This is a genomic window from Brevibacterium sp. OS20, assembly GCF_056837565.1.
The window spans coordinates 1,553,730-1,669,072 of sequence record NZ_CM166367.1; the positions used below are offsets into that span (position 1 = coordinate 1,553,730).

Genomic DNA, 115,343 nt, shown 5'->3' on the forward strand with positions numbered 1-115,343 from the left:
GCTTCGGCATGATCGGCATCATGAACACGGTGACAGCGAACCCGAGTTCGGCGGCCGCGCGCACGGTGGCCAGTCTGGCCTTCGTCGTCGGCGTGCCGGGCTCGAGGCTCTGCTGCAGAGCGTCGTCGTGAACGGCGATCGACATGCTGATCTCAACAGGAGCGTCTTCGGCGACGCGGGCCAGCAGAGGCAGATCCCGTCGCAGCAGCGTGCCCTTGGTCAGAATCGACATCGGAGTCGACTGTTCGGCCAGTGCGCTGATGATGCCCGGCATGAGGGAGTAGCGGCCTTCGGCGCGCTGATAGGGGTCGGTGTTCGTGCCGAGTGCGACATGGTCTCGCTTCCATGTCGGACGCGCCACCTCGGCGGCGAGGACGTCGGCGATATTGATCTTGACGACGACCTGGCGATCGAAGTCGGTCCCGGAATCGAGATCGAGGTAACGGTGAGTGTTCCTGGCGAAGCAGTACACGCAGGCGTGTGAGCAGCCGCGGTAGGGGTTGACGGTCCAGGAGAAGGGCATCGAGCTGGACTGGGGAACCCTGTTCAGCGCCGACTTCGCCAGCACCTCGTGGAAGGTGATTCCTGAGAATTCCGGCGTCTGCACCGACCGGACCAGTCCCTTCGTCCCGAAGAGGACAGGTGTGCTGGGGTCGGTGCTGGCGCTCGCTTCGTTCCACCGCATGACATCAGTCGAACACGAGTTCGAATGTGAGTCAAGGGTGGGGCATTGCGTTCAGGCGGGGTCAGGAAACGCGCAGTCCCTTGAACTCGCTGCGGTGGAAGACCAGGGCCTCGGGTCCGTCGTCATTGCGAGTGCCGAGGATCTCGAGCAGGGCCACGGTGTGGTCGCCGGCCGCGACCTCATCGTAGAGCCGGGTCCAGAGGAACGCTGAGCTGCCGGGGATCGTCAGTGCGCCTCCGGCAGTGACCTCAGGGCTGACGCCGGTGAATCGTCGACTGCGATCCTTCGCCGCCAACTGCCTGGCCAGGTGCTCTTGGTCGGTGCCCAGCAGGGAGATCCCCAGCTCGGGAGCTCGACGCAGGGTGGGCCAGGTGGTCGATGTGTTCTGGACGGCGACGCTGACCAAGGGTGGGTCGAGGGAGACGCCGACGGTGAGGGTGGAGGCGACGAGACCCAGGGGCGCCGCATCGATTTCGGCGCCGATGAAGGCGACCCCCTGGGGGAAATGGGAGAAGGCCTCGCGGAGAGCCTCGGGTGTTGCGGGGGTCACCGGGGCCGGTGACTGTGCGGTGCGGTCTGCCAAGAGTGTCATTCCTTCACCTCTGCGTTCGTGTGGTCGTCGGTGTCTCAGATGCCGGCTGATGCGATGACGCTCGCTGATCCGTTGAGCAATCCAAGAGTGTGGGTTCGTCTGTCGGAATTGTTGAGGTTGATCATTGCAAAGCGGAGGCGCCGGTGTCGTGGCCGAGGTCATATGAAGACGACTTATGACCGCATATGACGCTGAGAGTCGGGGCGTGACGGAAACGTGCGGCCGGTGACGGGGTTCGGGCATAGATTGCTCAGCGAATCATGCGCTCGTCAGGCAGCGAGCCTCCCGAACCCCGCCGCAGAGGAGAACCCTATGACGCAGACGCCGGTCACCGCACCGAGCACCCAGGACCCGCCGCAGCGGTTCCTGTCCGGAAAGAAGCGGGTGCTGGCCTCGGCCTTCGCCGGGACGACGATCGAGTGGTACGACTTCTACCTCTACGGCACCGCCGCGGCCCTGATCTTCAACGTCCAGTTCTTCCCCTCCGACAGTGAGCTCGGCAGCCGACTCGCGTCCTTCGCTACTCTCGCCGTCGGATTCTTCGCTCGGCCCTTGGGCGGAATCGTCGCCGGCCACCTCGGCGACCGTGTAGGTCGCAAGGCTCTGCTCGTCGTCTCCCTTCTGTCCATGGGGACGGCGTCGACGCTCATCGGCCTGGTCCCGAACTTCGACGCCATCGGCTGGTGGGCCGCTGTCTCCCTCGTCGTTCTGCGTATCGTCCAGGGCCTGTCGGCAGGTGCCGAATGGGGCGGATCGGCTCTGCTGTCCGTCGAACATGCACCCGCCCGCAAACGCGGTCTCTTCGGATCCTTCACCCAGATCGGATCTGCGGCGGGAATGCTGTTGGCCACCAGCTCCTTCTTCCTCGTCCAGAACCTGATGAGTGATGAAGCGTTCGAGGCCTTCGGCTGGCGCATCCCCTTCCTCGCCTCCGCGCTGCTCGTGGCACTGGGACTGTGGATCCGCCTCGGCGTCTCCGATGCGCCTGAGTTCCAGGAGCTCAAGGATTCCGGAAAGGTCGCCAAAGCACCGCTGCGGGAGGTGCTGACCGCTCATCCGCGGGTCCTGCTCGTCACCATCGGACTGCGCCTGGCACAGAACAGCGTCTTCTACCTCATCACCGTCTACATGCTCAGCTACCTGGCGGAGAATCGCGGCGATTCGACCTCGGGAGTCACAGCCGTCATGATCGCCTCGGCGGTCGGACTGGTGACCGGACCGGCTTGGGGGTGGGCCTCGGACCGGATCGGTCGCAAGCCCGTGACGATCTTCGGACTCATCGGCATCGCAGTATTCGGCTGGTTCTTCTTCGCCTTCCTCGACGCAGGTCCGCTGGGACTGCTGCCCCTGGTCGTCATCCTCGGCATGAATCTCGCCCACGATGCCGTCTATGGTCCCCAGGCGGCCTGGTTCGCCGAACAGTTCCCCATCGAAGTCCGCTACTCGGGTGTGAACATGGGCTACCAGCTGGGCACCGTCATCGGCGGCGGAATCATGCCGATGGTCGCGGCCCTGCTCTACGTCGCCGGCGGCCACTCGCCGTGGCTCATCTGCGGCTACCTCACCCTGCTGTGCGTCCTCTCGCTCATCGCCGCCATCGGCGCCAAAGATCCTGCCCGAGCGCTCGCGCGCACCGCGGCCTGAACACACCCGCCGGTACGTCGGCCCGCACCCATCGCACCACCATGATTAGGAGACTCCTATGACGAAACCGATTCTGCTCAACGCCTTCGACATGATGACCCCGGTCCACCAGTCACCCGGACTGTGGCGCCACCCGGAATCGAGAGTCGACGAATTCACCCAACTGTCCTTCTGGACGGACCTGGCCAAGACCCTCGAGGACGGCGGATTCTCCTCCCTCTTCCTCGCCGACATCCTCGGCGTCTATGACGTGTACGGCGGCAACGCGGATGTCACGAACCGTGGGGGAGTGCAGTTCCCACTGCTCGACCCCCTCGTCGCCGTCCCCGCCATGGCCGCAGCCACGACGACGCTGGGATTCGGCGTGACCGCCTCGGTGACCTATGAGAAGCCCTACCTGCTCGCCCGCACCCTGACCACCCTCGATCACTTCACGAACGGACGTGTGGCCTGGAACATCGTCACCAGCTATGTCGACTCCGCTGCCCGCAACCTCGGGCTCAAGGGCCAGATCCCGCACGATGAGCGCTACGACCGGGCCGATGAGTTCATGGAAGTCATGTACAAGCTGTTCGAGGGCTCGATCACTCCGGACGCACTCAAAGCCGATGCCGACGCCAACGTCTTCGTCGACCCGAACGAGGTCCACGACATCGGCCACGACGGCAAGTTCTTCACCGTCCCCGGTCAGGCGCTCGCCGTCCCCGGACCGCAGGGCACCCCGCTGCTCTTCCAGGCCGGCGCATCCAAACGCGGCCAGGAATTCGCGCTCGACCACGCCGAGGCGATCTTCTTCTCCGGACCGACCCCGGAGATCCTGCGCAGCTGGGTCGACAAGGTCCGTGACGGACTCGAAGAGCGCGGACGCGCCCGTGACGCGGTGAAGATCTTCGCTCTGGCCACCGTCATCGTCGACGACACTGACGAAGCCGCCGAGGCTCGCCTGGCCGACTATCGCCGCTACGTCGACACCGAATCCGCGCTGTCCCTGTTCGGCGGATGGACCGGAGTCGACCTCTCGGGAGCTGACCCCGAAGACACCCTCGAATACGTCTCGACCGAAGCCAACCAATCCGCGCTCGCCTCCTTCACCACCATGGCCGGAGACAAACCCTGGACGATTCGGGACCTCGCGGAGTTCGTCGCCCTCGGCGGACGCGGACCGGTCATCACTGGATCGCCGGAGACCATCGTCGACGAGTTCGAACGGTGGATGACCGAAGCCGATATCGACGGATTCAACATCGCCGCGGCCGTGCGCCCGGCCGATGCCGAACGCTTCACGAAGTACGTCTCGCCCGAACTGCGCCGCCGCGGACTCCTGCCCGAACCGACCGCAGGTGCCACGGTGCGCGAGCAGCTCACCGGGGCCGGCCCCCGCCTGGCCGAGGACCACACGGGTGCCCGGTTCCGCCTCGGCGAGGGTGCCCGCGTCTGATCACACGGGGTCCGACGAATCGGGGAACGGCCGTGGGGCATAATGGTCTGCGGCCGTTTTCCGATCCGTGAACCGAACTGAGACCGCGAATGAGTGCATCGACTCCGCTGACCACCACTGATGATTCGGGCGATCGCGGATACCGGCGCAGAGCTCTCGTCGCCGCGGCTGTCGGCTACGGACTCGACGGCTTCGACCTCCTCATTCTCAGCTTCGCCCTGTCGGGCATCATCGCCTCATTCGGGCTCAGCGACGTCGCAGCCGGGTCCCTGTCGACGATCACTCTGCTCGGTGCCGTGGTCGGCGGAATCGTCTTCGGTGCCCTCGCTGACCGTCACGGCCGGGTACGGGTGCTCACCTGGACGGTCCTCATCTTCGCGGTGTTCACCGGACTGTCGGCGCTGGCACAGGGGTATTGGGATCTCGCGGCCTACCGGTTCATCGCCGGAATCGGAATCGGCGGTGAGTTCGGCATCGGCATGGCCCTGGCCGCCGAGGCGGTGCGTGCCGACCAGCGAGCGCGGGCCACATCATGGGTGGGAGTGGGGTTCCAGCTCGGCGTATTCGCCGCAGCCGTCGTCTCGGCTCCCGTCATCGCCCTGTGGGGTTGGCGGGCACTGTTCGTCATCGGACTCGTTCCCGCTGTCTTCGCTTTCGTCATCCGTCGCGGAGTCGAGGAGCCGGAGACCTTCGTCCGGGCCCGGGAACACGAGGAGGCGGAGGCCGAAGTCGCCCGTGGGAACCTCGATACGGACGGAGTGCCGACCTCCTTCGGTGCGAAGATCGCCGCGCTGTTCAAGGATCGGGAGACGGTGAAGATCACCCTGGCCCTGACGATTCTCACCAGCGTGCAGAACTTCGGCTACTTCGGCATCATCACCTGGCTGCCGAACTACCTGTCCGAGCAGATGGATCTGGGAGTCACCAAGGGTTCGCTGTGGACAGCGGTGACGGTCATGGGAATGCTTGCCGGGATCCTCATCTTCGGCCAGGTCGCCGACCGCCTCGGTCGACGTCCCGCCTTCTGGATCTTCCAGGCCGGAGCCATCGTCACCATCCTCGCCTACAGCCAGCTCACCGATCCGAGTGCTCTGCTGGCCGGCGGATTCTTCATGGGCGCCTTCGCCAACGGAATGCTGGGAGGCCATGGGGCGCTGCTTGCCGAGCTCTATCCCACGGCGATCAGGGCGACGGCGCAGAACGTCATCTTCAACATCGGCCGTGCCATCGGGGGGCTGGCACCGGTCGTCATCGCCCTTCTCGCAGGGCATCTCGGCTTCGGCTTCGCTCTGGCGCTGCTGCCGATCATCTACCTCATCCAATTCCTCGCTATGTTCCTCATTCCGGAGCGCCGCGGCCACCGCCTCGACTGAGCTGTGAGTGCGGGTGCAGCGTTCCTGGGTGCGCTGTGCCTGCACCGGCGTTCGTGACGAACTGTGACGGCAGGTGACAGCGCGTGGCCGCCGCGACACCATACTTGTCGACTGTGACTTCGACAGATCCCGCCGCGAACTCGGCACAGACACCCTCCGCGGCCGCTCAGAACAGGCAGGCCGGAACGCAGACTCCGCGCATTGTCTCCTCGGCGGCCGATATCCATTCGATCCTCGCTGAATTCGGCTCTCAGGGGACGAAGACGACGGCGGTGATCATCCTCGCGCTCGGCGGGATCTTCATGGACGCCTATGACTTCTCCTCCCTGGCCTTCGGCATCACCGCCATTCAGGAGCAGTTCGGTCTCAACGGTTTCATGACCGGACTCGTCAACGCCTCGATCATGGTCGGTGCCGTCATCGGCGCCCTCTTCGGCGGATACCTCGTCGACCGGTTCGGGCGGTACCGACTCTTCATGGCCGATATGGTCTTCTTCGTGGTCGCAGCCATCGGCTGCGCCGTGGCACCGAACGAATGGGTCCTCATCGCCTTCCGCTTCGTCATGGGCATCGGCGTCGGTCTCGACCTGCCGGTGGCGATGGCCTTCCTCGCCGAATTCTCCAAGCTCAAAGGCAAGGGGAACCGCTCGCAGCGGGTCAACGCCTGGTCGCCGGCCTGGTACTTCGCCACCGGTATGGGCTACGTCATCGTGCTCATCATCTTCATCATCCTGCCCTACGATCAACATGCCATTCTGTGGCGCATCGTTGTCGGCTTCGGTGCCGTGCCCGCGCTCATCGTCCTCCTCGTTCGTCGCCGCTACCTTGCCGAATCACCCGAATGGCTGGCCAACCAGGGTGATCTGCGCGGCGCCGTCGAAGTCATGCGCAGCCATCACAACCTCAATGTCGAACTCGCTCCCGAGGGGGAACGCGAGACCGCGAACGCCTCGGACAGTTCGGCCAAGGGCGGGCGGTGGGCCGGGTTCGCCGAACTCTTCTCCCCGCGCTACCGGGTCCGGACGATCGTCGCTCTCTGCGTCTCCGTGTTCTCGACGTTCGGCTACAACGCCGTCGCCTACGGCACCCCGCTCATCATCACCACGCTCTTCCACCAGACTCCGCTGATCACGATCATCGCCTCACTGGTCATCAATCTGGGCTTCGGCACGCTCGGGGGACTCCTGGGCATGAGCATCGTCAACCGCTTCGGGACCCGGAGGATCACCCTGTTCGGATTCGTGATCCAAGCCCTGGCGCTGGGAACGCTGGCGATCGTGGGCATCCCGAACGGGGCTCTCGTCCTCGTCGCGGTGGCCATGCTCGCTGCGTTCGTCTTCGCTCAGGCCGGGGGACCGGGAGCGAACCTCATGAACTATGCGACCCTGTCGTATCCGACCCGTCTGCGCGGAATCGGCATCGGTTTCAACCAGTCGGTCCTGCGTGCCTTCTCGATCGTCTCACTCATCATGTTCCCGATCCTTGCGGCCTCGCTGGGCACCGGTGTGTTCTGGATCGTCGCCTGCGCACCGTTGGCGGGTGCGATCGCCGTCGGCATCGTCGCCTGGGATCCGACGGCCAAGGACGTCGAGCACGAAGACTGAGGCCCGCGACCGGCGGTGACTGCCCAGAGCAGTGCACTGCGCGTATGACGAGGCGGAGCGGCCACGACCAGCGGGAACGGTCAAGTTGATCATGAATGGTATGCCATCGATTGAAATGCTCGTTCGGCCGTTCCCCGGCCGCGTCCCCGAGCGACCCGGATGCGGTTGCGAGTCGCATATCTAAGGCTGCAGCGAAATCGCCCGGCCTGACTCATTGCCAGTGGGGTGTGAGCTGGGTTACTCTGAATCGGTCAGATGAACGGTGTCACAGAGCTGTGTTTACTTTTTTGGTATCCCAGTTTGGGCGCTGACCGGATCCAAGGAGTTGACTGCATGAGGAAGACCGAATCGGCGGAGGCACCAGTGCCCACACGCCTGGGGCCCAGCCCCGAACAGTTGGCGGCTCATCGCATCAGTCCGCGCTTCTACAATGCCGATCTCGCCCCATCCCGCAAGGAGGGGCGCAGTTGGACGGCCTACAGCGTCTTCACCCTGTGGGCCAACGACGTGCACTCTCTGGGCAACTACGGCTTCGCACTCGGACTCTTCGCACTCGGCCTCGGGGCCTGGCAGATCCTCGTCGCCCTCCTCGTCGGTGCAGCCCTGCTGTTCTTCCTGCTCACCCTCTCCGGTTTCATGGGCTACAAGACAGGCGTGCCCTATCCCGTGATGAGCCGGATCTCCTTCGGCATCCACGGGGCCCAGCTGGCCGCCTCGGTGCGGGGCATCGTCGCCATCGCCTGGTTCGGCATCCAGACCTACCTGGCCTCGAGCGTCCTCAACGTCATGCTGCTGACGATGTTCCCCGGACTGCAGTCATGGGCCGATGCCGAATTCCTCGGACTCTCCGGGCTCGGCTGGTTCTCCTTCACCCTGCTGTGGGTCATCCAAGTCATCATCGTCAGCTACGGGATGGAGATGATCCGCCGCTACGAAGCCATCGCCGGACCGATCATCCTCGTGACCTTCCTCGCCCTGGCCGTCTGGATGCTCATCCGCGTCGACTTCTCCATCGCGTGGTCGACCGACGACGCGCTCAGCGGCTGGGAGATGTGGGCGCACATCTTCGGCGGAGGCGCATTATGGGTGTCCATCTACGGCACCTTCGTGCTCAACTTCTCCGACTTCACGAGGGCCGCGAAGAAGCGCGGCTCGATCGTCGTCGGCAACTTCTGGGGCATCCCGGTGAACATGCTCGTCTTCGGACTCGTCGTCATCTCGCTGGCCGGCGCCCAGTACAAGATCGACGGCACCGTCATCACCTCACCGGCCGATATCGTCCAGTCGATCGGCAGTCCTGTCCTGCTCGTGCTGGCTTCCCTGTCTCTTCTCCTGCTCACCGTCGCAGTCAACCTCATGGCGAACTTCGTCGCCCCGACCTATGCGCTGACGAACCTGTTCCCGCGCCACCTGAACTTCCGCAGCGCCGCCATCATCTCAGCCGTCATCGGCTTCGTCATCCTGCCCTGGAATCTGTATGACTCACCGGTGGTCATCGTCTACTTCCTCGGCGGACTCGGTGCCCTGCTCGGACCCCTGTTCGGCGTGATCATGGTCGACTACTGGGTGGTGCGCAGAACGAAGGTCAATGTGCCTCAGCTCTACACCGAAGCCGGCGACGGTGAGTACTTCTACCACCGCGGAGTCAACTGGCGAGCCATCGGAGCCTTCATCCCCGCCTCGGCGATCTCACTGGTCTTCGCACTCGTGCCCGCGTTCTCCGGCATCTCCGAGTTCTCCTGGTTCTCCGGGGCCGCGATCGCCGCGCTCATCTACTTCGTCATCGCCCGCCGCGACTTCACCTTCCGTGAGGTCGACGGTGAGGAGATCGCCGTCCCGACCCATCACTGATCGGAGCCGAATCGTGAGAATCCTCGTCGTCAACGTCAATACGACCGAGTCCATGACCGAGGGCATCGCCCGCGTGGCACGGCAGGCCGCCTCGGCGGGAACCGAGATCATCGGTCTGACCCCCGAATTCGGAGCCGAATCCTGCGAAGGCAACGTCGAAAGCCATCTCGCGGCGCTCGGCGTCATGGACGCCGTCCTGAAATATCCCGGCGAATTCGACGCCGTGATCCAGGCCGGGTACGGAGAGCACGGCCGCGAGGGCCTGCAGGAGCTGTTGGATGTGCCCGTCGTCGACATCACCGAGGCGGGGGCGGCCCTGGCGATGTTCCTCGGCCGCCGCTATTCCGTCGTCACCACGCTCGACCGGACCCTCCCGCTCATCGAGGACAGACTGCTGCTGGCCGGTCTCGACTCCCACTGCGTGTCCGTGCGGGCATCGGGAATGGCCGTGCTCGAGCTCGAAGAGAATCCGCAGGCTGCGATCGAGGCGATCACCGATCAGGCCGCCGAGGCGGTCGACCGTGACCGTGCCGAGGTCATCGTGCTCGGCTGCGGTGGGATGGCCGAGCTCGGGGCGACGATCACGGAACGCTGTGCCGTGCCCGTCGTCGACGGGGTCGCTGCCGCCGTGCGCGTGGCCGAATCACTCGTCGGACTGGGGCTGAGCACGTCGAAGGTGCGCACCTATGCGCCCGCCCGTGAGAAGAAGCTCAGCGGCTGGCCGCTCGGTCAGTCGACGTCGGCCGGATCCGCTGCGGCAGGCTCTGCATCCTCTGCGGCCGGGACCGCGACGGACTCGGCCGCAGCAGGTTCGGCGGGATCGGCGGCGGCAGGTTCGGCCTGAGCTTCTTCGGGTCCGGTCTCGGCCAACCGCTTCGAATGCTTGTCGTGCTGCTCCTGACTCGTTCCCAGATGACGACCGGCCAGCGACCCGGCCAGCGTCTGATCCCGGCGGGCGATGGCGTCGAAGAGCTCGGCATGCTCGGTGGCGACGACGGCAAGGTCATCATGCTGACTCAGCTGCCACCGCATCCGTGAATCCAGCAGGGCACCGATCTCGCCGAGGAGCTCATTGCCCGAGAGCTCGGTGACGATGGCGTGGAATTCCGCGGCACAGCGATGGGCACCGGCGACGTCCCCGGCATCGGCGAGCTCTCGGCCCTTGAGCATCGTGGCCTCCAGTCGGGCCAGGCCCTCGCGGGTATGGCGCTGAGCGGCGAGTTCGAACGAGAGGACGTCGAAGACCGTGCGCACCTCGTTGAGGTCGGCGATGTCGCTGGGGGAGAACTCCCTGACCGTCGACCAGGTGTTGGGCCGGTTCGTCACCAGCCCTTCCGAGGCGAGCTTCTTCAGCGCCTCGCGGATGGGCACCCGTGAGACGCCGAGCTCGGTGGCGAGGTTGCGTTCGACGAGCCGTGAACCCGGTCGACGGTGGCCTTCGATGATCTCATTGCGCAGCGCCTCGGTGACCCGCATGGTCTCCGACTGGGGACTCTCGGCAGACTTCATCCGGTCCCTCACCTCACTGTGAGCGCTTCATGGCACGGCCCAGAGTATCGAGCCCGACCGAGCCGAGACCCAGCGCCCGGGTGTGGAAGTCCTTGAGATCGAAATCGGCACCCGCCGCAGCCTTCGCCTCGTCACGGTACTGCTCCCACAGTCTCTGACCGATCTTGTAGCTCGGTGCCTGCCCGGGCCAGCCGAGGTAGCGGTCGAGCTCGAAGGCCAGGAACGACCGGTCCATGGCCACATTGTCGGTGAGGAACTGCCACGCCTTCTCCCGGTTCCAGATCCCGCCGCCGAGGCTCTCAGGTGCCTCGAGGCCGAGGTGGAAGCCGATGTCGAGGACGACACGGGCGGCACGCAGCCGCTGCGAATCGAGCATGCCGAGATAGTCGCCGGGATCGTCGAGGAACCCGAGATCGGCCATGAGCTTCTCCGCGTACAGCGCCCACCCCTCACCGTGGCCGGATACCCAGCACATGAGGCGGCGCCAGCGGTTGAGGGTGTCGGAGACGTAGGTGGCCTGACCGACTTGGAGATGGTGGCCGGGCACACCCTCGTGGTAGACGGTGGTCTTCTCCTGCCAGGTGGCGAAGTCCGTGACGCCTTCGGGCACCGACCACCACATGCGGCCGGGTCGGGAGAAATCGTCGGTCGGGCCGGTGTAGTAGATGCCGCCGGTGGCCGAAGGCGCGATCATGCACTCGATCGTGCGCACGGGTTCGGGAATGTCGAAATGGGACTTGCCGAGTTCGCGGATCGCCTCATCGGCCACACCCTGCATCCAGTCCCGCAGCGCCTCGGTGCCGTGCAGGGTCCGCTGCGGGTCGTTGTTGAGAGCGTCCATGACCTCGAACAGGTCGGCGCCAGGCATGATCTTCTCTGCTACTTCTCGCTGTTCGGCGTCGATGCGCTCGAGTTCTTCGAGGCCCCATGCATAGGTTTCATCGAAGTCCACTTCGGCGCCGAGGAAGTCGCGGGAATACAGCGCGTATGCTTCGCGACCGCACGCTTCGTCGTCACCGGCGGCGGGCAGCACCTGTTCGCCGAGGAATTCGGCCAGGTCCGAGGCGGACTTGCGGGCCGCCTCGGCGTGGGTGTCGAGATCCGAACGCAGAGCGTCGGGAACATCGGCACCGGCGACGAGACGATCGAAGTTGCTGCCGGGCTCGGCCAGGGCGCGGGCCTGTTCGACGACCTTCTCGACCTGGATACGGGCGGCGACGCGACCGTTGTCACGCGCCATCGCCAGGGACTCCTGGTATCCGGCCAGCGAGCCGGGCACGGCAGCCAGGGTGGTCGAAATCGTCTCCCAATCGGCCACGGTATCCGTGGGCATGAGGTCGAAGGCGTCGCGGACCTGCTGCAGCGGCGATTCGATGACATTGAGGCTGGCGTGCTTGATTCCGGCGGCGAAGTAGTCCCGGTCGACGCCGAGGCGATCACGCATCGCATCGATGGTCACGAGGTCGACATCGTCGAGGTCGGAAGAGTCCGCGACATCATCGAGGCGAGCCAGCGTCCGCACGGTGACGTCATTGAGCGCGGAGAGTCCGGCCGGCGAGAAGTCGTCGAAGCCCTGTGCACCGTCGAGTCCGAGGTAGAGGGCGAGAGAGGGGGAGAGGGCGAGCATGTCATCGACGTAGTCTTCAGCGACCGCATCGACGGCGGAGGAGGTTCTCTTCACAGTCATGATGACCACCCTATCGCGAGCTGGGTCACATCCGCGGTGGACCGGACCACGCAATCGTCGCGAACCCGCTAATGTGTCACTGTTCCCCGCAGGCAGCAGAAAGTGAGACCGATCTCCAGTGGCACGAGCGAAGCTGTGGACGAAGGACTTCATCGTCGGAATCGGGCTCAACCTCTCGATGTCGATGGTCTTCTACCTGCTCATGACGTCGATGGCCGGGTACGCGGTGGCGCGGTTCTCCGCCGGCGAGGCCGCAGCCGGCTTCGCCTCCTCATCGTTCGTCGTCGGTGCCGTGGTCGCTCGCGTGCTCACCGGGAAGTATCTCGACTTCATCGGGCGGCGCAAACTGCTCATCATCACCATGGCGGTCTCCGTGCTCGCCTCACTGGCCTATATCTTCGCCGGCGACCTCACTCTGCTCCTGACGCTGCGCATCGTCCACGGAATCGCCTTCGGCGCCGGAAACACGGCGATCATGACGGCCATCCAGAGCATCATCCCGGCCTCCCGCCGGGGAGAGGGCACCGGATACTTCGGCACGGCGACGACTCTGTCGACGGCGCTCGGACCGTACCTCGGCGTCATTCTGCCCCGCGAGTTCGACTTCGTCATGCTCTTCGTCGCCTCGGCGTTCATGTCCGTCCTCGCCCTCATCTGCTGTTTCCTCATCCGGCTGCCCGTGCAGGAGATCAGCGACTATCAGCGGCGCACGAAATGGCATCTCAAACTCGGCACCCTCGTCGATCGGGACGGGCTGCGGATCGGCTCGGTCATGCTTCTGGCCGGCACCGCCTACGCGGCGGCGCTGGTGTTCCTCGCCGGCTATGCGGCCGAACACGGCGTCGCCTCCGCCGCGTCCCTGTTCTTCGTGGCCTTCGCTGTGGCCTCCCTGTTCGCCCGTCTGTTCGTGGGACGGCTGCAGGACACCTTCGGCGACAATGCGGTGATCTTCCCCGTCTTCATCGCCGATATCGCCGGCAATGTCCTGCTGGCGCTGTGGCCGACGATGACGGGGATCGTCCTCGCCGGAGTGCTCATCGGCCTCGGCTTCGGCTCCCTCATGCCGTGCATGCAGGCAATCACCGTCAAATCCGTGCCGATGAGCCGCGTTCCCGTGGCCACGGCGTCGTTCTTCCTCCTCCTCGACGCAGGGTCCGGCATCGGCCCGGTCGTCCTCGGATTCCTCTACCCGTTCACCGGCGGAAACGGAATGTTCTTGGTCTGTGCCGGGCTCGTCGTGGTCGCCATCGGCGTGTACGTGTGGGTGCACGGACGTCGCCGAGGCGGTCGCCCCGGCCGCGAATACCTCACCTGATCCCGCTAATTGCTACCTGACGGGGGCCCAGCAACCTCGCGCCAGGTTGCTGGGCCCCCGTCAGGTAGCAATTGGGGAGATAGGGTGGAGGGAACGACTGGAGGATGAGAATGAAGTTCGCGCTCGCTCAGATCAACACCACCACCGAGGTGGCCGACAACCTTGAGAAGGTCCGTTCCTATTCCCGCCGGGCCGCCGCGGCAGGCGCACGGTTCGTCGTCTTCCCCGAAGCGACGATGTCGGCGTTCGGATCCGGCCTGCGCACCATCGCCGAGGAGCACTCCGAGTCGTGGCGGGCCGCGCTGAGCGAGCTCGCCGCCGAGACCGGAATCACCGTCGTCGTCGGCGAATTCGCGGCCACGGACGACAAGGTCATCAACCTGCTCGCCGTCTATTCCCCTGACGGCCGGCGCAGCGACTATGCGAAGATCCACCTCTACGACGCCTTCGGATTCAAGGAGTCCGACACCGTCGAGGCGGGAGAGGCGCCGGTGCTCTTCACCATCGACGGCGAGGACATCGGCCTGGCTCTGTGCTACGACATCCGGTTCCCGAAGCTCTTCGCCGAACTCAGTCGGCGGGGCGCACGCCTGACCGTCGTCGCCGCCTCCTGGGGTGCGGGACCGCGCAAGGCCGAACAGTGGGAGATCCTCGCCCGCGCCCGTGCCCTGGACTCGAATATGTTCATCGCCGCCCTCGGCCAAGCCGATCCCGAAGTGACCGGCGTCCCGGTTCCGAAGAAGGGGCCGACCGGGGTCGGCCACAGTCTGGTCTCCGACCCTCTCGGGAAGGTGCTGAACTCACTCGACGGTGCCGAACGACTCGAGATCGTCGAGATCGACCTCAGCGCCGCCGATACCGCAGCGGAGACGGTTCCGGTGCTCACGAACGCGAAACTCGGGTACTGAGCTCGAGACGGGCGCTCAACGCATTTCCGGTGAAAATGCAGCGACTGCAATACTGTTCCCATGAGTTCTGGTTCAGAGGTCCAAACGTCACCGCCGGTCGAGGGACTGCGCGAACGCAAGAAGCGTGAACGCGGGCAGGCTCTTCGCCGTGCCGCCATCGACCTGGCCCTGGAGAAGGGCTATCACAACGTCACCGTCGAAGACATCTGTGAGCGCTGCGGAGTCTCCCGACGAACCTTCTTCAACTACTACTCATCGAAGGACGAGGCGCTGCTCGGTCGCGCGGACACCGTCTTCGACGAAGAGGACCAACCGGCCATCGAGGAATTCGAAGCCGGTGGACCTCATGGTCGTCTCGTCGCCGACCTCGAACATCTGCTCGCATTCATCGTCGCCACTCGGATGGAGAAGCGCGACGATATGCACCAGTACCATCTCATGCTGAAAAAGGACCCGTCGCTGATACCGCTGCAGATGTCGCGGATGGGCAACAACGAACGGCTCTTCCGGCAGATCATCCAACGCCGACTCGACGGGACCTCCTCGGCGCCGGTGGACGTCATGGGGGCTCACTCCGGTGACTATGCCGACGACGATATCGAAGTCTCCCCGCGAGCCGAAGCCGTCGCCGCCTTGGCGATGATGGCGCTCAAGGCGACGTTCACCCGGATGCGACGAGTCGACGGAGAACCGGGACCAGTGATCGACAGACTCTTCGACGAACTGCGTGCGCTCTTCCGCGAAGAAGCCGACTAGAGAAACAGCAGACGGGAGTCCGTCGAGGGCCGGGTCCGGCGGGGCCTCAGCGACCCAGGTGCTGGTCCCAGGTCTGGGGGAGGCGCTTGCGCACATTGCGGCGTGGAGCCCGGAAACCCGCCCGATCGCCCTTGCGGGTTTCGGACTCGGCCTCCGCGCTGGCCTGCTGGGCCGCATAGGCGATCGCCACCTGACGGATCGCCACGACCGCGGCCACAGCCGCCGCACTGGCCATCTCGTCGCTGATCGGTTCGCCATCATCGGCGCGCACCTGTGAGCGTCCCTCCACGGAGGGCACCCGCAGCGCCCCGTCTGAGGCTGTGGCCGCGCCCTCCTCGGCGGCCGCGTCCTCGCCGGGGCCGGTCACCTCGGCGTCGACTTCGCCGGGCAGGTCCGCCTCGGCGTCGGTCTGCAGATCATCGCTCATAGGGGGATGTTACCGTGCTTGCGCGCGGGAGCGTCGACGTGCTTGTTCTTCAGCGCACGCAGGGAACGCACGATCCGGCTGCGGGTCTCGCTCGGCTTGATGACGGCGTCGATGTAGCCTTCCTCGGCGGCCAGGTACGGGTTGAGCAGCGCATCCTCGTAGTCCTGGATGAGTTCGGCACGCGCCGCTTCGACGTCCTCTCCGGCCTCTTCGACGGCCTTGAGCTTACGGCGATAGACGATGTTCGCCGCACCCTGGGCACCCATGACCGCGATCTGCGCGCTCGGCCAGGCGAGATTGATATCGGCACCGAGCTGCTTCGACCCCATCACGCAGTACGCGCCGCCGTAGGCCTTGCGGGTGATGAGGGTGACGAGCGGAACGGTGGCCTCGCCGTAGGCGTAGATGAGCTTGGCGCCGCGGCGGATGATGCCGCCGTACTCCTGGTCGGTGCCCGGCAGGAACCCGGGCACATCGACGAAGGTGAGGATCGGCAGGTTGAAGGCATCGCAGAGGCGCACGAAGCGTGCGGCCTTCTCCGAGGCGTCGATGTCGAGGGTGCCGGCCAGCTGCATGGGCTGGTTGGCGATGACGCCGACGCTCACACCTTCGACGCGGCCGAAGCCGGTGACGACGTTCGGAGCGAAGAGCTCGGAGACCTGCAGGAAATCGCCGTCGTCGAGGATCGTGGTGACGACGTCGAGGATGTCGTAGGGCTGCGAAGGCGAATCCGGCATGAGCGTATCCAGCGCCTCGTCCTCGGGAGTCACCGACAGATCGGACTCGAACTCGTCGGCATCGGCCGGGTCGAGGTTGTTCTGCGGCAGGAACGAAAGCAGATCGCGCACATAGTTGAGCGCATCGTCCTCATCCGAGGCCAGGTAGTGCGCGTTTCCGGACACGGTGTTGTTCGTCCGTCCGCCGCCGAGCTCCTCATGGCCGACGGACTCTCCCGTGACGGTCTTGATGACGTCGGGGCCGGTGATGTACATGTGGCTGATCTGATCGACCATGATCGTGACGTCGGTCAGTGCGGGGGAGTACACGGCGCCGCCGGCCGAAGGACCCATGATGAGCGAGATCTGGGGGATCACTCCCGACGAGGCGACATTGAGGCGGAAGATCTCGGCGAACAGCGCAATCGATCCGACGCCCTCCTGGATCCGGGCGCCTCCCGAGTCGTTGATGCCGATGATCGGGCAGCCGAGCTTGAGAGCGAGCTTCTGCACCTTGACGATCTTGCGGCCGTTGGCTTCGGCGAGGGATCCGCCGAGGACGGTGAAGTCGTGAGCGAAAACCGCGACGGTCTTGCCTTCGATCGTGCCCAATCCGCAGACGACTCCGTCACCGTCGGGGCGGTTGTCCTGCATCCCGAACTGGTGATTGTGATGGCGGGCGAATTCGTCGATCTCCTGGAAGGAGTCGGCGTCGAGGAGAGCGTCGATGCGTTCACGGGCGGTCTGTTTGCCGCGCTTGTGCTGGTTGTCCACCGAGCGCTGATTGCCCGTGTGGGCTGCTTCTCGGCGCTGGGTGAATGCGTCGATGCGCTCGGCTGTGGTCCGTGGGGTATCCGTCATGTCTCCACAATAACGATGACGTGAGACTTCGTTGTGCACTCTCACCAAAAGAATCTAGAGTGGTCTGGTGAACAGCCAACACAATTCCCTCCTCGTCGACGTCGACTCAGTGCGCCGCACCGCTGCGGACCGAGGTCTCTCGCTCCCGCCGCTGATCTGGGACGATAGCTGCACGTCGACGAATGACGAACTTGCGCGAGTGGTCCGGGAAGGAGCCGACGCCGGTTCGCCCGTGGCCGAATTCACCATCCGCGGCACCGACTTCCAGAACGCCGGACACGGCCGACTGGGCCGGACCTGGACGGTGCCCGCCCGCCGGTCGCTGACGTGGTCGATTCTGCTCACACCCCCGGCCGGGTTCTCCCAATGGGGATGGATCCCGCTCATCGCCGGTGAGGCCGTGCACTCCGCCGTCACCGAGGCGGGAGTGCCCGCCGCGATCAAATGGCCCAACGACGTGCTCACCGCCGAGGGCAGGAAGCTGTGCGGGATCCTCGCACGCGTCGAATCCCTGGCCGGCGGACCGCAGATCGTGTTGGGGATGGGGCTGAACACCCGGTTGGAGCCTGCTGATCTGCCGCGCGAAGACGCGAGCTCAATAGCGATCGAAACCGGAATCGACGGTTCAGAAATTGATCATGAAGCATTGCTAGTCTCGATTCTCGGCACACTGATCCCCTGCTACAGAGAGCTGATCGACTATGGAGATGAGGATTTCCGCGACAGCCGCACAGCGCGGAGAGTGCGTGATCATATGGTGACGCTCGGGTCGCGGGTTCGGGTGGAGAAGCCTGACGGTTCCGACATCATCGGCACCGCCACGGGGCTGGACGCAGGAGCCGACCTCATCATCGACGATCAGGTGTGCTTAAGCGCCGGAGACGTCCACCATCTGCGTCCGGCCGCGGCCCCGACCGCTGCGGAGAGGAGCCAAGACTGATGGCGGTTTCGGACTTCACCGCCGGATTCGACATCGTCGAACCGGAACGGCTGGGCACACCCGAGGTCGGAGAAGCCGCAGGCACCTCCGCAGAGACTCGGCCGGCCGACGCCGGCACCCAGTCGCACAGCGACGCGCCCCGGTCCGCCGACGCATCGCAGCCGACCGCTCAGTCCCAGTCCGATGCCGTACCCCGGACGGAGTCGGATAGCCGGTCCGCCCCCGATTCTTCGCCGAGCCCGGAGCCGAAGGACGACGGTGAGACCTCGTCGACCGCCGAGGCGGACGATCGTTCCCCGGACACCCTCCCCGAGGAGACGGCCGAGTCGAGTGCGGGCGATCCCTATGATGACGTCGACGGCGATGACGAGCCTGTCGGCGGCCTGACGGGGTCCGCTCCTCAGGCAGGAGAGGTCGGCGCGCAGCTCGCCGACGAGGTCACGGCTGATCCTGGCGCACCCCCCGCGGATGCTGCCGACGCGGATGCGGATGCGGCCGACCCGGACATCGACGTCGATGAGGACTTTTTCAGCGGACTGCGTGAGGATCCGCGCACCACAGCGCTGCCGATCATCGACGAGGACGACGCCGACGGAGCTCTCGACGCGGACGGTCCCGACTTCGACGACACGATCTATGAGACCCGAACCGCGGCCGAACGACTCGAAGAGATCCTGCTCGACGGCAAGCGCGTCCTCGACCGACGGGAGGCCGCGAAACTCGGCGGGATCTCCACGGTCTCGGCCCGGAAGATGTGGCGGGCCCTCGGCATGTCCCAGGCGAAGCCGACGGATAAGGCCTACACCGTCAGCGATGCGCACGCCCTGCGGATCTGGGCCAAGCCCGTCGCCGACGGTCTCATCGACCAGACCACCGCGCTGTCCCTGGCCAGGGCGATCGGCCAGACGACGGACCGCCTCGTCGTCTGGCAGATGGAGACCCTTGTCGAATTCCTCACCGAGGAGAAGGGACTGACCGACCCGGAAGCACGCCGGGATGCCCTGGCCGTCGTCGAAGAGATGATCGACCCGCTGCAAAAGATGCTCACCTACTCCTGGCGGCGCAACCTCGCCGACGTCATGGGCCGTCTCAACGTCAATGTCTCCGACGGGCTGGCCATGGACAACAGGCAGGGCTGGTACGACTCCTCGATGCCGTTGGCCCGCGCCGTCGGATTCATCGATCTCGTCTCCTTCACCCGCCTGTCGCAGAAGATGGAGCCACGGCAGCTGGCGGACATGGTCCAGGAGTTCCAGGGCATGGCCTACAACATCGTCGCCACCGGCGGCGGACGGGTCATCAAGACCGTCGGCGATGAAGTGTTCTTCGCCGCGTCGACCCCTCTGGCCGGGGCCGAGATCGCCATGACGCTGATGGAGCGCGTGACCGCCGCCGAGGACCTGCCCCAGGCGCGCGTCGGCTTCGTCTGGGGACGGGTGCTCTCCCGCCTCGGCGATATCTTCGGCTCCAGCGTCAACCTCGCCGCCCGCCTGACGGCCGTGGCCGATCCCGGGACGATCTTCACCGACGAGGAGACCGCACGAGTGCTCTCGGCCTCGGACGACTACGTCTTCGAACCGCGCGATTCGATTTCGCTGCATGGACTCGGCGAGACCGCCATCGGTGAGATGAAGCGCGGCACGGCAGCCAAGATGCGCCTCGACCTCGACGACGATCCCGAGAACTCAGACCAGTGAGCGGCTGCAACGGCCGCTGACAGCACAGGCGGCAGACAGCTGAGCCCAGCACCGGGGTGCTGGGCTCAGCTGCTGAAACGGCCGACGGGCCGAGTGGTTCGCCAGAGCAGGGCTCTCCGTCAGGGCCGGTCCGAGCTCAGAACAGGGCGGAGTCGTCGTCCTCGTCGTCATCGTCATGAGAGACGATCACGGCGCCTTCGGTGTCGAACTTCGACCGCGCGATCTCGTCCTTGGCCTCATCGAGGTCGAGATCGAGCTCATCGAAACTGGTCGCCAGTCCTTGCTGCCCCTGCTGCTCCTTGCGTGCTGATCGCTTTCCGCCGGACTTCGGCTTCTCTTCGCCGGTGCCGGATGCAGAATCAGCGTCAGCTTCGGCTGATGCCTCAGCCGATTCGTCGCCGTCGGCCGCCGGGGAACGGTCGGCGGATTCGGCACCGCCGAGGCGGGGCAGGGTGCCGATGACATCGATCTTCGATTCCAACGGCGATCCCGTCCCATCGCGACGGGACAGTTCGGCCGGAAGCGTGCGTGCACCGCCGGCGGTGGCAGCAGCCTGCGGAGAGTCGCCGACCCAGGCCAGTGACAGTTCGGTCTCGCCCTTGAGGAACTTGTGGGCGCGCACCCCGGAGGTGGCTCGCCCTTTGGTCGGGAACTCGGAGAATTCGCTGACCTTGATCGACGACGATGGGGCGCCGTAGAAGTTCTCACCGCTGGCGATCGTGACGACCGCGAAGCTGCCGAGCTCGGCATCCGCGGCACCGTCCTCGTCGGTCTTCGCCGCCTTCGGAGTCATTCCGAAGAAGATCACCTTCGCCTCGGCGGCCACCTTGATTCCGGCCACACCCGAGGCGTTCCAGCCCTGTGCACGCAGACCGGAGGCGTCGAAGGCGAGCAGCTGAGCATTCGAGGTCACGAATACGGAGAGGGAATCGTCGATGTCCTCGGGTTGGGCGACCCCGACGACGGAGTCCTTTCCCTTGAGGGTGATGGCTTCCCACTCGTTCTTGTTCGGCCGACCGGCCACCGACACGCGTTTGACGACGCCGTCGGCGGTGCCGAGGACGAATTCCCGGTCGAGGTCGATCAGACCGATGATCTTCTCGTTCTTCTCCAGCGCCGCATATTCGGCGATCTTCACACCGCCGGCGACATTGGGCCGTGCCGCGGCCGGCGGCAGGGCGGGCAGATCGACGACGTCGACCATGTGCAGTCGACCGGTGGTGGTGATGGCGCCGACCTTGCCCTGAGTGGTGGTGACGATCTCCGAGACCAGCGCATCATGGCTGGAGCGGCGACCCTCACGTGCCAGCGGAGCGGCATCCGAGGTGCGCGCAATGCGTCCGGAGGTCGACAGCAGCACCCGGCAGGGAGAATCGGCGATCTTGAGGTTCGTCGGAGCCTTTTTGCCCTTGGCCGTCAGCTCCTTCATCGAGCCTTCGATGAGGACGGTGCGTCGCGGAGAGCCGATGACCTCGGCCGTGGACTCCAGTTCCGAGGCGACGAGTTCCCGCAGCTTCGCCTCATCGGCGAGCAGCGATTCGAGGTAGTCGATCGTCTTCTTCAGCTCGTCGCGTTCGGCCTCGAGTTCGAGACGCGAGAACTTCGTGAGCCGACGCAGCTGCAGATCGAGGATGTAGGTCGCCTGCAGCTCGGAGAGCTCGAAGACGTCCATGAGGCGGGTGCGGGCCGTGGCCGCATCGTCCGAGGAGCGGATGAGCTGGATGACCTCATCGATGTCGAGGATCGCAATGAGCAGACCTTCGACGAGGTGGAGCCGGTCCTTGGCCTTGCGCAGCTGGAAGACCGTGCGCCTGCGCACCACGTCGATGCGATGGGAGAGGTAGACCATGAGCAGCTCGCGCAGTCCCAGGGTCCGCGGCTGTCCCTCGACGAGGCAGACGTTGTTGATGCTGAACGATTCCTCGAGGGGAGTCTGGCGGTAGAGCTCGGCCAGCACCGCCTCGGGGTTGAAGCCGTTCTTCACGCCGATGACCAGACGCATGCCGTTCTTGCGATCCGAATAGTCATCGATCGAGGCGATTCCGGACAGCTTCTTCGCCCCGACCGCGTCCTTGACCTTCGACACGACCTTCTCCGGTCCCACGAGGTAGGGCAGTTCGGTGACGACGATTCCCTTGCGGCGGGCACTGATGTTCTCGATGGACACGGTGGCGCGGGTGCGGAAGGTGCCGCGACCGGTCTCATAGGCCTCGCGCACTCCGTCGAGGCCGATGATCCGTCCGCCGGTGGGCAGATCCGGGCCGGGGATGTAGCGCATGAGCTCCGAGAGTCCGGCATCGGGATTGCGGATGAGGTGGGCGCAGGCGGCGATGACTTCGCCGGGATTGTGCGGGGCCATGTTCGTGGCCATGCCGACGGCGATGCCCGAGGCGCCGTTGATGAGCAGATTCGGGAAGGCGCTGGGCAGGACCTCGGGCTGGGTGAGTGTGTTGTCGTAGTTCGGCACGAAGTCGACGACGTCTTCGTCGAGCCCGGCGATCATGTGCATCGACGCGGTCGTCAGTCGAGCCTCGGTGTAGCGCGGGGCAGCGGGACCATCGTCGAGGGAGCCGAAGTTGCCGTGGCCGTCGACCAGGGGCACACGCATGATGAAGCCCTGGCTGAGGCGCACGAGGGCGTCGTAGATCGCGGTGTCGCCGTGCGGGTGGAGCTTGCCCATGACATCGCCGACGATGCGCGAGGACTTCACGTGTCCGCGGTCGGGGCGCAGCCCCATGTCGCCCATCTGGTAGACGATGCGCCGTTGGACGGGTTTGAGGCCGTCCCTGGCGTCGGGCAGTGCGCGGGAGTGGATGACCGAGACCGCATATTCGAGGAACGAACTCTCCATCTCTGAGGAGACGTCGACTTCGATGACTCTGCCTTCGGGCATGGAACTCCTTTGACGCACGAACTGTTCGATTCGAACACCCGCCCGCGCCGAGGCTTGACCTCAGCGGGGGAGGGCACCCGTCGATTCTAGCGTTCGATTTGCGAACTCCTGCTCAATCGGGCGTTCCCGGAGGGGTCGTGTCGGAGCTCAGGCATCGTCGCGGCCGCTGCGCAGCCACTGGAAGAACTCCTTGAGGTATGCCTCGACATGCGAGCGCTCAGCCGTGCCGGCGACGAGTTCGCTGACCATCATGCCCGCGACCGAGCTGTTGACCCGTTGCGCGTATTCGGCGTCGATGCCGGCGAAGCGCATGATGAATTCCCTGATCGCGCGGAGGTTCTTCTCCTTGGCGATCACTGCCTCAGGCGGCAGAGCCGGATCCAGGCTGAGCATCATCATCGTGTAGAACCGGTTGCGGTCCGTGGTCAGCCAGTTCATGCAGAAGTCGATGGCGACCTCGATCGGGTCAGCGCCAGGAGCACGTACCAGCTCCGGCAGGCGTTCGAGCTGCTGGGAGTTGAGCTCTCCGATGCGTTCCATGATTCCGGTGATCAGGGCATCGCGGGTGCGGTAGACATTCGAAGTCGACCCCACCGGCAGTTCGGCCAGTGCATCGACTGCCCGATGGGTGAGTCCGCGGACTCCTTGTTCGGCGACTACGGCGATCGCGGAGTCGGTGACGACGTCTCTGCGCGAAATCATGACTGTGAGGCCTCGCTCTCATGGGACACCTGCTGAACGCGGGCGCCTGGGACGGTGGATGACCAGTGACTGGCCACAGACAATGGCCGCCGGAGCGGCCATTCATTAAAACACGAATTCATAACATTTCGTGGTGAACGGATACAGACACTACCCGTCAAGTCTGCGAATTGGTATAGGACGCGCCAATATGCCGCTGTGACAGTGAAATTCGAAGACGGCCTGCGGCGGGTGTGGATTCTCCTTTCAGCTGGGCGGGCGTCTGCTCCGATCCGTCTCAGCTCAGCAGTCGACGGGTGCTGTCGATCCGAGTCGGGTCGGGCAGGAGGTCGACGTGGGCGCTGAGCACATGCGACTCGGTCTCTGTGGCGACCATCGGGTGGATGACGAGCTCGAGGATCTGCGGATGGTTCTCCACCAGCACAGCGAGCCTCTCCAGCACATTGCGCAGCGGTTCGATGTTCATCGGCGGCAGACCGCGATAGCCGAACAGCCGCGGGGAGGCCTTGATCGACCGGATCATGTCCCCGGCCTCCTTGTCGGTGATCGGGGCGACCCGATGAGCGACATCGCCGAGCAGCTCCGTGGTGTCCCCGGCCAAAGAGAACGCCAGCAGCGGACCGAGCAGCGGATCCTCACCGGCGCGGACGACGCAGGGGACACCATGCGGGGCCATAGCTTGGACGTCGACGAGCGGCTCATCCTCACCGGCCAGCTGCCGGATGGTCTCCTGGATCGCGGTGAAATCCTCGGCGAGCTCCTCTGGGGTGTCGATGTTCAGGCGCACACCGCCGAGCTCCATCCGGTGCCGCAGCACCGTGGTCACGGCCTTGAGGGCGACCGGATACCCGATCTTCTCAGCCGCGGCGATTCCTTCGTCCACCGAGGAGGCCGTGACGTAGGGAAGCACCTCGATTCCGTAGGCGCTGAGCAGGTCGCGGGCGTCGTCGCGTTCGAGCCTGACGGGGGAGCCCGGCTGTGCCCCCTCCAGGGCTGCGTCGATGATCGTCCGCACCTTCTTGTCATCGATGTCGTCGAGCTCGGTGTAGCGCCCGTGGTCGGCGGCCCTCCACCGGGCATAGTCCGTGGCCCTGGCCAGAGCCCACACAGCATCTTCGGGACCGATATAGCTGGGGACGGTGTGGGAGACCCGGCTGCCGGCCTCATCGGTGAGGTACGTGGTCAGTTCGTCTTGGACACCGTGGATGCCGAGGAAGCAGGCGACCGTGGTCTTCCCCGAGCGTGCGGCCGACTCGGACAGCAGGCCGGCGATCTCCGTCTCCTCCGCACCGGCCGACGGGGTGAAGGTGACGATGACCGAGTCGACGTCGTCGCGGGCATACATCGCATCGAGTTCGGTCCGGAAAGTCTCCGCATCGACCTCGGGGTGCAGGGACACGGGCTCGGTGTCGACGCGCAGACCTTCGGAACGGGCGCGCTGCATGATCAGGGTGCTCATCGCCGCGGAGTTGCCGATGACCCCGACCCGGCGGCCCGCCGGCAGCTTCTGGGTCGAGAACACCTGGGTGAGGTCGAAGAGCTGGTGGATCGTATCCGCGCGGATCACTCCCGCCTGCTCGAGCACCTGGTCGAGGGTGTTCGGCGCCAGGGAAGAGGTACGCACGATATGCCCGGGCGGCAGCTCCCGCCCCGTGAGGTCGGACTTGATGACGACGACGGGTTTTACGCGCGAGACTCGACGGGCGATGCGCGAGAACTTGCGCGGGTTGCCGATGGATTCGAGGTAGAGACCGACGGTCTGCGTGGCCGGATCCTCCTCCCAATACTGGAGGAGGTCATTGCCGGAAAGGTCGGCGCGGTTGCCTGCGGAGACGAAGGTGGAGATGCCCAGTCCGCGGGTCTTCGCCGCCGCGAGCAGGGCGGTGCCCAGCGCCCCGGACTGACTGAAGAGCCCGAGCGTTCCGGAAGCCGGGAGGAACGGGGCCAGAGAGGCGTTGAGCGAGATGTCGGCGGCCTCGTTGACCAATCCGAAGGAGTTCGGCCCGACCACGCGCATTCCGTAGGCGCGGGAGGTTGCGACCATGCGGCGCTGGAGTTCGGCCCCCTCGGGACCGGTCTCGGCGAATCCGGAGGAGATGACGAGCACGGCTTTGACCCCGTGCACGGCACAGTCCTTGACCACCTCGGTGACGGACTCGGCGGGCACGGCGATGACCGCGAGGTCGGCCTTGCCCGGCAGATCGGCGAGGCTCGGATAGGCCTGGACGCCGGCGATCTGATCGGCTTCGGGGTGGACGACCCACAGGTCGCCGGTGAACTTCGCGGCCGTGATGTTGCGGATGAGCAGATGTCCGGTGGAGTTGCGTTTGCGGCTGGCGCCGATCACCGCCACCGAGGCGGGGTGGAGGACCGTGCGCACGCTCAGGGCCTCGGCCCTGTGTTCCCTGGAGGCCTGCACTTCGATGGACCGTGCCGTGGGATCGATGTCGAACTTCACGGCCACGACACCGTCATCGAAACCGCGGGAGACCTCGTAGCCGGCGGCCTGGAAGACCTGCAGCATCGACCGGTTCTGGGGAAGCACCTCGGCGGTGAATCGCTGGATCCCCGATTCGCGCGCGGCCGCGGCCAGATGCTCCAGCAGGATCGAACCGACCCCGCGACCCTGGTGGGCGTCGGCGATGTTGAACGCCACCTCGGCGTCGGTGTCGGTGATCCGATCGAAGCGGCCGACGCCGATGATGTCGTCGCCGATGAGCATGATCAGCGCCACTCGGTCGTGGTGGTCGACGTTGACGAAGCGGTCGAGGTCGCGTTTGGGAAGCCGGGGCAGCGGAGCGAAGAAGCGCAGATAGACGGACTCCGGCGATTGGGCCTCGTGCATGCGGGCCAGAGCAGCGGAATCGTCAGGGGTGATCGGGCGAAGGTGGGCGGTGCCGCCGTCGCGGAGGACGACATCGGCTTCCCACCCGGCAGGATAGTCTTCCATGGTCCCAGCATATGCGTCGGGCGTCCTGATATGGCCGACCTCGCTGGGACAAGTCAGAGGAGTGGGGCACAATAGTGGGCATGGCATTACCCGAAGTTCTCGTTCACGATCTGCAGTCGGCCGGCTACTATCCCCAGCTCACTCAGGGCATCCTCGCCGACTCGCTCTACGACGAACCGGTCTTGGCCCACTTCGTCCACATCGACACACATGTCGACATCGAATCCATCCACCGGCATGTCACCGCCTTCGTCCTCACCGAGACCCGCCTCCTACTGGCTCACGTCGATGACGATCCGAACGCGGAACCCGGCGCCAAACCCCGCGCCGTCACGAGCAGCGAGGACATCGAACTCGATCGCCTGGGTACCGTGATGGTCGGCCGCACGTTCGCCGATCCGGCCGCCTACAAGCCCGGTGACAAGCCCGTCGAGGTTTCGCTGACCATGTCCTGGGGTGCGTCGAAGCGCATCGAGGCCTTCCCCGAGACCTGCGGAGATCCCAACTGCATGGGCGATCACGGATACGGCGGATCGATCTTCGCCGAGGATGTCATGCTCCGGGTCTCGGCCGAGGCCGAAGGGCAGGCCGCCGTCGACCGAATGGCCGACTTCGCCGGGAAGCTGCGCGCCGCAGTCTTCCACGCCCGGCTGCGGTCGCGCCGCTGATGAGCGAGGACTCGACGAGTCAAAGGCAGCAGGACCCATCCGGTGCTGAGCACCTGGGGCCCCCGGACTATGCGGGTCCCATGCTCTCCGATGTCGTTCCCGCCGCGGCGCTGAGCCTCGGTGCGGCCGACGCCCTCGATGCGCCGATGTCCGATCGTGCACGAACGCTCGGACTCGACCGGGAGTCCCGGGCGACGATCGTTGTGCTCATCGACGGTCTCGGGGAGCAGCAGCTGCGCCGCTACAGCGGATACACTCCCTTCTTCCGGTCGCAGGCCGGAACACGCCGTACCCTGTCCGCCGGATTCCCGTCGACGACGGCGAACTCTCTGTCGTCGTTGGCCACGGGCCGCCTGCCCGGCGCCCACGGCGTGGTCGGCTACCGCGTCCTCGACCCGGAGAAGGACGCGGTGTTCAACCAGCTGACGTGGAACCTCGACGTCGACCCCGTCGCCTGGGTCCCCGATGCGACGCTCTTCGAACGCCTCACCGATGCCGGAATCGATGTGGTCAGCCTCGGAGAGAAGAAGTTCGCCGGACGCGGCCTCAACCGGGCCTCGCTGCGCGGAGGCAGATTCCGGGACTCGAAGAGCCTGGAGGAGCGCTGTGCCCAGGCTCTCGCCGAGGCGAGGGCTCCGGGTCGCCGCCTCGTCTACCTCTATTGGGGCAATCTCGACAAGACCGGTCATGTGCACGGTGCGGACTCCGCCGCTTGGACAGAAGAACTCGAACGCGTCGATCTCGCCCTGTCCCGACTCGCCTCCGACCTGCCGCACGACGCGACCATGCTCATCACCGCCGACCACGGCATGGTCGACGTCGACCACGAACGTCGTTTCGACCTCGCTGAACTCCCTGAGCTCAAGGCCGGCCTGCGCCACGTCGGCGGAGAGCCGCGCGCACTGCATCTCTACGCTGCTGAGGGCGCGGAGGCGGACGTGCTCTCGGTCTGGCAGGAGACGCTCGACGACCGCGGGCTCATCCTGCCGAAGGCCTCGGCGATCGACCGCGGCTATTTCGGTCCAGTCGCCCCGCACGTCTATCCGCGGATCGGGGATTTCCTCGTCATCTGCACCGATGGCTTCGCCGTGGTCGATTCGGAAGTGGAATCCGCCTCGGCGCTGGCCCTCATCGGTCACCATGGTTCCACCACGGAGCAGGAGCTGGAGATCCCGCTGCTCGTCGTGTGAGCGGTGCCGACTGCAGCCGAGATGACTCACCACCGACCTTCTGGGAGCACCCGTTGACGACGATCCGCTGGACCGAGGACGGCATCGGCCGCACAGCCCACTGGCATTCTGAGAACGGGGCGCCGCCTCCCGCGACTGTGCAGATCATCGGAGACGAGACAACCGCCGACGAAGCCTGCCGATTGACACGCGCCGGAGTGGGACTGCTGTGGCGCGGAGACTTCCACAACGGCCGTCAACTCGTCCAGGCGATGAGCCGTCGGCTCAGAGGCGACCGCGGCGGAAACCGTGAAGGCACAGGGGGTCGACGTTCCGGCGGCCGTCGCGGCGGCCGGGGTCGATCCCGCGACAGACGGGGCAGAGACCGATTCGTGGGACCCGGGGACAGCGATGGCCCTGCTCTCGATCCCGCGCTGTCATTCTTCGCGGAACGTGACGCCATCGAGCAGCGGGCCCGGCTGCTCGGCAGAGTCGTCGTCGAGCTCGGCCCGGACTTCGACCTCGCCCTGCGCCGTGCCCCCGACGTCGCCGCCGCCTGCCGCGCCGCCTACGGCCCGGCCGACGGACCGGTCTGCGTGTCGCTCACCGAACTCGGCGGAGTGCTCAGCGCTTATGAATGGCAGCTGCGAGGAGTCGAGATCCCGGCTCTGGGCGATTCCGTCCATCCGCGCTACGGCGTCTTCTCGCCTGTGCGGGGAGAGTACCTCGATCTCGTCGCGCAGACGCCCCTGCCGTGGGGAAGGAACGTCGGTCCGGTTTCGACCGACACGGATTCCGCGCAGACGACCGGCACCGCATTCGACCTCGGAACGGGGACCGGAGTCCTCGCCGCGATCCTGCTGCGGCGCGGCGCTGCGACAGTGGTGGCCACCGACATCAACCCGCGCGCCGTCGCCTGCGCCAGTGAGAACCTCGACCGTCTCTGTCCTGGTGCCGATGTGAGCGTGATCGAGACCGACCTGTTTCCGCCCGGTCGTGCCGACCTCATCGTGTGCAATCCGCCGTGGCTGCCGGCCCAGCCGACCTCCGCACTCGAGATCGGCATCTACGATCCGGACTCCGCTGTCCTCCATCGCTTCGTCGAGAGGCTGACCGACCACCTCACCCCGGCTGGGGAGGGATGGCTGATCATCTCCGACCTCGCCGAACGATTGGGCCTCAGGCCCTCAGGTGAGCTCCGCGAACGCATCGAGGCGGCAGGACTGCGCGTGCTCGAACGCATCGACACGGTGCCCCGCCATCCCCGCGCCGCTGATACCGCCGACGCGCTCCACGCTGCCCGCAGCGCCGAAGTGACCTCACTGTGGCGACTGGGACTGAGATGAGCTGCCGACCGCTCGGCCGATCCACAATTTGACCGCAGTCGATCCGCGACCGGCGCGGAAGATAGGATGGAACACGTGACTTTTCCTCGAATCGGTGTCATTGGCGGCGGACAACTGGCACGCATGCTCGCCCCCGCCGCAGAAGCCCTCGGCGTCCGTTTCTCCGTTCTTGCGGAGACCGCCGACGCCCCCGCCACACAGGTCATCAACGAGGTGACCGTCGGTGACTATACGGACTATCCGACGCTCGAGGCCTTCGCCGAGACCGTCGACGTCATCACCTTCGACCACGAACACGTCCCACCGGAGCATCTGCAGGCCCTCGTCGAGGCCGGACACGCAGTGCGCCCCGGGCCCGATGCCCTCATCTTCGCCCAGGACAAGATCCGGATGCGCACGAAGATGGACGAGCTCGGTCTGCCCAACCCCGCATGGGCGGAGATCACCTCGGCCGCCGATGTCGAAGCGTTCGCCGCTCGTGTCGGATACCCCTTCATCCTCAAGACGCCCCGCGGAGGCTATGACGGCAAGGGTGTGCGCGTCATCGACAGCCTCGACGAGGCCGTCGAGTGGCTGAACGAGGTTCCCCAGCTGCTCGCCGAGGAGAAGGTCGACTTCACCCGGGAGCTCGCCGTCATGGTCGGGAGGTCCCCGATGGGGCAGACCGCAGTGTGGCCGGTCGTCGAGACCTGGCAGCAGAACGGTGTGTGCAAGGAGGCCATCGCCCCTGCTCCCGATCTGCGTGATGAGAAGGCGCGGGCCATCACCGAAGCGATCCTCACTGTCGCCGGCACCCTCGAGGTCACCGGCGTCATGGCGATGGAGATGTTCGAGACTGCCGAGGGGTTCCTCATCAACGAATTCGCAATGCGCCCGCACAATACCGGGCACTGGACCCAGGACGGAGCGGTGACGAGCCAATTCGAACAGCACCTCCGCGCGGTTCTCGACCTTCCCCTCGGCAGCCCCGCGGCACGGGAGGACGTGTCCGTGATGGTCAACATCCTCGGCGCTGATCATGAGGACCTCTATCAGCCGTACCTGCACGTCATGGCTCACGACCCGGCGGTCAAGGTTCACCTCTACGGCAAGGGGGTGCGCCCGGGTCGGAAGGTCGGCCACGTGAACGCCTACGGCGAGGATCGGCAGCTCGTGCTCGCTCGAGCGCGGCATGCCGCCGATTTCATCGCCGGCGTCGACGTCGATCCGCATCCTCAGATGCCCGCTCCGGAGAATCTCCGGGCCGAGAGCGAACCCGGCGCACGCTGAGTCCCGGCGCCGACTGCACCCCGGACCCACCCGGCACCGATACGCGGATATCAGCCGCCTGCAACGAAGGAAGCACAGATGACCACAGCGAATGAAGACTCCACTGACACGGCGGCTCCGGTCGGCATCGTCATGGGCTCGGACTCGGACTGGCCGACGATGAAAGCAGCCGCCGACGCCCTCGACGAACTCGGCATCGAATCGAGCGCCGAGGTGGTCTCCGCCCACCGCATGCCCGAGGACATGGTCGACTGGGCGAAGTCCGCGGCTGCGCGAGGCGTCCGGGTGATCATCGCCGGAGCCGGGGGAGCGGCCCATCTGCCCGGAATGATCGCGTCGATGACCTCGCTTCCGGTCATCGGAGTCCCCGTGCCCCTGAAGTACCTCGACGGAATGGACTCGCTGCTGTCCATCGTGCAGATGCCCGGAGGAGTTCCCGTGGCCACCGTTTCGATCGGCGGCGCCAAGAACGCCGGCCTGCTGGCGGCGCGCATCCTCGGGGCCGGTCAGGGCGCCGAAGCTGAGGCTGTGCGCACGCGTCTCGACGACTATCGGAGCCAGCTGCGGCAGGTCGCTCTCGACAAAGGCCGGGCGCTGCAGGAATAATAGGGCTTGCTGAACGTTTGATAAGTCTGAGGAGAATGATGTTCGACCTGTACCAGCCCAGCGAAGAGCACGAAGAGATCCGCGCCGCGGTCCGCAATGTCGTCGAGAAGAAGATCGCGCCGTTCGCGGCCGAGGTCGATGCGGACTCCCGCTACCCGCAGGAGGCGCACGACGCCCTCGTCGAGACGGATTTCTTCGCCGCGCACATCCCCGAAGAGTACGGGGGCATGGGCGCTGATGCGCTGGCCGTGGCGATCATCATCGAAGAGGTCGCACGCGGCTGCGTCTCGTCCTCGCTCATTCCGGCTGTGAACAAGCTCGGCAGCATGCCCGTCCAGCTCGGAGGCAGCGAAGAGATCAAGAAGAAGTACTTCCCGTCCGTGGCCGCCGGAGAAGCAGGATTCTCCTACGGACTGTCCGAGCGCGAAGCCGGATCCGACACCGCATCGATGAAGACCCGCGCCGAACGCGACGGCGACGACTGGATCCTCAATGGTGTCAAGACCTGGATCACCAACGCCGGAGAATCCGAGTACTACACGGTCATGGCCGTGACCGACCCCGACGGAGCCCGCGGACGCAACATCTCCGCCTTCGTCGTCGAGAAGTCCGATGAGGGCTTCACCTTCGGTGAGAAGGAGCGCAAGCTCGGCATCAAGGGCTCGCCCACCCGCGAGCTCCTCTTCGACAATGTCCGCCTGCCCGGCGACCGCATCGTCGGTGAGCCCGGGGAAGGCCTGAAGATCGCCCTGCGCACCCTCGACCACACTCGAGTCACGATCGCCGCGCAGGCCGTCGGCGTCGCCCAGGGCGCGCTCGACTACGCCCTGGCCTACGTCAAGGATCGGCAGCAGTTCGGCAAGTCGATCGCCGATAATCAGGCGATCCAGTTCATGCTCGCCGATATGGGCATGAAGCTCGAGGCGGCACGCCAGCTGACCTACACCGCTGCCGCCAAGAGCGAACGCGGCGATGAGGACCTCACGTACTTCGGCGCCGCGGCGAAGGCCTTCGCCTCCGATGCTGCGATGGAGATCACCACTGACGCCGTGCAGCTGCTCGGCGGTGCCGGCTACGTCGTGGACCACCCGGTCGAGCGGATGATGCGCGATGCGAAGATCACGCAGATCTACGAAGGCACCAATCAGATCCAGCGGATGGTGATGGGACGCAAACTCCTCGCCTGAACCGGGTTCGGACGCTCTGCGGCAGGCCGCACCTGGTCAAGGCTGCACGGTGCCGTCCGGTCTGTATCGAACGGGTGCCGCGGATTCCCCAGACGGGAGTCTGCGGCGCCCGTTCTTCTGTCTGTGAAGAATCGCACACGCGACGAATCCGACATGCGCGGCGCGGATGTGCCGGAATCGATGGTTCTCACGCGACACAATAGGTGAACACAGTGGACTCTGAAGTGTCTTTGGCACAGTTGTCTGCTGTGGACACCCGATGGGGCGATACGGCCTGTGTGGCCACCCGCGGATGTCGATGCCGGAAGCAGTCCGTGAGCAGAGCCTGAAGCGAAGGGAAGTCAGTGGCTGAGACGAGATATGTGGACCCGATCCGCCACCCGTCGTATGCTTCGCAGCCGACGCGTGATGTGCGGGCGTGGCTTCTGCTGCTCGTCACGGCTCTCGTGCCCGGGGGAGTGCAGCTGCTCTTCGGCCACCGCCGCTGGGCGAAGATCTCTCTGTCGATCACCGCCATCAGCTGGATCCTTGCTCTGATCGCCGGTGTGATCGTCCTCATCAGCCGGACGTTCCTCTTCACCATCGGCACGAACCCCTTCATCCTCACCTTTCTGACCATCTGGGTGCCCGTCATCGCGATCAACTGGGCGGTGTGCCTGTTCGACACCCTGCGGCGCATCCGGATCGTCACGATCTCCCGAAGGGCCCGCAAACGCTTCGTGGCGGCCTTCTGTGCCCTCCTGCTCATCGTCGTGGGCCCCTTGGCTTGGGGGACGACGATTCTCAACTCGCAGCGCGGACTGATGAGCGACCTGTTCGCCTCGGGCAAGGCACTCAAACCCGTCGACGGCCGATACAACATCCTGCTGCTGGGTTCGGACGCCGGAAAAGGGCGGACAGGAATCCGACCGGACTCGCTGTCGCTGGTCTCGATCGATGCGAAGACCGGCAAAACCGTCATCATCGGCCTGCCTCGCAATATGGAGAACGTGCCGTTCCCGGACGACTCGCCGTTGCACAAGCACTACCCGCAGGGATACAACTGCGGGGACGAATGTCTGCTCAATGCCGTCTTCCAGCAGGGCGAACAGCACAAGGATGAGTTCGAGGACCCGAAGACTGCCGGCGAGCAGGCGACGATGGATGCGGTCTCGGGTGCCACCGGACTCGAGGTCCAGTACTACGCGATGATCAACCTCAAGGGATTCGAGAACCTCATCGACTCCCTCGGCGGAATCACCCTCGTCTCCGGCAAGCGAGTGCCGATTTCGTCGAAGGTCGATCCGACCACGGGCGAGCATGGGCCGGTCAAGGGATGGATCGAACCGGGCAAACAGAAGCTCGACGGCTTCCATGCGCTGTGGTTCGCCCGCTCCCGAGAGTTCTCCAGCGACTACGAGCGGATGGTCCGCCAGCGCTGCGTGCAGACGGCGATGGTCAAACAGCTCGACCCGGCCACCGTGCTCACCCGCTACCAGTCGATTGCGAAAGCCACTCCGGGGGCCGTGTCGACGGATATCCCCTCGTCTCAGGTGGACTCGTTCGTCGACCTCGCGCTCAAGGTGAAGTCGCAGAAGATCGAATCCGTCGACCTCACCCCGCCGCGTATCACTCCGTCACAGCCCGACTTCGATGTGGCACATCAGCTGGTAGCCGATAAGATCGAGGAGTCGTCGAAGTCCTCCGAAGAGGACAAAGGCGCGTTCTCGGTTCCCGGAAGCGACCTGTCAGCCGCTGCCGGAGTCGATGCGGGACTCGATCCGAACCCCGGTTCAGGGCCGCAGCTGCTGGCACAGGGTGCCGGCGACACCTCTGCTGACAACGGCGAAGAAGCCGACGCAAAGGCGATCTGCTACGTGCCGTGAGGCGCTGCTGTGAGGTCGGTCGTGATGAGACCAATGACCGAATCGGTCGATCCCATGACGATTCCGGGAAAATCTTTTGCTCGGTGTGTCCCTTGTCAATACTGGGAACCACACTCGTGTAATTAGAATATTCTGCTCTGTGGCTAGTCTGACACGCCGAAAATGTGTAACAATTTTGAGATGTTGGGGTTGCCCACCGTTCTGCCAACGGTGAAGGGGACCTCGAGGCCTGAACTTCCCTGTCTTCCTCGAAAAGGCTGTAACGATGAAATATCTATTGCCCACTGTTGCGGGCTGCGCTTCTATTGCGCTGGTCGGCACCTTAGCGGTCACGGCACCGTCGGCTTCCGCAGCCACGACGACGCCTGATGTGTCCAAAGAGGCGCTGAACGTCAGCAAAGAGGGACTCAACGTCCCCGGTGCCCGCGATTCCAGTGATTCCACCGCCACTGCCGCCAACCAGAGCGCCACGAGCAATCTGCCGAATATCTTCAAGTCGCAGACTGCACTGGCCTCGGCCAAGGTGCCCGATATCGTCAACGCTTCGGCGTCGGCATCTGCGGCTTCGGTCAACAACGTCTCCGCCGGACTGACCTCCGGGGGCGACGACGCCGCGCCGTCCGAGGGATCGGCGCCGTCCGAGACCGAGCAGGCTCCTGCCGAGGGCGCAGAGACCGAGACCCCGAAGTCCGAGGACGAGGACGCGAAGGATTCGTCCGACGAGTCGAAGGCCGAGGGCGAAGACGACATCTCCGGTTCGGTCCGTCAGAAGACCGAAGACGGAGTGAACATCGCGCTCATCTCCGATGTCCTCGACGTTCCCGCGAACAACCCGAGCCTTGTCGGCTTCACCTTCTCCGAGTCGAAGTCCAATATCCGCATTCAGGTCCGCACCAAGCAGGGTTCGGAATGGGGCAATTGGGACACCCTGGACGAAGAGCAGCAGGAAGAAGCCCAGAACAAGGGTTCGGAGCCGATGACGGTGTCGAACGCTTCCGCTGTGCAGATGCGCATCCTCGGTGACTCCGCGCCGAGCGAGGCCGAACTCGTCCTCGTCGATCCGAAGCGGGACGCCGGCGACGCTCAGGCCGTCGCCGAGAACGATCCCGTCGAGCTCGACGATCAGGTCAGCGGCGACTCTGCCGGTGCTGAAACCGCGCCGGAGCAGTCGACCGAGGACTCGACCGACGCCGAGGCGGCATCCGCAGAGAACGTCGATGCGGCCGCCGGCGCGACGGTGACCAACCAGAACTACGTACCCGGATCGTCGACGGTGGACACCGTGGCGAAGAAGGTGTCGAAGCCGAAGATCGGCTCGCGCAGCTCGTGGGGTGCCAAGGCCTACCGCGGCAGCCCCGATTACGCCAGCGGCATCAAGCAGGCCGTCGTTCACCACACCTCCGGTTCGAACAGCTACTCGGCTGCCGATGTTCCCGGAATCATCCGCGGTATCCAGGCCTACCACCAGCAGGGCCGCGGCTGGAACGACATCGGATACAACGTCGTCGCAGACAAGTACGGCCGCCTCTGGCACGCTCGCGGCGGTGACGTTTCGAAGGCCGTCATCGGCGCTCACGTCGCCGGACACAACACCGGAACCTTCGGCATCTCCGTGCTGGGTACCTACAACAGCGCGGCCCCGCCGAAGAAGACACGCGATGCCGTCGCCTCGGCGATCGCCTGGAAGTTCTCGATCAACGGAATCTCCAAAGCGACGAAGTCGAACCTGGTCGGCCACCGCGATCTGGGGCAGACCGACTGCCCGGGTGACGCCTTCTACGCCAAGCTGGGTGAGATGCGTTCGACGGTCAATTCGATCCTGAAGACCGGCGAACAGCCCAGCGACAGCAAGGACGACGACAAGTCCAAGGACGACGACAAGAAGACCGAGAAGCCGAAGGCGAAGACCTCGATCGAGAAGTACGCCGAGAAGAACAAGCTCGGCAAGGCTCTCGGCAAGGAATACGACGTCAAGGGCGTTTCTGGCGCCAAGGCACAGAAGTTCGAGAAGGGCACTGTCTACTGGTCCAAGAAGACCGGTGCCTACCACCTGTCCGGAGCGATCGCTTCGGCGTACAAGGGCAATGCAGTCACCGACTTGGGGCTGCCCACCTCTGCGGAGAAGGGCGGCCTCAAGGGCGGGGGCGTCGCACAGCGCTTCGAAAAGGGCTCGTTCTACTGGTCGAAGAACACCGGCGCCCACTACACCTCCGGCACCATCATGAAGTACTGGGGTGACAAGGGGACCGTCAAGGGTCACCTCGGTTACCCCAAGTCGGACGTGGTCTACAAGAAGGGCCGCGGTGAGCAGCTCTTCGAAGGCGCACGTCTGGTCTGGGCCGAAGGCTACGGAACCACCGAGTTCTCTCCCAAGGGTTCGATCGCCGGCGGAGTCAGCGACGACAATGCTCCGGGCGGCGCGACGCCGCCGGGAGACGATTCCACCGATGACAAGTCGCCTGCAGACTCCGGGGAAGGTTCTGCAGACGACAAGGACTCGAAGGACGATAAGTCCAAGGATGATTCCAAGAAGGACGATAAGTCCAAGGATGATTCCAAGAAGGACGATAAGTCCAAGGATGATTCCAAGAAGGACGACAAGTCCAAGGACGACAAGTCCAAGGACGACAAGAAGAAGGACGACGACAAGAAGAAGGACAAGCCGTCCAAGGCCGAGAAGATCGCGGCCCAGCGTGCGTCCATCATCAAGGATGCGAAGGCCAACCTCGGCGTCAAGTACGTCTGGGGCGGGACCTCGCCGAAGTCCGGTTGGGACTGCTCGGGTTACACCCAGTACGTCTATGGCAAGAACGGCATCAAGCTGCCGCGCACAACCAGTCAGCAGCGTTACGCCGGCAAGGAGATCTCGCTCAAGGACGCCAAGGCCGGCGACCTGATCTGGATCCCCGGTCATATCGGAATCATCTCCGAGACCAAGGGCCAGATGTACGATGCCGGCTCGACGCGGACGAACACCACGAAGCGCAGCTACAGCTGGATGCTGAACCGTGGAGCCAAGGTCATCCGCGTAGTCGGCTGACACCAGGCATCGAGGACAGGGCGTGCAGCGCCTGCCGGACAGTGCCCCGAGGACGAACCCATTGTGGATCTCCCTCGGGGCACTGTCTGGTTTCCCGGACGATTCCGGTTGCGGCAGTGACCGGTCGATATGTATCTGCGCAGGTGACAAGCGGTGAATAGATTGTGACTTCGGCTGAACAGTCAGTGAAGTGCCGACCCCGGCCACGACAGCGGGGCTAGGCTGGACTGAGCACAACCGGAAATCACCGGATGTGAATCCAAATCGATCCTGTCAAAAGGGGGCCCGCAGTGCATCGTCTGCACAATACGGTCAAGAAGTTCGAATGGGGCAGCACCGACGCGATTCCCGCGATCCTCGGCACAGTCCCGGACGGCACCCCCTGCGCGGAACTCTGGCTCGGAGCCCACCCGGTCAGCCCCTCTCGACTCGACGTCGGGCACACGCCGTCCCAGGCTCCGCTGGAACGGCAGAACCGCCTCGGCGGGCAGCAGCCGACGGGCGGCGTGGCGACGGAGGCCGAGCCTCGGCTCGGACCCAACCTCATCGAGTACCTGGCGGGGGACCCTGAAGGTCTGCTCGGCCACGACTCCCTCGAGTCCTTCGGAGCGCGACTGCCGTTCCTGCTCAAGGTGCTCTCGGCGAGCAAGGCCCTGTCGATCCAGGTGCACCCGAATCGCGAACAGGCCCGGGCCGGATTCGCCGCCGAGGAAGCGGCCGGACCGGCGCTGGACGCTCCCGACCGGAACTTCAAGGACGCCTCGGCGAAACCGGAGCTCATCTACGCGCTCACCGACTTCCACGCGCTCACAGGGTTCCGCCCGCGCAAGGCCGTGCGAGCCACGTTCGAACGGATGCTCTCCCAGCCGCTGACTCCGCCGTCCTTGGACGTGCTCGGAGCGATCATCGCAGCGCTGAAGTCTTTCAGCGAATCCAAGGCGCTGTCACGCGCCGTTGAAATCATCCTCAGCGATCCGCGGACGCCCGGGCTCGTCGACGAGGTCGCCGCCCACGGGATCGACGAACTGCCGGTCGGACACATCAGCCGGTCAGGCAGCGCGGTCGACCCGGCGCAGACATTCTGCGAGCTGGTCACCGACTATCCCCATGACCCTGGCGCGCTGGTCGGACTCATGCTCAACCGAGTTCACCTGCAGCCGGGAGAAGCGCTGACCATGGACGCCGGAGTGCTGCATGCCTACCTCTTCGGCACAGGCATCGAGATCATGGCCTCGAGCGACAACGTCGTGCGCGGCGGGCTGACCTCGAAGCACGTCGACATCGAACAGCTGTCGAAGATCACGGACTTCCACGCCGGTGCACCCCGGATGGTCGAACCCGATCACTCGGGAATGCTGCTGGGACCCACCGATGACTTCGCTCTGCAGGCACTGCGGTGCCCGCGCACGACGACGGTGGAACGGCGCGGTGCGGCGATCGTGCTGTGCACCGCGGGAACTGTCACACTCAGCTCGCTCGGCTCGACGCTCACCCTCGAACGTGGGCAGAGCGCCTTCATCGCGGCCAACGAACCGACGGTGACGGCCGATGGCCACGGCGATGTGTTCGTAGCGACCACCGGACTGAATTCCGGTGCTGCCGGCCGCTGAGCGCGCGCTGTCCGCCACCACCGGCGGCTGAGCTCGTCTGCTCAACTCGCCCCAGCGAATGCTTACTCGCCCCTGCGAACCGGTGTGCAGGGCCCCTGCAGAATTGTTGGGTCGATCCGCTGTGATTTCTTCAACGTAATCACCGTGGATCGACCCAACAATCTGCGTTTCCTACGGTGTCGAGCAACGTCCGACGGTCCTGACGGACGAATCCGGTGTTCGGCGGCGGTCGACGCCAGCGCGTGGGTGGTCAAGACTGCGGTGCGCTGGCAGCAGAACACAGAATAGTGGTCACGTTCGGATACTTCTGAGCGATCAGAGAGAGCATCCGAACGTGACCACTGTTCGATCACCAAGTGTCCTCGTTCGGCCACTGCACGCGTGAGGCCTGGGCCGGTCACTCGGAACTCAGGCGGCGACCTCGATGGTGGGGACGTCCTCGGGGACGATCACCTCGGCGCCTGTCTTCTCCTTGACTTCGTCGACGGTCACGCCCGGGGCGAGTTCGACGAGGGTGAACGTGTCACCGCTGACGTCGAGGACGGCGATATCGGTGATGATGCGCTCGACGACGCCCTTTCCTGTCAGCGGCAGCTCGCACGACTTCAACAGCTTGTGCGAACCGTCCTTGGCGACGTGGTCCATGATGACGATGACGCGCTGGGCACCGTGCACGAGGTCCATCGCGCCGCCCATGCCCTTGACCATCTTGCCCGGGATCATCCAGTTCGCGATGTCTCCGTTCGTGGCTACCTGCATGGCGCCGAGGATCGCGGCGTTGATCTTGCCGCCGCGGATCATCCCGAAGCTCGCCGCAGAGTCGAAGTACGCGGCGCCCGGGTTCATCGTGACGATCTCTTTGCCCGCGTTGATGAGGTCGGGGTCGATCTCATCCTCGGTCGGGTACGGGCCGACGCCGAGCAGGCCGTTCTCCGACTGGAGCACGAGGTGGACACCCTCGGGCAGAAAGTTGGGCACCAGGGTCGGCATGCCGATGCCGAGGTTGACGTAGCTGCCGTCTTCGAGTTCCTGGGCGGCACGGGCCGCCATCTGATTGCGTGTCAATGACATTTCTGTGTCTCCTCAGGCTTCTCGTACGGTGCGCTTCTCGATGGGCTTGTCCGCCACCTGTTCGGGCGTCAGCGGCACCACGCGGTGGACGAAGACGCCTGGCACGTGGACCATGTCCGGATCGATCTCGCCGGGTTCGACGAGCTTTTCGACCTCGGCGATGGTGATGCGAGCCGACTGTGCGGCCGGGGGATTGAAGTTCCGCGCCGAGGAGTGGAAGACGAGGTTGCCGTGCCGGTCACCGATCGCGGCACGCACAAGTGCGTAGTCGGGAGCCAGGGACTTCTCGAGGACGTATTCCTTCTCTTCTCCGAAGGTGTCGAAGACCTTCGTCTCCTTGGCCGGAGATTCCTTGACGACGTTGCCGTCAGAGTCGTACTTCCAGGGCATGCCGCCCTCGGCGACCTGCGTCCCGGCGCCGGTGATGGTGTAGAAACCGGGGATGCCGGCTCCTCCTGCACGCAGCTTCTCCGCCAGGGTGCCCTGCGGGGTGAGTTCGACCTCGAGTTCACCGGAGAGGTACTGACGGGCGAATTCCTTGTTCTCGCCGACATACGAGGCGATGATGCGGCGGAGTCGTCCGTCGGCGAGCAGAATGCCCAGTCCGCGGCCGTCGACGCCGGCGTTGTTGGAGATCACCTCGAGGTCTTTGGCTCCCTGGTCTTGGAGGGCCCGAATGAGGAATTCGGGCACGCCCACGACACCGAAGCCGCCCACGGCGATCGATGATCCATCTGCAATGTCGGCCACCGCTGCTGCGGGGGTATCAACTACTTTGTCCATGTGCCCAGTGTGCCATGGACCACTCCCAGCCCGGCGGCCAGGTCCGTGATGCGAGCATCGTCGACTCTGCTGGTGAGCAGGACCTCACCACCGCCGAGGAGGTGCTGCAGAAAGCGCGGCCACTCGCTCGGCAGCGGGGTCGAGTTCGAGGCGAGCAGTCCCTGCGGGCGGGCAGCGTCGGTCGATTCGGAACTCGTCCAGTCGATGATCTGACCGTCCACTTCAAGGATTCCCGAAGCGTCGAGGCGACGCGCTGTGACATCGGGGTAGGCGCGGATGGCGGAATTGACGTCGATGAAGTCGGTATCGACCGGGGTGCTCAGCGCCAGGGCCGGGGGATTGAAGACGAAGACCTCGTCGGCGTCGGCCACCTGGTCATCATCCTCGTGGCCGAAGGGGACGAAGGCCATGAAGTCCTCGTCCGGTGCCTCGTGCGCGATGACGACGCGGCCCCCTGCCAGCAGGACACTGAGGACAGCGACGAGTTCGCGCCAGTGCAGCCCCTCCGGCAGAGGAGCGAAGAGAGTGAAGTCCGGTCCGAGGTCGTAGTCGCCGAAGAGGCCGACTCCCTTATTCACCCAGTTCGAGACGACCGGGCCGGTGAGGTCGAGTCGATCGAAATCGGGCCCGCGCCAGATGAGGACGGGCCCGCCGGTGCGCGCGATGACTGAGAGATCCATATCCGCTTCCATGATTGTGTTCCGAATGCAGTCTGTCGGGAGGATCAGTGAACGATGAGGCCGATGTCGATCGTCACCCCGCGGGGGAAGGCCCCGAGCTCACCATCGACCCAGTGATAGCGCGTGGAGGCGCTGAGATCCTCGGCGAAGAGGGCTGTATGGAGGCGTTCGACGAGAGATCCGAGCCCGACCATCGCCTCGAGCAGGGGCGGGCCGCCCGATTGGGCGGTCGCCGGTGAGTCAGAGGGGCTGAGCGAGATCCGCGATCCCGACCCCTCGATCCGCATCCGCCAGGCTGCATGGCCGGGAGTCCGCGACTGCCCGGCGCGGACGACGCGGATCGCTCGAGACACCCTTTCGAGGATGTCGTCGCTGTTGTCGCCGGCAGGGGCGCTGCCGGGCAGGTCGGTGACTCCCAGGCCGCGCTGAATGGCTTCGACATGGCCGTGTCGGAACCAGTCCTCGCCGAGGTCGCGGGAGAGTGCACGGGCACCTTCGCGGCCGTTGTCGAGGTATCCGCCGGCTCCGCGGACCAACGCCATGGGCAGTCCGCGGGAGGAGCCCTTGACCAAGTCCGCGGCCGCTGCGATCTCATCGGCGATCGCGCGTACCGTCACGGTCTGGACGCGCCCGTCGTCGTCGGGGCGACCGCGCTGGTCGTCGAGACCGGAGAAGCCGGACAGGCCGATGGCGATATCGCCGACCCCGACCCGCCACGGCCGTGAACTCGTATCCGAGATGACCAGACCGATACGCACCTCGAAGGCCTGCTCGACCCGTCGGCGCAGGCCGTCGGCGGACCGGTCGCTGTCGAGTGGATGGAGGATGACGGCACCGCCGGAGTTCGACTGGTCGAGACCCGCTGCTGCCTGAACGGTGCCCGCCGGGGTGCGCACGATCTGCACGGTGGTGCCGGAGCGATAGGAGCGTTCAGCGACCAAGTGGGTGCCCGTCTCCGCGACGAGTTCTTCGAACTCGGCACGATCTGAGACCGTACGCAGGCGTCCCTCGGCCTTGGAGACGACTTTCGAGGCGACGACGAGGATATCGCCGTCCTTGAGGTCGATGCGGTTGCGCCGGAGGGCGTTGATGAGGATCGCGGAGAGGTCGGAGCCCGACGCGATCTCTTCCTCGACGGGAGGCGCGTAGACGGTGAGCAGACGGTCATTCATGCCAGGCCACCGGTGATTCCACTCTCATCTCTCCATAATCCCATTGTGGGTGCCCACTTTCTAAATTCTCCAGGTTTGCTCAGGCGAATCCCACAGGTTGTGCCCTATGACCGGGCCGTGACCTATATATGGGGTTCTGGGCGCGTGTGCATGTGAACGCATGTTCGAATAGCGTCTCATGGGGTGTCTCGATACTCCATAAGGGCTTGACGGGGCGGTAATGACACGCGTGTAATTTATACCTAAGGGGAACGCGCCGAGCAGGGATCCTTCAGGATTCGACCGTACATCGGACTGATCGCCTCAGTCACGGTACTGGACCTGCTCGAGCGTGAGAAAGGGGAAAACCGTGCAAAGTGCACAGAGAGAATGGCGGGAGAGAGAAGACTTCACCGCCGCACCGGGAGTCACCTCCCGCCGTGCCGAAGACTGGTTCATCGAACCGGGAGCACGTACACCCGAGACGCTGCCGGATCCGCTGGCCGTCGATCCGAGTGATCTGACGCCGCTGCCGCCGGACAATTCCGCCGTCTCTCCGCTGTCCCTGCTGCTGGGAGCCGCAGACGACGGTGAACTGTCCTGGCAGGACCAGGCCCTCTGCGCTCAGACCGACCCCGAGGCGTTCTTCCCGGAGAAGGGCGGATCGACTCGTGAAGCCAAGCGGGTCTGCGCCTCCTGCGACGTCCGTTCCGAATGCCTCGAATATGCTCTCGCCAACGATGAGCGCTTCGGCATCTGGGGCGGAATGTCCGAACGCGAACGCCGCCGGCTCAAGAAAAAGGTCGTGTGAGTCAAGCCGTCACCATCGTCGTCGTCTCCGGCGACGATGCCAGCAAGGTCGAGCTCGAAACAGCTCTTCGTCCGCACTACCCCGAGATCCCCGTGGTGGATCTCGGGGGGCGGACGGTCCGCGAAGCCGGTGAGATGCCGGAGATCGCGGAGTCGGATTTCCTGTGGTTCCTCACCCCTGACTCCCGTCCCGAACCAGACTGCCTCGATGAGCTGCTCGACGCCATCGGGGAGACGGAATCCATCGCCGCCGTCGGACCGAAGCTCATCTGCTCCGGCCGCATCGTCTCCGCCGGAGTGAGCACCACCTCGGCGGGGGAGCGTTTCAACCCCGTCGGCTCCGGGGAGATCGACCAGGGCCAGCGCGACAGTCAGATCGAAACTCTGGGTCTCGACCTGCCGGGCCTGCTCATGGCCACCACCGAACTCGAGCGCATCGGGGCACCCTCCCGTGTGCTCGGTCCCGCCTATTCCGGTCTCGAATACTCCCGTCGTCTGCGCGACCTCGGCGCCCGCGTGCTGCTGGCCCCGCGAGCGCGGATGGAGATCTCCGCTGCGTCCGCTGCCCGGCTCGGCTCCTCGCCCCACCCGCCGAGGTCGAAGTCCCAGATCCGGACGGAGCAGCGCTACCGTCTCAGCCTCGCCGGTCAGGGGCTGGTCTCGCTGTTCTGTCTCCTTGCTCTCGGCCACCTCGGCCGAGTCATCGGCGGGCTGCTGTCGAATAACTTCCGTCCTGCCGGGTGGCACCTCGGTGCGCTCATCGGCCTTCCCGCAGATGTGTCGACCACCGCCCCGCTGAGACGTGCCAACGCCCGTCGCAACCGTGTGGCCAGACGATCGAACACCGGACATGTCGCCGCGCTCTACGCCGATGACGAAGAACTCGCCGTTCAACGCCGGACGATGAGCGGTGAGAGCGATGACTCTCGTCCGGCGGAGGTTCCCACCGGCGGCCCCGACGCCGATGCCGAACTCAACCCGGTCGGCGACACCGAAGAGGCCATCGACTCCTTCTCCCGACTGGAGATCTCCGGCGGTTCCAGTCTGCTGCGTGCACCCCTGACCTATGTGATCCTCGCCGCCGTGGTGATGAGCGGGGTCATCAGCTTCCGACTCTTCGGTCCCGGCCACCTCAACGGCGGCGCCCTGGGTTCGACCGACATCGGCTTCGGCGAGATCGTCGACCGTCTCCTCGGACGTCACCTCGACGTCTCGACCGGTGCGGCGGTGCCGGCCGACCCCTACCACCTTGTCCTCGGTGTGCTCTCCCTCCTCTTCTTCGGCCATGTCGATGTCATGGTCCGCTCCCTGCTGTTGGCCGCGCCGATCCTGGCCGCCATCACCGCCTACGCGGGAGCGGGGAGCGTACTGGCACGGCGATGGGTGCGCGGCTTCGCCGCCCTGCTGTGGATCGCGTCTCCGCTGTTCACGGCCGCACTGTCGGACGGTCGCCTCGGCGTGATCCTCGTCTGGATCTGTGCCCCGCTGGCGGTGCTGACTCTGCGCCGCAGCCTGAGGAACGGATCGATCGCCGCGGCAGCGGGAACCGGCCTGCTGCTGTTCGTCATCACCGCGGGCATTCCACTGCTCCTATTGGTCACGGTCCTCGGCACCGCGGTGCTTCTCGTGGCAGGACGCGGCCTGCGCCATCTGTGGCTGCTCGCCCCGACCGTGTTCCTGGGCTGGCCGTGGCTGTGGGCCGTCGTCCGCGAGCCGGGAACTCTTCTCACGATGCCCGGACAGACCACGGCCACCGAGTCCGTGCCGACTTATCTGCTTGCCGTCGGGTTCCCTGCTCCGCTCGACATGTCCTGGCTGACGAAGCTGATCTCCGATCTCGGCTTCGGCGGGGTCTCTGCCGGCGCCCTCGAACTCTGGGCGCCGGTCCTGATGCTGCCGATGCTCATCCTGGCCTTCTTCACCCTCATCGAAGCCCGGCTCGAACTCTCTCGCCTGACCTGGGCGGTCGGACTCTACGTCGGCGGTCTCATCCTCGCCGCGATCCAGGTGCATCTGCCCGCGGAAACGGGACCGTTCCACCTCATCGCCTCATACCCCGCAGCGGGACTGACCCTGGTCAGCCTGGGGTCGATCCTGCTGCTGTCCCTCGGCGCCGACCGCACCGTCGGTCGCCGCTCCGGGCGCGGCCGAGACACCGGTTCGTCCTCTGCGAAGAGTGCGGCCAAGGGAGTCTCCGCGGCATCCGGCCGGCTGCCGATGCGCGGCCTTGTCGGGCTCGTGACCGTAGCGGCCATCGGGCTCATCGCCATCGGTGCAGGACGGGCCACGTCCTCGCCCGAAGCGGTCACAGCGACCTCCGACAGCAACGTCCCCGCACTGGCCGCTGACCGCGCAGCGGGGGAGACCCAAGCGCGCACTCTCCGCCTGGACAATGTCGACGGAGAGGTTCTGGCCACCCTCATCGCCTCCGCCGACGGCACGGTGCTGGGCACATCGACGGTGACCTCGGCGGAAACCGTCGGAGGGTGGCCGTGGCAGCGCCGCCCGCTGCCGATCACCTCCGACCAGGTGCTCGTGGCTCAGGCCGCGTCCGCGCTCTCGGCCGATGACGCCGGAGACCTCGGCAGCATCCTCGGCGAACTCGGCGTCGATTTCGTCCTCGTCGGCCCCGATGCCGGCAGCCTGACCAACTCGGTATCCGTCTCCGAGGGCCTCCTGCCGGTCGGACCCACCTCGTCCGGACAGCTGTGGCGCGTCGACAAACCCTACAGCGGCCGTTTCCTCATCCGCGACGCCGAAGGGAAGGTGTCAACGGCGGCGATGAAAGGCACCACCGCGACGGTGCCGGCCGGTCAGGAGGGGCGCACTTTGACCATCGCCGATGCAGCGCACGGCATCACCGCGAGCATCGACGGTGAGCCGCTGCCGCAGCCGAAGCCCGGAGAAGAGGCGTGGGCAAGCGAATTCGACCTCCCCGCAGCCGGGGGAACGGTCGAGATCTCGCTGAACTCACCCCTCTACCCGATCGGCGTCATCGTCGGATGGGTGCTCGGACTGCTCAGCCTCATCGTCGCCATCCCCTTCGGCCGGGCGGGGAACGTGACGCGGAAGACCGGTCGTGAGGAGCAGCAGGCATGAAGCACCAGCGAAGCATCGTCACCTTCACGGGCATCGCCGTGCCCGGGGTGCTCGTGGCCATGACCTCGTTCCTCACCCCGCTGACGCCCGGCACGCTGGACCGCAGTCCGGAACAGGTGCGCATGCCCACCGCGGACACCCGCGTCGTCTGTCCCGGCCCCCTGCTCACTGCCGGAGAAGCCGAAGGCACCGATGCCGAATTCGTCGACGACTCGAAGGTCTCGACCCGTGTCGTCTCCGCCTCCGCACCGATCGGAGCCGCAGACGGATCGACCTCCTCGGCCCGTCTCCAGGTCGCCGATCTCGGCGGTTCGATCGACTTCGACAATCCCTCCGGCCAGGGCTTCGTCTCCGGAGACGACAGCATCGACTCGACGAAGCTCGTCACCGGTTTCGCCCGCCCCGGGGCTCCAGCCCTGACAACCGGCCTCGAAACCGTCGAAGGCAGCTCCGGTGACCTCACGGGCCTCGCCACCCTCACCTGCGCCCAGGCATCGAGCAGCTTCCGGATCGTCGCCGGATCCGGAGCCACCGGCTCGAACTCGCAGCTGCTGCTGAGCAATCCTGGAGACGTTCCCGTCCAGGCGAAGGTTGCGCTCATGACCCCGGGCGGCGAATCCGCCGAACCGACCGAACTCAGCATCAAGGCCGGTCAGCAGCGTGCCGTCCCGCTGGGCGGGCTGGCTGGAGGGGCAGAGGCCCTTGCCGTCGACGTCACCGTCGACGGCGGAGTCCTGGCCGGTTCCGTCCAGGAGACCGTCCTCGACGGACTCAAACCGCAGGGCATCGACCTCGCGGCCGGTGGGGCAGGGGCCGATCGCCAGCAGGTGCTCACCGGGCTCAGCGGCAAGGATGTGCGAGTCCGGGTCGCGAACCCGAGCAGTGACCTCGCCGAGGTATCCCTGAAGGCGTACGGGCCGGACGGAGAGATCGACATTCCCCGTTCCTCGATGACCGTTGTCGGCCGCGGTGTCGCCGAGGCCGATCTCGGGGATCTCGACGCCACGAGCGTCGTCGTCGAATCCTCTCAGCGCGTCCAGGCCGGAGCCTTCATCGGCAAGGACGGTGAGAAGGGTGCCGCCGACTTCGGCAGCATCCCGGCGACCGACTCCCTCGCCGAGACCCAGATTCTGGCGCTTCCTCGCACCGGTGAGTCCTCCCTGAACCTCTCGCCCGGTCAGGGACATGTGCAGGTGCAGGGAATGCTCGACGACGGAACGCTGACCGATCCTCAATCGATCGACCTCAACCCGACGGGAACCACCGTGCTCAATCCGAGCGACGTCTCCGAGGAGTCGGTGCGCGCACTCGTCCTCAAAGGATCCCAAGCCTCGGGCTCACAGGCCGATGGGGTGCATGCGACCCTCGTCGTGACCACCGAGGACGGAATCTCCACGGTCGTCCCGGCGCCCGCTCCAGCAGGTGTGGCCTACCGGGATATCCGGCTCGGCTGAGGTCTCACGAACCAGGAGCCTGCGGTGACTGCGGATCTCAGGTGCGACGGAGGATATCGACCTGGTCCGCCACCACCTCGGCGATGAGCGCATCCCGGACGTCACTGCCGGCATGATCTTCGATCACCCGCCGATAGAGGACGATATGGGTGGGACGGTCCCCGGCCGCCGGGAACACACGGCCGAAGCTCGGTTCGGTCGAGCTCGCCGGTGGGACGGAATCGACCGCCAGCACCACCTCGGCGAGGAGGACGGGCTCGTGCCTGCGCATGCGGGCGAACTCGGCGGCCGCGACCTTCGCAAAACTCTCCGCCCGACTCAGCCGCGCGGGCACCTCGGCCCGGTGCAGCGGAGACCGCAGACCCCGCCCATGTCGGTCGCGATGTCGCCTTGGTCTCATAGCACTTCATTCTACGTGCGGTGCCGCCGTGCCTGAGCGAATCGGCGGGATGCGGCGTGTAGAGTGTGGGATTGTGTCAGCCGTGAGAATGTGTTCAAAAGTCAGCTGTTCGCGCCCCGCCGCCGCCACCATGACGTACGTGCACGCCGATGCGACCGTCGTCATCGGACCTCTGGGCAGGCGCGCCGAACCGGGCGCTCATGACCTGTGCGCCGAACATGCGGCGAAGCTGACCCCGCCCGTGGATTGGCAGCTCATCCGGATCGACTCCGGGCAGGCCCCGCCCGAACGCAGCCATGACGACCTGCTGGCGATCGCCGACGCCGTCCGCGAGGCCGCCGATCGCGCCGATCAGACCCCGGCCCGGAACGCACCGGGACCGGCCGACGATCCGGCCGCTTCGGGACGTCGACACGGTCACCTGCGCATCATCGGCGACTCATGAGCCACCGCGAGCCGGACTCGACCCGAATCGAACCCGCCCAGCAGATCCCGACCGACTCCGAACTCGGACGAGCCCGGACGGCTGCCCTCGACGCCGCCGTCGGAGCCTACGACATCCGCGGTCGCATTCCCGACCAGCTCGACGACGACATCCTGTTCGCCCTCGGCTGGGCGACGGCCCGAGCCATGGCAGAGATCCACACCGCCACCGAGGTGGTCATCGGCCACGATATGCGACCGAGCTCTCCCGGATTCGCCCACTCCTTCGCCACGGGAGTCGAGGCTGCCGGCTCGACGGCCGTCCTGCTGGGGCTGTGCTCGACCGATCAGCTCTACTTCGCCTCGGGCATCTTCGAACTGCCCGGCGCCATGATCACGGCCAGCCACAATCCCGCCGACTACAACGGGATCAAGATCTGCGGACCTCGCGCCGCCGGAGTCAGCCTGGCCTCCGGGCTCTCGCGAGTCAGAGAACTCGCGATCACCGCACCGCAGACCGACGGTCGGACCATCGCCGAAGATGAGACTGCCGCATCCCGGATGCGGGAGCAGTACGCGGCACGGATCCGCGAGCTCACCCACGTCGATGAGGTCACGGGACTGTCGATCGTGCTCGACGCCGGAAACGGCATGGCCGGGCGCCTCCTCGGGGAGGTCTTCGGCACGGATGCGGGAGCCGCCTCGGTGCCCTTCGACGTCATCGGCCTCTTCACCGAACTCGATGGGACGTTCCCCAACCACGAGGCGAACCCGCTCAAACCCGAGAACCTCGTCGACGCGGCACGCGCTGTCGTCGACAACGGCGCCGATCTCGGGCTCGTCTTCGACGGGGACGCCGACCGCTGCTTCTTCATCGACGAGACAGGCGCGACGATGTCGGCCTCGGCCGTCGGCGCACTCGTCGCCGAACGCGAGATCGCACGGGCCCGGGCACTCGGCGACGACCGACCCACCGTCATCCACAACCTCATCACCTCCCGCAGCGTGGCCGAGACGATCACCGCCGCCGGGGGACACGCACTGCGGTCGAAGGTCGGCCATTCGGGAATCAAGACGCTCATGCGCGAAACCGGAGCCGTCTTCGCCTGCGAACACTCCGCGCACTTCTACTTCGACGAGTTCTTCGGGGCGGACTCGGGAATGCTCGCCGCCTGTCACCTCATCGCCGCTCTCGCAGAATCACGCGCCCCCGCCTCCCGTCTGGTCGCCGACTATGACCGGTTCGTGCAGTCGGGGGAGATCAACTTCACCGTCGCCGACCCCGACGCTGTGCTCGCCGAATTCGCCGCCCATGCCGGAGACTTCCCAGAGAACACCGTCGACGACCTCGACGGAATCGGCCTGCAGGGTGCGGACTGGTGGGTGAACCTGCGCAAGTCCAATACCGAACCCCTCGTCCGACTCAACGTCGAAGCCGCCGATTCGGCGCAGGTGGACGCGCTCACCCGCCGGGTCACGGACTTCGTCAACGCTCACTCCTGAAACCGGATCGACGGCAGCCGGTTCTCTGCTTCCGTTTCTCGGAATTAGGGCAGTCAGGATATGACCGCTTGCTGACGGTCTTCGCTGTCCGCAGAACGAGCATGACGCGACAAGCCGCCTGCCCCGGCAATAGACTCGAAGCCGATCAGACAGCCCGCCGTATGGAGGTACCGTGCTCGATTCCACTGACTTCAAGGTCGCCGATCTCAGCTTGGCCGGGGCCGGCCGACATCAGATCCGCCTCGCCGAAAGGGAGATGCCGGGCCTCATGGCGCTGCGTGAGGAATACGCCTCGACGGCACCGCTGGCCGGGGCCCGCATCGCCGGCAGCCTGCACATGACCGTGCAGACGGCTGTCCTCATCGAGACCCTCGTCGCACTCGGTGCAGACGTCCGGTGGGCCAGCTGCAATATCTTCTCCACGCAGGACGAGGCCGCTGCGGCCGTCGTCGTCGGCTCCGGCACTCCCGAAGCCCCGGCCGGCGTCCCCGTCTTCGCATGGAAGGGCGAGACCCTCGAAGAGTACTGGTGGGCCGCTGACAAGATCTTCGACTTCGCGGATGGACCGAACCTCATCCTCGACGACGGCGGCGACGCCACCATGTACGTGCTCAAGGGCACCGAATTCGAAGCCGCCGGGGGAGTGCCCACCGCCGGCGCCGAGGACTCGGAGGAGTTCAAGGTCCTGCTCAAGCAGATCGCCGCCTCCATCGAATCGGCCCCCGGACGCTTCGCCCGTCTGGCCGCCGGAATCAAGGGGGTGAGCGAGGAGACGACGACCGGAGTCAACCGCCTCTACCGCCTCGCCGAACAGGGGACTCTGCCGTTCCCTGCCATCAACGTCAACGACTCGGTGACGAAGTCGAAGTTCGACAATCGCTACGGCATCCGCCATTCGCTGCCCGACGGGCTCAACCGCGCCACCGATGTCCTCATCGGCGGAAAGATCGCCGTCGTCATCGGCTACGGCGACGTCGGCAAGGGTGCCGCCGAAGCGCTGCGCGGACAGGGTGCGCGCGTCATCGTGACCGAGATCGATCCGATCTGTGCGCTGCAGGCCACGATGGACGGCTACCAGGTCGACCTCCTCGCCGAGGTGGCTCCCCAGGCCGACATCCTCATCACCACGACCGGAAACACCCGGGTCCTCGACGTCGACGTGCTGCAGACGCTCAAACCCGGCGCAATCGTCGGCAACGTCGGTCACTTCGACGAGGAGATCGATCTGGCAGGGCTGTCCCGCCTGCCCGGAGTGGAGAAGATCGAGATCAAACCGCAGGTCCACGAGTGGAGCGTGCCCGTGCCCGCCGAGGCGGGACTCGGTCGCGACCGCACGGACTTCCTCGTCCTCTCCGAAGGGCGCCTGCTCAACCTGGGCAACGCCACCGGTCATCCGTCGTTCGTGATGAGTGCGTCATTCAGCAATCAGGTGCTCGCCCAGATCGAGCTGTGGCACGCCCACGATGACTACGGCAACTCGGTGCATCGGCTGGCGAAGGAACTCGACGAGAAGGTGGCACGCCTCCATCTGCCGGCGCTCGGGGCGAAGCTGTCCGAACTGAGCAAGGAACAGGCCGAGTACATCGGCGTCGACGTGGCAGGACCGTTCAAACCCGAGCACTACCGGTACTGATCGAGCACTGCCGGTTCGGTCCGGCGGCGGAGCGGGCGAACCCGGTCGAAGTCCGGGACCGCTCCGTCGACCGAGAACAGTCGAGCCGCGGTGTCAGCGGCGGACAGTCAGACTGCGTCGTCAGCGGCGGGTGAGGCTGAGGCCGTGGGGGAGCGTGTCGACTCCGGACCGGAAAGCGTTCGCACGGTCGCTCCGACGGCGCTGTTTCTCGACTTCGGCGATGCGCTGCCGATGGATGACTGCGGACAGGAATTGTTCGGGAAACGTTCCCTCCGGCGGGGCCGGAGCCACATAGGGATTGAGCTCGGTGGCGAGCTCGATCGCTCGCTGCCACCTCGACTCCGCACCGAGCTGGGGCGCCATGGCGAGGAACGCGACGATGCGCCGATGCAGACCATCGGGGATCGCTGTCACGTCTGTGCGGTTCAGCCATTCGTGCAGATGAGGGGCCACATGGGTGTGCATGGGCGGCAGAGGTCGGCTGCGTTCGCTGACGGCGATGGTCCCGGCCAGATAGTCGCCGAGGCGTTTGGCCTGCGGTGAGAGCAGACCGGACAGAGCCGCGATGCCGCCGCCGCTGGACACGATCTCGAACGGCCACAGCAGAGCGCGGATGAAGGAATGGCGCAGCCGCACCGCACCGCCGTCGTCGCGAACAACGCGCAGCCCGAGGATGAGCTTGCCCAGCGAACGACCGTGACTGAGCACTTCGACGAGCATCGGCAGCAGCACGAACACGAAGATCGTCATCACGGTCATGAGTGAGCCGAGAAGCAGTCCGTTGAGATCGAGCACCTTGAGCATGAGCCAGAACATGGCGATGAGCAGACCGACATTCACCAGCGAATAGACGATGTAGTCGATGAGACAGCTCAATGCCCGCGCCGCGAGAGCGGCCGGTTGGACGTTGAGTTCGACGGCTTCACCGGTGATCAGAGTACTCACCCGACCATCGTGTCATACTGCCGCGTTCCGAGGCGGTCGTTTCGCCGAGAGCTTGCCGTGTGCCTCTCTCTGCGTCGGAGGTGCCGAGGCGTCGTCTCCGATAGGGTGGAGGGATGGATCCGAACCTGCTGGCCCAGCTGCACGGCGATGACTGGCTGGAGCTCTCGGCATTGGCGAAGAAGAACACGCTGACACCCGAGCAGACGACCCGCTTCCTCGAGCTCTACCGGACCGCGTCGAAGGATCTGTCGCGGATCACGACGGTGGCTCCCGACTCTCTCGAAGCCGCTCGGCTCTCGGCGATCGTCCACCGCTCCCGCAATCATCTCTCGTCCGTGCCCAGCGGAGGACTGTCCGGGCTCGGACGGTTCTTCGTCATCAGTCTGCCGTTGTCGCTGTACCGGCTGCGATGGGACTTCGTCATCGTGGCCGCCGGATTCCTCGCCGTCGCCGTCCTGTCGGGCATCTGGGCGGGATCGCATCCGGAAGTGCTCGAGACCTTCGGGGATCGAGAGTTCCGACGGCAGTTCGCCGAACATGATTTCGTCGACTACTACAAAGAGAACCCGAACGGCTTCTTCGCCGTCGGCGTGTGGACGAACAACGCGTGGATCGCCGTTCAGTTCGTCCTCCTCGGCATCACGGGCGGCTATGTCATCGTCGGACTGTTCTCGAATGCCGTCAACGTCGGCTTCTCCGGAGCGATGATGTTCGAGTTCGACCGGGCCTCCGACTTCTTCCTCTACATCCTGCCCCACGGGATCCCGGAGATCAGCTGCATCATCCTCGCCGCTGCTGCGGGACTGCGTCTCTTCTTCGCCTGGGTGGTGCCGGGCCCCAGGCTGCGTCGTGACAAGCTCGCCTCCGAGGCTCGGTCGCTGCTCATCGTCGCCGGCGGTCTCGTGCTTCTGCTGTTCGGTTCGGGGCTCATCGAGGGCTTCGTGACCCCGAACCCGATTCCGCCGGCCGTCAAGATCGCCATCGGAGTGGCCTACACCGCGGCTGTCGTCGTCTACGCGTGGTACTTCGGCAAGCGCGCCGCCGCAGCCGGACTCAGCGCCGATCTCGACGAGCATCAGGCCGGATACTCGGTCATCTCCACCGACCGCTAGGCGTTCCGCCTCGGAGAGCGCACGGACTGGATCAGCTCAGGACCACCTGCAGCAGTTCCTCTGCTGTCGGTTCCACCAAAGACAGCGTCGCGCGACTGGTGAGCATCGCAATTCCATGGACACTCGTCCATACGGCCATCGCCTCCACCGGCTCAGCGCTGGGCTTCTCCCTGAGGAAACGGGCGATCCAGTCGTCGATGAGCGGCAGTGAAGTTGCGCGAAGCTGCCGGCCCGACCCTTCGAGGATGTCGTGGCGGAACATGAGGTCAAAGGTTTCGGGGCGTCTTACGGCGAACTCGACATAGGACTTTGCTTGTCCGAGGAGGGTGCCGTCTGCCGAACTCAGTTGGTATTCGAGGTCAGCGAATCCCTGTGCGGCCACGGCCGACCGGAGTGCGGCGAGTGAAGCGAAGTGACGGCGCGGTGCGCCGTGGGAAACGCCGCAGCGTCTGGCCACTTCTCTGATTGTGACGGCGCTCAGCCCGCCCTCGTCCAGCAGTTCTCCTGCAGCTGTCACCAGCCGTGCGTCGAGAGTGTCGCTCATGACTCAAGCATGCCTCAGTAGACAGTGGCAACAAAACAGTAGACACTGTCTACTGATGAATGAATCACTGACTTTGGCGCTGGTCTGCTGCGGAGCAGTGCTGCACGCTGCGTGGAACTGTCTCGTGAAGAGTAGCGGCTCTGGCGATGTGCTGTTCGTCTGGTGCTGCAGCATGTTGATGGCCCCCGTTGCCGGGGTGTTGCTGCTGTTCTGGGCGGTGGAGGGGCGACCGTTCGACGATTCCTGGTGGTCGGGCCTGGTTAGCATGATGATGCACACGATCTACGCGGTGATTCTGCAACGAGCGTACGCGGTCGCTGACATGTCACTGATCTACCCGATCGCACGAGGACTTGCTCCGATTGTGGTGTCACTCGTTGCTCTGACCTGGGCGCCATTGCCGGGAGCCGGAGGCTGGTTCGGAATGGGCCTGGTTCTCGTGGGCGTGGTTTGCATGGCCGAGCTGGGCGCTGCGCGTGAGCGTGGCATGATCCGCGGGACGGGATACGGACTGCTCGTTGCTGCAGGTACATCTGCTTACACATTGTGGGATGCCTACAGCGCACAGGTTCTCCATGTGGATGTGCTTCCGTATCTCGCGGTGTCGGGTATGGCACAGGCAACTCTGCTGACGGCAGTCTGTTGGGGAAGGCGCAGGCAGATGAGAAGTGTCCTCGTTGAGAACTGGAAGCTTGCTGCACCCATCGCGGTTCTGTCACCGCTGAGCTATGCTTTCGTGCTCCTGGCCATGCAGGTGGGAGCACCGAGCATGGTCGCTACTGCACGATCAATGAATATCGTCGTGGGCACTCTCGCGGCAGCGCTTTTGCTGCGTGAGAGGGTGTCGCGACCGGCAATGATCGGGGTCGGCATGATCTTTGTCGGCGCAGTCGTCGGCACGATGTGACGATTTTCACAGCCCGCCGGAGACCTTGAGCCGAATGTAGAGATCGGCCAACGCTCCGGGAAGCTTCTCCGGCAGAGCCTGGACGGAGGAGATGCCGAGTCCGAGCAGCCGAGACTGCAGCGACGCCGTCGCGAGCATCTCGGCCTCGGCGGCCGCCGCCGTATATACGTCGTCGGCGTCGCCGCGCCGGGCAGCCAGGTCCGCAAGTGCGGGATCTTCGACTCCGGCGACGACGACCCGGTGGTGTGCCGTGAGAGTCGGCAACACTGGCAGGACGTCCTCGGCGATGGTCGCCTCATCGAGCTGAGTGACCAAGACGACGAGCGCCTGCTGCCGGGAGGTCTGCAGAACCGCAGCGGCGATCGACTCCCAGTTCGCCTCGTAGAGCTCCGGGTACACAGGCGTCAGCGCCACCGACAGTTCATGGACCGGATCATGAGCCCGATGGCTCGACGCGACTGCCCGCACCCGGGCATCGGCGACGATGACATCGACCCGATCGCCGGCACCCGTGGCCAGAGCCGTCAACAGCAGCGACGCCTCGAGCGCGGCGTCGAAGACCGTTCCCTCACCACAGCGACGGGCGGCGAACCGGGAGGAATCGACGACGATGACGACGCGACGATCCTTCTCCGGTCGCCAGGTTTTGACCACGAGATTCTGCGCGCGGGCGCTGGCTCGCCAGTCGATCGACCGGACATCGTCACCGTCGACATAGTCGCGCAGCGAATCGAATTCCGTGCCCATTCCGCGGATCATCACCGCCGACCGCCCCTCGAGCTCCCGCAGCTTCTGCGTCTTCGACGGCAGCTCCCGCCGGGACACGAAAGGTGGCAGAACACGCACAGAGGCGGGAACATCGATGCTCTTCTGCCGCTGGATCAGCCCGAGCCTGCTGCGACTGCGCACGGTCACCAGATCGCCGGGCAGCGCGCCGCGTCGCGTCGGCTCCAGCTCGGTGATCACCTCTGCCTGCTCGCCCGGTTCCAGCACGTGACGAGAACGAGTCTCGACCGCCCCCGCACTCGGTGCCCAGGCGTCGCGGACGTGGAGGCGCAGCCGGCGGCTGGTCCCATTGATGATAGTCAGCGTGCTGTGGGTGCTGTCGCCGAGGCGGACCATCGGTCCCGGTGTGCGCTGGACTTCCAAACCGTGGATCCGGGGAACGAAGAAGAAGTCGAGGACCGCTGCCAGGACGATCACACCGGCCACGATCAAGGCCGTCGGCCATGTCGGCACCAGCATGACGGGCACGAGGCCGAGAAGAGTGAGCAGGAACAGTCGGGTGGTCATTCAGCGGGGCACTTCGGTCGTGGCGATGATCGAGTCGAGGACCTGACCGACGTCCAGACCGTCCATCTGCGCCTCGGGGCGCAGGATGACCCGGTGCGACAGCGACATATGGGCCAGAGCCTTGACGTCATCGGGGGTGACATAGTGCCGACCGCTCAGCCACGCATGAGCGCGGGCGGCTCCGAGCATCCTCGTCGCTCCGCGAGGTGAGACGCCCAAGGCCAGGGACGGGGTCTGGCGGGTGGCTCGGGCGAGGTCGACGATATAGGTGATGATCTGCGGGGCGATGTAGATCTTGGCGATGGCTTCGCGGGCCCGGCCGATGAGTTCGGCATCGGCGACCGGACGCAGACCTGCCGCGGCCAGGGATCCGGCGTCGAAGCCTCGGGCGTGACGGTCGAGAATCTCGAATTCGTGATCCCGTTCGGGCAGGTTGAGGACGAGCTTGAAGAGGAACCGGTCGAGCTGAGCCTCCGGGAGCGGATAGGTGCCTTCGTATTCGACGGGGTTCTGTGTGGCTGCGACGAGGAACGGTTCGGGCAGCTTCCGTGAGCGTCCCCCGACGGACACCTGATGCTCCTCCATCGCCTCGAGCAGGGCCGACTGGGTCTTCGGCGGGGTGCGGTTGATCTCATCGGCGATGAGGATGTTCGTGAACACCGGGCCGGGACGGAATGAGAAGTCCGAGGCGGACGCGTCGTAGACCAGCGAACCGGTGACATCGCTGGGCATGAGGTCGGGAGTGAACTGCACACGCGAGCTGTCCAGGCTGACCGCGGCGGCGAAGCTGCGCACGAGCAGAGTCTTCGCCACTCCGGGAACCCCTTCGAGAAGCACGTGACCCTGGCACAGCAGTGCGATGAGCATTCCCGTCACTGCCTGGTCCTGGCCGACGACGGCCTTGGCGATCTCGGTGCGCACACCGGTGAACGCCTCCCTGAGCGGGTCCGGCTCAGCCTGCGGAGCCTGCGCGCTGTCCGCAGCAGTGGTCTGCGGCACGACCGGCTCCTGGGGCCGAGGTGCGGCCGGAGGCTGAGAGGCGACCGGTTCCTGAGAATTCGTAGGGCCCTGGGGCGGCTGAGTCATGGGATCTCACTTTCGATCTGGGTGAGCTGATGGACGAGTTCGGTGAGTTCGGCGTCGGTGTGAGCCGACGCGGAGACGAAGACATAGTGGAGACGGCCCGGATCGGCCCCGGTGACGGTCGCGATGTGAGCGATGATGTCGGGTGTGCGGGCATCGGGGCTGAGACCGAGTCGTTTGGCGATGCGCAGCAGGGCTCCGGCCCGGAGCGTGTGCAGCGCCCCGTCGCGATCGTGGCTGCGCGAGCTCAGGGCTGCCCGACCGTGCACGGTCTCCACGGCAGGCACGATGACCGGCAGACGTTCGAGAGCCAGCGGCCCGAACCGGCGCCCGATGACGAGCAGCAGGACGAGGAGGCAGGGGACCAGCCACAGGACTCCTGCGAGGAACCAGCCGGGCACGAAATCGATCGTCGACGGAGGCGACTGCCCCTGTCCCGAACCGTCGAAGGTCGGATAGTAGACGACGAGGTTCTGCGTCTGGGACAGCTGCGAGAGCACAAGAGAGGCATTGCCCTCTTCGTCGATGTTCTCATTGGTCACCCAGTCGGGGCTGCCGAGCACGGTCAGCGGAACGGAACCGCCCGAATCGGTGAGGAACTGTCCGCGCGCAGACCCTGGAGCCACCTCGGTGCCGTCGATCTCGGCGACCCCGGGGCCGGTGAACGGGTAGCAGGCGGTGATCCCCTCGGTGCCCTTCTCCGTCTCCGCGTATTCGACCTCGCCGGTGGACACGGCACCGGCACTGCGGGTGATCGGTGAATCGCAGGACGGTGCGGACGTGGCCTCCGGATCGGCCAACGGGCCGAGGTTGTCGTTGACCGTGATCCGGTCGGTGAACTCCGACACCGTCGGACCGGGATCGACGAGGACGAGCCGGTTGCCGTGGGTGCGCAGAGCGTACTCGAGGCCGGCGATGTCCCCGGGGGACAGAGCCGCGGTGTTCGCGGGAATGAGCAGGGTGGTGTCGGGTCGGGCGGCGGCCGAGCGGGCCTGCTCCTGATCCTCGGTGGTGGTGACATCGACGTCATGGTCACGCAGGGTCTCGACGAGGGCCTTCGTGCCGGTGCGCTCCGTCGAGTCATAGTGCAGGGGCTCTGCGGACTCCTCGTCGCCGGTCAGCAGCACGAGCACGATCACGGTGACGAGGATGACGAAGGCCGCGACGATCCATACCACAGCCGACCGCAGCCGAGCGCGCAGCGGAACCCGCGAGGTCGACCGGGTGCCGCGGGCGGCGACATCCAACTGTGCGCTCATACAGCTGCCTCCCGGCGGACCGGCAGTGCGCTCAGCGTCCGGTCGAGTGCGCACAGATCCGCATAGACCTCGCCGAGGCTGCGGTCGGCACGTGTCTTCGCCTCGGTCGCCTCCCCGTAGCGGAGGTCGTTGAAGACCTCGGCCACCCCGTGGACGGCGGATCCGTGCTCGGGCAGGGCCGCCTCGGCGGAACGGGCGATCTCACTCGCTGTGGCCGAGGACTCGAGCGAGACGATCTGCTTGACGGACAGGATCGCGAAGATCGCTCGGGATTCGTCGATGACCGCGGTCTCGAAGTCCCCGGCCTGCGCGGCCCGGGCCGCGCTCTCGCGCCACGGGCCCGGTTCGGGCTGGGAGACCACGGGATCGAATGCGGACAGCGGGACGCCGACACGGCGGAATCCGGCCCGACGCACGCGCCAGACGATGAAGGCGACGATCGCGGCGAGGCCGAGGACGACGACGATGAGCAGCCACGGGGAGTTCGCGCCCAGGGCGGCATGGACGAGCGAATCCCACAGGGAGGACAGCCACCGGCCGATCCGTTCCAAGGGGGTGAGATCGTTGGCGGCGTATTCCGGTTTCGAGAGTTCGTGCTCTACCCATTCGCGGCCGGTGTCCCGGTCGATATTCGCCGAGGCGGCGCGAAGCTGTGCCGCGCCCGGCTGGGAGGACGCGGCGGTGTGGAGGTGGCGGGCCGCCTCGGTGATGGGGGAGAGGATCATCGGTCCTCCTCGGCGCGGATGAGGACGAGGTCGAGCCCCTCCGAGCGCATCTGCTGATCGAAGAAGCAGACCGTGACCAGGCAGGCGAAATAGGCGAAGAGGACGGCGGAGGAGATGAGCGTGAGTGCGAGCAGCAGACCCACGGAGACGATGGCGATGGCCGCCTGCGCCGTCGTCGACTCGGTTGTCGTCGTCATGCCGACGCCCAGGAGCACCGAGATGATGAAGACGATCGGGGTGATGATGAGTTGGACGAGCTGATTGGACAGGAAATAACCGAGCGCCAGCTGGCCGAGCATTCGCCAGAAGCCGCGCCCGGTCAGTTTCCAAGACCGGCGGATTCCGGCACGGACGCTCAGGTCCTCGACCGCGATCGCCGAACCCAGGAACGCCAGGCGCAGGTTGACCCAGATGAGCGCGACGAACCACAGCAGGGCGGCCAATGCGGCCCAGACGAAGGCGAGGATCGCCGAATCGGCGCCGAGGAACAGCAGCGTCGGGGCGGTGAGGGCCAGCAGCAGGCCGAGGTTGATTCCACTCATCAGCAGTGTGGCCAGGATGAGGCGCAGGCGGCGACCGGACAGGGACTTCCACGCCATCGACAGAGTGGTCCTGCGGGCGCCGAAGGAGGCGCGGGTTCCGGTGGCGATGATGCCGGAGAGCAGATGGGCCAAACCGAGGCTGAGCAGGCTGAGTGCCACCGAACCCAGCTGGGCCAGGGCGATGAAACCGGAGGCGGCATCCTCATTGCCGCTGAGGTCGTTGAAGAACGGCAGGAACTGCACTGCGATGAGGGCACCGATCGCGGCGAGCAGCAGGCTCCAGAGGGAGAAGACGATGAGAGAGGAGCCGATGGACAGAGTCGGGACGAAACGCAGCAGGCGGAATCCCGAATCCAGCGCCTCGATGAAAGTCAGCGGACGTTTGGGCAGGAGCCCGCGTGGGGGAGGCGGCTGCCATCCGCGCGAGGGCGGGGACGGCGAACGCCGCTGCCAGCGGCCGGTGTGCCAGTCGACCTCCGAGGTCCATGCATTCGTCTGTCCCATCACGCCAATCCTGCCATGATTCGCCGGCAAGTGCCGAGAGGCCTCCCTGTCGGATTCGGTGCGCGTCGGCCGTGTCGATCCCGGCCGTCGGGGGACGGCCCGGGGACGGTTCGGGGTTGGTCTGAGGGGCGATCGGGAAAGGCGATCGGGAGGGAGGTCGGGCGGCCGTTCCGACGGTCGGCCTCGGGGAGTGAATGGCCCGCTGCAGGGGGCCGTGCGGCGCGGCAGCTGAACCGTCGGTCTCCGCTGTCGGCGGATCCGGTGCATGAGGCAGTCGACAACGCCCGATAGGCTAGGAGTGTCGGGAACCGAAGAACACGCGAACATAAGGGACAATGGGAGCATGAACGCTCGAATCCTCGTAGTTGATGATGACACGGCTTTGGCCGAAATGATCGGAATTGTGCTCAAAAGCGAAGGCTTCGAGCCCTTCTTCTGCGCCACCGGAGACCAGGCCTTCGAAGAATTCCAGAAGGTCAATCCGGACCTCGTGCTCCTCGACCTCATGCTGCCCGGCAAGGACGGACTCGAAGTCTGCCGGGAGATCCGTGAGATCTCCTCGGTGCCGATCATCATGCTCACGGCGAAGTCCGACACCGTCGATGTCGTCCTCGGCCTCGAATCCGGTGCCGACGACTATGTGCCGAAGCCATTCAAGCCCAAGGAGCTCATCGCCCGTGTCCGCGCTCGGCTGCGGATCTCCGAACCGCAGGCTCCCGAGCTGCTGACCGTCGGCGACGTCGTCGTCGACGTCGCCGGCCACACGGTGACCAAGGGCGGATCACCGGTGTCGCTGACCCCTCTCGAGTTCGACCTCCTTGTCGCCCTGGCTCGCAAGCCGTGGCAGGTGTTCTCCCGCGAGACCCTGCTCGAAGAGGTGTGGGGCTATCGTCATGCCGCCGACACCCGACTGGTCAATGTCCATGTGCAGCGTCTGCGGTCGAAGATCGAACGCGATCCGGAGAAGCCGGATATCATCGTCACCGTCCGCGGCGTCGGCTATAAGGCCGGCCGAGCCGCGTGACTTCCGAGTCAGCCGCGGACGGACCCGTTCGCACCGCGGCCTCGGCGCTGAAGACGTTCTGGAACTTCATCCTCCGATCGTTCAGCCACTCCCTGCAGGTCCGCATCGTCGTGCTCACGATCGTGCTCACTTCGGTGGCGATCTTCGGCGTCGGAACCTATATGTCCCAGCAGATCGCCCGCGGTCTCTTCGACACCCGCCTGGATTCCCTGTCCTCTCAGACTCGGTCGATCCTGGCCGAGCTGCGCTCCCTGGCACCCGTCGACGGGCAGGCGGTCACCCAGGACACGCTGAGTTCGCAGCTGTCCTCGATCTACAACCGTTCGGCCGGGTCGGTGTACTCGCTGACCCTGCAGCCGAAGGACCCGAACTCCTCCTTCTCGACGATCACCGCCGGTGGGTCGAATGAGGACGGTGAGGCCACGCAGGTGCCCGTCTCCGATGAACTCCGCGAGGCCATCCGCAAGGCCCCGACCGACGACAAGCTCTACCAGTCGGTGAGCTTGCCCGACGGGACCGGACCGGGTCTGCTCATCACCCAGGAGCTGCAGATCCCGGGCGCCGGCCAGTTCCAGCTCTACTACCTCGGCGACCTCAGCGAACAGCAGGACACGCTCAACTTCGTGCAGCGTTCGATGTTCGTCGCCGCCCTCGTCCTCGTCGTCCTCGTCGGTGCCGTCGCCTGGATCGTCACCCGACTCGTCGTCACACCGGTGCGCACCGGGGCCGAGGTGGCCCGGCTCATCGCCGATGGTGACCTCGACGAACGCATGCCCGTCCACGGCAACGATGAGATCGCCGTCCTCGGTGAGAGCTTCAACGATATGGCCGACACCCTCCAGCACCAGATCGAGCAGATGGAACGGCTGTCGGTGCTGCAGAGGCAGTTCGTCTCCGACGTCTCCCACGAACTGCGGACACCCCTGACGACGATCCGTGCCGCAGCGGACCTCATCTACGATTCCCGTGACGACCTCGACCCCGTCACCGCGCGCAGCGCGGAACTGCTCAACTCGCAGGCAGAACGGTTCGACAACCTGCTCTCCGACCTGCTGGAGATCTCCCGCTACGATGCCGGTGCCGCGGCGCTGGTGCCCAAGCCCGTCGATATCGGCGCGATCGTGACCTCGGTGATCGAGACCGTGTCGATGGTGGCCGAACAGATGGACACCGCCATCGTCGTCCACGCTCCTTCCTCACCGGTCATGGCCGAGGTCGACCGGGTGCGGATCACCCGGATCGTGCGCAACCTCGTCGTCAACGCCATCGAACACGGTGAGAACAACCCCGTCGACGTCTATGTCGCCTCCAACGCCGAGGCGGTGGCTGTGAGCGTGCGCGACCACGGAGTGGGCATGAACGAAGAGCAGGTCGAGCACGTCTTCGACCGGTTCTGGCGTGCCGATCCGGCACGCAAGCGCACCCTCGGCGGGTCGGGTCTGGGCTTGGCGATCTCACTCGAGGACGCGCACCTGCACAACGGCTGGCTGCAGGTCTGGGGCAAACTCGGCGAAGGATCGTGCTTCCGGCTGACGATTCCCCGGCGCCCCGATCAGGAGATCACCTCCTCACCTCTGCCTCTGCCGCCTCGCGATGCGCAGATCCGCGGTTCCGCGCTCGTGGCGGGACCGCTGTCCTCGGACGGCTCAGTCCGCATCCAGACCGGATCGATCCCGATCGTCGTCGAAACCGAGCCGGAGATGCTCGAAGATGACAACGAATCCGTCGCCGAGGCGGCCCCGCAGTCATCATCGCCGGAGACGACCACGACTTCCTTTGAGGCGGTCTCGGACGATGGGGCCGCCGCCGACGAGTTGGACAGCGCGGCTGCCGACGGCTCTGAGACAGGCACCGCCGAGACTGGGCCGCGGTCCACGGACGTCGGCGATCCGGACCTGGACGGTGACGGCATGGACGACGGAGAAGGAGGACGGTCATGATGCGCACGAAGCCCAGAGGGCTGCGAGTGAAGACCGTGTTGGTCTCCGTGTTCACCGCCTTGACCCTCGTCGGCTGCTCGTCGATCCCGACGTCATCGCCTGTCGGCCATATCGAAGACGACTCGGGCGATGCAGGTGCGAACAACGCGCGGATCCCCGACGGTCCCGAACCCGGGGACAGCCCATCGGACATCGTGCGCGGGTTCCTCCGTGCAGGAGCGGGCGCCGGCAACAACTTCTCCGTGGCCCGGTCATTCCTCACCGAGGGTGAGGCGCAGAAATGGAGCCCACAGGAATCGGTGTCGGTGCTGCCCAACGGCACAGATCTCGACTCCTTGAACGTCGGAACCACCTCCGACCAGAAGACGATGAGCATCTCGCCCCCGGTCGTCGGTCTCGTCGACTCCTCCGGAGTGTACAACTCCACCGAACCGGGCACTCGGTCCACGATGGAATTCTCGCTGCGGCAGGAGAACGGGGAGTGGAGGATCTCCTCGGCGCCGGACGGGCTTCTCATCAGCCAGACCGACTTCCAGACGATCTTCCTCAACTATTCGCTGCAGTTCTTCACCTCCGACTATTCGTATCTCGTCCCTGACTCCCGCTGGTTCCTCCGGTCTTCCTCGACCCCGACGGTGCTGATGAACGAGCTGCTCAGCGGACCCGCTCCCTACCTCTCGGGAGCGGTGATCACGTCGATTCCCGATGGTGCCAAGCTCAGCGATTCGGATTCGAACGTGGTGACGATCGAGAACGGCGTCGCCAATGTGGCCCTGGGACCGCAGAACCCGGCCCCGTCCGACCGCGAAAAGGGACTTATCCGTCAGCAGATCGCCACCACCCTGCAGGTCATTCCCTCGATCTCGGCAATCGATCTGAGCATCGGCGGGCAGACGGTTCCGGCCAGTCTGCAGCCGAAGACCGATACGTCGGTCCAGGTGGACGGGCCACCCGTGGTTCTCGCCGACGACCACCTCTCTCGGGTTTCGGGCACCACCGTGGCCAAGGTCGAGAACAGTCCGAATCTGAAGAAGGCGAAGGCGAGCGATCCCGCGGTGTCATTGGACGACTCTCTCTACGTCTATCTGGCCGACGACGGCAAGCAGCTCATGCGGTTGAAGTCCGACGCCGTCGACGCTACTCCGATCCTCAAGGGCAAGAAGCTCGTGCGCCCCAGCATCGATCGCTTCAACACGACATGGACGGGTGAGGCTGAGAACAAGGGCGAGCTCAAGGCCGTCGGTCGTGACGGCAAATCCTCCACCGTCGCCGCCGACTTCCTCAACGGTCGACAGCTCATCGATATCGAGGTCTCCCGAGACGGCACTCGTATCGCGCTGCTCAGTCGCCACAAAGGGGAACCGGATCGCGTCGATGTGGTCGGCATCCCCAGGGACAAGGCGGGCAATCCGGCCGGTCATGTCTCTGAAACGCCGATCGAAGTGGGTGCGAATTTCCACGAGATCAAGGATGTCTCATGGGCAGGGGCGACGTCTCTCGTGGCTCTGGCCGCAGAGGAAGGCGAATCAGCGCAGCCGTTCCGCATCGGAGTCACCGGCCCTGCTGAACAGCTCGGTGAGGTCTCGGACGGAAGCCGCATCGCCGGTGGAGTGGACGGACGCTCGATCCTGGTCACCGGTGCCGATGGCGCGCTGTACAGCTACAACTCGAACGCCTGGCAGAAACTCGTCGACGTCGAAGCGAAGGATCCCTCCTATCCCGGTTGACCCGCACAGCATTGCCTGTCCCCGCTGACCCACGGCGCCTTTCCCTTCCCGGCTGGGCCGTCGGGCGGCGGTGCGCGGCTGTTCTGGAAAGCGGCTCATCGCCGCCCCCCGATCCGGGCATGCAGTAGATTTCTCCCATGGGGCTGCTCGGGGAGTTCGGCGAACTGCTCCTGCCTCGCCGGTGTGCCGGCTGCGGGCGGGAGAACGTGTCCCTGTGCACCCGCTGCCTGCAGCTGCTCGGTGGGATCCCACGGGCGATGGAACCGCGCTACGGCACGATTCCGGTCGTCGGGGTCTGCGAATACAACTCGCAGATCTCGAAGATGGTCGTCGGCTTCAAGGACGACGGACGCCGGGACATCCTCGATCCCTTGGCCCTGGCTCTGACCCGTTCGATCGTCGCGGCCCTCGAGCTCATCGGCTACTCGGGTGGGGCGATCCGACTGTTTCCGGCGCCCAGTTCGGATCGGGCCAGACGTCGTCGAGGCGGATCGCATACGGCCGCCCTGGCGAATCGGGCGAAGGAGCTGTCGCCGGAGCTGCCTCTGGAAGTCCACGATGTGCTCGCGGCGAAACGATCGCGTGACCAGGTTGGACTCGGGGCGATCGAGCGGGCTCAGAATGCTCAGCGGACCCAATATCTCGACCGGAGGAGAATCGCTGAGATCGCGGAAGTCCGTCCCGTGTCGGGCACCGAATCCGCGCCGACGGACCTGCTCATCGATGACTTCTCCACCACCGGCGCAACCTTGGCAGAAAGCGCACGTCTGCTAGCATCGGTGCAGATCAGGCCCGCTGTAGGAGCTGTTCTCGGTCTCGGTCGCGGGGGCACTCGATTTGTCTCTCCCTTTACTGTATAACGGTGTTTACCCATCCAAGGGCATGGGATCGGATGAATCCGACGAGCGAGTCGCTAAGGACACATCATGGACATTGTTGTCAACGGCCGTCAACTGACCATCTCCGACAGCTTTCGAGCCCACATCGAGGACAAGATCGCCAAGGTCGAGCAGCTTGCCCCTCGCGCTCAGCGTGTCGAAGTGCATGTCACTCACGAGAAGAATTCCCGCCAGCCCGAGACGAGTGAGCGGGTCGAGCTCACGGTTGTGGCGAAGGGACCGGCAATTCGGGCAGAGGCCATGGCAAGCGACAAATATGCGGCACTCGATCTGGCATGGGCGAAGCTCGTCGAACGACTGAGGCGAGCGAGAGACCGGCACAAGGTGCCCCGGTCGGGACATCACCGCAAGGAATCCACCGCCGAGGTGCTGGCGAAGATGCCGGTGGCCGAACCGATGGTTCCCGATGCGAACGCCGACGACGCGAAGTCTGCAGCGGACCACAGCGTCGACCAGACGAACGGCCGCATCAAGGCCGAAGGCGATTCGCCGGTGGTTCTGCGAGAGAAGACCTTCACCGCCTCACCCATCGGCATCGAAGAGGCGTTGAACAGAATGGAACTCGTCGGACACGACTTCTACCTGTTCATCGACGAAGAGTCGAGCAAGCCGTCCGTCGTCTATCGCCGTAAGGGCTGGAGCTACGGAGTCATCGCCCTCGACCACGACCTCGAAGAAGCCATCGACTGACCAATTACTACCTGACGGCGGCCCAGCAACCTCGCGCGAGGTTGCTGGGCCGCCGTCAGGTAGCAATTGGGGTATAGCGTTGGGGTATGCAGAGGATGACACGTGCCGCGGCCCGCAGGACGGCGATCGCGGCAACGGGACTGGACCGACCGCGACCGGTGAAGGTCACCGCCCGACACCTCAAGAAGGTCTTCGCCACCCTGGGACTGACCCAGATCGACTCAGTCGCCCGAGTCGTCCGATCCCACTATCTGCCCTTCTACTCTCGTCTGGGTCCCTACCCGCGGGAGACCCTCGACCGCCTCTTCTACTCTTCTCCGCGCATGGGCGTCGAGTACTGGGCACACGCCGCGGCCTTCGTGCCGCCGCAGACATGGAAGCACTTCGCCCGCGCCCACAGCGAATGGTGGCGCAACGACTTCGGACAGCGCCACCCGGAGACCGGGGAGGAGTTCCGAAACCTCCAGACTCGCGTCCTCACCGCCCTGTCCTCCCGGCCGATGACGGCACGTGAAGTCGCCGAGGTGGTCGACCACGATCTGCCGGAGATCCACCGCGGACATTGGGGCTGGAATCCCAGCCAGGTGAAAGTCGCTCTCGAAGCGCTGTTCGCCGGTGGAGTCATCAGCGCCTCGGGACGCAACGACCACTTCGAACGCATCTATGCCCTGGCCCGTGACGTCTCACCCCAGCTGCCGCAGCTGCCATTGAATTACGGGCCGCCGGAGGATCCTCGGCTGGGGCTGGACCCGAATGCGGAGATTCCACGCGGAATATCCGGGGTCGAAAACAATGTCTACGAACTCACCCGTATCGCGGCACGTGCCCTGGGGATCTCCCGGTCCGAGGACATCGCCGACTACTTTCGGCAGCGGCGGGCACCGACCGACGCCGCCATCACCGAACTCGTCGCCTCAGGAGAGCTGCGCGAAGTCGACGTCGAAGGTGTCCCCGCCTTGAAATGGCATGAGGCTCGGACCCCGCGCACCGTGAATGCCCGAGCGTTGCTGGCGCCGTTCGACCCCTTGGTCTTCTACCGACCGCGCATCGAATGGCTCTTCGACTTCCACTACCGCATCGAGATCTACACCCCGGCGGCCAAGCGTGTGCACGGCTACTACGTCACTCCGTTCCTCCTCGGTGATCGCCTCGTCGGGCGAGTCGACCTGCACAGGGATCGGGCGGCGGGCATCCTGCGTGCTCACCAGGTGACATGGGAGCCGGGGGAGGAGCACATCACCGAGCTGACGGACGAGCTCATGACGATGGCTGCGTGGCTGGGCCTGACCGCCGTGGACCTCGAAGGTACTCACCTGCCATTAAGCTAGGGGCTATACAGTCGTTCGAGTCGTTGTCCGGCAGACATGCCGATTAGGAGAAAAGTGGCTAATTTCCTCGAGAAGCTTCTGCGCACAGGTGAAGGCAGAACTCTGAAGAAGCTCCGCCGATACACGGATGCCATCAATCAGCTGTCCGATGAGTTCAGCGAGATGACGGACACCGAACTGCGGGAGGAAACCGGCCGGTTCAAGGAGCGCTACAAGGACGGCGAGAGCCTCGACTCCCTGCTTCCCGAAGCCTTCGCCACCGTTCGTGAGGCATCGAGCCGGACCCTGGGTCTGCGGCACTTCGACGTCCAGCTCATGGGCGGCGCCGCTCTGCACCTGGGCAACATCGCCGAGATGAAGACCGGTGAGGGCAAGACTCTCGTCGCCACGGCCCCGGCCTACCTCAACGCGCTCACCGGCGATCCGGTCCACATCATCACGGTCAACGACTACCTGGCTACCTACCAGTCCGAACTGATGGGCCGCGTATTCCGCTTTCTCGGCATGGAGACCGGCTGCATCCAGGCGAATATGCCCTCGGACCTGCGCCGCAAGCAGTACGCCGCAGACATCACATACGGCACGAACAACGAGTTCGGCTTCGACTACCTGCGCGACAACATGGCCTGGTCCGCGGACGAGCTCGTCCAGCGCGGTCATGCCTTCGCCATCGTCGACGAGGTCGACTCGATCCTCATCGACGAGGCGCGCACCCCGCTCATCATCTCGGGTCCTGCCGAAGGCGATGCGAACCGCTGGTACGGCGAATTCGCCAAGGTCGTCAAGCGTCTGAAGACCGATCGCGACTACGAAGTCGATGAGAAGAAGCGCACCGTCGGCGTCCTCGAACCCGGAATCGAACGCGTCGAGGACTACCTGGGCATCGGCAACCTGTACGATGCGGAGAATACCCCGCTCATCAGCTTCCTCAACAACGCCATCCGCGCCAAGGAGCTGTTCAAGAAGGACAAGGACTACGTCGTCCTCGACGGCGAAGTCCTCATCGTCGACGAGCACACGGGGCGTGTGCTCAAGGGCCGCCGCTACAACGAGGGCCTGCACCAGGCCATCGAGGCGAAGGAAGGGGTGAAGGTTCAGGCAGAGAACCAGACCCTGGCGACGATCACTCTGCAGAACTTCTTCCGCCTCTACGAAAAGCTCTCGGGAATGACCGGTACGGCCGAGACCGAAGCCGCGGAATTCATGTCGACCTACAAGCTCGGTGTCGTCCCGATTCCGACGAACAAGCCGATGCAACGTGTCGACCAGTCCGACTTCGTCTATAAGAACGAGGTCGCGAAGTTCGACGCCGTCGTCGACGATATCGTCGAACGCCACGAGACCGGACAGCCCGTCCTAGTCGGCACGACGAGCGTCGAGAAGAGCGAATACCTGTCGAAGCACCTGGCCAAACGCGGCGTCAAGCATGAAGTCCTCAACGCGAAGAACCACGCCCGTGAGGCGTCGATCGTGGCGATGGCCGGACGCAAGAACGCCGTCACTGTGGCCACGAACATGGCCGGACGCGGTACCGACATCATGCTCGGCGGAAACGCCGAGTTCCTCGCGGTCGCGGAAATGGAACGTCGAGGCCTCGACCCCGCCGAGAACGAGGACCAGTACGAGTCCGAATGGCCGGAGGTGCTCAAGGCCGCCGAAGACAAGGTCAAGGAAGAGGCCGAAGAGGTCGTCGAGCTCGGAGGACTCTATGTGCTCGGCACCGAACGCCACGAATCCCGTCGCATCGACAATCAGCTGCGCGGACGCTCCGGCCGCCAGGGAGACCCCGGCGAATCCCGGTTCTACCTGTCTTTGACCGATGATCTCATGCGGCTCTTCGGTTCGGGGGCTGCCGAACGGATCATGGCCACAGCGAACGTGCCCGATGATGTGCCGCTGGAATCGAAGATGGTCTCCCGCGCCATCCTCTCGGCCCAGTCGCAGATCGAGCAGCGCAATGCCGAGCAGCGCAAGAACGTGCTCAAATACGATGATGTGCTCAACCGTCAGCGCACTGTGATCTACGATGAGCGCCGCCGTGTGCTCGACGGCGCCGACCTCGAAGATCAGGTCGCGAACTTCCGTGAAGAGGTCATCGACGCCTATGTCGCCCAGGCGACGACGGGACCGGTCGAGGAATGGCAGGTCGACGAGCTCTTCGAGGCTCTCGGAAAGATCTACTCACCGTCGATCACCCCCGACGACCTCGCCGAGGAACTCGGTGGCCTCGGCAACCTGACGAAGAACCGCCTCAATCAGGAGATCCAGTCCGACATCGCACTGTTCTACTCCCAGCGCGAAGAGGAACTCGGAGAGGATGCCACCCGCGAACTCGAACGCCGCGTGGTGCTCTCTGTCATCGACAAGCGCTGGCGTGAGCACCTCTACGAGATGGACTACCTCAAGAACGGCATCGGACTGCGGGCGATGGCCCAGCGCGATCCGCTGGTGGAATACCAGCGTGAGGGCTTCGAGATGTTCACTACCATGCAGGACGGGATCAAGGAGGACGTCGTTCGCCTGACCAATACTCTGCAGGTTCAGGTGACCTCATCGGCCGGTTCCGATGGTGACGAACCCGAGGTCGAGGTCGACGCTGAGGAGCTGCGTCACAAGACTCCCAAGATGCAGCTGTCGGCGCCGTCCGAGGGTGGTTCCGCCTCGGTTTCCGAATCCGAAGACGAAGACGAGCCGGCTCCGGTCAATCGCGCCGAACGTCGCGCGAAGAAGAAGGCCAAGAGCTGACTCCGAGCCGACAGCGGCTCACATCGTCTGCAGCGCAGTCAGCGTCCACCGGGTAGTGAGCAGTTCCAAGCGGACTGCCACCGCCCGGACGCGATTTGCGGCGGCGACGATGACTGTGACCTCGGCGATCTCAGGGCTGATCTGGCAGACGTGCGCCGTTCCCGGCCTCACCGTCCGTGTTCCGGGCACGGTCGCCCTGTGGGGTGCCACCTCGGCGCGCAGCTGACAGCGGTGGTCGATCTTCGCCAGCAGCTCCGGTTGGACCCATCGGGCGATCGTCTCGCTGCGTCTGACGCCGGAGAGGACTTCGAGGCAGGCTACCGCCAACGAGGTGGCCGTGGCCGCGATCCGCGCCCGGTCGTCCGCGATTTCCAGGCCCCGGACCTGCCCGCTGACCCGGCGATTCTGCGATTCCGTGGACGACGCTGCGACCTCTCGCCGAGGCGGTGCCGACGCCTGCGGCCGAGTGAGGGTGAGTGGGGCGGTCATTTCTGAATCTCCAATCTCTGACCTGCGATGATGAGGCTCGGATCGGGTCCGATGGTGTCCTCATTGGCGGCATAGACGTGCGCGACGAGCTGGGGGATCTCTGCTGGGGTCTCGGCCAGATCGGCAGCTATCGACCACAGGCTCTCGCCTTGAGCCACAACATGTGTGGCGGTTCCAGGATCCGTAGGCTCGGCGGCAGAGTCACTGTAGCCTGGCTCATTCGGCTCCCTGCTGTGGTCGGATTCGCCTGACCGGTCGGATTCGCCGGGCCCCTCCATCGGCCCCTCCGACGGCCGGTCGGTCGGTGGTGCAGAAGGCGCTCTGTCTGCGGGCGGATCTGTGGGCCAGCCGGGATCGGGCGGGCGGACTCGGTCGGGTGGCTCGGATTCCTTACGCGGCTTGGAACCGTCTGGCGGCTGCTCATCCTGAGACCGTCCCGCATGGTCGGATGGGTCCGCAGAGCTCTGATCATCGTCGATCGTCGGCCAGCCGGGGTCGGCAGGGGCGGACGGAGTATGCGCAGACGGCGCAGCGACGGAAGGAGCCTGTGCGGACGATGCGGGGTCAGGGCCGGGACCAGCGAGCGGTGCTGCTTGAGCGGAGTGGACCACGAGGCCGGCAGAGACGATGGCAAGAACACTCGACGCGAGTATCCGGGGCATTGCCTTGACGACCAATCCGGCAAGCGCCGACCGGAAACGGCCGGTGGGAAGGACCTGCAGCAGCAGGGCCAGCAGAGAGATGAGTCCGATCCGTGCGAACAAGAGCGATCCGGTGCCGATGATGACGATGACGACGACGTCGCTGGTCGTCCACGGCTGAGGAAGCCGCTCCCACGCAGCTGCGAACGAACCGAGCAGCACCAGCCACGAACTCGCACATGCGATCAAGAGATACATCTAGACATCCTCCATTGGATAATGAACATAATGATGCCGTTAGTTGTTATTTGGTGTCAATGGGTCAGCTCTAACTACATGACTGTAGTTCGGTGCGTCTTCATTTCAAGTCTTGAAAGTGGACTACAGCTGGGGCAGGCTTGGCGATTATGGACGATCGGATCGATGCACTCCTGGCGGATATCGAAGCCGCCGACGCGGCGGCGCAGGCGCACGTCAGGAGAGGCGAATTCGGTGACGAGGTGGCCGGTCAGGCGGCCGAGAGGACTCTGCTCGAACGGATGCGAGGGGCGCTGGGATCGACGGTGCAGGTGACGATGCCGGATCGGGATATCACGGGGACGGCGTGCTTCCTCGGTCGGAACATCATCGTCCTCGCCGGAGTCGAAGTCTCCGTCATTGCAATCAGGGCTGTCCGCGGATTCAGGCTGACCACGAGAGTGCATCGATTCGACGCTGGCGGGCTGGAGAGATTGGGCCTGGGATCGGCGCTGCGCCGCTGGTCAGCCGCCTATGAAGAGGTGTCGATCGATGTCGCGGACCGTGCGGGCAGCATTCGGGGGCGATGCGCGCTCGTTGCTTCCGACTATGTCGAAATCGCTGGCAGGATCATTCCCTTCGCGGCGATCAACGCCGTCCACGCCCGGACGAATCCCTTCGGATGACTCGTCCATGATGGAGATCAGAGCCGAAGCGAGTGGGTCAGTCCTCGATAGAACCGGTCTTGATCTGGTACTCGGTGCGCTCGTACATGCGCTGGATATACGCTTCGATCTCGGACTTCTCGACCCGCCACTGGCCGCGCCCTCCGACCTTGATGGCGCGGAGATCGCCGGAGCGGACCAGGGCCCGAGCCTGTGCGATCGAGACATTGAGCAGCTCGGCCACATCGGTCAGCGGCAGGAAGCGACTTTCGACGGCCATGAGGTGTCTTCTCCCATTCCAAATGTCCATCTGCCACCAGATGTCCATCTGCTTGTTGGTGCATTTGGCCAAAAACCTTGCTTTGGCATCATTTGATGCCCAATATTATCACTGAGAAGCAGTTTCTGTCAGCGAAACTTCTGCGAATCTGGAGATGCAATGGAGCTCTCGAAAAGAATCCGACGACCCCGCTGGACCGATGCGCGCCTCCTCGTCGGTGCGATGCTCGTCGTCCTCGCGGTCGTCGGAACCTACCTGCTCGTCACCTCGGCGAACTCGACCACCCGGGTCTGGGCGAGCGCACGCGCACTCGTCCCCGGTGAGATCCTCGAACCGGCCGACCTCACAGTGGCCGAGGTCAATCTCGCCGATCTCGGCAGGAAGTATCTCTCTGCCGATTCCGAGCTGCCGACGAACACGAGCGTTCGCAGCGTCGTGGCGGCAGGTGAACTGCTGGCTGCCTCGGCGGTGGCGCCAGTGTCAGAACTCGAGGGGCGAGTCGTAGCCATCGACATCGCCGGCTCGGTCCCGAGCGTCGTCGACTCGGGCAGCCTCGTCGACGTCTGGGCCCAGCCGGAGCAGAACGGGCTCGACGATGACGGCACACCGCCGGAGCAGATCGTCGATTCGGCCCCGGTCGCTCATATCAATCGAGATGTAGGCAGCTTCGGGGCAGGTGACGGCGCCCGCATCGAAGTGTTCGTCGGCTCAGTGGACCTGCCCGGCGTGCTTGCCGCACTCGACGGACGCAGTGTGCTCTCCGTGGTCGGTGCCCCGTCCGTTCCTGCCGATGAAAGCGAGCAGTGATGACACAGGTCCTGCTGGCGGTCGACTTCGAATACGACCTCATCCTCTTCGAGCTGCTCAGCGAGATCGACGACGTCACGATCGTCGCCCGCCCCGCCGACGAGGTGGAGCTGCTGGCGCACTGCCGCACCGGCGGAGCCGATGTCGTCATCATCGGCCGCTACTTTCCCGGCCTCGACGCGGAGGTGGTTGCCGCGATCACGGCCGCCGGCGCGAAGGTGCTCGGATTCGGCGACGACGCGCACGCCCTCGAAGCAGTCGGCATCAGCGCCGTCGTCGCAACGGACGCCGACGCGACGACGATGGCCGCGGCGATCGACGACCTCCGTGCCTCCACTGTGGTCCCGCCGCGCCCGATATCGCCGCCGGGGCCGGTCGGAGGAGCGGGAATGATCATCACGGTCTGGGGGACCGGTTCGTCGCCCGGACGCACTCTCACTGCCGTCAACCTCGCTGATCAGGCCTCTCGTCAGGGCAAGCGCAGCGTCGTCGTCGACGCTGACACGGTCTCCGGCATGGTCGCGTCCACCCTCGGGCTGACAGAGGAATCTTCGCATCTGGCCAGCCTCTGCCGGTCGCAGTCGGACCCGGTCGGGCGCTTCGGCGCGCATGCGGTGCCGCATGCATCGATCCGTGAGAGCTTCCATGCGGTGACCGGGCTGACTCGGCCCGAGAGGTGGCCGGAGATCCGTGCCTCCGTCCTCGAGTCTGTGCTCAAACGCCTGTCCAAGGTCTACGATGTCGTCATCGTCGACGTCAGCGACCGCATCGATCCCGATGACGACCTCGCCGACCCCTTCTACGATCGACACTGCGCCACCCGTGCCGCGCTCGAGGCCGCCGATATCGTGCTCGTCCTCGCAGCAGGGGAGCCGATCGGCCTACAGCGACTGGTCAAACTCCTCGGCACACCACGGGCCGAGGCGGTGCGCGAGAAGATGCGGCTGGTGATCACGAAGGTGCGCCCGAGTGCGGTCGGCCATCCCGCTGAGACACGGATCAGTGAAGTCCTCGACCGATTCGCCCGGATCACTCCGGACTTCATTCTCAGAGATGACCGGCCCACGGCCGATGCGGCGATGCTCGCCGGCCACACCCTGCACGAGCAGAATCCCCGGTCCGTCCTCGTCGGGGACCTCGCGGCGATGATCGACGAGCTGCTGCCGGGTCGCCGCCGTTCCCGCAGATCCGTCGGAGGCCGTGACCGTCGCGGCGCCGGCCGCCGCGGACGCCCGCAGAAAGTCAGGGTGAGCCAGGGGAGCGGACCACAGGACTAGGATGAGGGGCATGGCCATTCGCTGCTACATTCCCACCACCCTGACCGCGCTGCGTTCGACGCTGACCGACGTCCGCGCCGTCGCCCCCGACGCTCAGGGGCGCCGTCTGCGCGGTGAGGAGTTCGAATCCGCTGAATTCGACGCCATGTGCATCGCCGCGGCACTGGCCGCGAACGCAGTGTTCGCTCCTGCTGAAGCCGAGACCGGCACCGAGGCGGCTCCCGAGCGGCGTGTCATCGTGGCCTATGACGCCCCAGAGTCCAGCCCGGCCGCGCCGCTGACCGAAGGCTTCGAGCTCATCACCCTTGCCGATGTCGACATGGTCCGGGTTGCGAGCTTCCACCTCGACGAGGACGCCGTCTGGGATGAGGCGGTGCAGCTGGCCGAGGACACGGACTCCAGTGCAGCCGAGGACCACCTCGGCGCTTCCGATCTGCTGTGGTACGACTCTTCCGAACTGGAACAGCTGCTCGGCGACCGGGCCTGAACCGACGCTGCCCCCGGGATCAGGCGGATTCGAAGCGGCGCAGCCGGTCGCTCAGGCGCTTCTCCAGGATCGGGACCACAGCCTGTTCGATCATTGCGCCGAACATCGGGATCGACGAGCTGATCTCGGCATGAGCGGCCAGCTTCGTCACTGACTCGGCCTCGCGCAGTTCGAGGACCGCATCGATCTCGACGGGGACGCCTGCGGCGCGTGCGGACATGCGGATCTCTGCCTCATCTCCGAGGACATCCCCGGGAATCATGTACACCTCGACCAGCACGGTGTTGTCGGGAAGCCGAGAGGCCAGAGCCGATGGAAGCTCGGCCTTGGGCATCGGGGTCCGCACGGTCATCTCCGTGTCGGGGTCGATGTATTCGGCACTGGCGTCGGAACCAAGCTTCTCCCACACGCCGGGGTCGGCGAGTTTGGCCAGGAATGTCGACAGATCAACCGAATATTCATGATTGAGAGTCAGAGATCGCATAGCTCCAGTTTGCCAGCGAATGAACGGTACTTCACCGTAGGCCGCTCGGCGTGCCTTTCTCGATATTTGGGCATAGTGTGGGGAATGACGATTCGGCGTCGAATCGCGTGACGAATGCTCGTTGATCATAGAGGTGAAACAGTGACTCAGGTCTCAATTTCGAACGTTGCAGAAGAGTGGAGAAAGCAGAGGGGGCAATCGGCTCCCGACAACTTCCTCGATGCGTACTATCCGCGGTTCGAAACAGGGGCGACCGATCCCGAGGCCTATGCGGCCGCGGCGGCCCGTCACTTCGCGCTCGGCACCGAATACGACGGTGAGCGTCCGGCGATCGCGATCTACAATCCGAGCGTCGACTCGCCGGAATTCAGCGACAACCACACGGTCATCGCCATCGTGCTCGCCGATATGCCCCATCTCGTGTCCTCGATCGTCAGCGACCTCGCTGCCAACGGCAGGGCGATCCGCCGCGTGCACCACCCGATCATCACTGTCACCGGCAACGGCCCGGACGAGAAGATCCTCTCCCCGGCAGAAGCCCCCGCACTCAGTGCGGACACGGCGAGCATTCCGACGGTCTCCGAGGATCCTGCTGACAGCGAGGACGGCACCCCACAGCAGCAGTCCTGGATCCGCCTCGAGATCGACCGCATCTCCGAAAGCGACTTCGATGCACTCGAAGAGCGGCTGCGCGGGGTCCTCGACTACGTGGCTGCGGCAGCGCGCGATGCCCAGGCGATGGCCGCGAAGGCCAAGGACATCGCCGCCGAGCTGAGCGCACACGCGCCGCGCCCGGAGCTGGCCTCCGAAGCCGAATCCGCCGCCGCCCTGCTCACCTGGCTCGACGGACACTTCACCTTCCTCGGCTACCGCGAATACGACTACACCCACGACGCCGAGCACAGCAGCCTCGAACCGATCGAGGACACCTCGATGGGCATCTCGGCCCTGCGCCCCCTCGTGAAGTCACCGCTCAGCCGGGCAGTCGCCGACAAAGCGCTCGAACCGCATGTGCTGGTGCTGACGAAGGCGAACTCCCGCTCCCGTGTCATCCGATCCTCATTCATGGACTACATCGGCGTGAAGACCTTCGATGCCGACGGTGAGATCGTCGGCGAGCGGCGCTTCGTCGGAGTGTTCAAACCCGAGTTCTACAACGACAGCGTCCTCAACATCCCGGTCATCGACAGGAAGGTCGCGAAGATCCTCTCGGCCAGCGGATTCCCCACCGGATCCCACTCGGCCAATGAACTTCTCGGCGTCCTTGAGAACTATCCCCGCGAGGACCTGCTCCACGAGGGCACCGAGGAGATCTATGACGTCGTCATGGAGATCGTCGACATGCAGGAGCGTCGTGAGTCCCGCGTGTTCGTCCGCACCGACCCCTACCAGCGCTTCGTCTCCGTCATCCTCTACCTCCCGCGCGACCTCTACAACACCGACGCTCGAGTGCGCGTGCAGGAAGTGCTGCGCAAGTTCTACAACGCCGACAGCGTCGACTTCGATGTGCTGCTGAGTGAATCCGCGCTGGCCCGCATCCACTTCGTGGCCCGCGTCGCCCGTGACTGCGAACTGCCGCAGATCGGCGCCGACGAGGTCGAGGCACGCATCGTCGGGGCCGTTCGCTCCTGGTCCGAAGACGTCCACGCGTTCCTCGTCCCCGCCGAGACCGGCGATTCCGGCGCCTCGCATGCCCGGGCCGACCTGTGGTCGAAGGCGTTCCCTCCCAGCTACGGCGAGCACCACACCCCCGCCGAGGCGGTCGCCGATGTCGGTCGGTTCGAAGCCCTCGACGCCGGTCACGGTCCGGCGGTGCGCCTCTACCGTCCCGAACAGAACACCGATGCCTCTGTGCGCCTCGTCCTCTATCGTCGTGACCGGGTCAGCCTGTCCGAGGTCCTGCCCTTCCTCACGGCCTTCGGCGCCGACGTCGTCGACGAACGACCCCACGAACTCGACCTCGCCGACGGTTCCCATCGTTACATCTACGACTTCGGACTCAGCTTCTCCGAAGAGCTGGCCGATGACGACTACGACCGCATCGCCGAGGCCTTCATGGCCGGCTGGGACGGCAAGAAGGAAGCTGGGGTCTTCGACCGCCTCGTCGTCGCCGGACTCTCCTGGCAGCATGTGACGATCATCCGCGCACTGGGCAAGTACCTGCGCCAGGCGGGATTCACCTATTCCGACGCCTATGTCGGTGAGGTCTACAGCGACAACCCGCAGATCTCGAAGCTGCTCGTCGACTACTTCTCCGCCAAGTTCGATCCCGACGTCGACGACGCCGGACGCGAAGCGACGATGACCGAGATCGACGACGCGATCGAAGCCGCCCTCAGCGAAGTGGCCAGCCTCGACGCCGACCGTGTGCTGCGCTCCTCGCTGGAACTGCTGCGGGCGACCCTGCGCACGAACTACTACATCGACGAATCCGGTGCTCTGCCCACCGCCCTGGTGCTCAAGATCCGGCCCGACGAGCTCAGCTTCGTGCCGAAGCCGAAGCCGGCTCTGGAGATGTGGGTGTATTCCCCGCAGGTCGAGGGCGTGCACCTGCGTTTCGGCACCGTCGCCCGCGGAGGGCTGCGGTGGTCGGATCGTCGCGATGACTTCCGCACCGAGGTCCTCGGTCTCGTCAAGGCCCAGATGGTCAAGAACGCGCTCATCGTGCCCACCGGGGCGAAGGGCGGCTTCTTCCCCAAGCAGCTGCCGCCGATGAGCGATCGGGACGCGTGGATGGCCGCCGGTCAGGCCGCCTACGAGGTGTTCATCGAAAGCATGCTCGAGGTTGCGGACAACCTTACCTACGGCAGCGACGACTCCAGCGTCGTCGTCCACCCCGACCGTGTCGTCCGCCACGATGGAGACGACTACTATCTCGTCGTCGCCGCCGACAAGGGCACGGCACGGTTCTCCGATGTGGCCAACGCGATCGCCGAACGCCGCGGATTCTGGCTCGGCGACGCCTTCGCATCCGGCGGATCGGTCGGCTACGACCACAAGGCGATGGCCATCACCTCCCGGGGCGCGTGGAAATCCGTCGAACGCCACTTCCGCGAACTCGGACTCAACACCGCCGCCGAGGACTTCACCGTCGTGGGCATCGGCGATATGAGCGGTGACGTCTTCGGCAACGGCATGCTGCGCAGCGAGCACATCCGCCTCGTCGCGGCATTCGACCACCGGGACATCTTCCTCGATCCGAACCCCGACGCCGCCCGCAGCTTCGTCGAACGCCAACGCCTCTTCGACCTGCCGCGTTCGAGCTGGCAGGACTACGACAGGGACCTCATCTCCTCAGGAGGCGGAGTCTTCTCCCGGTCGGCGAAGTCGATCGACCTCAGCCCCGAAGCCGCCTCGGTGCTCGGAGTCGAACCCGGAAAGCGCAGCCCCGCCGACCTCATGTCGGAGATCCTCAAGGCACCGGTCGACCTCGTCTACAACGGCGGTATCGGCACCTATATCAAGGCCTCGAGCGAGAGCCACGCCGACGTCGGCGATAAGTCCAACGATGCCATCCGCATCGACGGCGCCGATGTGCGGGCGCGGGTGATCGGCGAGGGCGGCAATCTCGGTGTGACACAGCTGGGACGTGTCGAGGCCGCCCTGGGCGGCGTCGAGGTCAACACCGACGCCGTCGACAACTCGGCCGGCGTCGACAGCTCCGACCACGAGGTCAACATCAAGCTGCTCCTGCGTACGCTCTTGCACAAGGGAGCCTTCGCCGCGGAAGAACGGGAGGCGGTCCTGCACTCGTTCACCGACCAGGTCGCCGACCGGGTGCTGGCGAACAACTACTCGCAGAACGTCGTCCTCGGCGAGGCTCGGGCCCAGACCGAATCGATGTCGGGCACCTATGGCCGGCTGCTGGGCTATCTGGAGAAGAACGCCGATCTCGACCGGGCGGTCGAATTCCTGCCCAACGCCGATGAGCTCGCCAAACGCGAGTTCAGCTACTACGTGTCGCCTGAACTGGCCGTGCTGCTGGCCTATGTGAAGATGCACGCCGCCGATGAGGTCCTTGCCAGCACCGTGCCGGATGAGACGTGGATGCGGCGCGAACTCGTGTCCTACTTCCCGGATGCTCTGCAGGAGAAATACGGCGAACTCATCCCCGAACACCCGCTGCACCGGGAGATCGCGACGGCGAAGCTCGTCAACCGGCTCGTCGACCGCGGCGGACTGACCTACATCTACCGGATGTTGGAAGAGACGCCGGCGTCGGTGCCGCAGATCGCACGCGTGTTCGTCGTGGTCTCGGAGATCTTCGGACTCGATGACTTCTTCGACGCAGTGTGCGCACTCGACAACCAGGTGCCGACCGAGGTGCAGGTGAAACTCCAGCACGACTATGTGCGTGTCCTCGATCGTTCCTCGCGCTGGCTCGTGCAGCAGGCGCCGGACAGCCTCGACGTCGATTCCGGCATCGAGATGTACGGCAAGGTCGTCGAAGCACTGCGCTCCCGGGTCCCGGACCTCGTCGACGGCTACGATGCCGAGACCATGCAGGCGAAGGCGCAGAGCTACATCGACGAAGGCGTGCCGAGCGAACTCGCGTGGCGCTCCGCCGCCCTGCTCGACGAGTTCGTGCTGCTCGACATCACCCAGCTGGCAGCTCGGGCGAACGAATCCGCCGAGGATGTCGCAGAGGTCTACTACGCCGTGAACGAACGCTTCTCCGGTTCGCAGATCCTCACCCTCATCGGAGAGCTCGATCGCAGCGACCGGTGGTCTGCGCTGGCCCGCGGATCCATGCGTGACGACTACTACGCCGCGATCCTGTCGGTGACCGGCACGGTTCTGGCCGCCACGGATTCGCCGATCTCCGGAACCCCGGACGAACGGGCGAAGCAGCGCCTGGCCGAATGGCTCGAACGCAACGAGACTGTCGTGGGGCGGGTGCTGGAGACGACGGAGACGATCCTCGGTCTCGATTCCGTCACCCAGGCGCCGCTGTCTGTGCTGCTGCGCTCACTGCGGTCGATGGTCCGCTCCTCGGCCTGGGAGAGCGAACACAACGGCTGAGGCCGATTGCGGTCGCGGTCGACACCATGGTCGGCCGCGATCGGCAGTGCGTCCGCGACCGGCCGGACACTCCTGATCGGTTCGACAGCGGTGACCGGCAGGGCGACCACGATCGGCAGGTCAGTTGGGATCGTGCGGACACAGTCGCCTCGGTGGGTCCGAACACCGTCCGATTAAGTGGTAGCGTCTGAACATCGACATCTCAGCAGATCCGCGCAACGCGGGTCTGCTGATCTCACCTTGGAGGAACGTATGGTGCTCAACGAACTGCTGGCGGCCGAGGGCATCACGGATGAGTCAGACGTCGAACACATCCATCTGCTCGTCGGTGACTGGCAGCTGTTGGCCGACCTCTCCTTCGCCGATCTCGTGCTGTGGGTGCCGTCGCCCAACGGTGCCTACACGGTCCTGGCTCATGCCCGATCGACGACCGGGGCGACATTGTTCAACCGGGATCTGATCGGAGCGCGTGCGACCGGTCTGGAGAAAGAGCTGCTTGACCGGGCCAGCAGCACCCGCAGCTCTGTCTCCCACGTTGCCGCGGCCCGAGAGATGGGAATCAGCGCCGGATCCTCTGACGTCGACATCCTCGCCGAGGCGGTGCCGATCATCCGCAGCGGCGAGGCCATCGCGCTCGTCGTCCGGTATTCGGAGGAGGTCCGACGCAGAGGTTCGTCTCGCCTGGAGAAGTACTACCGGGAAACGGCGATGGCTCTGATGCGGATGGTCGTGCAGGGAACGTTCCCCGATCGCGATGCCCCGTCCGGGGCCCGGCACGGCGAACCGCGAGTCGGCGACGGCATCTTCATCCTCGACCGCGATTCGCATGTGCAGTATGCCTCCCCGAACGCCGTATCGCTCATGCACCGGCTCGGCTACGGAGGAGAGATCGAAGGCAGCTATCTCTCCGAGGTGGTCTCGAACCTCAGTGCAGAGCTGCGTCAGGTCGATGAGACCCTCCCACTGGTGCTCACCGGGCGTGCCCCGTGGCGGACCGAACTCGAAGTCGGGCGAACGAGTGTGTCCCTGCGCGCGATTCCGCTGACGGACGAGGGTGAGCGGGTCGGTGCGATCGTCCTCGCCCGTGACGTCTCAGAGATCCGTCGCCGCAAACGCGAGCTGCTCTCCCGCGACGCGATGATCAAGGAGATGCACCACAGGGTGAAGAACAATCTGCAGACCGTGTCCGCCCTGCTGCGGCTGCAGACCCGCCGCATCGACAGCCCCGAGGCCAAGGGGGCGCTGACCGAGGCGATGCGCCGGGTCTCGATCATAGCCGTGGTCCACGATGTGCTCAGTCAAGGCGTCGAATCCGAAGTGGACTTCGACGAAGTCGTCGACAAGGGACTGCGTCTGACTCCCGAGCTGACCAGCCCGCTGGTGCATATCGAACTCAAACGGTGCGGAAGCTTCGGAACCATCTCCTCCGCCGATGCCACCTCTCTGGCCCTGGCCATCACGGAGCTGATCACGAACGCGATCGAACACGGATTCCCCACCGAGAACCTCGAGAATCTGGAACCGGGGGAGACGCTCAACGGCCATGTGTGGGTGACCCCGGAACGCAACGGCGATCACCTGAGCGTGACGATCGCCGATGACGGCATCGGGTTGGGAGAGACGCAGAATCCGGGCAATGGTCTGGGCACGCAGATTGTGCGCACGCTGGTCTCGGCCGACCTGGCAGGTTCGATCCAATGGCAGGCGCGCGAAGGCGGCGGAACAGTTGCCGTCCTCGACGTTCCGCTGCGCCCGGACTCCTACGACTGAGCGAGGCCCGTCGGACCGACCCGCAGAGCTGCCACGCTCCGGTGTCGGTCGACATTCGGCCGGACGCTCGTGCGCGCACACGACTGAGTCCCTTGTTCCGACGGCGATCTTTCGCCGTCGGGACAAGGGACTCAGTCTTCGGTGCAGGTGTGGCTGGTGATTCAGTTATGGCTTCGGCAGTCCGGGGGAACCGCCTTCTCAATGGCCGGCGACTCAGCCGGCGCGGCGGGCGCGAGCGGCACGACGCTTGAGCGCGCGGCGCTCGTCCTCGCTCAGACCGCCCCAGACTCCGGCATCCTGACCGGATTCGAGGGCCCACTGCAGGCAGGTCTCTGCGACTTCACAACGGCGACAGACAGTCTTTGCTTCCTCAATCTGGAGCAGCGCGGGTCCGGTGTTGCCGATCGGGAAGAAGAGCTCCGGATCCTCATTGAGGCATGCTGCACGGTGTCGCCAATCCATGGTGACCTTTCGACGAATTCAGTGAACGCGGTTGGCTACGCCCGAATTCCGGGCGTGCAACTCTCACAGTCAAGGTTCACATAACGCAATTGGGCGCACAAGGGTCCGGCAGTGTGAAATTTCTGACAAGAATTTTCCCCATTGTCCTGCTATGAGGGCGATCGCGCAAATCGGTCCGCGATTCGTCTTTTCGGGCCTGTCTGAGCGTCTCCGCCTAGACTGTCAGGCACATGCAGACAGCAGGTGAATGCACATAGACATCACGTGAACCAATGGAGGACTCATGACCAACGATCTCGCCAGCCCACGCATCGTCTCCGTCGGCGGACACACACCTCAGATCGATCCGGAGGCGTTCGTCGCAGCCGGTGCCACTCTCGTCGGCGACGTGCACGTGAAGAAGGGCGCCAGCGTCTTCTACGGCTGTGTTCTGCGCGCCGAAGCCGCCCCGATCACGATCGGTGAGGACTCGAACGTACAGGACAACACCGTCATGCACACCGACGCCGGCAAACCCGTCGTCATCGGCGCCCGCGTCTCCATCGGCCACCAAGCGCTCGTCCACGGTGCCGTGGTCGATGACGATGTGCTCATCGGAATGCACTCCACAGTGCTCAACGACGCCCATATCGGCAGCGAGTCCCTCGTCGCCGCGGGCGCCGTCGTCCTCGAAGGCACGCAGATCCCCGCACGGTCGCTCGTCGCCGGTGTGCCCGCGAAGGTGCGCCGGGAGATGACCGATGAAGGAGTGGAGAAGGTCCGGCAGAACGCCCAGTCCTATGTGCGTCTGTCGACCCTGCACAAGGACACCGCCGAGGTGGTCGACCCGAACTGATCGGACCGTAACCGGACCGATTGCGGACCGGCCCAGGCCCGATCTCCACCAGATCCCAAAGGAACCATTCGGTCGATCCCCAGGGGGCCGTTCGCCAGCATCGTGGCGATTTGAGACAATCAGTATGTGAACACTGAATTTGATTCCACTGCAGATCGCGTCGTCATCATCGGCGGCGGCCCCGGCGGCTACGAAGCCGCGCTCGTCGCGGCTCAGCTCGGTGCCGATGTCATGCTCATCGAGCAGAATCGGTGCGGTGGTTCCGCCGTGCTCACCGACGTCGTGCCGTCGAAGTCGCTCATCGCCACCGCCGAGATGATGGACGAGATCGAGCGCTCCGACGGGCTCGGAATCCGGATCGAGAACTCCGAGGACACCGAGGCCGTTGCGCGCCGAGTCACCGCCGACCTCGAAGCGGTCAACAAGCGCATCCTCTCCCTCGCCGACGCTCAGGCCAACGACATCTACGAGGGCCTCATTCGGGCCGGTGTCAAAGCCATCCAGGGCAAGGCGACTCTGGCCGGTCGCGACCAGGTCCATGTCGTCGAATCCGGCGGCACCGAGTACACCCTCGAGGCCTCGACGATCCTGCTCTCGGTCGGCGCCCACCCGCGTGAGCTGCCCACTGCGCAGCCTGACGGTGAGCGCATCCTCACCTGGACTCAGCTGTACGACCTCGACGAACTGCCCGAGCACCTCATCGTCGTCGGTTCCGGTGTCACCGGTGCCGAGTTCGCTTCGGCTTATCGGGCACTGGGCACCGAGGTGACCCTCGTGTCCTCGCGTGAGAAGGTCCTGCCCGGCCAGGACGAGGACGCAGCCGATGTGCTCGAATTCGTCTTCCGCAACAAGGGCATGAATGTCCTCTCCCGCTCCCGCGCCGCCTCGGTGACTCGCACCGACGACGGAGTCGAAGTCGTGCTCGCCGATGGTCGCCGTGTCGAAGGATCCCACTGCCTCATGGCCGTCGGTTCGATTCCGAACACCGAAGGTCTCGGCCTGGAGAAGGCCGGTGTCCGGGTCAGCGAATCCGGACACATCGTCGTCGACGGCGTTTCGCGGACCTCGCGGGCCGGAATCTACGCGGCCGGTGACTGCACCGGTGTGCTGCCGCTGGCCTCGGTGGCCGCGATGCAGGGGCGGATCGCCATGAACCACGCGCTCGGCGACGCCGTGCAGCCTCTCAAATTGCGCAATGTAGCATCGAACGTGTTCACCGCACCCGAGATCGCCACCGTCGGCTTCACTCAGCAGAACTACCGCGAGAACCCGACGGACATCGACACCGTGATGCTGCCGCTGGACACGAACCCGCGCGCCAAGATGCTCGGCATCGAGGACGGCTTCGTCAAGATCTTCGCTCGGCGCGGATCCGGCTCCATCCTCGGCGGAGTCGTCGTCGGTCCCCGAGCCAGTGAGCTCATTCTGCCGATCACCATGGCAGTGGAGAACCGGCTGACCGTCGATCAGCTCTCCGCCTCCTTCGTCGTCTACCCCTCGGTGAGCGGTTCGCTGACCGAAGCGGCACGGAAGCTCCACCGTCACCTCTGAATCGTCGATCCGACGATCGCAGGAAAGTTTTTCTCCACAGCTGTCGATCCGGTCGCTCCTCGACCGTCATCATGGTGTCAGGCCGCCCGGCATGACATGAGGAACGACGAAGGAGAACGACATGAAATACGCACTTCTGCTCATGGGACGCACACAGGATCCTGACTGCGGTGAGGACGGCGGAGCGGACCCTGAAGAATTCATGGCATTCGACAAGGAGATCAGCGAGGCGGGGATCGTCGTCGGCGGCTTCGCCCTCGAAGGACCCGACCTCGGGGTCCGGGTGAGCGGATCCGGAGGCGAATCGCTTGTCACCTCGGGCCCGTTCGCCGAATCGAACGAGTTCGTCGGCGGCAGCTACGTCATCGACGTCGCCGATATCGACGAGGCGATCGCCTGGGCGAAGAAGAGCCCCGCGGCCAAGGCCGGACACATCGAGATCCGTCCGGTGGCCGACTACTGATGGACCCCGACCCCGATGCGGCCGCCCGCGTCCTCAGCGCCATCGGCGAGGAGGACTACGGGCGGCTGCTCGCGGCGCTGGTCACCCGGTTCCGTGACTTCGACCTCGCCGAGGAGGCCCTCCACGATGCCGTGCTGCGCGCGGTCGAGACGTGGTCGGGCAGGGGAGTGCCCGAACGCCCTCAGGCGTGGCTGATGGCCACGGCGAAGAACCGCGCCATCGATCTCATCCGCTCCGATGAGGCGCGCACCCGGCATCTCGCCCGCCTGCGCATCGAGGACGAGCTGCGACCAGGTGACCACGACGATCACGCGGAGCGCCTCGGCGAGGAGATGGATGCCGCGGATCTGCCCGACGAGCGCCTCGGCTTGTTCTTCACCTGCTCCCACCCGACCCTGCGCGAGGACGAACGCATCGTGCTCATCCTGCGCTTCCTCTCGGGGCTGACCACCGCCGAGGTGGCCGCCGGGTTCCTCATCGAGACCGCGACGATGCAACAGCGGATCGTCCGTGCCAAACAGCGGATCCTCAAGACCGGGATTCCCTTCGGCCGCCCAGCGCCCGATGAACTCGGCAACCGGCTGCCCGGAGTGGTGCGCGTCCTCTATCTCATCTTCACTCAGGGCATCAACGCCACTGCAGGACCCGAACATACTCGAGTCGATCTGCAGCACGAAGCCATCCGGCTGACCCGACTGCTCGTCGGATACCTGCCCGAGCAGACCGAAGCCCGTGGCCTGCTGGCTCTGCTTCTGCTCACACGGGCACGTGAGACCGCCCGTGTGACGCCGGATGGCCGGCCGGTGCCGCTGGCCGAGCAGGACCGCAGCCTGTGGGACTCACGCCTCATCGCCGAAGGGACCGGACTCGTCGACGTGGCCGCCGGCGAACCGGGAGCCGGGGCATTCACCATCCAGGCGGCGATCGCCGCCCTTCACGCCGACGCCGCGCGATTCGCCGACACGGATTGGAAGCAGATCCTCGTGCTCTATCGGATGCTGTCCGGCCTCGATCCGTCGCCGGTCGTCGCTCTCAACACCGCGATCGCCCTCGGGCAGGTCTCGGGTCCAGAAGCGGCCATGAGCGCACTCGATGAACTGGCCCACGATCCGCAGCTGCTGCGTTACCGGCCCTTCCACATCGCACGGGCGATCACCCTCGACGAACTCGGTCGTACGGCGGAGGCCGAGGACGCCTATGCCGCGGGTCTGGAATGTCCCGGCAACGATGCCGAATCCGAATACATCACTGCCCGGATCACCGATCTTCGACGGTGATCCGGGCAGGGACTTCTGTGTTCGTGACTCCTGACCTCAGGCCGGAGCGAACGGAGGCAGGAGCGGGAGCGGCTCAGGCGGCGAAGCGGATGATCGCCTCACCGGACTTCACCGAGGCGCCTGCGCCGACGAGCACCTCGGAGACGGTGCCGGAGTGGCCGGCCTTGAGCGGCTGTTCCATCTTCATGGCCTCGATGACGGCGAGGGTGTCACCGGCTTCGACGGTGTCACCGGGGTTGACGGAGACGGAGACGATGGTGCCCTGCATGGGAGCGTTGAGCGCATTCGAGTCGTCGGCGATCTTCGCACCCTTGCGGCTGCTCAGCCCGCGCTTGCGCCGCGGCACGCTGGGGCTGGGAACATGACCGAGGTCCGAGATGACGTCCTTGGGGACCGAAACGGTCATGCGGCGGCCATCGACCTCGACCACAACGCTGAAGCTGTCGGTTGCAGTACTCATCTGTTCTCCTAGCTGTGGATCGACAAGCGGATTGACGAAAGCGGTTTCGAGCCAGTTGGTCCAGACCTTGAAATCGGTCGCGAAGGCCTGTTCGTTCACGAGCACCCGATGCAGCGGCAGCAGCGTCGAGACGCCCTCGATGCGGTATTCGGACAGGGCCCGGCGTGCTCGTGCCAGGGCCTCGTCACGGGTGGCGCCGGTGACGACGAGCTTGGCCAGCATCGGGTCGAAGTCCGTGCCGACGACGCTGCCTTCGCCGATGCCGGAATCCAGACGCACTCCGGGACCCGAAGGTGCACGGTGGTTCTTCACTGCGCCGGTGGCGGGGAAGAACGTCGTGGGGTCTTCGGCGTTGATGCGGAATTGGAAGGAGTGTCCGCGCACGGCGGGGAATTCGTCGGGCAGCGCCTTGCCCGAAGCGATGCGCACCTGCCAACCGACGAGGTCGACCCCGGTGACCTCCTCGGTGACGGTGTGCTCGACCTGGATGCGCGCGTTGGCTTCCATGAAGATGATCGTGCCGTCCTCGCCGAGGAGGAACTCACACGTCGCGGCGCCGACGTAGCCGACGTGGGCGAGCAGGCGAGACGAGGCTTCGGAGACGATGCGCTCCTGTTCGGCGGTGAGGAACGGAGCGGGTGCTTCCTCGATGATCTTCTGGTTGCGGCGCTGCAGAGTGCAGTCACGCGTGGACACGATCCGCACGTTGCCGTGGGCATCGGCCAGGCACTGGGTCTCGAGGTGACGGGGGCGCACGATCTGCTTCTCGATGAGGCACTCACCGCGCCCGAAGGCACTCTGTGCCTCGCGGGTCGCTGCAGTATAGGCGGCTTCGAGGTCTTCGGCAGCGGCGCAGGCGCGGAAGCCACGCCCGCCTCCGCCGTGGACGGCCTTGACGACGACGGGGAACCCGATCCGGTCGGCCACCTCGGCGGCTTCTGTCAGATTGGCCACGGCACCGTCGGAACCGGGCGCAACCGGAGCGTCGACGGCTTCGGCGACGGCACGGGCTCCGGACTTGTCACCGAGGAGCTCGATCGCCGCCGGGGGAGGACCGACCCAGATCAGCCCGGCATCGATGACGGCCTGCGCGAACTGCGCGTTCTCGGCCATGTAGCCGTAGCCGGGGTGGACGGCATCGGCGCCGGAGCGCTTTGCCAAGGCGAGGATCTTCTCGATGTCGAGATACGTCTCCCCGGCTCCGGAACCGTCCAGCAGCCACGCGTCGTCGGCGAGTTCGACGAAGTCGGCATCGGAATCGGCGCGAGTGTACACGGCGACGGCCTTGATACCGAGGTCGTGGGCGGCCCGGATGATGCGCAGAGCGATCTCACCGCGGTTGGCGATGAGGACTCGGCGGACGGCCCCGGTCGGAACAGTGGTGCTCAGTACCGAGGCCGTGGAGTCGGAGAGGACTGTGGTCATGGTGCTCCTTTGTACGATCACAGAACAATTTAGAGAACAGCACCAAGGGTTTGTAGGACAGCGATAAAAAACTGGGACGAGAACTTCAATGTCCTCGGGCGTGTTACCGGACCAGGGTCGAGTCTACCGCTTGAGAGTCCACAGATCGGGCCAGAACAGCCCCATGTCGGTGACCAATTCGCGCACGACGGGCAGGCTGAGGCCGAGCACGGTGAGGTGGTCGCCGTCGAGCCGGTCGACGAAGGCCCCACCATAGCCGTCGATCGTCAGCGCCCCGGCCACGTGGAAGGGCTCTTCGGTGGCGATGTACGCCTCGAGCTCCTCCGTGCTGGGTGAGCCGATGAGCACCGAGGTGGCCGACCCCTGCGAGCGCAGAGCGCCGAGTTCGAAGGGCGCCGAGCCGGTTCGATCAGCACTGTCGGGGCCGTCACTGCGGACATCGTCTCCCGCTCGCCCGACTGCGCCGTTCGACTGCTGCGCCCGCGTGAGCACTGCGACCGTATGGCCCGAATGCAGCTGTGTCCACTGACCGGCGATCGCCGACCACACGTTGCGAGTGCGATCGGCCGTTCCCGGTTTGCCGATGGCCTGTCCGTCGAATTCGAGCAGGGAATCCCCGGCGATGACGACCACGGTGTCCGCGCCGTCAAGTGTCGGGGGAGCGGACGCGATGATCCGGTCGATGACCGCACGCGCCTTCGCCTCAGACAACGCTGTGGTGAGTTCGCCGACGGAGCCGGTGAAATCGTCCTCGATGGCACGTTCGTCGACCTCGGAGACGATGATGACCGGTTCGATCCCGCCGTCCCGGAGGATCTGGCGACGTGAAGGAGACTGGGAGGCGAGGACGACGGGGATCACGAGGCTGCTTCCGAACGATTCGGGACCGGTTCGGGGCTGGCGTCTTCTTTCACTGCTGGATCTTCGGCATCTGGCTGCGCCTCGGCACCGGTCTGCGCGGCGACATCCGAATCGTTCTGAGCAGCAGACTGCGCCTCGGCGCCGGGGACCAGTTCGTGTCGGCGGGCGGTTTCGCCCTTCTCGGGGATGTCGAGGCTGCGGTCGACGACGACCGGTGCATCGATGCGTTCGGCGATTGCGGCCAGCAGCGTCGAGGACAGCTGCGCATAGCCGAGTTCGCTGGGGAATCGGCCCGAGTCGTTGAGCAGAGACCGGCGTGTCGTTCCGCTCAGCGATCCCGTCGACCGCAGCGGAACCGCACGCGCGGCCAGGGCGGCCAGCCATTGAGAGCCGGCGAGGACCCGCGAGGTTCGGCGCAGCGACGTCTTGAGCGGATCGCGCAGCCCCGGCAGACCGCCGAGATTGGGGCAGACGAGAACGAACACGGTGTAGCGGCCCTCGCGTTGGAGCCGGTTGATGGCCTGGTTGAGCACGGGTACGCCGATGGTCGCCTGGATCGGGTGGATGATGTCGCCGGTGCCGATCGAGATGATCGCGAACCGGCGGTCGTCGGTCCAGCGGTCCGAGAGCTGGCGGGAGAGCCACGGCGAGCGCAGGACTTCGTCGACCTGTCGGTGCAGATCATCCGACAGTGCCGAGGGGCGTGCGGTTGTCTGGACCCGGACGGTGGTGCCGAGCATCCGCGCCAGGCCCCTCCCGATGAGGGTCGGGGGCGCCTGCTCCGGGTCGACGTCGACCCCGCACAGCCAGGAGTCGCCGATGATGGCAAGAGCGGCGGAGTCGTCATCGTCGTTGTCACGTGGGGCGGCGATCGCCTCGGTGAAGGTGGAGAAGCGACGGTTCTTGTCGTCGTCGAAGGAACGGCGCAGCGATCCGGCCTGGTGGCGGAGCAGTCCCGCCGCCGAGGCGCCGGCGCCGACGACGGTCGCCCCCATGGTCGCCAGCGTGTAGATCAAGCGTCTTCCCACTGATTTCCCTCCTCCGGCGTCATCATTGCACCTTTGTCACTGCATCAACAACTATTGTTGAGTCATGAGCGAAAACGATCAGCAGCATCCTCCGAACCGATTCCGAGGGGCATGGGAGGCGTTCCGGCGCGGACGCGGCTCGTCTCACTCCTCGTCCGAACCCGAAGCAACCCCATCGCAGGCAGTCAGTCCCGAGGAGATCGCACTCAGCCGAATCGAAGCCGAGGCCAAACCGTATGTGGCTCCCGGTCTTAAGCTAGCTGCCGCGTGGTCGTGGCGGTCGATCGTCGTGCTCGTGGCGATCGGTGTGGCGCTGTGGCTCCTGTCGAAGATCTCCAGCGTCGTGCTGCCCGTGCTCATTGCTCTGCTGTTGGCAGCGCTGCTCGCGCCCCTGACCGGATGGCTGAAGAAGAAGGGCGTGCCTCGAGGAGGGGCCGCCGCGATTTCCTTCATCGGGTTCATCGTCGTCGTGCTCGGACTCTTCGGCCTCGTCGGTCAGCAGATCTATTCCGGCATGCCCGACCTCGTCAAACAGGTCATCGCCGGTGTGTCCGGGATCAGCGGATGGCTGGCTTCAAGTCCCTTCGGCATCGATGCTTCGACGATCTCGAGCTATATGAACGATGCGATCGATACCGCGACGAACTTCTTCCAGAACAACAGCAGCCAGCTTCTCGGCGGCGCCCTGGAGGCCACCTCCTCGGTGGGCACCTTCCTCACCGGTATGGCCGTCTGTCTGTTCGCGACGTTCTTCTTCCTCTACGACGGGCAGAACATCTTCAGGTGGGTGATGAACCTGCTGCCGGTCCCGGCCCGTCCCGTCGCCACGGGTGCCGCTCTGAAGGGGTGGACGACCCTCGTGCAGTACGTGAGGGTCCAGATCCTCGTCGCCGCCGTCGATGCGATCGGCATCGGCATCGGCGCTGCGTTCCTCGGCATCCCGCTGGTCATCCCCATGACCGTGCTCGTCTTCCTCACCTCGTTCGTCCCCGTCGTCGGAGCCATCGCCTCCGGTGCGGTCGCCGTGCTCGTGGCATTGGTATCGAACGGTCTGGTCAGTGCCGTCATCATGCTCGCGGTTGTCATTGCCGTCCAGCAGATCGAAAGCCAGGTGCTGCAGCCGTTCCTCATGGGCAAGGCAGTGTCGGTCCATCCGCTGGCTGTGATCCTCGCAGTCACCGGAGGCGGCTTCCTCTTCGGCATCGTCGGCGCTCTCTTCGCCGTTCCCTTGGTTGCCGTGCTCAACAGCGTCGTCAGCTATATCGTGCGTACGAACGCCGGTGATTCGGACGAAGACGAAGCGGAGGACGACGCCGAGCGTGACCCGGACGAACGCGAGGCCACGGCAGTCCTCGAGACGGCGAAGGAACGGCTCACCGATGCCGTCCACGAGTCCGCGGAAGACGAACATGCATCAGGTTCCGGACAGACCGATTCGACGGAAACCGGATCAACCGGTCCGACCACGTCGGGTGAGACCGGTTCGGCCGAACCCGGACGGCCGAAGAAGGGCCCCGATGCCTGAGGCTCGGACCAGACGACCCGGAAGGACGCGCCTGAACCGGAATGAATAGAGAAGTGGGCGGGTGCGATCGCACCCGCCCACTTCTCTTTTCGGTCTCGATCAGCCGGTGAAGGCTTCGACGGAATCGACCTTGACCTCGATGGTCTTGCCGTTCGGAGCCTCGTATGAGGTCTTGTCACCGGCCTTGACGCCGAGGACAGCCGCTCCGAGCGGCGACTTCTCCGAGAAGACGTCGATATCGGAGTCTCCGGCGATCTCGCGGTTGCCCAGCAGGAATCGCATGGAGTTGCCGGCAACGCTGGCGGTCACGACGGTTCCGGGTGCCACGGTCTTGCCGTCGCTGTCGCTGGAGCCGACCTTCGCGTTCCGCAGCAGCACTTCGAGCTGGCGGATGCGTGCTTCCTGTTTGCCCTGCTCATCACGCGCAGCGTGATAACCGCTGTTCTCCTTCAAGTCACCCTCGTCGCGGGCGGCTTCGATCTTCTCAGCAATCTCTGCACGACCCGGTCCGGAGAGATGCTCGAGTTCCTTCGACAGGCGGTCAAAGGCTTCCTGGGTCAACCATGTCTCTTCCTGGGTGACTTCCTCGGTCATGACTTCTCCTTCTTCGGTCGGTGCACTGACGGGCGTGTCAGGCAACGAAAAAGCCGGGCGTATGGGCACGCCCGGAAGTTGAATGAAACTACAGTGTAACGCATCTGCGGAGAAAAACGATGAGTTCGATCACGTCCCCGGCCGTGAGGCGGAGGTTCGCGACCGCAAGATGCGTTCCCGTGCGAGAACTATTCGAAGAGACTCGTGCGACCGGGTTCCTGTGCTTCCACCAGGCGGTCGAAGCGGTCGAGGGTTCGGCCTATTCGAACCAGCAGGAGTCCACGTGGCCGGAGGCGGCCAGCTGAGTTGTGGCCAGGTCCACGTCGATGCGCTTCGGCGAATTCGGATCGGCGTTCGGATCGGCGGGAACGGTCACCTCGGTGAATCCGACGATCGCTTCCTGCTCATTCGTGGCCTGGACGATGCAGTGCACGTCGCGTTTCTGATCAGGAAATATTCCGACGCTGACGCGCGTTGAAGAATCGTCGACAACCGAATAGTCAAGAGTGCGCGGTGTTGTGGGATTCGTCTGCGGGCGGAATGCCCAGACAGCGATGACGGCGACCACCACGGCGAGGACGATGACGGCGATGATCTTCGCCCGACGACTCAGCTCTCGCTTGGGTCTGCTGGTCCGGCCGTAGCGATCATCATGCAGTGGTGGTGCCACTGTTACCTCAGTCATTGAATTCCTCTTTAAGTACTTCGCGCACTAATCTAGAGTAGTCGATCCTCTGCCGGCGATCATGTCAGCCGCAGCGCCGGCAGCAGGTAGCCACCAGGCTGAATCGAAAGGGACATTTAGGATATGACTTCGCTTCCGTACCATGGACTGCGCCTGTTGGCCGTCCATGCCCACCCCGACGACGAATCCTCCAAGGGTGCGGCAACGAGCGCGAAGTACGCTTCACTGGGTGCCCGGGTGCTCATCGCCACCATGACCGGTGGCGAGGCCGGCGATATCCTCAATCCCGCTCTCCTGCAGAGTCCGAAGGCCAGCCGCGACATCGCCGGTCTCCGTCGGGAGGAGATGGCGACCGCTGCCGCAGCCCTCGGCGCCGAACATGTCTGGGTCGGTCACGTCGACTCGGGACTGCCCGACGGCGATTTCGACAACCAGACTCCTCCCGGATGCTTCTATCGGGTTCCCGACGAGGTGGCGATGCTTCCCCTCGTGCACATCATCCGCACCTTCCGTCCTCAGGTGGTGACCACCTACGACGAGCTCGGCGGATATCCTCACCCCGACCACATCAAGAACCACGCTGTGACCATGGCCGCTGTCGAAGCCGCCGCAGATGCGACCTCGCATCCCGAGCTCGGCGAACCGTGGCAGGTGCAGAAGATCTACTTCAACCAGGACCTGTCGGCGAAGAAGTGGATCACGATCCACGAGAAGATGCTCGAGGCGGGACTCAAGTCCCCGTTCGCCGACCACCTCGAGGATTTCAAGAAGCGTGACAACCAGCGCCACAACTGGCTGAGCACCCGCATCTCCTGCTCCGAGTTCTTCTCTGCCCGCGATCGTGCGCTGCTCTCCCACGCCACTCAGATCGATCCCGAAGGCGGTTTCTTCTCCGCATCGCGCAAGGCCGCTCGCACTTACTGGCCGACCGAAGAGTTCGAGCTGGCTCTCGACCTCACCGGGCGTGAGCCACTGGACCGGGAGCTGGACTTCCAGGAGACCGACCTGTTCGCTGCCGTGACCTTCGATGACGGTCGTCGCGTTCCCGCCGAGGGGATGCTCCCGGACTCGCCGGCTGCCGACGACCTCGACGCTGATTCCGCCGTCCCGACCGAAAGCGACACTCGCGCATGATCTTCGCGTCCTCTCCAGCCCCGACTCCGGACGGAGGCACACCGGACCCGGATCTGGTGACGCCCGGAACCGTCGGCTTCCTGGCCACCCTCGCCATCGTCGTCCTGACGATCTTCCTCATCAGGGACGCCCTGCGCCGTGTCCGTCGGGTGCGGGCGCACTCGGGCGCCAGCGATGCCTATCCGATCCCGCTGCGCAGGCATGTGGTGCCCAACCAGTCGAAGCTCTCAGGGCCGGAGGCACCCGAACCGGAGACCGCTGACAGCGACTCCGACGCGTCCGCCGATACCGGACCATCCGATGCAGATCGCCGAGGCGGCTTGGCGGAGGAGCCGATCGATTCCTCCGAATCCACCGACGAACGCAATGAACGAGCCTGAGCTCTGAGGCTTTGAGGTCCTGCGCACACAGACAACGGCGCGATCACCGATCGGTGATCGCGCCGTGTGCGTCCGTGCGGACTCAGTCGATTGGAGTTCAGTAGGCTGCGACGGCGGCGATGATGAGTGCGGCGAGGTGGCAGCCGTAGCCGAGGATCGTGAAGATGTGGAAGATCTCATGGAAGCCGAGCCACTTCGGTGAGGGGTTCGGGCGCTTGATCCCGTAGATCACCGCGCCGGCGATGTAGCACACGCCGCCGATGACGACGAGGAGTCCGACGGGGAAGTTCGTGGCCCAGATCTGGGGAATGTACCCGACTCCGGCGACGCCGAACCCGACGTAGATCGGGACGAAGAGCCACCTCGGTGCGGTGGTGAAGATCGTACGGAAGGCAGCGCCGAGTGCGGCGGCACCCCACAGCACGGACAGCAGGAGGACTGCCTGGTCGGTGCGGAGCATCAGCACTGCCAGCGGTGTGTACGTACCGGCGGTGATGAGGAAGATATTCGCGTGGTCGAGCCGCCGCAGGACGAGGCGGACGCGGGTGCGCCAGCGGCCTCGGTGATAGACGGCGGAGGTGCCGAAGAGCAGCATGCCGGTGACGGCGAAGATCGCGGCGGCGATGCGCGACTCGATGGTCGGGGAGATGATCACCAAAGCCAGGCCGCCGATCATCGCCAGAGGGAACGCCCCGGCGTGGAACCAACCGCGCAGCTTCGGCTTGACCTGACCCGCCAACTTCGTCAGTTCGGCGCGCAGTGCTGAGCGGCGACGGGCGATGCGGTGGTCATCGGCGGGCGGAACGTCATCCGCGCCCGCTGAACCGACCGGCCCGGCGCCGTCGGGAACGACCGGAGAGGAATCGGTGAGCGAAGCATTCATAGCTCCATGGTAGCCAGCGGACCTGAGGCCTCATTCAGCATCATCGGCTAGTAGTCTGTACAGTATTCGAACCGATCGACGACCCATGTGGAAGAGGACAGCTGTGGCGCGACCCGTGAACCTGCTCTATCGGCTGTACGAGCGACGGCTCAAACGTGAGCTCGACAAGTCGGTTCCGGTTCCACGTCACGTCGGAGTCATCACCGACGGCAACCGCAGGTGGGCCAAGGAGTTCGGTGCGACGACCGCTGACGGTCACCGCGCCGGAGCGGCGAAGATCGTCGAGTTCCTCGGCTGGTGCCACGAGATCGATGTGGAGATCGTCACTCTCTACGTTCTGTCCAAAGAGAACCTCGCCCGCTCGGCAGAAGAGGTGTCGATCCTCATCGAGATCATCTCGGACCTGGTGGAGAAGATCGCGGCACTCGACGGCGTCGGCGTTCAGCTCGTCGGTGATCTCGACATCGTTCCCCCGGATCTGCGTGCCCGCCTCGAAGCGGTGTCGACGACCGAGAACTGTGGAATGCGCGTCAACGTCGCCGTCGGCTACGGCGGTCGGCAGGAGATCGTCAATGCTGTGAAGTCCCTGCTGCGCACACGGACTGACGACGGCATGGACCTGGAGTCGATCATCTCCGAACTGTCGCCGGAGCAGATCGGCGAACACCTCTACACCAAGGGCCAGCCCGATCCCGACCTCATCATCCGCTCCTCGGGAGAGCAGCGACTCTCCGGCTTCCTCATGTGGCAGAGCGCCTATTCGGAGTTCTATTTCTGCGAAGCCTATTGGCCGGACTTCCGCCGTACGGACTTCCTCCGAGCCGTGCGCGACTACGGTCTGCGGCAGCGGCGCTTCGGCAAATAGGTCGTGCCCGCCTCCGGCGAGACCTGCCGGCCGTCTGACGGGGGAATCCCGCATTCACTCGAAGTTCATGACCCTGACTTGACCGAGCACGCGTGCCGCTACCGCCTGCGGGGGCGAACCGGGTTAGGTTGGCTGTAGTTGGTCGACACCAACCCGAGATCGGGGGATGTCAGAACCGGATCTCGGCGGAACTCACGCCTCAGAGGTCCTCATGGCTGAAAAAGTCCACACCTACGTTCTCGACACCTCGGTGCTGCTGTCGGATCCCGGAGCGCTTCTGCGCTTCGCCGAACACCACGTCGTCATCCCGCTCATCGTCGTCTCCGAACTCGAGGGCAAACGCAATCATCCCGAACTCGGATTCACCGCACGCAAAGCCCTCCACATCCTCGACGACTTCCGTTCCGACTACGACCGGTTGGATCAGCCCATTCCCGTCGGTGACGCAGGCGGAACGCTGCGGGTCGAGCTCAACCACATCGACGCCTCCACGATGCCGGTCGGCTTCGACCGGACGGAGAACGACACCCGCATCCTGGCCGTGGCCCGCAACCTCTCTGCCGAAGGCTGTGACGTGGTTGTCGTGACCAAGGACGTGCCGATGCGAGTGAAAGCTTCGGCCCTGGGTCTGCACGCGGAGGAGTATCTGGCGGAGCTGGCCGTCGATTCCGGGTTCACCGGGATGAGCGAGCTCGGCCTCGACGACGAGCAGATGAACGAGTTCTACGATTCGGGGTCGGTCGTCACCGAGGATGTCTCCGACGAGGTGGTCAACACCGGGGTCGTCATCACCTCACCGCGCGGATCCGGACTGGGACGTGTGCGCAGCGGCAACCGAGTGTCGATGGTGCGCGGGGATCGTGACATCTTCGGCGTCCATGGACGGTCGGCAGAACAGCGGATCGCCATCGACATGCTGCTCGACGACGCCCTGGGGATCGTGTCGATGGGAGGGCGAGCCGGAACGGGGAAGTCCGCGCTGGCCCTCATGGCAGGTCTGCAGAAGGTGCTCGAGGAGAACAAGCACTCGAAGATCATGGTCTTCCGTCCCCTCTACGCCGTGGGCGGGCAGAACCTCGGCTACCTGCCCGGCAGCGAAGGTGAGAAGATGAACCCCTGGGCGGAGGCCGTGTTCGACACCCTCAGTGCGCTGGTGAGCAAGAACGTCATCGACGAGGTGGTCAACAGGGGGATCCTCGAGGTGCTTCCGCTCACCCACATCCGGGGACGGTCCCTCCACGATGCATTCGTCATCGTCGATGAAGCACAGTCGTTGGAGCGCAATGTTCTGCTGACCGTGCTCTCACGCATCGGAATGAACTCGAAGGTGGTGCTCACCCACGATGTCGCCCAGCGCGACAACCTGCGAGTGGGCAGGCACGACGGAGTCGCCGCCGTGATCGAGAAGCTCAAGGGCCACGAACTGTTCGCGCATGTCACGTTGACGCGGTCGGAGCGGTCGGAGATCGCCGCCCTGGTCACCGATGTGCTCGAGGAATTCGACCCGTTCCGGTCCTGAGCCTCTGCTCCGGTCGCCGACCGCTCACGTTACCGCCGATGTCGCGTGCTGTTCGGTGAGCGGTCGACGCTGGGGTGGGCGGTCGACGGGACTCGAAATGGGCCGCCAACACGAAACGGCGCCCGGACGGTATCCGTCCGGGCGCCGTTTCGTTCTGTCAGATCGGAGGCTTACTTGTAGCTGCCGATCATGGTGGTGACGTCGAGGGCCTTGTCGAGGTCCGCCTCGGTGATGGAGCCGTTCTCGACGAAGCCGAGCGCGATCGTCGCTTCCTTGACGGTCATCTTCTCAGCCACGGCGTGCTTGGCGATCTTCGCGGCCGCCTCGTAGCCGATGACCTTGTTCAGCGGGGTGACGATGGAGGGGCTCGCCTCGGCGAGGAAGCGGGCACGCTCCTCGTTGGCGGTGAGTCCGTCGACCATCTTCTCGGCCATGACGGTCGAGGCGTTCGCGAGCAGGCGGATCGACTCGAGCAGGTTCGAGGCCATGACGGGGATGCCGACGTTGAGCTCGAACGCGCCGTTGGTCGACGACAGCGACACGGAGGTGTCATTGCCGATGACCTGTGCGGCGACCTGAATGGTGGCCTCGCAGATGACTGGGTTGACCTTGCCGGGCATGATCGACGAACCGGGCTGCAGGTCGGGGATGGCGATCTCGCCGAGGCCGGTGTTCGGTCCCGAACCCATCCAGCGCAGGTCGTTGCAGATCTTCATATAGCCGTAGGCGATGGTCCGCAGCTGACCGGAGGCCTCGACGAGTCCGTCGCGGTTGGCCTGGGCCTCGAAGTGGTTGCGAGCCTCGGTGATCGGCAGTCCGGTTTCCTCGGCGAGGATCTCGACCACGCGGGAGGAGAAGCCGTCGGGAGTGTTGATGCCGGTGCCCACAGCGGTTCCGCCCTGCGGGACCTCTGCCACGCGCGGCAGGGAAGCCTCGATGCGCTCGATCCCGTAACGGACCTGAGCTGCGTAGCCGCCGAACTCCTGACCGAGAGTCACTGGAGTGGCATCCATGAGGTGGGTGCGTCCGGACTTGACGATCGAGGAGAACTCCTTCGCCTTCTTCTCCAGCGAAGTCGCCAGGGTGTCCATGGCCGGGATGAGGGTGTTGACCAGGGCCTTGGTCACTGCCAGGTGCACCGAGGTGGGGAAGACGTCGTTCGACGACTGCGAAGCGTTGACGTGGTCGTTCGGGTGGACGTTGATTCCGTCGGCTTCGAGCGCCTTGGTCGCCAACGAGGCAAGGACCTCGTTGGTGTTCATGTTCGACGAGGTTCCCGAGCCGGTCTGGAACACGTCGATCGGGAAGTGGGCGTCGAATTCGCCTGCGATGACCCGGTCGGCGGCGTTCTGGATGGCTGTGGCGCGGGCCTCGTCAAGCACGCCGAGTTCGGCGTTAGCCTTCGCAGCGGCCTTCTTCACCTGAGCCAGTGCGGCGATGTGAGCGGATTCGAGGGTCTTGCCCGAGATCGGGAAGTTCTCGACGGCACGCTGGGTCTGTGCGCTGTAGAGGGCGTCCTTGGGGACTTTGACCTCACCCATGGTGTCGTGTTCGATGCGAAATTCTTCGGTCATTGTTGTCCTTTCCGTTGGGTGCCTGGGAAATGATTGCGGAGCTCAGGCTCGTTGGGAGACTGAACGGCTGTCCACCGAGGTGGCTGGTCGCTCAGGAAGCATAGGTGGAGACCGCGGCCTCGTCGCCTCCATATTGGGCGACGACCGTAGTGTGGCCGTCGTGGAGTTGGTAGGTGAGCCCGACGATGATGAGTCGGCCGTCGTCGACGGCGGTCTTGATGATCGTGGACAGCTGCATGATCTTGTCGACCGTGTCCATGGTGTTCTGACCGACGGTCTCGTTGATCGTGGTGCGCCCGTTCTTTCGGGCCCGGGCCACTGTCGGCAGGATGCGGGCGACGACGTCGGAGATGAATCCCGGGGGAGTCTCACCCGAGTCGTAGGCGTTGTAGGCGGCGGTCACGGCCCCGCAGCTGTCGTGGCCGAGCACGACGAGCAGGGGAGTGCCGAGCATCTCGACTCCGTATTCGAGCGAGCCCAAGGTTACCGGGTCGACGACCTGTCCGGCATTGCGCACGACGAACATGTCACCGAGGCCGACATCGAAGATCATCTCAGCGGCGACTCGGGAATCCGAGCAGCCGAAGAGAGTGACGAACGGGGTCTGGCTGCCCGACAGTGACTCACGTCGCGCCGTGTCCTGGTTGGGGTGCTGAGGGACATCGTCGACGAAACGCTGGTTTCCCTCGAGGAGTCGCTTCCACGCCTGATTGGGCATTGCTTTCGCACCTGCTTCCGAGTTGTGTGCATCGCGCCCGGGACCGGGTGCGATTGGAGGTCAGACCAATCCGCGGCGTGCGGCTTCTTCGGCGGCCTCCACGTAGGAGTGGGTCTTCGCGGCCTGGTGCTCGGCGAAGACCTGCCGGACGGTCCCCGACTTCGACCTCATCACCAGGGAATGCGTGGTGACGTGGCCACCCTGGAACTTCACTCCGTCGAGGAGGTCGCCGTTCGTGATGCCCGTGGCGACGAAGTAGCTGTTGTCACCGGTGACGAGGTCATCGGTGTTGAGCACCTGATTGATGTCGAGGCCGGCCTTGGCCGCGGCCTCGCGCTCTGTGTCGTCCTGCGGCCACAGACGGCCCTGGATGACTCCGCCGAGTGCTTTGATGGCGCAGGCGGTGATGATGCCTTCGGGGGTACCGCCGATGCCCATGAGCATGTCGACGCCGGTTCCCGGACGGCAGGCGGCGATGGCTCCGGCGACGTCGCCATCGGTGATGAGCTGGATGCGGGCTCCGGCGGCGCGGATCTCATCGATCATCTGCTGGTGGCGGGGGCGGTCGAGGATCATCACCGTCACCGAGGCGGGATCCTTCGTTCCCTTCGCCTTGGCGACGCGGCGGATGTTCTCAGCGATCGGCAGACGCATGTCGACGGCGTCAGCGGCATCGGGGCCGGTGACGAGCTTCTCCATGTAGAACACGGCAGAGGGGTCATACATCGCACCGTCTTCGGTCACAGCCATGACCGAGATCGCATTGGGCATGCCCAGAGCGGTCAGGCGAGTGCCGTCGATCGGGTCGACAGCAACATCGCAGTGCGGTCCGCCGCCGTCGCCGACCTGCTCACCGTTGAAGAGCATCGGAGCTTCGTCCTTCTCACCTTCGCCGATGACGACGGTGCCGGCCATGCGGACGGTGGAGATGACATTGCGCATCGCGGCCACGGCTGCTCCGTCGGCTGCGTTCTTGTCGCCGCGGCCGACCCAGGGGGCGGCGGCGATGGCTGCGGCCTCGGTGACTCGGACGAGCTCCAGAGCCAAGTTGCGGTCGGGAGCATCCGACTCGACCTGAGCTTTCTGTGACCATGAGTCGGTCACTGCGACAGGCGGAGCCTCCTCATCAACTCGTCCTCGGTCATGGTGAGATTTCACGTCAACAGGCTCTTTGGAGTCACTCATGCCTCCAATTGTGCCACCCCTGTGATCGGGGTCGCGACAGCGGTGTCCGCTTGTGGCCGCAGTCACGTCCTCGGACCGGAATTGGCCCTTCGCGCGCGAGCCGAGGACAATGGCGGTGTGAATGTCCGAAATGCTGCTGACGAGACGGGTACTCGAACGGTCGTCGACGAGGCGACGCCGAGTCCTAGGGGAGAGTCCATGGCTGATGAGTCCGGAGTGATGCTGCCGGGGTCCCGGGAAGAGATGCGCTTCCTGCGCAAGAACTCGAACTGGGTCAATATGGTCATCGCGATCCTCGCCTGTCTCGCAGTCGCCGTCGGGATCCTGTTCCTCGCCCCGCAGCCCGAAGTCGACTCAGAACGTGTCGTCGACTATCAGGGGATCGCCGAGCAGTCCCAGGGCAACGCCGATTTCGACCTCATCGTTCCGCAGATCCCGCGCGGATGGACGTCGAACGAAGCCAGCCTCGACCGCGTGGGCGACTCCGAATACACCTCGTGGTACATGTCGTTCATCGGCCCCGACGACCAATGGGTGAGCATCGAACAGGCCGAAGCCAGCGCGAACTGGGCGAAGCGGAAGACCGACGAGGCTGTCGCTGCCGAGAAGGTGACCGTCGGCGGCGCCGACTTCCAGATCTACCGCACTGAAGAGGCGAAAGAATACTGGGTCTCGCACAAAGGCGATATGTATGTCGTTCTGACTGCCACCGCTGCGCCGGACACCGTCAACAGCTTCGCCGATCAGGTCGCCGCCGAACTCAAGTGAACTCGGCGGCCCTGGCTGAACTTCGGCTGACCCGGAGACCTATTCGGTGTCGTCCGAGGTCTCCTCACGGGCCTTGTCAAGGCGCTCCCGCGCTCCGTCGAGCCACGCCTGACACCGGTCGGCCAGAGCCTCGCCACGCTCCCACAGCCGCAGTGACTCTTCGAGCGGCAGATTGCCGGTCTCCAAACGCTTGACGGTCATGACGAGTTCTTCGCGCGCCTGCTCGTAGCTGAGCGTGCTGATATCGGGCTGGTCCTGTTGGGTCGTCGGTTCGGTCATCGGTGTCTCCTTCGCAGAGTGTGTGAAACGTGTACAGAGTGTGGAGTTGTAGTCAATCGTCGGTCGTCGAATCGTCCGACTCCGGAGTGACCTCGGTGATATCGGCGTCGAACCGACCACGAGCGACCCGGACATGGACGCTGTCGCCGGCGGCGACTTCGGCGGCATTGCGAACGGCCTGACCGTCGTCGGTCTGCACCACGGCGTAGCCGCGCTCCAACGTCCGCAGGGGAGAGAGGGACCTGGCTTGGGAACGAAGATGCTGGATCTCGTTCTGAGCCTGGATGAGCAGTCCGTTCGTCGCCTGCAGACTGCGGCGGCGGATCATCGTCAGCTCGTTCTCATGCGCGGTGATCATCGTCTGCGGTTCGGCGAGCACCGGCCGTGAGCGCACGGCGGTGAGCATCTCCTGCTCTCGATCGAGGATGCGATTGACGGCAGCTTCGAGCTCGGCGCGGGCACGCAGCAGATTCATGCCTTCCTCGGCGACATCCGGAACGATCCTCTTTGCGGCATCCGTGGGTGTTGATGCCCGCATGTCAGCGACCTCATCGAGGATGGGCCGGTCCGCCTCGTGTCCGATCGCAGAGACGACCGGTGTCTGCGCGGCGGAGACGGCACGGACGAGGGCTTCGTTGGAGAACGGCAGGAGGTCTTCCATGCTGCCGCCGCCGCGGGCGATGACGATGACATCGATCTGCGGGTCCGCGTCGAGTTCGGCGAGGTTCTTCATCACTCCCGGCACGGCATCCGGTCCCTGCACGGCACAGTTGCGGACTTCGAATTCGGCGGCAGGCCAGCGCAGATGCACATTGCGGATGACGTCCTTCTGGGCATCCGAATCCCGTCCGGTGATCAGCCCGATCCGGTTCGGCAGGAACGGCAGGCGCAGCTTCCGGTTGGGATCGAAGAGCCCCTCGGCGCCTAGCTGCTTCTTCAATCGTTCGAGGCGGGCGAGGAGTTCGCCGAGGCCGACGGCGCGGATATCGTTGGCCCGCATCGTCAGCCGACCGGTCTTCGTCCAGAAATCGGCTTTGAGATTGGCGACGACGTGGCTGCCCTCGGTCAGAGGAGCCCCGGTGCGGTCGAGGACGTTCTTCCAGATCTGGACCGGCAAGGACATCTCGACATCGGTGTCGCGCAGGGTCAGGTAGCTGGCCTTGCCGCGATGGTTGAGCTCGACGACCTGCCCTTCGATCCACACGCTCGACATGCGGTCGATATAGGACTTCATCTTCGAAGACAGCAGACTCAGCGGCCACGGATTCTCCGCTGTGGTCTCGGCTGCAGTGGCGGCGAGCTCCTTCTGCTCGGCCGTTTCACCGAGCGTGCCGGGAGTGCCGGAAATTCTTTGCGCCATTTAAGTCCCCTTCCGAATCCCAAGCCTAACGAACGCCACCGACACAGCCCATTCCTGGCCGCAGTCGATGCCTCCGGCTTAGACTGAACGGGTGAGCGTCGTTTCAGTACCTGCCCCGACCATTCCGCGCCGGCGTCTGGCACCTGGCGAGATCCGCACTCCGGTCAATGCAGACAAGAGGGTGCTGCTGGCCGCACCGCGCGGCTACTGTGCCGGCGTAGATCGTGCTGTCATCGCCGTCGAGCGCGCCCTCGAACACTTCGGCGCACCGATCTATGTCCGCAAGGAGATCGTGCACAACCGACATGTCGTCGAGACCCTGTCCGAACGCGGGGCCGTCTTCGTCGATGACACCGATGAAGTCCCGGAAGGTGCTCGGGTCGTGTTCTCCGCTCACGGAGTCTCACCGGCCGTGCACACCGAGGCTGCCCAGCGTTCGCTGTCGACGATCGATGCGACATGCCCGTTGGTGACGAAAGTCCACAAGGAAGCCATCCGGTTCGCCCGGGACGGCTTCCGCATCCTCCTCGTCGGCCATGCCGGGCATGAAGAGGTCGAAGGCACCATGGGCGAGGCGCCGGAGCACATCACACTGGTGCAGAGCCCGGAAGAGGCCCGCACCATCGAGGTTCCCGATGCCGAGAAGCTGGTGTGGATCTCACAGACGACCTTGAGCGTGGACGAGACCATGGAAACGGTTGAGATCCTGCGTGAGCGCTTCCCGCACCTGCAGAATCCACCCAGCGATGACATCTGCTACGCGACACAGAACCGGCAGGTCGCGGTGAAGAAGGTCGGGCCCGACGCGGACCTCGTTATCGTCGTCGGGTCGGCGAACTCCTCGAACTCCGTTCGCCTCGTCGAAGTCGCTCTCGAACACGGGGCGAAGGCTGCCTACCGTGTCGACTTCGCCCGCGAGATCGACGAGACATGGTTCCACGACGTGGCCACGGTCGGTGTCACCTCAGGTGCGAGCGTTCCGGAGAACCTCGTCCTAGACGTGCTGCAGCTGCTGGCCGAGTACGGATTCGGCACCGTCGAAGAGGTCGTCACCGCCGAAGAGGACCTCATCTTCTCGCTGCCGAAGGAACTGCGCAAACTCGGCTGAGCTGAGCAATTCCGCTGCGTGACGCGACGGGGACTTCCACGACTCAACGGAGTCGACAAACGCTGTCGATTCTCAACTTGTCCCCGTCTGCCGACCGCGCAGATGAGTCGGACCACGATCATCGAAGTCCATGGCCCGCGGCCGACTGAGTTCCTCGGCGCTGATGCCGCGAGAACGAGTATCGAGTTCGGCCACGGCGTCGAGCTCGTCGGCGACGATTCCCGTCGAGGGGAACTTTCGCGCGGTGACGAGGAAGCGCGACTCCAGCGAGGAGACGAACCGGTTGTAGTCCTCGACCGAGCGGTCCAGGCTGGCACCCATCCGTGACACGTGGGTGACAAGGGTGCCGATACGTTCGTAGAGTTCTGTGCCGAGTCGGAGCACCTCGGCCGCCGAGGTGGACATGTCCGCCTGCCGCCAGTTGAGCGCCACGGTCTTCAACAGCACCAGCAGAGTCGCTGGTGAGGCGAGGACGACGTTCTTGCCCAGTGCATGATCGATCATCTTCGGGTAGCTTGCCGCGGCCGCGGAGAGCAGACCGTCGGTGGGCACGAAGCAGACGACGAAGTCGGGGGAGGCATCGAACGCCTTCCAGTACTCCTTCGACGCCAGGGCATCAACATGGCGCAACAGGGCGCGGGCATGGTCCTGACCGCCCGTGCCGGAGTCGGCCGCCTCGACGGAGTCCTCGTTCATCCGTGCCGACAACGGTGTCTTCGCATCAATGACGATCGTGCCGCCACCGGGCAGATGGACGACCATATCGGGGCGGTGGCGCTTGCCGTCCCGGTCGGCGCTGACCTGCGTGTCGAAGTCGACGTGGGGGAGGAGGCCGGCATATTCGACGATGCGTTTGAGCTGGACTTCGCCCCAGTCTCCACGGTGGGTCGTCGAATTCAAAGCGTTGGCCAGTGACCCGGTCGATTCCTGGAGGCGGAGGTTCTGTTGGCTGAGGTGCCCGATCTGGGAGTTCAGTCGGGTGATCTGTTCGATCTGAGTGCGGTCCTGGGAGTGCAGGTTCTCCTGCAGATTCTTCACGCTTGCCGCCAACGGCCCGATGGCGGCGGTGATCTCACCGGCCATCTGCGCATCGGCCTCGAGATCTTCGGTGCGCTCGGACAGGATGCGTGACGTGGTCTCGGCGCGAGTGAGTCTCTCGAGATAGCGGGAACGGGTGAGACTGCGGCCGAGGAGGAATCCGAGCACGGCGGCGAGGACGATCGCCACGATGAAGACGATGATGACTGCGGATGCGGGGAAAGCATTCATGATCCCAGGGTGACAGAGGGCACTGACACTAGAATTCGAGGACCACCTCGGCGACGGCTAGACTTGGATACCGTGGCTTTGACTATTGGAATCGTGGGACTGCCCAATGTCGGCAAGTCGACCATGTTTAACGCACTGACCAAGAACCAAGTTCTCGCGGCGAACTACCCGTTCGCCACGATCGAACCGAACGTGGGCGTGGTCCCGCTGCCGGACGAGCGACTCACACGACTGGCTGAGATCTTCGGCTCCGAACGCATCCTCAATGCCACCGTCGACTTCGTCGATATCGCTGGAATCGTGCGCGGCGCTTCCGAAGGGGAAGGCCTGGGCAACCAGTTCCTCGCCAACATCCGCGAAGCCGATGCGATCTGCCAGGTCATCCGCGGATTCGTCGACGACGACGTCGTCCACGTCGACGGCAAGATCAGCCCCGCAGACGACATCGATACGATCAATACCGAGCTCATCCTCGCCGACCTCCAGACATTGGAGAAGGCTCGGCCCCGGATCGAGAAGGAAGTCAAGGGCAAGCGCGCTCCTGCTGAGCAGCTGACTGCGATCGATGCCGCCACCGAGATCCTCGAAGGCGGGCGGACGCTCTACCAGGCGATGCAGGCCGAGAAGTTCGATGTCAGTGCACTGCGCGAGCTGCAGCTGATGACGGTCAAGCCCTTCCTCTACGTGTTCAACGTCGACGACGAGGTGCTCGCCGATGAGGACAAGAAGAATGAGATGCGGGCACTGGTGGCTCCCGTCGAGGCGATCTTCCTCGACGCGAAGTTCGAGTCCGAACTCGCCGAACTCGACGAGGAGGAAGCCCGGGAGATGCTCGAATCGACCGGCCAGGAAGAGAGCGGACTCGATCAGCTCGCCCGAGTCGGCTTCGACACCCTGGGTCTGCAGACCTATCTGACGGCCGGGCCCAAGGAATCCCGTGCGTGGACGATTCCGAAGGGTGCCACCGCCCCCGAAGCGGCCGGAGTCATCCATACAGACTTCCAGAAGGGCTTCATCAAGGCCGAAATCGTGTCCTTCGATGATCTCGATGCGAACGGTTCGATGGCTGCCGCGAAGTCCGCCGGCAAGGTCCGGATGGAAGGCAAGGACTACATCATGGTCGATGGGGACGTGGTGGAGTTTCGTAGCGGATTAACCTCTGGTGGAAAGAAGTGAGCGTTGTTCCGGTGTACAGCATTGCCAAGGCTTACACGGCTGTCGCGGTGCTTCGCTCCTTCGATGTCGATGGGCAGCTTGGTGAGCTGGTTCCCGCTTTGCCGGAGTCCCTTCGCCCGGTGACTGTGCGTGCCCTGCTGAGCCACACCTCGGGCCTCAACGACTACTTCGGGTGGGCGGATTACCGCGTAGCAGTAGAAGCGCGTGACGATGCGTGGGAGATCGACCGTGTTATCGCAGGCGCAGTCGTTGATCGTGCTGGCCGGTTCCGGTACTCCAATATCGGTTTCTCCCTGCTGCGACTTGCTCTTGAGTACGACGAATCCGCAGACTTCTTCACCGCAATCTCCCGTCGAGTACTCCAGCCGCTCGGTGTTGTGGCCTTCCCCTTCGCGTCCCGTGGCGACTGGCGCGCCTGCACGCACGAGTCAATCGGGGAAGAGCTTCGTGCTTACGATCCCGGATGGGTATTCACAGGTACGTTCGCTGCTGAGCCTGACGAAGCGGCCCGGGGAATCGCGGCGGTCATGCGCGGCGAACTTGGCGACGATATTCCCCACTTGATGATGCAATCGGTCCCGGTCAACGCTCCGGCCCGGCACCCACTGTCACCCCATGCCGGATACGGCCTCGGGATCATGAGCAAAGGCGAGCCGGTGACACTCGTTGGTCACGGCGGTCAGGGACCAGGCTTCAACCTCTTCGCCGCAGCGAGTGCTGATGGACTCCGTTGGAGCGGGCGGGTCGCAGAGGGCCAACGGGAGGATTTGGACCTGATCCAGTCATGTGTCGATGATGTCGAGAGCCGGGACGGGCACGCAGTCGAGTTCCGTTTCTCGAACTGAACCCATGGGCGTATTCCCGCTCGCGAGGGATGTCGAACGCGCTCCATCATGCCGTGCACCAGGCGATCCGGGAGGATCGTAGAAGAGGTCCCTGGTTGGGAACCCGGGAGATCCGGGAGCGGCCGACGGTGGGCTGTCGCGCCTGCCCGCGCATGGGCTACCGGTGACGGCGTACGCCTTCGGTGATGAGCGTGATGAACCTGCGGCAGCGGGTGCGGATTTGAGGGCCACCGCCTGCCGCGATGGCACGTACGCCGGTGAGAAGCAAGCCGATGTCCCCGCTGGTCAGATCGGGGCGAGCCTCGCTGGTGCCGCGCACCCGCTCGGCTAGGCGTTCGAGATCCTGGAGCACGTGCCGGTTAAATTGCTCGAGGAGCGGCGCGGACCGGTCGCTCGTCGTGATGATGCTCGCTAGGCCTGGCGCAGCCAGCTCCAGATCGACGACTGCGTCGAGCGCCTTACCGAGCCCTTGCCACGGGTCCGAGGTTCTGGCGGCGTCCGCGAGGAAGGCCAGGCAGTGTTCGATCTCGTGGCCGAACACGGCGTCGATCAGGTCGGAGCGGGTGGGAAAATGCCGGTACAGCGTGGCCGTTCCGACACCGGCGTGGCGCGCGACTGCGGCGGCCGACACCTCGAGCCCATGGTCGGAGAACGCCGCACGTGCTGCGTTAATGATGCGAACGCGGTTTCGACGCGCATCCGCTCGATTCATCGACTCGGCCACGACCTCACCTCCGATGTGAGAGACCGAACAGGAGTACACTCCCACTTTACCGGAAAACGGATAGGCCTGCCCACTTCCGCGGTACCGTTGCCCGGGAAGGTAGGAACGACTCAGGGAGTGTGAGATCACGATGACGATGGCAGCAGCGGGCTTCCGCCGCTATGGCGGACCCGAGGTCCTGGAGGTCATGCGGGTCGCGATGCCGGCGGCGGGCGCAGGGCAGGTTCTCGTCAAGGTGGAAGCCAGTTCTGTCAACGGCGGCGAGCTCGCTCAGCGGCGGGGCAAATTGCGTGCACTCGCCCGGGTAAGCCTGCCGAGGTATGTTGGCATCGACTTTGCAGGTGAGATTCTGGCGCTGGGGCCCGGCGTCACCGAGTTCTCGATCGGGGACCGGGTGTGGGGAACCGTCGACGAGCGCGGCTCGGTGGGTGCGGCCGCAGAGGCGGTGGCGATCGATTCAGGCCGAGTTTCCCGGATGCCCGAGGGGTGGAGCGCAACAGACGCGGTCAGCGTGCTGGCCGGGGCTGCGACCGCAGTCGTCGGGCTCCGGGACAAGGCCCGGCTGCGGGCCGGCGAACGACTGCTGGTGCGCGGCGCCTCCGGCGGCGTGGGCAGTGTCGCCGTGCAGCTCGGCCGACTGTACGGTGCGCACGTCACCGCGCTGTCCAGCCAGTCGAGTGAACAGTTCGTCCGAGGACTCGGCGCAGATGAGGTGATCGACTATCGCACCTCCCTCGACGCCATCGGGACCTTCGACGTGGTGTTCGATACGCGTGGAACTGATCTGTGGGAACTGCGGAAACACCTCGCGCCCCGCGGACGGATGGTCGCAGTGTCATTCGACGTCGATCGCAAGGCGCGGAGCCTGGCCGGTATCGCCGCGTCGAGCATCTTCGGTGGCCGCCGCATACGCTTCTTCCTCGGGCACCCGACCGCTGCACTCATCGGTGAGGTGGCTCGGTTGGCGGAAGACGGGCACCTGCAGCCGATCGTCGATGAGGTCTATCCTCTCGACCGCATAGGTGACGCTCACGCCAGGCTTGAGGCCGGCGGGGTGCACGGCAAGGTTGTCCTCGTCGTCGAAGAGACGGCGTCGGGGGCAGTGGACTGACCGGTAATTCGTTGCCGGGGACAACGGATTCGGTCCGGCATCGTTGACGCCATCTCGGGTCTGGGTTCCGGAAGGGGTGATGGCGTACTTGACGGCCCCCACATACCGCATGACCGCCCACCGAGACTGGAAGACCTGTAGAACCCAGAGGTTGTTCCGTACCGGAACTCGGTTGAGTTCAGGTTTAACGTCTAGCGTTATTGACGGTTTCCGTTATAGAATGCTCTCGTGATCAGATCGTTCGGCAGCAAGGACGCCGAGCGCATCTGGCATGAGCAGTACGTCAAGCGCGTCGACCGGACGGTGCAGCGGGCGGCCATGCGGAAGCTCGAGCTGATCCATGCGGCGAAGGATGTCGAGGACCTCCGGGTCCCGCCGGGCAACCGCCTGGAGCGTCTGGTCGGCGACCGACGCGGGCAGCACAGCATCCGCGTCAACGCGCAATGGCGTATCTGCTTCGTCTGGAGAGAGGGAGGTGCGGACGATGTCGAACTCGTCGACTACCACTGAGGCCGACCTGATCGAGCCGATCCACCCGGGAGAGATCCTGATGGAGGACTTCATCGAGGGCTTCGGGATCACTCAGAACAAGCTCGCGGTGTCCATCGGCGTGCCGCCGCGCCGGATCAACGAGATCGTGCACGGCAAGCGGGGGATCACCGCTGATACGGCGATCCGTCTGGCGCGCTACTTCGGAACGTCCGAGGAGCTCTGGATGAATCTGCAGTCGAACTACGAGCTTCGGCTTGAGCGCCGTGTCCTTCACGACAAGGTTGCCGCGATCACGCCGTTGGAGGTTGCGTGACTGTCCTCGTGTAAGAGCTCCGCGATTCTGCACAACGTGACGGCGTGGAGAAGTTCGTGGTCGGCGCGGTGATACATTCAGATGGGTCTGTGCTGGTCGTCACTCGTAGCGAACTGGACGACTTCCTGCCTGGGATCGATGAACTGCCCTCTGGTGGCGTTGAGGTCGGGGAGTCACTCACAGCGGCGCTTGATCGTGAACTGCTCGAAGAAGTCGGATTCGAGTCTGTGGTGATCGATGGCGACTTCCTTGAACACTTCGACTATAGATCCGCTTCGGGGAGACTGACGCGACAGCTCACAGTGCCAGTGCCGTTGGCCGATCGTATTGTGAAGCTCTCGGACGAGCACGTCGCGGCTCGATGGATCACCGCAAGGGATGTTATTGGTGCGTCATGTTCGCCAGAGATTCAGGGCGTGATCGAGACACGGTTCCTCCGCTGAGGTCTCCCGTGCTTGCCGAGCGTGTGGTTTGAGACGTTGTTCCGTGCCGGAACTCGGTGGAGTTCCGGTTCATCGAGTGGTGCCCACACTCTTGACTCTTCCTATAAGTGGAAGATATCTTCGTGTTCTATGAAGAATATCGCACCGCAGCTGACGCCTTTCGTGCGCTCGGATGCCGTTGGGGCGATTCTGGCCGAGACTCTCGGGCACCCTGAGCGGGAGTTTACGCTGGCAGAGCTTGGGCGGCGCACGGACACGAGTGGCCCGGTCGTGCACCGCGAAGTGGGGCGACTGGTCGACTCCGCCGTGCTTCGTGACCGGTATGAGGGGCGAAACCGTCTCGTGAGTGCGAATGCCGACCACCCATTGTTCGCTCTGATGCGAGATCTGATCGCGGCGACCTACGGGCCGGTGCCGGTCTTGCGTGAGCTCTTCGACGGGATCGACGGGGTGGAGGAGCTGCTGATCTACGGATCTTGGGCCGCGCGCCGGTCCGGGGAAAGCGGTGAGTTTCCCAACGACTTAGACGTCCTCGTCGTGGGGGAGACGCCGCGGAGGACGCTCTCGGGGATTGCGGCCGAAGCAGGTGACAAGCTCGACTTGCCCGTGAACATCACGCGTATCGTACCGGTTGACTGGAACTCTGAGGACCCGTCGCCGTTCGTCTCGACGATTCGGTCACGCCCCTTAGTCGATGTGAGGTCCGGTGAGATCCTTGCCTGAGATCGTCAATCAGATGCTCGTGAACCGAAGACTGGAGCGTGTGGAGCGGAATCGCGAGCATGCGCTGGCTGTGGTCGTGACCGCAGAACGCCATATCCGTACGGCGGAGCTGCTTGCTGATACCGACGATCACGCGATGGCGTTCACAGCCGCGCACGATTGTGCGTAAATCGCTCGTCGCGGCTCTTGCTGCCGAAGGACTCCGTGTCCGACCCGTCGGCGGAGCTCATCGCAAGACCGGGATCGCGGCAGCGGGCTTCGTCAACGACAGTGCGTTGGGCGAGTTTGAATGGGTGCGTCAAGTGCGCAACGCGACTGAGTATCCCGACGACGATCGACCGACAGCGACGAACCAAGACGTGGCTGAAGCGATCACCGCGGCCGTTCGGATCGTCGATGTCTGTGCCGAGTACGTGCGTCGCGACGGGTAGTCGACGAATTTGGGTGCAGTTAGTAGCTCGCATCGGCTTCAACACGGCGGAAGAGTTCTGGATGAATCTGAAGTCGAGCTGCGGGCTGCGTCGTGAACGTCGGGTGCTGCGCGACAGGATCTCTGCGATCACACCTCTCGTAGTCGCGCAGCCGTTCGACTCTTCGCGGAATCCGGTCTGCCGAAGGTTCCGCTTCAACGTCTGCGGCAGAGGCTGGGGCACTGTGGCAACGACAGCTTGAGCTGTCACTGCACTTCCCCGGCTCAGAACGCCCGAATAGTTGCGGAGAGGCCGGACGGCTCTGGACGTGTGCGGATGGAGTGCGGCGGCGATCAGCCCCTAGACAGCTCCTCGCGGACGATCGCTGTTCCCGCACTCAAGGCGCTCATCTTCGCGAGGGCGACGTCGCGCGCGAAGGGGGCCATGCCGCAGTTCGTGCTTGGAATGAGCTTGTCGGCGTCGACGAACTTCAGAGCCTTGCGCAGAGTCGCGGCGACCTCCTCCGGTGTCTCAATGGTCTCGTTTGCCACGTCGATGGCACCGAGCATGACCTTCTTGCCGCGGATCAGTTCGATGAGGTCCATCGGGACATGGGAGTTGTGGCATTCGAGCGAGACGATGTCGAGGCTCGAGCGCTGCAGGAGGGGGAAGGATTCCTCGTATTGGCGCCACTCGGACCCGAGGGTCGTTTTCCAGTCGTTGTTCGCCTTGATCCCATAGCCGTAGCAGATATGCACTGCGGTTTCGGCCCGCAGACCTTCCGCTGCTCGTTCGAGCGCGGCGACTCCCCAGTCCTTCATCTCCTCGAAGAAGACATTGAATGCCGGCTCGTCGAACTGGATGATGTCCACTCCCGCCGCCTCCAGATCCTTTGCCTCCTGATTGAGGACCGTGGCGAATTCCCAGGCCAGCTTCTCGCGGCTCTTGTAGTGGTCGTCATAGAGTGTGTCGATCATCGTCATCGGTCCCGGCAGCGCCCACTTGATCGGCTGATCGGTCTGCTGGCGGAGGAACTTCGCATCGTCGACGAAGACCGGTTTCTCACGGCTCACGGCGCTGACGACTGTGGGCACGCTTGCGTCGTAGCGATCGCGGATCCGAACTGTCTCGCGCTTTTCGAAATCGACTCCGCTGAG

101 protein-coding genes (2 of these 101 cut by a window edge) are annotated in these 115,343 nt (G+C 65.0%); 61 read left to right on the forward strand and 40 right to left on the reverse strand.

Translation table 11 applies throughout. From position 1 onward, the window contains the following. Together ACVZTU_RS06815 and ACVZTU_RS06820 are read right to left on the reverse strand one after the other, a co-directional pair. On the reverse strand, nt 1–685 hold the 5' portion of the coding sequence (locus ACVZTU_RS06815; RefSeq protein ID WP_434594729.1) for an Rv2578c family radical SAM protein. 392 nt of this gene lie to the left of the window's left edge; the window shows 685 of its 1,077 coding nt (coding positions 1–685); its start codon is at nt 683–685; the stop codon falls past the left edge of the window. A 61-nt stretch (nt 686–746) separates the two neighbouring features. Next, a complete protein-coding gene (locus tag ACVZTU_RS06820) occupies nt 747–1,277 on the reverse strand; it encodes a flavin reductase family protein (protein WP_172168807.1) in 531 nt (176 codons plus the stop codon). Nucleotides 1,278–1,589: 312 nt separating this feature from the next. On the opposite strand from ACVZTU_RS06820, the gene ACVZTU_RS06825 reads away from it, so the two are divergent. From ACVZTU_RS06825 to ACVZTU_RS06850, 6 genes are all read left to right on the forward strand, one after another. Then, complete coding sequence (locus ACVZTU_RS06825) at nt 1,590–2,921, forward strand: MFS transporter (RefSeq protein ID WP_139469567.1); 1,332 nt, start codon at nt 1,590–1,592, stop codon at nt 2,919–2,921. 58 nt (nt 2,922–2,979) lie between these two features. Further along, complete coding sequence (locus ACVZTU_RS06830; RefSeq protein WP_139469566.1) at nt 2,980–4,359, forward strand: LLM class flavin-dependent oxidoreductase; 1,380 nt, start codon at nt 2,980–2,982, stop codon at nt 4,357–4,359. An 89-nt stretch (nt 4,360–4,448) separates the two neighbouring features. Beyond that, entirely contained in the window at nt 4,449–5,732 is a 1,284-nt protein-coding gene (locus tag ACVZTU_RS06835) for an MFS transporter (RefSeq protein ID WP_482401624.1), read from the forward strand. 113 nt (nt 5,733–5,845) lie between these two features. Beyond that, nucleotides 5,846–7,336 carry an MFS transporter gene (locus ACVZTU_RS06840; protein ID WP_482401625.1) on the forward strand — a complete coding sequence of 497 codons (1,491 nt, stop codon included), beginning with the start codon at nt 5,846–5,848 and terminating at the stop codon, nt 7,334–7,336. Nucleotides 7,337–7,669: 333 nt separating this feature from the next. Beyond that, on the forward strand, nt 7,670–9,187 hold the full coding sequence (locus ACVZTU_RS06845) for an NCS1 family nucleobase:cation symporter-1 (RefSeq protein ID WP_139469563.1): 1,518 nt from the start codon (nt 7,670–7,672) through the stop codon (nt 9,185–9,187). A gap of 13 nt (nt 9,188–9,200) precedes the next feature. After that, nucleotides 9,201–10,031 carry an aspartate/glutamate racemase family protein gene (locus ACVZTU_RS06850; protein ID WP_139469562.1) on the forward strand — a complete coding sequence of 277 codons (831 nt, stop codon included), beginning with the start codon at nt 9,201–9,203 and terminating at the stop codon, nt 10,029–10,031. On the opposite strand, the gene ACVZTU_RS06855 is transcribed toward ACVZTU_RS06850, so the two are convergent. Together ACVZTU_RS06855 and ACVZTU_RS06860 are read right to left on the reverse strand one after the other, a co-directional pair. Next, nucleotides 9,917–10,696 (reverse strand): GntR family transcriptional regulator, encoded by a 780-nt coding sequence (locus ACVZTU_RS06855; protein ID WP_139469561.1) that lies wholly within the window; start codon nt 10,694–10,696, stop codon nt 9,917–9,919. The genes ACVZTU_RS06850 and ACVZTU_RS06855 overlap by 115 nt on opposite strands. A gap of 13 nt (nt 10,697–10,709) precedes the next feature. Continuing rightward, entirely contained in the window at nt 10,710–12,383 is a 1,674-nt protein-coding gene (locus tag ACVZTU_RS06860) for a DUF885 domain-containing protein (protein WP_420095897.1), read from the reverse strand. Between the two features lie 118 nt (nt 12,384–12,501). Between ACVZTU_RS06860 and ACVZTU_RS06865 the strand changes: the two genes are divergently transcribed. From ACVZTU_RS06865 to ACVZTU_RS06875, 3 genes are all read left to right on the forward strand, one after another. After that, the gene (locus tag ACVZTU_RS06865; RefSeq protein ID WP_482401626.1) at nt 12,502–13,698 is read left to right on the forward strand and encodes an MFS transporter; all 1,197 of its coding nucleotides are present in this window, start codon (nt 12,502–12,504) and stop codon (nt 13,696–13,698) included. A 110-nt stretch (nt 13,699–13,808) separates the two neighbouring features. After that, on the forward strand, nt 13,809–14,606 hold the full coding sequence (locus ACVZTU_RS06870; protein ID WP_482401627.1) for a nitrilase-related carbon-nitrogen hydrolase: 798 nt from the start codon (nt 13,809–13,811) through the stop codon (nt 14,604–14,606). A gap of 60 nt (nt 14,607–14,666) precedes the next feature. After that, nucleotides 14,667–15,362 (forward strand): TetR/AcrR family transcriptional regulator, encoded by a 696-nt coding sequence (locus ACVZTU_RS06875; RefSeq protein ID WP_482401628.1) that lies wholly within the window; start codon nt 14,667–14,669, stop codon nt 15,360–15,362. A gap of 46 nt (nt 15,363–15,408) precedes the next feature. Here the strand turns inward: ACVZTU_RS06875 and ACVZTU_RS06880 are convergent, their stop codons facing one another. Both ACVZTU_RS06880 and ACVZTU_RS06885 read right to left on the reverse strand, forming a co-directional pair. Beyond that, nucleotides 15,409–15,789, reverse strand: coding sequence for a hypothetical protein (locus tag ACVZTU_RS06880; protein ID WP_253903675.1), 381 nt, complete (start codon nt 15,787–15,789; stop codon nt 15,409–15,411). Next, a complete protein-coding gene (locus ACVZTU_RS06885; RefSeq protein ID WP_139470250.1) occupies nt 15,786–17,366 on the reverse strand; it encodes an acyl-CoA carboxylase subunit beta in 1,581 nt (526 codons plus the stop codon). Before ACVZTU_RS06885 ends, ACVZTU_RS06880 begins: the two co-directional genes overlap by 4 nt. A gap of 67 nt (nt 17,367–17,433) precedes the next feature. On the opposite strand from ACVZTU_RS06885, the gene ACVZTU_RS06890 reads away from it, so the two are divergent. Further along, nucleotides 17,434–18,306, forward strand: a complete 873-nt coding sequence (locus ACVZTU_RS06890; protein WP_482401629.1) for a biotin--[acetyl-CoA-carboxylase] ligase — start codon at nt 17,434–17,436, stop codon at nt 18,304–18,306. After that, complete coding sequence (locus tag ACVZTU_RS06895) at nt 18,306–20,003, forward strand: adenylate/guanylate cyclase domain-containing protein (protein WP_482401630.1); 1,698 nt, start codon at nt 18,306–18,308, stop codon at nt 20,001–20,003. The genes ACVZTU_RS06890 and ACVZTU_RS06895 overlap by 1 nt, the downstream gene beginning before the upstream one ends. A gap of 136 nt (nt 20,004–20,139) precedes the next feature. Here ACVZTU_RS06895 and ACVZTU_RS06900 read toward each other — a convergent pair whose 3' ends face one another. The 3 genes from ACVZTU_RS06900 to ACVZTU_RS06910 form a co-directional block, all read right to left on the reverse strand. Then, nucleotides 20,140–22,896, reverse strand: a complete 2,757-nt coding sequence (locus tag ACVZTU_RS06900) for a DNA gyrase/topoisomerase IV subunit A (protein WP_139470256.1) — start codon at nt 22,894–22,896, stop codon at nt 20,140–20,142. A gap of 147 nt (nt 22,897–23,043) precedes the next feature. Beyond that, on the reverse strand, nt 23,044–23,598 hold the full coding sequence (locus tag ACVZTU_RS06905) for a TetR/AcrR family transcriptional regulator (RefSeq protein WP_139470258.1): 555 nt from the start codon (nt 23,596–23,598) through the stop codon (nt 23,044–23,046). A gap of 277 nt (nt 23,599–23,875) precedes the next feature. After that, complete coding sequence (locus ACVZTU_RS06910; protein WP_482401631.1) at nt 23,876–26,548, reverse strand: bifunctional acetate--CoA ligase family protein/GNAT family N-acetyltransferase; 2,673 nt, start codon at nt 26,546–26,548, stop codon at nt 23,876–23,878. 80 nt (nt 26,549–26,628) lie between these two features. On the opposite strand from ACVZTU_RS06910, the gene ACVZTU_RS06915 reads away from it, so the two are divergent. The 9 genes from ACVZTU_RS06915 to manA all read left to right on the forward strand — a co-directional run bounded on the left by ACVZTU_RS06915 (nt 26,629) and on the right by manA (nt 39,308). Continuing rightward, nucleotides 26,629–27,216 (forward strand): DUF5998 family protein, encoded by a 588-nt coding sequence (locus tag ACVZTU_RS06915; protein ID WP_101546592.1) that lies wholly within the window; start codon nt 26,629–26,631, stop codon nt 27,214–27,216. An 80-nt stretch (nt 27,217–27,296) separates the two neighbouring features. Further along, complete coding sequence (locus ACVZTU_RS06920; RefSeq protein ID WP_229663886.1) at nt 27,297–28,406, forward strand: alkaline phosphatase family protein; 1,110 nt, start codon at nt 27,297–27,299, stop codon at nt 28,404–28,406. Nucleotides 28,407–28,459: 53 nt separating this feature from the next. Next, the gene (locus ACVZTU_RS06925) at nt 28,460–29,731 is read left to right on the forward strand and encodes a methyltransferase (protein ID WP_482401632.1); all 1,272 of its coding nucleotides are present in this window, start codon (nt 28,460–28,462) and stop codon (nt 29,729–29,731) included. A gap of 66 nt (nt 29,732–29,797) precedes the next feature. After that, the gene (locus ACVZTU_RS06930; RefSeq protein WP_482401633.1) at nt 29,798–31,000 is read left to right on the forward strand and encodes a 5-(carboxyamino)imidazole ribonucleotide synthase; all 1,203 of its coding nucleotides are present in this window, start codon (nt 29,798–29,800) and stop codon (nt 30,998–31,000) included. 78 nt (nt 31,001–31,078) lie between these two features. Further along, complete coding sequence (purE, locus tag ACVZTU_RS06935) at nt 31,079–31,606, forward strand: 5-(carboxyamino)imidazole ribonucleotide mutase (RefSeq protein ID WP_139470269.1); 528 nt, start codon at nt 31,079–31,081, stop codon at nt 31,604–31,606. 38 nt (nt 31,607–31,644) lie between these two features. Further along, nucleotides 31,645–32,793, forward strand: coding sequence for an acyl-CoA dehydrogenase family protein (locus ACVZTU_RS06940; protein WP_139470308.1), 1,149 nt, complete (start codon nt 31,645–31,647; stop codon nt 32,791–32,793). 344 nt (nt 32,794–33,137) lie between these two features. Next, nucleotides 33,138–34,658: an LCP family protein gene (locus ACVZTU_RS06945; RefSeq protein WP_139470271.1), complete on the forward strand. Its 1,521-nt coding sequence runs from the start codon at nt 33,138–33,140 to the stop codon at nt 34,656–34,658. A gap of 265 nt (nt 34,659–34,923) precedes the next feature. Next, nucleotides 34,924–37,698, forward strand: coding sequence for an NlpC/P60 family protein (locus tag ACVZTU_RS06950; protein WP_482401634.1), 2,775 nt, complete (start codon nt 34,924–34,926; stop codon nt 37,696–37,698). Between the two features lie 290 nt (nt 37,699–37,988). Further along, a complete protein-coding gene (gene manA, locus ACVZTU_RS06955; RefSeq protein ID WP_139907462.1) occupies nt 37,989–39,308 on the forward strand; it encodes a mannose-6-phosphate isomerase, class I in 1,320 nt (439 codons plus the stop codon). A gap of 408 nt (nt 39,309–39,716) precedes the next feature. On the opposite strand, the gene ACVZTU_RS06960 is transcribed toward manA, so the two are convergent. Genes ACVZTU_RS06960 through ACVZTU_RS06975 form a run of 4 tightly spaced genes read right to left on the reverse strand, consistent with a single transcriptional unit; the run spans nt 39,717 to nt 43,014 of the window. Next, nucleotides 39,717–40,379, reverse strand: a complete 663-nt coding sequence (locus ACVZTU_RS06960; RefSeq protein ID WP_446655755.1) for a 3-oxoacid CoA-transferase subunit B — start codon at nt 40,377–40,379, stop codon at nt 39,717–39,719. A gap of 12 nt (nt 40,380–40,391) precedes the next feature. Continuing rightward, nucleotides 40,392–41,162, reverse strand: a complete 771-nt coding sequence (locus tag ACVZTU_RS06965; RefSeq protein ID WP_039212669.1) for a CoA transferase subunit A — start codon at nt 41,160–41,162, stop codon at nt 40,392–40,394. Next, nucleotides 41,150–41,842, reverse strand: a complete 693-nt coding sequence (locus tag ACVZTU_RS06970; RefSeq protein ID WP_139907464.1) for a hypothetical protein — start codon at nt 41,840–41,842, stop codon at nt 41,150–41,152. Before ACVZTU_RS06970 ends, ACVZTU_RS06965 begins: the two co-directional genes overlap by 13 nt. Nucleotides 41,843–41,886: 44 nt before the next feature. Then, the gene (locus ACVZTU_RS06975; RefSeq protein ID WP_139907465.1) at nt 41,887–43,014 is read right to left on the reverse strand and encodes a coenzyme F420-0:L-glutamate ligase; all 1,128 of its coding nucleotides are present in this window, start codon (nt 43,012–43,014) and stop codon (nt 41,887–41,889) included. Nucleotides 43,015–43,363: 349 nt separating this feature from the next. Here ACVZTU_RS06975 and ACVZTU_RS06980 point away from each other — a divergent pair, with 349 nt between their 5' ends. The 3 genes from ACVZTU_RS06980 to ACVZTU_RS06990 are packed head-to-tail and all read left to right on the forward strand — an operon-like array spanning nt 43,364 to nt 48,356. Continuing rightward, complete coding sequence (locus ACVZTU_RS06980; RefSeq protein ID WP_276330045.1) at nt 43,364–43,804, forward strand: WhiB family transcriptional regulator; 441 nt, start codon at nt 43,364–43,366, stop codon at nt 43,802–43,804. Continuing rightward, nucleotides 43,801–46,902 carry a glycosyltransferase family protein gene (locus ACVZTU_RS06985; RefSeq protein ID WP_482401635.1) on the forward strand — a complete coding sequence of 1,034 codons (3,102 nt, stop codon included), beginning with the start codon at nt 43,801–43,803 and terminating at the stop codon, nt 46,900–46,902. Before ACVZTU_RS06980 ends, ACVZTU_RS06985 begins: the two co-directional genes overlap by 4 nt. Then, nucleotides 46,899–48,356, forward strand: a complete 1,458-nt coding sequence (locus ACVZTU_RS06990) for a DUF5719 family protein (RefSeq protein ID WP_482401636.1) — start codon at nt 46,899–46,901, stop codon at nt 48,354–48,356. The genes ACVZTU_RS06985 and ACVZTU_RS06990 overlap by 4 nt, the downstream gene beginning before the upstream one ends. Before the next feature lie 37 nt (nt 48,357–48,393). On the opposite strand, the gene ACVZTU_RS06995 is transcribed toward ACVZTU_RS06990, so the two are convergent. Beyond that, nucleotides 48,394–48,756 carry a metallopeptidase family protein gene (locus ACVZTU_RS06995; protein WP_259356622.1) on the reverse strand — a complete coding sequence of 121 codons (363 nt, stop codon included), beginning with the start codon at nt 48,754–48,756 and terminating at the stop codon, nt 48,394–48,396. A gap of 88 nt (nt 48,757–48,844) precedes the next feature. Between ACVZTU_RS06995 and ACVZTU_RS07000 the strand changes: the two genes are divergently transcribed. The 3 genes from ACVZTU_RS07000 (at nt 48,845) to ahcY (ending at nt 52,315) form a co-directional block, all read left to right on the forward strand. Then, entirely contained in the window at nt 48,845–49,201 is a 357-nt protein-coding gene (locus tag ACVZTU_RS07000; RefSeq protein ID WP_216656773.1) for a DUF3499 domain-containing protein, read from the forward strand. Beyond that, entirely contained in the window at nt 49,198–50,682 is a 1,485-nt protein-coding gene (locus tag ACVZTU_RS07005; protein ID WP_482401637.1) for a phosphohexomutase domain-containing protein, read from the forward strand. The genes ACVZTU_RS07000 and ACVZTU_RS07005 overlap by 4 nt, the downstream gene beginning before the upstream one ends. Before the next feature lie 172 nt (nt 50,683–50,854). After that, nucleotides 50,855–52,315, forward strand: coding sequence for an adenosylhomocysteinase (gene ahcY / locus ACVZTU_RS07010; protein ID WP_482401638.1), 1,461 nt, complete (start codon nt 50,855–50,857; stop codon nt 52,313–52,315). A 120-nt stretch (nt 52,316–52,435) separates the two neighbouring features. On the opposite strand, the gene ACVZTU_RS07015 is transcribed toward ahcY, so the two are convergent. Beyond that, a complete protein-coding gene (locus ACVZTU_RS07015; protein ID WP_482401639.1) occupies nt 52,436–53,260 on the reverse strand; it encodes an RDD family protein in 825 nt (274 codons plus the stop codon). A gap of 113 nt (nt 53,261–53,373) precedes the next feature. Here ACVZTU_RS07015 and ACVZTU_RS07020 point away from each other — a divergent pair, with 113 nt between their 5' ends. Next, complete coding sequence (locus ACVZTU_RS07020) at nt 53,374–54,372, forward strand: stage II sporulation protein M (protein ID WP_181270377.1); 999 nt, start codon at nt 53,374–53,376, stop codon at nt 54,370–54,372. A gap of 31 nt (nt 54,373–54,403) precedes the next feature. Here ACVZTU_RS07020 and ACVZTU_RS07025 read toward each other — a convergent pair whose 3' ends face one another. After that, nucleotides 54,404–54,916 (reverse strand): TetR/AcrR family transcriptional regulator, encoded by a 513-nt coding sequence (locus ACVZTU_RS07025; RefSeq protein WP_482401640.1) that lies wholly within the window; start codon nt 54,914–54,916, stop codon nt 54,404–54,406. A gap of 55 nt (nt 54,917–54,971) precedes the next feature. On the opposite strand from ACVZTU_RS07025, the gene ACVZTU_RS07030 reads away from it, so the two are divergent. Further along, nucleotides 54,972–55,823: an EamA family transporter gene (locus tag ACVZTU_RS07030; RefSeq protein WP_482401641.1), complete on the forward strand. Its 852-nt coding sequence runs from the start codon at nt 54,972–54,974 to the stop codon at nt 55,821–55,823. 6 nt (nt 55,824–55,829) lie between these two features. On the opposite strand, the gene ACVZTU_RS07035 is transcribed toward ACVZTU_RS07030, so the two are convergent. Genes ACVZTU_RS07035 through ACVZTU_RS07055 form a run of 5 tightly spaced genes read right to left on the reverse strand, consistent with a single transcriptional unit; the run spans nt 55,830 to nt 61,229 of the window. Next, entirely contained in the window at nt 55,830–57,116 is a 1,287-nt protein-coding gene (locus tag ACVZTU_RS07035; RefSeq protein ID WP_482401642.1) for a DUF58 domain-containing protein, read from the reverse strand. Beyond that, nucleotides 57,117–58,202, reverse strand: coding sequence for an AAA family ATPase (locus tag ACVZTU_RS07040; protein WP_482401643.1), 1,086 nt, complete (start codon nt 58,200–58,202; stop codon nt 57,117–57,119). Continuing rightward, nucleotides 58,199–59,458, reverse strand: coding sequence for a DUF4350 domain-containing protein (locus tag ACVZTU_RS07045; RefSeq protein ID WP_482401644.1), 1,260 nt, complete (start codon nt 59,456–59,458; stop codon nt 58,199–58,201). The genes ACVZTU_RS07040 and ACVZTU_RS07045 overlap by 4 nt, the downstream gene beginning before the upstream one ends. Beyond that, entirely contained in the window at nt 59,455–60,183 is a 729-nt protein-coding gene (locus ACVZTU_RS07050) for a DUF4129 domain-containing protein (RefSeq protein ID WP_219922121.1), read from the reverse strand. Before ACVZTU_RS07050 ends, ACVZTU_RS07045 begins: the two co-directional genes overlap by 4 nt. Continuing rightward, a complete protein-coding gene (locus ACVZTU_RS07055; protein ID WP_139907477.1) occupies nt 60,180–61,229 on the reverse strand; it encodes a DUF7847 domain-containing protein in 1,050 nt (349 codons plus the stop codon). The genes ACVZTU_RS07050 and ACVZTU_RS07055 overlap by 4 nt, the downstream gene beginning before the upstream one ends. Before the next feature lie 343 nt (nt 61,230–61,572). Here ACVZTU_RS07055 and mtrA point away from each other — a divergent pair, with 343 nt between their 5' ends. The 7 genes from mtrA to secA all read left to right on the forward strand — a co-directional run bounded on the left by mtrA (nt 61,573) and on the right by secA (nt 71,582). Then, on the forward strand, nt 61,573–62,253 hold the full coding sequence (gene mtrA, locus ACVZTU_RS07060; RefSeq protein ID WP_062861422.1) for an MtrAB system response regulator MtrA: 681 nt from the start codon (nt 61,573–61,575) through the stop codon (nt 62,251–62,253). Then, complete coding sequence (mtrB, locus tag ACVZTU_RS07065; protein WP_181270379.1) at nt 62,250–64,193, forward strand: MtrAB system histidine kinase MtrB; 1,944 nt, start codon at nt 62,250–62,252, stop codon at nt 64,191–64,193. Before mtrA ends, mtrB begins: the two co-directional genes overlap by 4 nt. After that, nucleotides 64,190–65,920 carry an LpqB family beta-propeller domain-containing protein gene (locus ACVZTU_RS07070; RefSeq protein WP_376906817.1) on the forward strand — a complete coding sequence of 577 codons (1,731 nt, stop codon included), beginning with the start codon at nt 64,190–64,192 and terminating at the stop codon, nt 65,918–65,920. The genes mtrB and ACVZTU_RS07070 overlap by 4 nt, the downstream gene beginning before the upstream one ends. 137 nt (nt 65,921–66,057) lie before the next feature. Next, a complete protein-coding gene (locus ACVZTU_RS07075; protein ID WP_139470303.1) occupies nt 66,058–66,780 on the forward strand; it encodes a ComF family protein in 723 nt (240 codons plus the stop codon). 66 nt (nt 66,781–66,846) lie between these two features. Continuing rightward, entirely contained in the window at nt 66,847–67,509 is a 663-nt protein-coding gene (gene hpf / locus ACVZTU_RS07080; RefSeq protein WP_139470306.1) for a ribosome hibernation-promoting factor, HPF/YfiA family, read from the forward strand. Between the two features lie 86 nt (nt 67,510–67,595). Then, a complete protein-coding gene (locus tag ACVZTU_RS07085) occupies nt 67,596–68,837 on the forward strand; it encodes a winged helix-turn-helix domain-containing protein (protein WP_482401645.1) in 1,242 nt (413 codons plus the stop codon). 54 nt (nt 68,838–68,891) lie between these two features. Then, on the forward strand, nt 68,892–71,582 hold the full coding sequence (gene secA / locus ACVZTU_RS07090) for a preprotein translocase subunit SecA (protein ID WP_139907480.1): 2,691 nt from the start codon (nt 68,892–68,894) through the stop codon (nt 71,580–71,582). An 18-nt stretch (nt 71,583–71,600) separates the two neighbouring features. On the opposite strand, the gene ACVZTU_RS07095 is transcribed toward secA, so the two are convergent. Continuing rightward, nucleotides 71,601–72,071 carry an Rv3235 family protein gene (locus ACVZTU_RS07095; protein WP_139466776.1) on the reverse strand — a complete coding sequence of 157 codons (471 nt, stop codon included), beginning with the start codon at nt 72,069–72,071 and terminating at the stop codon, nt 71,601–71,603. Next, a complete protein-coding gene (locus ACVZTU_RS07100; protein WP_482401646.1) occupies nt 72,068–72,970 on the reverse strand; it encodes a hypothetical protein in 903 nt (300 codons plus the stop codon). The genes ACVZTU_RS07095 and ACVZTU_RS07100 overlap by 4 nt, the downstream gene beginning before the upstream one ends. 149 nt (nt 72,971–73,119) lie before the next feature. On the opposite strand from ACVZTU_RS07100, the gene ACVZTU_RS07105 reads away from it, so the two are divergent. Further along, nucleotides 73,120–73,635, forward strand: coding sequence for a hypothetical protein (locus ACVZTU_RS07105; RefSeq protein ID WP_139907483.1), 516 nt, complete (start codon nt 73,120–73,122; stop codon nt 73,633–73,635). A 37-nt stretch (nt 73,636–73,672) separates the two neighbouring features. Here the strand turns inward: ACVZTU_RS07105 and ACVZTU_RS07110 are convergent, their stop codons facing one another. Beyond that, nucleotides 73,673–73,894, reverse strand: coding sequence for a helix-turn-helix domain-containing protein (locus ACVZTU_RS07110; RefSeq protein WP_025780784.1), 222 nt, complete (start codon nt 73,892–73,894; stop codon nt 73,673–73,675). Between the two features lie 159 nt (nt 73,895–74,053). Here ACVZTU_RS07110 and ACVZTU_RS07115 point away from each other — a divergent pair, with 159 nt between their 5' ends. The 3 genes from ACVZTU_RS07115 to ACVZTU_RS07125 are packed head-to-tail and all read left to right on the forward strand — an operon-like array spanning nt 74,054 to nt 76,465. Further along, on the forward strand, nt 74,054–74,701 hold the full coding sequence (locus ACVZTU_RS07115) for an SAF domain-containing protein (RefSeq protein ID WP_139466784.1): 648 nt from the start codon (nt 74,054–74,056) through the stop codon (nt 74,699–74,701). Then, the gene (locus ACVZTU_RS07120; RefSeq protein ID WP_482401647.1) at nt 74,701–75,978 is read left to right on the forward strand and encodes a CpaE/TadZ family protein; all 1,278 of its coding nucleotides are present in this window, start codon (nt 74,701–74,703) and stop codon (nt 75,976–75,978) included. The genes ACVZTU_RS07115 and ACVZTU_RS07120 overlap by 1 nt, the downstream gene beginning before the upstream one ends. 10 nt (nt 75,979–75,988) lie before the next feature. After that, nucleotides 75,989–76,465: a DUF6912 family protein gene (locus ACVZTU_RS07125; RefSeq protein ID WP_482401648.1), complete on the forward strand. Its 477-nt coding sequence runs from the start codon at nt 75,989–75,991 to the stop codon at nt 76,463–76,465. Nucleotides 76,466–76,484: 19 nt separating this feature from the next. Here the strand turns inward: ACVZTU_RS07125 and ACVZTU_RS07130 are convergent, their stop codons facing one another. Then, complete coding sequence (locus tag ACVZTU_RS07130; RefSeq protein ID WP_482401649.1) at nt 76,485–76,949, reverse strand: DUF2505 family protein; 465 nt, start codon at nt 76,947–76,949, stop codon at nt 76,485–76,487. Nucleotides 76,950–77,090: 141 nt separating this feature from the next. Between ACVZTU_RS07130 and ACVZTU_RS07135 the strand changes: the two genes are divergently transcribed. Both ACVZTU_RS07135 and ACVZTU_RS07140 read left to right on the forward strand, forming a co-directional pair. Beyond that, a complete protein-coding gene (locus ACVZTU_RS07135; protein ID WP_482401650.1) occupies nt 77,091–81,971 on the forward strand; it encodes an NAD-glutamate dehydrogenase in 4,881 nt (1,626 codons plus the stop codon). Between the two features lie 252 nt (nt 81,972–82,223). Next, entirely contained in the window at nt 82,224–83,741 is a 1,518-nt protein-coding gene (locus ACVZTU_RS07140) for a sensor histidine kinase (RefSeq protein WP_248283827.1), read from the forward strand. Between the two features lie 213 nt (nt 83,742–83,954). On the opposite strand, the gene ACVZTU_RS07145 is transcribed toward ACVZTU_RS07140, so the two are convergent. After that, entirely contained in the window at nt 83,955–84,203 is a 249-nt protein-coding gene (locus ACVZTU_RS07145; protein ID WP_009374875.1) for a WhiB family transcriptional regulator, read from the reverse strand. Between the two features lie 283 nt (nt 84,204–84,486). On the opposite strand from ACVZTU_RS07145, the gene ACVZTU_RS07150 reads away from it, so the two are divergent. From ACVZTU_RS07150 to ACVZTU_RS07165, 4 genes are all read left to right on the forward strand, one after another. Continuing rightward, nucleotides 84,487–85,038, forward strand: coding sequence for a gamma carbonic anhydrase family protein (locus tag ACVZTU_RS07150; protein ID WP_139466793.1), 552 nt, complete (start codon nt 84,487–84,489; stop codon nt 85,036–85,038). A gap of 126 nt (nt 85,039–85,164) precedes the next feature. Further along, nucleotides 85,165–86,589: an NAD(P)H-quinone dehydrogenase gene (locus ACVZTU_RS07155; protein ID WP_139466795.1), complete on the forward strand. Its 1,425-nt coding sequence runs from the start codon at nt 85,165–85,167 to the stop codon at nt 86,587–86,589. A 121-nt stretch (nt 86,590–86,710) separates the two neighbouring features. Next, nucleotides 86,711–87,052: a YciI family protein gene (locus tag ACVZTU_RS07160; protein ID WP_139466797.1), complete on the forward strand. Its 342-nt coding sequence runs from the start codon at nt 86,711–86,713 to the stop codon at nt 87,050–87,052. Further along, nucleotides 87,052–88,329: an RNA polymerase sigma factor gene (locus tag ACVZTU_RS07165; protein ID WP_434594839.1), complete on the forward strand. Its 1,278-nt coding sequence runs from the start codon at nt 87,052–87,054 to the stop codon at nt 88,327–88,329. Before ACVZTU_RS07160 ends, ACVZTU_RS07165 begins: the two co-directional genes overlap by 1 nt. Nucleotides 88,330–88,402: 73 nt before the next feature. On the opposite strand, the gene ACVZTU_RS07170 is transcribed toward ACVZTU_RS07165, so the two are convergent. From ACVZTU_RS07170 to ACVZTU_RS07180, 3 genes are all read right to left on the reverse strand, one after another. Then, nucleotides 88,403–90,214, reverse strand: a complete 1,812-nt coding sequence (locus tag ACVZTU_RS07170; RefSeq protein WP_434594841.1) for an acetyl/propionyl/methylcrotonyl-CoA carboxylase subunit alpha — start codon at nt 90,212–90,214, stop codon at nt 88,403–88,405. Between the two features lie 123 nt (nt 90,215–90,337). Continuing rightward, the gene (locus tag ACVZTU_RS07175; RefSeq protein ID WP_434594844.1) at nt 90,338–91,075 is read right to left on the reverse strand and encodes a Maf family protein; all 738 of its coding nucleotides are present in this window, start codon (nt 91,073–91,075) and stop codon (nt 90,338–90,340) included. Continuing rightward, on the reverse strand, nt 91,072–92,103 hold the full coding sequence (locus ACVZTU_RS07180) for an SGNH/GDSL hydrolase family protein (RefSeq protein ID WP_434594847.1): 1,032 nt from the start codon (nt 92,101–92,103) through the stop codon (nt 91,072–91,074). Before ACVZTU_RS07180 ends, ACVZTU_RS07175 begins: the two co-directional genes overlap by 4 nt. A 64-nt stretch (nt 92,104–92,167) precedes the next feature. On the opposite strand from ACVZTU_RS07180, the gene ACVZTU_RS07185 reads away from it, so the two are divergent. Beyond that, nucleotides 92,168–93,628, forward strand: coding sequence for an AI-2E family transporter (locus tag ACVZTU_RS07185; protein WP_434594850.1), 1,461 nt, complete (start codon nt 92,168–92,170; stop codon nt 93,626–93,628). A gap of 99 nt (nt 93,629–93,727) precedes the next feature. Here ACVZTU_RS07185 and greA read toward each other — a convergent pair whose 3' ends face one another. Continuing rightward, nucleotides 93,728–94,222: a transcription elongation factor GreA gene (gene greA, locus ACVZTU_RS07190; protein ID WP_101546580.1), complete on the reverse strand. Its 495-nt coding sequence runs from the start codon at nt 94,220–94,222 to the stop codon at nt 93,728–93,730. A 259-nt stretch (nt 94,223–94,481) separates the two neighbouring features. Next, on the reverse strand, nt 94,482–94,907 hold the full coding sequence (locus ACVZTU_RS07195; protein ID WP_139466807.1) for a DUF4307 domain-containing protein: 426 nt from the start codon (nt 94,905–94,907) through the stop codon (nt 94,482–94,484). 123 nt (nt 94,908–95,030) lie between these two features. On the opposite strand from ACVZTU_RS07195, the gene mca reads away from it, so the two are divergent. Both mca and ACVZTU_RS07205 read left to right on the forward strand, forming a co-directional pair. Then, nucleotides 95,031–96,041, forward strand: a complete 1,011-nt coding sequence (gene mca / locus ACVZTU_RS07200) for a mycothiol conjugate amidase Mca (protein ID WP_434594853.1) — start codon at nt 95,031–95,033, stop codon at nt 96,039–96,041. After that, complete coding sequence (locus ACVZTU_RS07205) at nt 96,038–96,421, forward strand: hypothetical protein (protein ID WP_434594855.1); 384 nt, start codon at nt 96,038–96,040, stop codon at nt 96,419–96,421. The genes mca and ACVZTU_RS07205 overlap by 4 nt, the downstream gene beginning before the upstream one ends. 97 nt (nt 96,422–96,518) lie before the next feature. On the opposite strand, the gene trhA is transcribed toward ACVZTU_RS07205, so the two are convergent. Continuing rightward, complete coding sequence (gene trhA / locus ACVZTU_RS07210; RefSeq protein WP_434594858.1) at nt 96,519–97,304, reverse strand: PAQR family membrane homeostasis protein TrhA; 786 nt, start codon at nt 97,302–97,304, stop codon at nt 96,519–96,521. Between the two features lie 103 nt (nt 97,305–97,407). On the opposite strand from trhA, the gene ACVZTU_RS07215 reads away from it, so the two are divergent. Together ACVZTU_RS07215 and phoH2 are read left to right on the forward strand one after the other, a co-directional pair. Then, nucleotides 97,408–98,169 carry an isoprenyl transferase gene (locus tag ACVZTU_RS07215; RefSeq protein WP_310650266.1) on the forward strand — a complete coding sequence of 254 codons (762 nt, stop codon included), beginning with the start codon at nt 97,408–97,410 and terminating at the stop codon, nt 98,167–98,169. Between the two features lie 211 nt (nt 98,170–98,380). After that, a complete protein-coding gene (gene phoH2, locus ACVZTU_RS07220) occupies nt 98,381–99,688 on the forward strand; it encodes an RNA 5'-3' helicase PhoH2 (RefSeq protein WP_434594861.1) in 1,308 nt (435 codons plus the stop codon). Nucleotides 99,689–99,858: 170 nt separating this feature from the next. Here phoH2 and ACVZTU_RS07225 read toward each other — a convergent pair whose 3' ends face one another. The 3 genes from ACVZTU_RS07225 to glpX form a co-directional block, all read right to left on the reverse strand. Next, nucleotides 99,859–101,262: a class II fumarate hydratase gene (locus ACVZTU_RS07225; RefSeq protein ID WP_434594864.1), complete on the reverse strand. Its 1,404-nt coding sequence runs from the start codon at nt 101,260–101,262 to the stop codon at nt 99,859–99,861. Nucleotides 101,263–101,353: 91 nt separating this feature from the next. Then, nucleotides 101,354–101,980 (reverse strand): carbonic anhydrase, encoded by a 627-nt coding sequence (locus tag ACVZTU_RS07230; RefSeq protein ID WP_139907497.1) that lies wholly within the window; start codon nt 101,978–101,980, stop codon nt 101,354–101,356. 60 nt (nt 101,981–102,040) lie between these two features. Continuing rightward, complete coding sequence (gene glpX, locus ACVZTU_RS07235) at nt 102,041–103,165, reverse strand: class II fructose-bisphosphatase (protein WP_139466822.1); 1,125 nt, start codon at nt 103,163–103,165, stop codon at nt 102,041–102,043. Nucleotides 103,166–103,363: 198 nt separating this feature from the next. On the opposite strand from glpX, the gene ACVZTU_RS07240 reads away from it, so the two are divergent. Next, complete coding sequence (locus ACVZTU_RS07240; RefSeq protein WP_229663893.1) at nt 103,364–103,933, forward strand: DUF4245 domain-containing protein; 570 nt, start codon at nt 103,364–103,366, stop codon at nt 103,931–103,933. A gap of 39 nt (nt 103,934–103,972) precedes the next feature. Here ACVZTU_RS07240 and ACVZTU_RS07245 read toward each other — a convergent pair whose 3' ends face one another. Next, entirely contained in the window at nt 103,973–104,212 is a 240-nt protein-coding gene (locus tag ACVZTU_RS07245) for an exodeoxyribonuclease VII small subunit (RefSeq protein ID WP_025778102.1), read from the reverse strand. Between the two features lie 52 nt (nt 104,213–104,264). Next, a complete protein-coding gene (gene xseA / locus ACVZTU_RS07250; RefSeq protein ID WP_181270389.1) occupies nt 104,265–105,572 on the reverse strand; it encodes an exodeoxyribonuclease VII large subunit in 1,308 nt (435 codons plus the stop codon). Nucleotides 105,573–105,663: 91 nt separating this feature from the next. Here xseA and ACVZTU_RS07255 point away from each other — a divergent pair, with 91 nt between their 5' ends. Further along, nucleotides 105,664–106,680 (forward strand): 4-hydroxy-3-methylbut-2-enyl diphosphate reductase, encoded by a 1,017-nt coding sequence (locus tag ACVZTU_RS07255; RefSeq protein ID WP_139466827.1) that lies wholly within the window; start codon nt 105,664–105,666, stop codon nt 106,678–106,680. A 72-nt stretch (nt 106,681–106,752) separates the two neighbouring features. Here ACVZTU_RS07255 and ACVZTU_RS07260 read toward each other — a convergent pair whose 3' ends face one another. Continuing rightward, on the reverse strand, nt 106,753–107,949 hold the full coding sequence (locus tag ACVZTU_RS07260) for a DNA recombination protein RmuC (protein WP_482401651.1): 1,197 nt from the start codon (nt 107,947–107,949) through the stop codon (nt 106,753–106,755). A 72-nt stretch (nt 107,950–108,021) separates the two neighbouring features. On the opposite strand from ACVZTU_RS07260, the gene ychF reads away from it, so the two are divergent. Further along, on the forward strand, nt 108,022–109,125 hold the full coding sequence (gene ychF, locus ACVZTU_RS07265; protein WP_434594876.1) for a redox-regulated ATPase YchF: 1,104 nt from the start codon (nt 108,022–108,024) through the stop codon (nt 109,123–109,125). Further along, nucleotides 109,122–109,970 carry a serine hydrolase domain-containing protein gene (locus ACVZTU_RS07270; protein WP_180345506.1) on the forward strand — a complete coding sequence of 283 codons (849 nt, stop codon included), beginning with the start codon at nt 109,122–109,124 and terminating at the stop codon, nt 109,968–109,970. The genes ychF and ACVZTU_RS07270 overlap by 4 nt, the downstream gene beginning before the upstream one ends. Nucleotides 109,971–110,127: 157 nt before the next feature. Here the strand turns inward: ACVZTU_RS07270 and ACVZTU_RS07275 are convergent, their stop codons facing one another. Beyond that, nucleotides 110,128–110,694: a TetR/AcrR family transcriptional regulator gene (locus ACVZTU_RS07275; protein ID WP_218973592.1), complete on the reverse strand. Its 567-nt coding sequence runs from the start codon at nt 110,692–110,694 to the stop codon at nt 110,128–110,130. A 130-nt stretch (nt 110,695–110,824) separates the two neighbouring features. Between ACVZTU_RS07275 and ACVZTU_RS07280 the strand changes: the two genes are divergently transcribed. The 7 genes from ACVZTU_RS07280 to ACVZTU_RS07310 all read left to right on the forward strand — a co-directional run bounded on the left by ACVZTU_RS07280 (nt 110,825) and on the right by ACVZTU_RS07310 (nt 114,207). Continuing rightward, nucleotides 110,825–111,805 (forward strand): NAD(P)-dependent alcohol dehydrogenase, encoded by a 981-nt coding sequence (locus tag ACVZTU_RS07280; RefSeq protein WP_181270392.1) that lies wholly within the window; start codon nt 110,825–110,827, stop codon nt 111,803–111,805. 228 nt (nt 111,806–112,033) lie between these two features. Beyond that, nucleotides 112,034–112,315: a type II toxin-antitoxin system RelE/ParE family toxin gene (locus ACVZTU_RS07285; RefSeq protein WP_139466832.1), complete on the forward strand. Its 282-nt coding sequence runs from the start codon at nt 112,034–112,036 to the stop codon at nt 112,313–112,315. Further along, nucleotides 112,290–112,610 (forward strand): HigA family addiction module antitoxin, encoded by a 321-nt coding sequence (locus ACVZTU_RS07290; protein ID WP_139466833.1) that lies wholly within the window; start codon nt 112,290–112,292, stop codon nt 112,608–112,610. The genes ACVZTU_RS07285 and ACVZTU_RS07290 overlap by 26 nt, the downstream gene beginning before the upstream one ends. Before the next feature lie 44 nt (nt 112,611–112,654). After that, on the forward strand, nt 112,655–113,053 hold the full coding sequence (locus tag ACVZTU_RS07295; RefSeq protein WP_482401652.1) for an NUDIX hydrolase: 399 nt from the start codon (nt 112,655–112,657) through the stop codon (nt 113,051–113,053). Between the two features lie 129 nt (nt 113,054–113,182). Then, nucleotides 113,183–113,776, forward strand: a complete 594-nt coding sequence (locus ACVZTU_RS07300; protein ID WP_139466835.1) for an ArsR family transcriptional regulator — start codon at nt 113,183–113,185, stop codon at nt 113,774–113,776. Further along, nucleotides 113,769–113,945 carry a hypothetical protein gene (locus ACVZTU_RS07305; RefSeq protein ID WP_180345507.1) on the forward strand — a complete coding sequence of 59 codons (177 nt, stop codon included), beginning with the start codon at nt 113,769–113,771 and terminating at the stop codon, nt 113,943–113,945. Before ACVZTU_RS07300 ends, ACVZTU_RS07305 begins: the two co-directional genes overlap by 8 nt. After that, nucleotides 113,938–114,207: a hypothetical protein gene (locus ACVZTU_RS07310; RefSeq protein ID WP_139466836.1), complete on the forward strand. Its 270-nt coding sequence runs from the start codon at nt 113,938–113,940 to the stop codon at nt 114,205–114,207. The genes ACVZTU_RS07305 and ACVZTU_RS07310 overlap by 8 nt, the downstream gene beginning before the upstream one ends. A gap of 332 nt (nt 114,208–114,539) precedes the next feature. Here the strand turns inward: ACVZTU_RS07310 and ACVZTU_RS07315 are convergent, their stop codons facing one another. Then, nucleotides 114,540–115,343, reverse strand: the 3' portion of a protein-coding gene (locus ACVZTU_RS07315) for a methionine synthase (RefSeq protein WP_139466837.1). Its footprint extends 231 nt past the window's final position; 804 of the gene's 1,035 nt are visible here — the last part of the coding sequence; its start codon lies beyond the right edge, outside the window; its stop codon occupies nt 114,540–114,542.

Bases quoted from the DNA above. Each gene is read 5' to 3' on its own strand.
- ACVZTU_RS07170 (WP_434594841.1), bottom strand. From the start codon at position 90,214: ATGACCACAGTCCTCTCCGACTCCACGGCCTCGGTACTGAGCACCACT.
- ACVZTU_RS06825 (WP_139469567.1), top strand. From the start codon at position 1,590: ATGACGCAGACGCCGGTCACCGCACCGAGCACCCAGGACCCGCCGCAG.
- ACVZTU_RS07280 (WP_181270392.1), top strand. From the start codon at position 110,825: ATGACGATGGCAGCAGCGGGCTTCCGCCGCTATGGCGGACCCGAGGTC.
- ACVZTU_RS06915 (WP_101546592.1), top strand. From the start codon at position 26,629: ATGGCATTACCCGAAGTTCTCGTTCACGATCTGCAGTCGGCCGGCTAC.
- ACVZTU_RS07020 (WP_181270377.1), top strand. From the start codon at position 53,374: ATGGATCCGAACCTGCTGGCCCAGCTGCACGGCGATGACTGGCTGGAG.
- ACVZTU_RS06845 (WP_139469563.1), top strand. From the start codon at position 7,670: ATGAGGAAGACCGAATCGGCGGAGGCACCAGTGCCCACACGCCTGGGG.
- ACVZTU_RS06960 (WP_446655755.1), bottom strand. From the start codon at position 40,379: ATGTCATTGACACGCAATCAGATGGCGGCCCGTGCCGCCCAGGAACTC.
- ACVZTU_RS07130 (WP_482401649.1), bottom strand. From the start codon at position 76,949: ATGCGATCTCTGACTCTCAATCATGAATATTCGGTTGATCTGTCGACA.
- ACVZTU_RS07125 (WP_482401648.1), top strand. From the start codon at position 75,989: ATGGCCATTCGCTGCTACATTCCCACCACCCTGACCGCGCTGCGTTCG.
- ACVZTU_RS06895 (WP_482401630.1), top strand. From the start codon at position 18,306: ATGGCGGTTTCGGACTTCACCGCCGGATTCGACATCGTCGAACCGGAA.
- ACVZTU_RS07300 (WP_139466835.1), top strand. From the start codon at position 113,183: ATGAAGAATATCGCACCGCAGCTGACGCCTTTCGTGCGCTCGGATGCC.
- ACVZTU_RS06995 (WP_259356622.1), bottom strand. From the start codon at position 48,756: ATGAGACCAAGGCGACATCGCGACCGACATGGGCGGGGTCTGCGGTCT.
- ACVZTU_RS07195 (WP_139466807.1), bottom strand. From the start codon at position 94,907: ATGACTGAGGTAACAGTGGCACCACCACTGCATGATGATCGCTACGGC.
- ACVZTU_RS06870 (WP_482401627.1), top strand. From the start codon at position 13,809: ATGAAGTTCGCGCTCGCTCAGATCAACACCACCACCGAGGTGGCCGAC.
- ACVZTU_RS07165 (WP_434594839.1), top strand. From the start codon at position 87,052: ATGGACCCCGACCCCGATGCGGCCGCCCGCGTCCTCAGCGCCATCGGC.
- ACVZTU_RS07005 (WP_482401637.1), top strand. From the start codon at position 49,198: ATGAGCCACCGCGAGCCGGACTCGACCCGAATCGAACCCGCCCAGCAG.
- ACVZTU_RS07150 (WP_139466793.1), top strand. From the start codon at position 84,487: ATGACCAACGATCTCGCCAGCCCACGCATCGTCTCCGTCGGCGGACAC.
- ACVZTU_RS06820 (WP_172168807.1), bottom strand. From the start codon at position 1,277: ATGACACTCTTGGCAGACCGCACCGCACAGTCACCGGCCCCGGTGACC.
- ACVZTU_RS06920 (WP_229663886.1), top strand. From the start codon at position 27,297: ATGCTCTCCGATGTCGTTCCCGCCGCGGCGCTGAGCCTCGGTGCGGCC.
- ACVZTU_RS06940 (WP_139470308.1), top strand. From the start codon at position 31,645: ATGTTCGACCTGTACCAGCCCAGCGAAGAGCACGAAGAGATCCGCGCC.
- ACVZTU_RS07120 (WP_482401647.1), top strand. From the start codon at position 74,701: ATGACACAGGTCCTGCTGGCGGTCGACTTCGAATACGACCTCATCCTC.
- ACVZTU_RS07240 (WP_229663893.1), top strand. From the start codon at position 103,364: ATGGCTGATGAGTCCGGAGTGATGCTGCCGGGGTCCCGGGAAGAGATG.
- ACVZTU_RS07290 (WP_139466833.1), top strand. From the start codon at position 112,290: ATGTCGAACTCGTCGACTACCACTGAGGCCGACCTGATCGAGCCGATC.
- phoH2 (WP_434594861.1), top strand. From the start codon at position 98,381: ATGGCTGAAAAAGTCCACACCTACGTTCTCGACACCTCGGTGCTGCTG.
- ACVZTU_RS06860 (WP_420095897.1), bottom strand. From the start codon at position 12,383: ATGACTGTGAAGAGAACCTCCTCCGCCGTCGATGCGGTCGCTGAAGAC.
- ACVZTU_RS07000 (WP_216656773.1), top strand. From the start codon at position 48,845: ATGTGTTCAAAAGTCAGCTGTTCGCGCCCCGCCGCCGCCACCATGACG.
- ACVZTU_RS07145 (WP_009374875.1), bottom strand. From the start codon at position 84,203: ATGGATTGGCGACACCGTGCAGCATGCCTCAATGAGGATCCGGAGCTC.
- purE (WP_139470269.1), top strand. From the start codon at position 31,079: ATGACCACAGCGAATGAAGACTCCACTGACACGGCGGCTCCGGTCGGC.
- ACVZTU_RS07025 (WP_482401640.1), bottom strand. From the start codon at position 54,916: ATGAGCGACACTCTCGACGCACGGCTGGTGACAGCTGCAGGAGAACTG.
- ACVZTU_RS06910 (WP_482401631.1), bottom strand. From the start codon at position 26,548: ATGGAAGACTATCCTGCCGGGTGGGAAGCCGATGTCGTCCTCCGCGAC.
- ACVZTU_RS07075 (WP_139470303.1), top strand. From the start codon at position 66,058: ATGGGGCTGCTCGGGGAGTTCGGCGAACTGCTCCTGCCTCGCCGGTGT.
- ACVZTU_RS07115 (WP_139466784.1), top strand. From the start codon at position 74,054: ATGGAGCTCTCGAAAAGAATCCGACGACCCCGCTGGACCGATGCGCGC.
- ACVZTU_RS07040 (WP_482401643.1), bottom strand. From the start codon at position 58,202: ATGACTCAGCCGCCCCAGGGCCCTACGAATTCTCAGGAACCGGTCGCC.
- ACVZTU_RS07260 (WP_482401651.1), bottom strand. From the start codon at position 107,949: ATGAATGCTTTCCCCGCATCCGCAGTCATCATCGTCTTCATCGTGGCG.
- ACVZTU_RS06905 (WP_139470258.1), bottom strand. From the start codon at position 23,598: ATGATTTCGCGCAGAGACGTCGTCACCGACTCCGCGATCGCCGTAGTC.
- ACVZTU_RS07105 (WP_139907483.1), top strand. From the start codon at position 73,120: ATGGACGATCGGATCGATGCACTCCTGGCGGATATCGAAGCCGCCGAC.
- ACVZTU_RS07030 (WP_482401641.1), top strand. From the start codon at position 54,972: ATGAATGAATCACTGACTTTGGCGCTGGTCTGCTGCGGAGCAGTGCTG.
- ACVZTU_RS06900 (WP_139470256.1), bottom strand. From the start codon at position 22,896: ATGCCCGAAGGCAGAGTCATCGAAGTCGACGTCTCCTCAGAGATGGAG.
- ACVZTU_RS07160 (WP_139466797.1), top strand. From the start codon at position 86,711: ATGAAATACGCACTTCTGCTCATGGGACGCACACAGGATCCTGACTGC.
- trhA (WP_434594858.1), bottom strand. From the start codon at position 97,304: ATGAATGCTTCGCTCACCGATTCCTCTCCGGTCGTTCCCGACGGCGCC.
- ACVZTU_RS06875 (WP_482401628.1), top strand. From the start codon at position 14,667: ATGAGTTCTGGTTCAGAGGTCCAAACGTCACCGCCGGTCGAGGGACTG.
- hpf (WP_139470306.1), top strand. From the start codon at position 66,847: ATGGACATTGTTGTCAACGGCCGTCAACTGACCATCTCCGACAGCTTT.
- ACVZTU_RS07050 (WP_219922121.1), bottom strand. From the start codon at position 60,183: ATGATCCTCTCCCCCATCACCGAGGCGGCCCGCCACCTCCACACCGCC.
- mtrA (WP_062861422.1), top strand. From the start codon at position 61,573: ATGAACGCTCGAATCCTCGTAGTTGATGATGACACGGCTTTGGCCGAA.
- ACVZTU_RS07110 (WP_025780784.1), bottom strand. From the start codon at position 73,894: ATGGCCGTCGAAAGTCGCTTCCTGCCGCTGACCGATGTGGCCGAGCTG.
- ACVZTU_RS07225 (WP_434594864.1), bottom strand. From the start codon at position 101,262: ATGACCGAAGAATTTCGCATCGAACACGACACCATGGGTGAGGTCAAA.
- ACVZTU_RS07100 (WP_482401646.1), bottom strand. From the start codon at position 72,970: ATGTATCTCTTGATCGCATGTGCGAGTTCGTGGCTGGTGCTGCTCGGT.
- ACVZTU_RS06965 (WP_039212669.1), bottom strand. From the start codon at position 41,162: ATGGACAAAGTAGTTGATACCCCCGCAGCAGCGGTGGCCGACATTGCA.
- ACVZTU_RS06835 (WP_482401624.1), top strand. From the start codon at position 4,449: ATGAGTGCATCGACTCCGCTGACCACCACTGATGATTCGGGCGATCGC.
- ACVZTU_RS07035 (WP_482401642.1), bottom strand. From the start codon at position 57,116: ATGACCACCCGACTGTTCCTGCTCACTCTTCTCGGCCTCGTGCCCGTC.
- xseA (WP_181270389.1), bottom strand. From the start codon at position 105,572: ATGGCGCAAAGAATTTCCGGCACTCCCGGCACGCTCGGTGAAACGGCC.
- ACVZTU_RS07230 (WP_139907497.1), bottom strand. From the start codon at position 101,980: ATGCCCAATCAGGCGTGGAAGCGACTCCTCGAGGGAAACCAGCGTTTC.
- ACVZTU_RS06930 (WP_482401633.1), top strand. From the start codon at position 29,798: ATGGAACACGTGACTTTTCCTCGAATCGGTGTCATTGGCGGCGGACAA.
- ACVZTU_RS07085 (WP_482401645.1), top strand. From the start codon at position 67,596: ATGCAGAGGATGACACGTGCCGCGGCCCGCAGGACGGCGATCGCGGCA.
- ACVZTU_RS07070 (WP_376906817.1), top strand. From the start codon at position 64,190: ATGATGCGCACGAAGCCCAGAGGGCTGCGAGTGAAGACCGTGTTGGTC.
- ACVZTU_RS06975 (WP_139907465.1), bottom strand. From the start codon at position 43,014: ATGAATGACCGTCTGCTCACCGTCTACGCGCCTCCCGTCGAGGAAGAG.
- ACVZTU_RS06970 (WP_139907464.1), bottom strand. From the start codon at position 41,842: ATGGATCTCTCAGTCATCGCGCGCACCGGCGGGCCCGTCCTCATCTGG.
- ACVZTU_RS06880 (WP_253903675.1), bottom strand. From the start codon at position 15,789: ATGAGCGATGATCTGCAGACCGACGCCGAGGCGGACCTGCCCGGCGAA.
- glpX (WP_139466822.1), bottom strand. From the start codon at position 103,165: ATGAGTGACTCCAAAGAGCCTGTTGACGTGAAATCTCACCATGACCGA.
- ACVZTU_RS06885 (WP_139470250.1), bottom strand. From the start codon at position 17,366: ATGACGGATACCCCACGGACCACAGCCGAGCGCATCGACGCATTCACC.
- ACVZTU_RS06950 (WP_482401634.1), top strand. From the start codon at position 34,924: ATGAAATATCTATTGCCCACTGTTGCGGGCTGCGCTTCTATTGCGCTG.
- ACVZTU_RS07045 (WP_482401644.1), bottom strand. From the start codon at position 59,458: ATGAGCGCACAGTTGGATGTCGCCGCCCGCGGCACCCGGTCGACCTCG.
- ACVZTU_RS07205 (WP_434594855.1), top strand. From the start codon at position 96,038: ATGATCTTCGCGTCCTCTCCAGCCCCGACTCCGGACGGAGGCACACCG.
- ACVZTU_RS06990 (WP_482401636.1), top strand. From the start codon at position 46,899: ATGAAGCACCAGCGAAGCATCGTCACCTTCACGGGCATCGCCGTGCCC.
- ACVZTU_RS07245 (WP_025778102.1), bottom strand. From the start codon at position 104,212: ATGACCGAACCGACGACCCAACAGGACCAGCCCGATATCAGCACGCTC.
- mca (WP_434594853.1), top strand. From the start codon at position 95,031: ATGACTTCGCTTCCGTACCATGGACTGCGCCTGTTGGCCGTCCATGCC.
- greA (WP_101546580.1), bottom strand. From the start codon at position 94,222: ATGACCGAGGAAGTCACCCAGGAAGAGACATGGTTGACCCAGGAAGCC.
- ACVZTU_RS06830 (WP_139469566.1), top strand. From the start codon at position 2,980: ATGACGAAACCGATTCTGCTCAACGCCTTCGACATGATGACCCCGGTC.
- ACVZTU_RS07140 (WP_248283827.1), top strand. From the start codon at position 82,224: ATGGTGCTCAACGAACTGCTGGCGGCCGAGGGCATCACGGATGAGTCA.
- ACVZTU_RS07095 (WP_139466776.1), bottom strand. From the start codon at position 72,071: ATGACCGCCCCACTCACCCTCACTCGGCCGCAGGCGTCGGCACCGCCT.
- ACVZTU_RS07055 (WP_139907477.1), bottom strand. From the start codon at position 61,229: ATGGGACAGACGAATGCATGGACCTCGGAGGTCGACTGGCACACCGGC.
- ACVZTU_RS06855 (WP_139469561.1), bottom strand. From the start codon at position 10,696: ATGAAGTCTGCCGAGAGTCCCCAGTCGGAGACCATGCGGGTCACCGAG.
- ACVZTU_RS07185 (WP_434594850.1), top strand. From the start codon at position 92,168: ATGAGCGAAAACGATCAGCAGCATCCTCCGAACCGATTCCGAGGGGCA.